This is a genomic window from Sphingobacterium sp. UBA7625 (assembly GCF_002484085.1).
Lineage (GTDB): Bacteria > Bacteroidota > Bacteroidia > Sphingobacteriales > Sphingobacteriaceae > Sphingobacterium > Sphingobacterium athyrii.
Map to the genome: position 1 here is coordinate 214,865 of NZ_DLJD01000014.1, position 82,278 is coordinate 297,142.

Below are 82,278 nucleotides of genomic sequence, written 5' to 3' on the forward strand. Positions count from 1 at the left end.
TATGTTGGTTCCGTGGTTACGATGCTGAAAACGAATTAAATATTGATGAAGCACTGGAGGTTATGCAAATTGATACGGAAGATTTTGCAAATTGGGAACAATTTTTCTTCCCTCCTAAAACAGATGATGAAGTACTTCGATATATCACTGAAGACCTGACAGAAGAATTGTCCATTCATATCCAATTCCGTTCAAATGCAATTGTTTTCTTTCTCAATGATAACTACATCGGTAATCTAGGCGGTCATTTCGAGGCCTGGTTTTTTACCTTGGATGAACTAAAATCTTTTGCACGCTATCCGCTTCTCTTCTTGTTATTTATGCCTATGCTGGGTATTACAGCCGAGCAGAAACAGGAGACCCTTACCTTAGTAGCCAAACATTTGACCGCTATTCCAGTTTTTGCGGATCATGCTCTATACATTGCGAGCTGTATAACGAATGGATTAGTTATGACAAACGGATTTATACAGCATGATGCACTAGGTTTCATCAATGATCAAAATCATAGTGTTAGAAATATAAATCAATATCCAGCTGGAAAAGAAGATTTCACCGTGTTGAATAGGATATTAAAACAGTTTGTCCAGGAGAATTAGTCGCGAAAAATAGCTATACAAAAAAAGAAATTACTTAGTCCCACAATAATGAACTTCACCAGAGGCCACTATTTGGCGTTAATAATCATTACAATAGTTATGGGATTACTTGCCCGCAAAATAACGGTTATCCCTCTCTATGTTGGGGATAGTTTATATGCCGTGATGACCTACTGGTTATGCAGGTTTATTTTTTTCCATCGATCGTTCAACTTTTGTTTTGTAAGTACCCTTGTATTTTGTTTCACAATCGAGTTTTTACAACTGGTACAACATCCGTTATTGATCAGTGTCCGCAGCCATCCGCTTCTGCGGCTACTATTTGGCCAAGGTTTTCTCTGGTCTGATCTGCTCGCTTATATCGCCGGTGCTTTTTTTGCTCTTCTATTGGACCGATCTATTCATTCAGCCCCTAAAAAGTGAAAAATACCTCGCTCTGGTGCGATGAAAATTACACTTTATGATAATAGCATCCCCACTTAATTTTAAATAGCATTCAGGTAGTCGTTTAATGACAGCTCTGTTTCAACCTGTAACTTTTTGCGCAATCTATACCGATGGATTTCTACTCCCCTAACGGTAATATTCTGCAATTGTGCGATTTGTTTTGATGTGAAATGTAGCTTCAGATAAGCACATACTTTCAAGTCATTACGGGACAATCCGGGATGTTTTTCCTTTAATTTATTCAAAAAACCATCATTAAGCTCATCAAAATGACTAGCAAATTGATTCCAATTGGCACTATTTTTTTCAATGTCTTTCAACAGGTTGTTGATACGCCTTAGGTTTGAATCCTCATCCTCCCCCGTATCGAGCTTAGATAGTTCATCTCGTACTTTAATTAATGCCCCCGAATTTTCAAGCAACTGCATACTTGTACTTGCCAGTTCTTTAGTCTTTGCCATCACTTCGTGCGCTAACTTCTCATTATTCAGCTTCACAATTTCCTTTTCATTTTTCTCGATTTCCAGCTGATGGATATAGCGCAGTTGCGCCAATTGTTGTTCGTGTTTCCGTTGTTGTTTGCGCTGTTCGATTTTCCGAAAACGAATCAACCCCAATACGCCAAGTATACAGAGCAAAAAATAGAACGCTTTTGCCCATACCGTTTTATACCAAGGCGGCAGCACCACAAAGCTATATTCCTCCACATTGGATTCCTGGTTGAGATTATTCCGTACCTTCACTAAGAACGTATATTGACCATTCTGCAAATTGGTGTATGACTTTTCTGACTGCTGGGTCCAGGAAGACCAATTCTCGTCATATCCCGACAGTTTATAACTAAACTCAAGATGTTGATGTATGCCATAACTTGGTGAGGAGAAGCTAAATCGGAAAGAATTGAAAACAGCGGGCAACTGTAGGACACTATCCTTTGCAGACGCTTGTCCCCGTTTTGAAGCATTTGAAAAAAAACCGCCAAAAATAAGGCTATCACCCTTCCCTGTTGCCACGATTCGCGATAGTATAACGACAGGTTTTACACTTTGTTTCAGGTATTTATCATAATTGATATGAAGCGCTCCTTTTTCTGCTCCTACATAGATATTATTTCGATCAAAACTATAGATATGCTCAAAGCCGGAGGTATTCATGCCTTCTATTTCTGGAAAATTAATCAGATGATAAGTTTCCTTTTTTGAATCAAATTGCCCCAGACCGACCGTTTTTTTTGTGCAAAACCACACATTCCCATCTTGGTCATCCCTTAGATAGCGTATGGTCAGATCTTTAAAGGCAGCAAATTGCTTGCTTGGCACAAATCGCTTCCTAGCATAGTCATAATTGTAAAGCCCTTTTTCGGTCGCAAAGACCACCTGATTTTTTATTTTAAACACATAATTCTGATAATCCGCGGGGAGTCCCTGTTTTTGCGTGTAGAGTTGAGCCTGATATGACTTTCTATCCTGTGAAAGTGTTATGCGATAGATCCCTCTGTAGGGATGAGAAGCCCATATTGTTCCATGTTCATCCTGTTCAAGAAACCGAAAAGAATCCGAGGGCCCATTGAGCGGGCCTCTGGAAGAGAAAACGCCATTATGAAAATGCAATAGCTCCAATCCCTGATAGGTTCCGACCAAGGTCTCTTCAATCGGATAAACCATATTTAGCGGAAGCAATTTCCACGTTCCAATCGCCCGGCTTAATGGTCTGATGGAATGTCCCAGGATCTGAAATAACCCTTTATTGTGTCCAAGCAGCAATTGGCCATTAAGCTGTTCAAGGCGCCATGCCTCTCCGCCGTCGCTCCCCTTAAGAAGGGAGAATACCGACGGTGAGCGGCTCTGATCTATCAGACCGTTTTTTATACCCGCATAATATACACCATTCGAGGAAGAGAGATAGAGTGTATGATTAAAGATCAGGGCAGAATATCCGGTCACATCATTCTCCATATTGGGTCTGAGATACCGAATGGCACTTCCATAACTTATCACAGAAATCACATTATCCGTACCGATCCATATATTCTTTTGTCGGTCCACGAAGACGGCGGTGACATTCTTATTTTGCAGACCTTCGCGGACACCGATCCGTTGTATGGTATTTCCAGCTAAGTTGCGTATGTGGCAACCTTCTTTTGCATTGCCGACAACAAAGGTTGAATCATCGATTTTCGCTAAGGACGGTGTGTAACTACCATCGCCATCTTGTGCATTCAATCGTGTCAATTTCATGTTTAATAACGCATATGTTTCGTTATTTAAGGTTGACAACAGCATACGATTTTTGCCAAAAGGCATCAATGAAGCGATTTTCACATCCTTAAAAGGCAAATCTTTTAGATAGGGAGTCCATTTATTATCACGAAACTCCAGCAAGCCATTCTTCTTATCCTGAGCATAGAGCATCCCCCCTGATTGCCCCATATAATACCATTCTACAGCCGCCGGGTGTACTTGAATCTTTTGTCCCTTTAATTCAAATATCACATTGGTCCCCCTAAAAAAGACCGATTGTCCTACACCAACCGTATTCCAGATGTCTGCAAAGTTCCTGTATTTTTCGGGAACTAAATCCTGCAATGACCGATAGACTAAACCCGATTGCGGTGAGCGTTCAAAATACCCAAAGTCACCTTGTCCACCAACATAAATTCGATCGTCGGCATCAATCCAGATCGAACGGATATTGGTGTGATTGGGCAGGGAAAATGTTTTCCAGTATCGTCCGTCAAAGGTCAGCAGCCCTTCGCTGTTACCAAAGTACATGATGCCATGACTATCCTGTTTGATATCCCAGGTACGGCTCCCACCTTGGTATATGGATTTACTATAATTGTAGACCAAAGGCAAGCCAAGCAAATCCTGAGCAAATAATGCATTTGAAAAAGCAGAAAATAGGATAAAAAAAAGGATGGCAAAACACTTCATAATAATTCCCTTCAATTGGCTGACGTAAACTTGACGTACCCCAAATATATTGAATTATAGCTGAAAAACCCAACATGAAGTAGTGTTGTAGTACCTTTAAAATTCATTAATCATATCTGTAAGGCTAATTTTGACTCTTGATAATTATAAACAATTCCTAAATTTCAATTCATTACACATGAAAAATAATATCAGTATTATTGCCGGTACTGTGCTGTTCTCCTGCCTAACGAATATGGTAAGTGCACAGAGCAGAACAATCAGTGGGCGGATTACAAACGAGCAGGGTAATCCTGTTGTCGCCAGTATCGTTGTACGGGGGAACTCCAAAATAGGTACAAGTAGCAATGAAAACGGGGAATTTACACTCGCCATTCCCGCCAACTTTAATGATGTCATCATCTCATCACTGGGATATGAAACGAAAACAGTACCCGTAAACGGAACTACGTTAACTATTCAACTCAAACAAAAAGGAGATTTCAATCTCGATGAAGTGGTTGTCGTGGGTTATGGTACGCAACGCAAGGGCGACCTAACTGCCCCTATTGGCACAGTAAATATGGAAGAAATGGTCAAACGTACCGTCTCCAATCCAATGGATGCGCTACAAGGCACAGTTGCGGGTGTGCAAATCGTAAGTTCGGGAGCACCGGGCTCATCACCCTCCGTTCGTGTCCGTGGGGTGGGTTCCTTTAATAATGAAACTCCGCTGTATGTTGTGGATGGAATGTTCATGGACAACATTGACTTTCTGAATCCAAATGATATCGCTGACATCTCTGTTTTAAAGGACGCTTCTGGTGCTGCAATTTATGGGGTACGTGCCGCAAATGGTGTGATTCTGGTAACCACAAAAAAAGGAAGCCTAAATATGAAATCAAAAATTACATATAATGGTTTCGCTGGTTTCCAAACACCGACAAATGTCCTCAAAATGGCCAATGCACAGCAATATGCAGCCTATGCGACAGCCATTGGTAATGAAGCCTTCGTAAAAAGTTCGGTGCAAAAGTTTGGCGGGACCGAGACTAATCCGGCGATGGACACCGATTGGTTCAACGAACTCCTGCGCTCCAAAGCCCTGATCACCAACCATAACCTCGACATCATGGGCGGATCCGATAAAATCACCTATTCCATGGGACTTAATTACGTCAAACAGGATGGAATTATGGATGCCAGCAATATGAACCAAAAATACAATATCCGCATGCAGGCGGATGCCAAAGTAACAGACTGGTTAAAGGCGGGTTTTAGCGCGCATTTCAATAACTTCAAAACCTACTCACCAAATAATGCCGCTTTTAGACAAGCTTATTTCGCCTCTCCGCTCTATCCTGTCTATGATCCTTCCCTGGAACTCGCCAAACCAGAGAAATTCGGCTCGAGTACTGCAATCGGCATGCAATCTGGCTTTTGGTACAACAATCCCATCGCAACAGCCTTTTACAATACAAACCAAACAAAGGGTTTCCAGATCCTGCCTACCATCTATCTGGAAGCAACATTGTGGAAGGATAAGATCACTTTTCGTTCGCAGCTCAGCCAAAGGTATCAGTCCACACACAATATAAATTATAATCCGGTCTATTATATTGACAATGATCAGCGCAATGACCGCTCCTTTTTACGGTCAGCACAGGCTCGTAATACCAATTATATTTTGGATAACCTCCTAACGTATAAAGATCAGGCAGGCAAGCACCACTGGTCCCTGCTATTAGGCCAGTCTTCACGTGAGGAACGTTGGCGCGAAACCTGGGTCCAAGCCAATGATGTACCTGCATCCGAGGAGTTTTGGTATGTCGGCGTAGATGCCCAAGGTACTGGTTCAGCCACTGGTTATGGCGAAAAAGGATCTCGGAATGCAGGAATATCGTACTTTACTAGAGGTACTTATGACTATGACAACAAGTATTTGCTGACTGCAACATTCCGCGCGGACGGAAGTTCAAAGTACCAAACGAAATGGGGTTATTTTCCATCAGTTGGTCTGGGCTGGGTATTGACACGCGAAAAGTTTATGGAAAACCAAAAGCTCTTCAATCAGTTAAAGCTCCGTGGAAGTTGGGGTAAATTGGGGAACGATGGTATCCAACCCAATGCAGGTTATGCAACGATCTATTCCGGCAACAACTACTCGGGTATATTTGGCAGCGAGGGAGCAACAAATGGCATCCGAGTTCCCGGATACCGCGTCGGCCGCTTTTTTACCCAAGTCCGCTGGGAAGTTGTTGAAGAATGGGATGGCGGTCTGGATTTTGCTATGTTGAACAACCGTTTGACAGGGTCAGTAGATTATTACCATCGCACGACAAATGATCTTGCCTTTAGCCGGCCTATCCCCTTTTCCTGGGATCGTGTCTATGGCAACTGGGGCAGTGTGACAAACAGTGGCTGGGAGATCGGTTTGCAATGGAAAGACAAGGTCGGTGACTTCGGGTATGCAATAGGCGGAAACCTGACCACACTAAAAAATCGGGTAAAGAATCTTGGCGGACTGGAAAATATCATGAATGGTTATCCGGAATGGTCAGCGGAATTCCCGGCACGTATAGAGCTTAATCAGCCCATCAACTTCTATTATGGCTATGAAGTCGCAGGGGTCTACCAAAACCAGGCTCAGATTGATACGGATCCTATCGCAAAAAAATACAACCAACAAAATCCAAATACACCGATTTTACCTGGATATCTTCAGTACAAGGATCAGAACAACAATGGTGAACTTGATGAAAAAGACCGCGTCAACCTGGGCAATTACCTTCCGACCATTACCTATGGATTTAACTTAGCATTTGATTATAAAAAATTTGATTTAAGTGTTGCTTTTCAGGGTGTAGCCGGCAACAAGATCCATAATCTTAATCGCGCGATGCGCCGAAAATATAATCAGATGAACGCAGATGCCGCATTCATCGAAAACCTATGGACCGGAGAAGGAAGTAGTAATACACATCCCTCCGCAAAAGGTTCCGTTGCATCCTGGAATCTTCAAGCCAGTTCCTTTTTTGTTGAAAGTGGAGCCTATCTACGGATACAGAACATACAATTGGGCTATAACTTTGATCTGAACAAAATACCGGTACGTGTATTTGCAACAGCCGACCGGCCTTTTATTTTCACCAAATACAATGGATTTACGCCAGAAATATCCGGAATGGGATTCGATGCCAATGTGTATCCGATCGCCTCTACGTATAGTCTAGGTGTCAAAGTATCGTTCTAACTATTAACCCTTTAATTTAAACTGCATGAAAACTTTTAAATATATCCTGATTGCAAGCTGTTTGGGCATTTCTTTCGGCCTATCGAGCTGTAGTAAATTTTTGGACAAGCCCTTAGAAAACCAGCAGCGTTCTGAGGAGATTGATTACAGCAATACGGCTTTAATGTATGGTCCTGTTTCCGGTGTATATCGTTCGGCTTCAGATGATAATCTGGTGCACTGGATTGACCTTTCCATTCGTTGTATGCGCGATGATGATTACCAACAGGCTGCACCGAATCCGAATGACAACCCCGAATTAATGGGTATCAAAAATTTCCAAAATGACGTCACAATTCAATCGTATTGGGGATTAAATCAATCTTGGATCAGTTATTACAGCCTTGTTATTGCAGCAAACAATGCATTGATCGAACTGGATAACTTCGCCGCAAAAATCCCCGCATCTAATTCAGCTGACATCAAACTCAATAAACAATACAAGGCCGAAGTCAGATTTCTAAGGGCATACGCCCATCTCATGGCATCACGTCTGTTTGGAAATGTACCTATTTTAATTGACAGCGATAATATCGGTCGCCTGGCCACAATCAATAAAAGTACAGCCGCAGAGGTTCGCCAATTTATCCTTGATGAAATGAATGCCTGTTCGGAGGATCTTGAAGATGCGCGTCCTAATCAGTCCAAGCACGTTGGTGCGGTAACACGATATTCCGCGCTTCTTTTAAAAGCGAAAGCCGCAGCAGATTTGGCGGGAAATGATAACGGAAGTACCTATTGGAACGAGGTCCTCGATGCCACAAACAAAATTATCGCAAGTGGCAAATTTTCCTTATACCCCAACTACTATGAGCTTTTTAAAATTCCGGGAAAACTGTCCAATGAATCTATCTTTGAACTGCAATACTCCGATTTTGGATTAGGAACCGGGGATATTGTTCGTCCCGGTGTTGATTGGGGAACGTTTTTCAAGTGGCAAGGTCCTTCAGGTGATCAAAAAGGAAGTCCTATTTCTGGTGCCGGCTGGGTCCCACCTTCACAGAATATCGTTGATTTCTTAACCAATAGAGGCGAAACCGAACGGCTAAAAACGACAATCTTATACTGCGGTATCAACGGCAACCCGGCAACTACGGCAACAACACCAAGCGGCGATGTTGTCTATGGGAATCCATTCGGTGTCAAATATTTCAACGGCAAAGCCTATCTTCCAAAATCACAGATGACGGCAGGTCGAATGGAATATGGGGCGAACAATAATGTGCGTATACTACGTTACGCGGATGTACTTTTATTAAATGCAGAGGCCAAAGTCAGAAAGGGACAAAATGGTGATGAGCCTTTTCGTCTGATCCGTGAACGTGCCAAACTAACAGCAATTACAAATGTCACTTTAAACCAGATTTTGGACGAACGCCGCGCCGAATTTGCCTGTGAATGGTGGGGCGAGCGTTTCAATGACCTGATCCGTACAGGACGGGCAAAAGAAGTATTCGGTGCAAAATTCACTCCCGGTGTAAGCGAGTTCCTCCCTATACCACAAACTCAAATAGATGCAAATCCTAACTTTCGATAAATGATGATAGCAGGAAGACTACTCGCTTTCCTATTGCTCAACCTTCTCTTCCTTCCCATCGGATGGGGACAGCAAGGGAAACCCGTTAAAACAACAATTACTAAGGTCGACGGTGGCTTTACAATCATGCGCAACGGGCAGCCCTACTTTATCAGAGGGGCGGGCGGAACAAGCAATATGGAACAATTAAAAGCGTATGGAGGCAACTCCATACGCACATGGAGCCCTTACCAAGCAGATGAAATCCTAAATAAAGCACAACAGCTGGGACTTACGGTAACCCTGGGTCTCGACGTGAAAACAGAACGGCATGGCTTCGATTACAATGACCCGGTGGCGGTTGCAGAACAAAAAGAATACCTGCGTACAGTGATTCTGAAATACAAAGATCATCCGGCCCTATTGGCTTGGGGAATCGGCAATGAACTCAACTTGCATTACAGTAATCCCAAGGTCTGGGATGCTGTCAATGGCATTGCCAAAATGATCCATGAATTAGATCCCAATCACTTGGTTACCACCATGCTCGCCGGTATAAATCAAAAGGAAATTGATTATATTAAAAGCAAATGTCCGGCATTGGACCTTCTTGCCGTGCAGGTGTATGGCGGACTTGCCTCCGTACCTGAACAATTGCAAAAAACAGGCTGGAACAAACCCTATATCGTGACAGAATGGGGCCCTACGGGCCATTGGGAAGGCCTACAAACACCTTGGGGTGCATCGATTGAAGAAACCAGCCACGAGAAAGCAGCCGTTTACAAAAGCCGATACGAAGCCTCCATCGGTCAGGACAAAAACTGTCTGGGCTCTTATGTCTTTCTGTGGGGACAGAAGCAGGAACGTACACCGACCTGGTATGGACTGTTCACCGAAGCTGGCGAAGAAAATGAGGTTGTCGATGTGATGCATTACCTCTGGTCGGGCAAATGGCCAGACAATCGGGCGCCACAGCTGGATTCCTTTTTGTTGGACAACAGGCAGGCAAAAGATTTCATCTATCTTGAATCTGGTAAAACCTATCCCGTGGAAGTCTTTGTACGGGATCCCGACGGGGATAAATTAAGGATACGCTGGGAACTTCTCCAGGAGAGCACTGACCTTAAAGAAGGTGGTGACCGTGAAGAACGGCCACAGGCGCTAGCCGGATTTATCAAAAATAGTGCGGATGACAAGGGTACATTAACTGCTCCTTCCAAAGAAGGTGCCTATCGGTTGTTTGTATATGCAAGCGATGGAAATAACAATGTTGCGACGGCAAATATCCCCTTTTATGTGAGATCAACTTTAAATAAGACCAGTGGCAGAGCCTATCACTTTTCGCCAGTGCCGATATGGTCTGATGAATTTAATTATTCGGGCTTACCGGATAAAAGTAAATGGTCCTACGATATCGGTTCCCTCTATGACGGCTGGGGAAACAATGAATTACAATATTATATGGAAGCTTCACGATCAAATTCCCTGGTGCAGGATGGCGTCCTGAAGATTACGGCGAAAAAGGAAAATAAAGGCGGTAAATCCTATACTTCCGCACGGCTGACAAGTAAGAATAAGGGGGATTTCACTTACGGCAGATTTGAGGCCCGGGCAAAACTACCACGAGGCCGTGGCACCTGGCCCGCTATCTGGCTGCTTCCTACCAATTGGAAATATGGTGACTGGCCCAATTCAGGGGAAATAGATATACTTGAACATGTTGGATACGATCAGGATGTGGTTCATATTTCTACACACACCCAAGCATACAATCATGGCATCAACACACAGAAAACAAGTAAAAAAAAGGTATCCGGCGTTTCCGACAGGTTTCATAACTATCGTATCGACTGGACTCCAGCCTACATCAAAGGATTTGTTGATGAACAGGAGATTTTCCACGTTGACAATGAAAACAAGAGTTTTAAAGAATGGCCCTTTGACCAGAATTTCCATTGGTTAATCAATTTGGCTGTCGGAGGCAACTGGGGTGGTAAAGAAGGTATCGACGACACAATATTTCCGGCAACATTTGAAATTGATTATGTCCGTGTCTATAATTTATTAGAATAAAATTTCATTTGGTCGCTCCCTTTTAAAACCCGAAACCGCTTGTCAGATCACCTCGGCAGGCGGTTTCGGCTTTAACAATGATTTCTTTCATGATATTTTTTGTTCAAAAGCAGAAAAAAGTAAGAAGTATTTATACTTTTGAATGCACAAACGGCGATCAGCTTTTCTGGCATCCATTTTTTGAGACGAGAGATCAGAAAAAGAACCATAGCTGTTGTAAATATTAAAAGGAGCCCTGAGCTAAAACACTTACTATGTACAATTTTAAAAACGACTATTCGGAAGGAGCCCATCCCCGCATTTTGGATAAACTCATTGCAACCAATCTGGTACAACAACTTGGATATGGAGAGGACGAGTATGCACAAGAGGCAAAAGCAGTTTTAAGAGAGAAATTGAATAATCCAGCCGCAACAATCCATTTCGTATCAGGAGGCACCCAAACGAACTTGTTGGTTATCTCATTCCTCCTCCGTGTCCATGAGGCCGTAATAAGTGCAAAAACAGGACATATTGCGGCAAATGAAACAGGTGCTATCGAGGCCACGGGGCACAAAGTGATTACGACTGAAACAGTAGATGGAAAATTAAGGCCCCAGGATATCGCTGAAGTATTAGCATCATATGCACTTGCTCCGCATGTGGTCAAGCCACGCATCGTCTATATTTCTAATTCAACAGAAATTGGCACAATTTACGGCAATGATGAAATCAAAGCTCTGTATCAATTCTGTCAGTCCCACCAGCTGTTACTTTATATGGACGGGGCACGGCTGGGGCATGCACTTACCGCGGAAAATAACGACTTAACGCTTGCGACAATCAGCCGGTATACCGATGTCTTTTATATTGGCGGTACTAAAAATGGTGCGCTTTTAGGTGAAGCCATTATCTTTAATAGACCCGAATTGGCGATCGATTTTGATTATGCGATCAAGCAAAAAGGCGCCATGTTGGCCAAAGGACGTATTCTTTCCATTCAGTTTTTAGAACTCTTTAAAGATGATCTGTATTTCGATCTGGCACGGAAAGCAAATACACTGGCGATGCGTATTGCCACGGCGGTCCGCGAAAAAGGCTATACTTTCCTAACACAGTCCACCACAAATCAGCTGTTCCCAATTCTACCCAAAAAAGTTATTGACCGCTTAAGCGCAGATTATCAATTCTATATTTGGAAAAATATCGATGCGGATTATGCCGCCATCCGACTCATCACTTCCTGGGCAACCGATGAGGAAAAAGTCATGGCCTTTATCAAGGATTTACAGGAGGTATAAAAACATAGGACTAAAATTCGTATTGGGATACGAATTTAGTACTCATAAAAAAACGCGCAAGACCTGTGTCCCTGCGCGTTTTTTTTTGCTTTTATGACGATTAATCTTTGGGCTCCAAGGCTCTCCACACGCCTGCAGCAACCGCAGCACCCACTAATGGTGCAACAATAAATAACCACAATTGCGATAATGCATTGCCGCCGGCAAGAATTGCCGGACCGAATGAACGGGCAGGATTAACCGAAGTACCTGTAACCGGTATGGCTACCAAATGGATTAACAGCAATGTAAATCCAATGGCTAAGCCCGCCATCGTACCGTTTCCTACCTTTGATGTTGTTGCCAGTATGACAAAAAGAAAGAGAAAAGTTAAAACGGCTTCAATCAAAAACGCCGAAATGGTACCATATTCATTTTGGTAACCTTTCCCCCATCCATTAGATCCATACGCCCATTCGCCAGCTGTAAAACCTCCTAATTGACCGCTTAAAATCTGTTGCAGCACAAATGCCCCCAAAAGTGCACCGATAAATTGTGCAATGATGTAAACGATTGCATCCTTGGCAGACATTCTCCCAGCCAATAGTACACCTACCGTCACCGCCGGATTAATGTGACAGCCAGAAATTCCGCCAATGGCATAGGCAAAGACCACAACCGATAGACCAAATGCCACTGAAATACCCAAGAGGCCTAGCCCTGAAAGCCCTCCCATGGTATTGGCTCCAGCAATAGCGGCTGCGCCACAACCAAAGAGTACCAAACCAAATGTTCCAATTAGTTCGGCTACAAATTTTGAAGATGTTTTAATTTCCATATGAACCTGTTTATAACTTAGTTAACTCTAATGTAATCATTTTCTATATAAAAAAAGAATAAGGAATAAATTATTGTAGAACAATATCTACATCCCTAGAAAACTGCGGCAGCTTTGTATTTTTAGTTACATAGCATATTGGCTTATATTATTAACAACCTGTCGCCTCTTCAACTTCCCGAATTAGCTCCTGAAGGATATCTCCGGTTGAACCTTCCCGATAGGGATGAATGGATTGTCCAACCCAAATACCGACGAAATCTGTATTTTCTTTTGCCTTTGCCGCCCTTCTTAAGGCATTGGTTAATTTATTTTGATAGGGATACGGTAAAATATAATCCGTTCCATCCACAGTTTTTATGAAAGTGTTTGTAATTGCTCTGGTAAACCTTCCAGAAAAACTCCGGGTCAATACAATATCTGATTCTTTCACCTGACTTAAATGTTGTTTCTCAAAATCAAGTAACGCACTTTCCCTGGATTTAAGCAATAAACTGCCCACCTGAAAACCTGCCGCCCCCAATTGCTTTGCGGCAAGCAACGTTCGGGCATTATATATCCCGCCAGCATAAATCAGTGGTTTGTCAACATGATCATGTACTTGCGACAACAAAGAAAGTCCGCCAATCCGCGGAATGGCGGTCGCATGGAAACTTCCACGATGTCCCCCAGCTTCCAGTCCCTGCACGCAAATAATATCGATACCTGATGCCTCCAGGATCAGCGCTTCAGCAACTGAGGTGCAAGTACCGATAAGAAGTGTATTATTTTCCTTTAATAAAGCTATGCTCGGCTCATCCAGATTGCCGAAAGTAAAGCTAACGATTTTGCACTCGCTTGCGATAATGGCCGAGATCTGTTCCCGATAATCCGTCAGATGAATGTCCTCAAACTTTGGCAGCTCCACCTCCAACCCATGCTGATGAGCCAGTGTCGCTATAAATGAACGAACTTTACTGTAGTGAGATCTTAGATTTTCGGATACCTCGGGTATGCTATTAACAAAGATATTAACGGCAAATGGCAGTGCGGTCAGCCTTTTTGTTGCTGCAATGGCAGCGATACATTTTTCGTAAGGTAAGTCTCCCAGTGCCAATGTCCCTAGTGCGCCGGCTGCTGAAGCTGCTGCAACCATCTCAGGCGTCGTCACCCCAAACATCGGTGCCTGTACAATCGGATATGCTGTGCCTAATAACGCTGTAATTTGAGTAGACCAATTCATGATGAAGTGATTTTTATGTCCAAAAGTTAAATCAGATAACTTTATGTGATTTCAAAACTAATTTAGCGCTTTTATTGGGCATTTTACAAGAATTAACCCCATTTATTCGATAGAATTTAAACCGGATAAAAAATTAATACCGTATATTTACATAGGAAATACAATTTTATGAAAATAGCTTTCTTCTCAACCAAACCTTACGATAAAGTCTTTTTTGAACGGGAAAATGAGACCTACGGTTTTCAATTCAGCTTTTATGAAACCCATCTTGGCCCTCATATTGTCAATGCAATTGAAAACGAAGAGGTTGTCTGTGTTTTCGTCAATGATAAGTTGAATCGACAGGTCATCGAAGTCCTTGCGCAGAAAGGCATAAAGTTGATTGCCCTGCGATGTGCAGGTTTCAATAATGTCGATCTGGCGGCCGCGAAAGAATTCGGTATCCAGGTCTGTCGTGTGCCAGCCTATTCTCCAGAAGCCGTTGCTGAACATACGATGGCCATGTTATTGACACTCAACCGAAAAACCCACAAAGCTTATAACCGTGTCCGTGAACAAAACTTTTCCTTAAATGGCTTGTTGGGCTTCAATATCCATCAGAAGAAGATTGGAGTTATCGGAACAGGTAAAATTGGGAAAGCATTTATTCGGATTGCCCAAGGCTTCGGTGCAGAGGTCATCGCCTTTGATTTGTATCCTGATCAGGACCTGATCAAAGCCGGTGTTCAATATACAAGTCTGGATCAGCTATTTAAGGACTCCGATATCATCTCATTGCATTGTCCGCTTACACCAGATAACCATTACCTCATCAATAAAGAATCACTGGCAAAAATGAAGGACGGGGTTACCATCATCAATACAAGCCGGGGCAATCTTATTCATACAAATGATGCCATTAGTGCATTGAAAGAGCATAAAATAGGATTATTGGGAATTGATGTGTATGAACAGGAAGAGAAACTATTTTTCAAAGATCTCTCCGCAACCATTATAGAAGATGACACCATCCAGTTATTGATGAGTTTTCCAAATGTTTTAGTAACGGCACATCAGGCTTTTTTCACAACGGAAGCACTCACCCAAATTTCTCAACGGACATTAAAGAGTATCGCTGACATCCTAGCCACCGGAACGACAGACAATGAAGTAATATTATAGCACGGTATCCGAGAAGATCATTAACGTTTAAGATGAACAATACAGATAGCAATAAAGTTTTGAAAGGCTTTTTATTGGCTGTTAGTGCAGCCATACTTTGGGGTGTTTCCGGAACTTTTGGTCAATTTCTTTTTCAGCAACGAGGCGTCAATGTTGAATGGCTTATTACCATAAGAATGTTGATAACCGGTGCCTTTCTTTTAATTCTTGCAGGAATAAACAACCGCAGCGACCTATGGTCTATCTGGCGCAAGCGCAAAGATGCTATTGATCTGCTCTTATTTAGTATTGTCGGCGTGCTCGCCGTTCAATATTCATATTTTGCGGCGATCAACTATTCCAATGCTGCTACAGCAACGGTCATGCAATATACCGGCCCAGTCATGATCGCCATTTATATTGCATTAAAAGAGCGAAAATTTCCAAACGGCAAAACATGCCTGGCAATTATACTGGCGGTATTAGGTACCTTTCTATTGGTTACCCATGGTAAAATGGGCACGCTTTCGATCTCTGGAATCGCCCTATTCTTTGGATTGGTGTCTGCAGTAACACTTGCCTTCTATACCTTACAACCTGTTGATCTTCTAAGTAGGTACAAGTCAACCATTGTCATCGGCTGGGGCATGCTTATCGGCGGAGTTGCATTTTGTTTTGTCAGAGCTCCCTGGGACGTAGCTGGTGTCTGGGATATGCAGACCTATGCTTATACGTCGTTTATCGTTATTTTTGGAACGCTAATCCCCTTTTATGCCTATCTCACAGCCGTGAAATTAATCGGTGGACAAAAGACCAGTCTCCTTGCCTCCGCTGAACCCCTATCTGCGGCATTGCTGGCGGTATTATGGCTTAACACCCCATTTGCCTTTACAGACTGGATGGGTACCGCATGTATAATACTCACAATTGTTTTACTCGGAACCGTAAAGGATACAAAAAAACAATCCAGGCAGGTCACATAAATCATCTCTTTTTATAGTGTAACCACCATTCATCCAGCTGCTCAATAATCGGCAGCAAAGTCTTACCCATTTCGCTCAGCTTATATTCTACACGCGGTGGTGATTCTGCATAAATCTGTCGGCAAAGGATACCATCGCGCTCCAGTTCACGCAATTGGACGGTTAATGTGGTCTGTGCCATATCATCCATCTCCCTTCGCAATTCTCCGAACCGTTTAGGGCATTCTTTTGCAATGGCTTTAATTAGTAAAACCTTCCATTTTCCGCCAATGATCTTGAAAATACCATTGACATCACAACAACTTCCAAAAAATTCACTTTTTTTTTCATCCATAATCACCTCATACTGACCATTAGTTCATAAAACCATACTAAGTACATCATTTATAACTACTTGACTATAAAAAATATCCAAACTACTTTTGACTATAAAATTATCAAAAACTTTGGCTATATGCGCTTCCGAATTAAAGATTTGCTTCACATTTGTATCCTATCCATTGGCATCTTTTTGTTTGTCATCGATCTATTCATTATCAATGTTTCCCTACCGACCATACAACAGTCTCTGGACCTGAGCAATAGTGCAACCCAGTGGATCATTATCTTATATATTATTGGCTACGCCAGCCTGCTGATCAATGCGGGCAATGCCGGAGACTATTTTGGCAAAAAGAAATTATACGTCATGGGTATGGCCGGTTTTACGGTTGCTTCGGTTTTATGTGGGCTATCAAGCAATATCTACCTTCTGCTATTGGGCAGGTTACTGCAAGGGATTAGTTCAGGCATGATGGTACCACAGGGTATCGCTCTGATCACGCTGCTTTTTGAAGACGCCTCTAAGCGAGCTATGGCCCTGGGGATATATGGTAGCATCGCAGGTATTGCCTCCGTAATCGGACAACTGCTCGGGGGACTACTTCCCGATCAGTCCTGGATCCATGAAAGCTGGCGCCTTATTTTCCTGATTAATATCCCAATAGGTATCCTCGCCTGTATCGCCGCTTACTGTTGTGTTCCCCGGGACCAGCCAAACCCTACATCCACGATTTCGTTTATACCGATGCTGAGTTTATTTATACTCTTGATGGGCCTAATATCTCCGTTGGTCATGGGTCCTGAGTTGCATTGGCCGATCTGGTCGATACTCTTGCTGGCAGCTGCGCTTATCTTTACACTGTTATTCCTAAAAAAGCAGAAGAAACTGTACAAAACGGGACAAAACTCACTTTTTAACTTCGCCCTTTTCCACAACAGGATTTTCAATCTGGGACTGATTGCAGCATTAGCCTATTATATGGTCCAGGATGCTTATTTCATTATTAACTCCAATTATCTACAGCATGAGAAAAGTTATACAGCAACAATGACAGGCATCGCTTTCGTCTATCAGGGTATAGGTTACGTAGTTGCCAGCCTGATGGTCAGCAGGTTTATTCAACACCATGGCAAAGCCGTTGTAATCACCGGATTGGGAATAATGGTTATGGGACTATTTCTTCATTTACTTGTCCTCAATGAAGTAAGTGTCGCAAGCGATCAGCTTCATCTGCTCTTTTTCTTTTATGGGCTTGGCTGCGGCAGCGTACTACCATCCCTGATGACCTTAGCTTTAAAAGATGTCAGCAAAGAATTGATCGGCGTAGGATCCGCGATCTACCTTACCGTACAACAACTGTCCATTTGTCTCGGTATTGCCTTTGTTGTTGGCCTGTTCCTACATGAAAATGGAAATCCATTTTTCAGGCTGAACAATATCACGACAGCATACGGCGCTGCTACTACGGTATCCATCTTGTTATTGCTATTGGTGGCCTGTTGTATTGTCTGCTTACCAGCAATTGGGAAAAAGAAGGGTAACTGTATTACCGCTCAGCAAAAGCAGGACTGTGAAGTGTAATAATACCAATGAAATATTGGCGTAAAAATGAGAAGACTACATTAGTCTTTTGGTTCGTATTTTTTAAACAGCGCGTAGTCATAAGGGATATGCATGCTTAAAGACTTGGCTTCCCATGTATCGCCTCCCTCGGGAAGATAAAAATCATAGGCATTGTCCAGGAAATTCTCCCCATCAGGAGCCTCCTGCCAATGTTTCTTCTCGCGGTTATAGAGTAATATCATGCAGCTTACACAGTGTTTGTTGCCTTCTTTCTTAGGGTTTTCATAGCATTGGCCAATTTTGATATTCAACTTTTGCTGAATAATCACATCTGTCAATCGCTTATTTGTAAGGTAAATTAAAGCCAATTGTGCATCTTCATCTGTGGGAGACTTCTTTGCGGGAATCAGTTTATCAAATTGAGCTTTTTTAATCCTCGCCATCTCTGCCGATTTGAATTCGGGAGCAAGAAGATTGGTATCGATAGGCCGGAAGTCCTCCACATCAGCGACCCTGGTGACACCGGGTTCCAAAGAAGCTTTGCGGTCTGCGGTATCAGCATCCAATGCCGTTGTCCCTCCGCTATTTTTGTCAAACACCTGCCCCAGTTCCGACAAATGATGCCCGATATGGTTAAAACCAACAACATAGCGTAAAAAAACAAAACCTAAGGCCAGTACAGCTAAACCTATTATTAAGCCTTTCTTACTCCCCGCCCCCTTGCTTTTGTCCCGTTCTACTTCCAAAAAAGAAGACGGTTCAGGCTCTCTTCCGGCTGAAACTTCGCTATTGGGCACTTCGTCGTAATCAACTAAAAACAGGTCTTTACCATCGAAAAGATCTATATCGCCTTCGTCAAATAGTTGAACAATATCACGAGCCGTTTTAAATTTTACATTTGCACGATTGGCGATCAAATCAATGGCTCCATCACGATTATCCTGTTTGATCAAATCGATGATGATTTCTTTTTCGATTTCAATTTTATTAACGAGTATATTTTTGTTCATCTAATTTTATGTTCTTTTCAGTTGATTCCAGCTGTCGTACTTGCTTTACGCAGTTCAAAAATGAGATTAATAAATGAAAGATCAATGAAAATTTCGTCCTTTATAAAAAACATGTGTTACGCGCTCATCCTCTTCTGCCAGATTTGCCAATAAACCGGACATATCAAAGCAACGTTCAGCAATAATATGGATCACTTCACCTTCAACCTGCACTTTCCCAGCAACCATAAATAATTTCGCCCGGAGGATCTCTTTTCGGTATTTTTCAAATACCTTACTCCAGATGACCACATTTGCAAAGCCGGTATCATCTTCGATGGTAACAAATAACACACCTTTGGAAGTCCCCGGACGCTGCCGTACGGTAATCAATCCACAGACTTTAACAGGCATATTATTTTTAATCAGCCCTAGTTTTTCAGTTGGAACCACATGGAGCAGATCTAATTTGTCACGTAGGAAACTCACCGGATGTGCTTTGATAGAGAGCCCAGTCCTTGCATAATCCGCTACGACATGTTGGCTGGGGCGCAACAAAGGCAGTTCAATCTGCCCTTCAGCAATTGATGCTGAAGGTTTCCCTTCGAATATGCCAATGGGACGATCACCCAAAGCTGTGATTTCCCACAGTGCCCGTCTACGGTCGATGCCAAGCGAACGAAAGGCATCTGCCTCGGCTAAGCGCTCCAGTCCCGACAGGGATAATCCGGCTTCCATCATTGCCGTGATCGTCGAATACCCCTGTTTACGCCCTTTGGTCAACACCCGGGCCTCTTCTTCCGAAAAGCCTTTAATCTGACGAAGCCCTAAGCGCAGGGCATGCTGTTTGCCCATATCACCTTCCAGTGTGTTATCCCAAAGGGAATGGTTGATATCTATGGGGAGAACTTTCACACCATGCCGCCCGGCATCAATTACGATCTGTGCCGGCTGATAGAATCCCATGGGCTGGCTATTGAGCAGAGAAGCCGCAAAAATATCAGGATAATGGTATTTTATCCATGAAGAGACATAGACCAGCAGTGCAAAAGAGGCCGCATGGCTTTCCGGAAATCCATAGCTTCCGAATCCTTCCAGCTGCCGAAAGACGCGCACGGCAAACTCTTCCGTATACCCTTTCTTCACCATGCCATCGATCATCTTCTGCCTGAAAAACGACACCTGTCCTTTTGCTTTAAAAGTTGCCATGCTACGGCGCAGTTCATCTGCTTCAGCGGGTGTGAATCCAGCCGCAACAATTGCAATCTCCATGGCCTGTTCCTGAAAAAGCGGAACCCCCAAGGTTTTTTCCAGAATCGCCTTAATTTCCTCTTTGGGATAGTCCACGCCTTCTTCTTTGTTACGCCGGCGCAAATAAGGATGTACCATATCCCCCTGTATCGGTCCCGGACGTACGATGGCCACCTCGATAACCAGATCATAAAATTCCCTTGGCTTTAACCGCGGTAGCATGGACATCTGCGCCCGGCTCTCAATCTGAAATACGCCCAGTGTATCGGCATGACAGATCATATCATACACCTTCGGGTCATGGTCAGCCCCAATGCCTGCCAAAGTTAGGTCCAGTCCATAATGTCTTTTGGCAAGATCAAAAGCCTTCCGGATACAGGTCAGCATCCCCAATGCCAATACATCCACTTTCAGGAAACCCAGCGCCTCCAGATCATCTTTGTTCCACTCCAGGTTGGTCCGGTTATCCATGCGGGCATTTACCAGCGGACAGAGTTCATGAAGATTGCCCTGTGTGATGACAAATCCGCCTGTATGCTGGCCCAGTTGCCTTGGAAACCCAATATACTGATGGGTCAGTTCAAGCACTTTACGTAAATGCGGATCTTCGGGATTAAATCCCTGTTCCACTAAACGTTCAAGATCAATGTTCTCATCCCAATGACTGCTTACCACACCCGCCAGACGGCCAACGGTGTCCATGGATAGCCCCATCGCTTTTCCAACATCGCGAACAGCCCCTTTAGCCCGTACCTGCGTCACTGTGGCCACAATAGCCGCACGGTTGCGCCCATATTTCTCATAGATATACTGGATCACCTCTTCACGGCGTTCATGTTCAAAATCAACATCTATATCCGGTGGTTCATCCCGGGCATCAGACATAAACCGCGCAAAGAGCAACCTAAACTCAGCGGGGTTGACCGAGGTAATACCCAGACAATAACAAATGGTCGAATTGGCGGCCGAACCGCGTCCTTGGCACAAAATACCTCTTTCCTTGGCAAAACGTACATAATCATAGACGGTCAGAAAATAAGAAGCATAATTTTTCCGTTCGATAAAATCAAGTTCCATCTGGATGGTATCACGGATGGTAGCGGGGATCTGGTCACCAAATCTGCTCTTCGCCCCCTTCCAGGTCAAATAGGCCAGTTCTTCCTGTGCAGTACGTCCATTGGATGACAATTCATCCGGATACACATATTTTAAATCGTCCAGCGAGAAACAGCATGCCATTGCTATTTCCATTGTCCTGGCGATAGCATCGGGATATGGCCTAAACAGGCGCTCCATCTCCGCCATAGGTTTCAGATAACGCTCGGCATTGGGATATAATTTAAATCCGGCGGTCCGGATCGTACATTTCTCCCGGATACAGGTCAAAACATCCTGTAACTCCCGCCGTTCGGGAATATGATAATGTACATCACCCAAGGCAACAAGAGGGATAGCAAGATTTTCGCCCAGTTGCTGCATGCGGAATAAAAGCTTTGCATCGTCACCACGATAGAGCCGTTTGACACCTAAATACAAAGCTGTCCCCAATTGCTGCCTGTATTCCGTCGCAAATGCGATAAATTCCGCTTCAAGCTCAAATCTGGCGGTTAATCTGTCAGGGGGACAAATAATAAATTTGATACCCTCTTGATACTGATAAACATCGGATCTATAGAGCGCGCATTTACCTTTTTCGGCGCGCAGATTACCTACGGTCAATAAGGACGACAGCCGTCCATAAGCTTCCTTATCCGTTGGATAAGCCAATAAGCTTGGACCATCCTGCAGGTCCAGACGACAGGCCGGGATAAGAGTGATCCCGTGTTTTTTAGCGGCGGTATGGGCACGAACAATCCCTGCAAAACTATTCCGGTCAGTCACCGCAATTTTCCGATACCCCAATTGTGCAGCACGTTCCATCAGCTCCTCCGGATGGGAAGCTCCTTCCAGAAAGCTAAAATTGCTGGTCACCTGTAATTCACAATATCCCCTCATTATGCAAAAAAACCATGTAAAAACCATTGATTGGGCGAACGGTCATCGTAGTGCCCCGAGCGATAGAGCCAAAATCGTCGTCCTTTCTCATCCTCAACAGCATAGTAATCACGATGCTCCCCCTTATCTATCCACCATTCCCGCTCTATACGCTCGGGCCCATCCGCCTTTTTTACGGTATGGACTTCCCCCTTGTACCGAAAAAACAGGGGCGGATAATCCGGAATAGGCGCTGTGACCATAATCGGTTCGGGGGTACTCAGTAAACGGGTGGGACGAGGTCTGTCAATTTGCCAGTCAACAGTGGGTACCTCCTGTGCTGAACGGGCTATTTTCATGGACCGTTCAGGCCAATAATGTGCCGCAGGCAAATAGCGTGAAATTTCACAGGCGGGATCTCTGCTTTTTAGACGGTCCAATAATTCGGTTACCACAGGATTGTCCAGTCCGATACGATGGCTCCATAAATTCTCCTGCACAGGGTCTGCCTCTTCAACTTTGGGAATTTCCAATATAAACAGTTCAATGCCCAATGCAGGTTCTATCTGTGGGATTTTCAGGGCAAATAACTGAAATAAATGCTGTTGGTGTGCTGTCGCCCGATTGGTTCCGATACTGATCTGTTCTATTTTCCCGTCCACGCGATGGCATTGTAACACCGCTTCCCGAACACCCTTACCTTCCCCAGTTAAACGTTTACAGATGTTGTTTAAGAGCTGCTGCAGGGCAAGTTCAATGCCATTGGCTGTACGAATGGGCTCCAGGCAGGGCAAACGTTCTTCGTAAGGAAAAATAGGTTTTATAGAAACAATAAATTCATCCTCATCCCCGATGGCCTGATCCAGGCGGAATACTAAATCTTTTCCAAAACGTCTACGCAGAGCTGTGCGCGGCATGCGCGCGAAACTTCCGATTGTTTTTAATCCAAGACTTTGTAAGCGTTGCAGTACAGTTGCCTCCAGCCGTAGTGCCTGTGGGGGCAAATCCAATATAGCATCAAACTGTTTATCCCCCTCCACAATGGCATTTCCATTTCCGAAACGTGCGATTGCCCAGGCGGTGCCGATCGTATCCGCAATACCTACACGTACGTCATAACCATGCTGTTTAAACCGGGAGACGATATGCTGTAAATAAGATTCTTCTCCCCCCCAAAGATGAGCACAACCACTGATATCCAAAATAATCCCCTCGGGCAGATCTATCGCCACAAGCGGTGTATACCGGATACACCAATGGGCAATGTTGTGAAGCAACTTTTCGGTTAATCCCGAACGTTCATTGACCACTTTTAAGGAAGGTAAAAAAGCCTTAGCATCCGCAATGGCCAAACCTGGATACACACCTTCCTGCTCAGCCAGGGCGTTACAGGCATTGGCGATCAGCTTGCCATGCGTAGAAATTGCCAATACAAAGGGGATTTCTTTGAGCTGAGGTTGTCCAACAGTCATCCAATCTGTTTTTAGATGGCGAAACCATAAGGAGGCAAATCGCTTTTTCATGCCAGTCCCAGATGAGCATAAGATTGTTCCCATTCTTCCGGAAGCGATCTTGTTTTAGCAACAGGTTCAAAACCGCCCGCAGTCCATGTCATCTGCCATCGCCCCGGATTTCCATTCCGCACTTTAAGTAACTCGATATCCCAGCTTGGATGGCCAATTCCCGGTAGTCCATCTTCCAGTTGGCTAGGTCGCGAACTAATTTTCCAGCGTGCGGCACAGGCTGTTGCTCCCAATAGCTTCGGATTGTGCTGCAGAATAAACCCTGTCACACCACTTTTCTCCACAGCCAGTTGCAAACGCCGCGACTGTACAAAGTCCAATTGATGTATCTCCGCCAGTACCGCTGTGATTCCCTCACATTTCAGCGCCTCTTCCATTGCCCATAACAGGTCCTTTTCCCTGCCCATACGGACAAAAATGACCTTTTCTGGATCGACACCAAAAGATTTAATAGCCGTGGGAAATAACGTATGAAAGCCACTTATCCAAATGCAAATGCCATCGCTTCGCATCAGTTTGCCCAACAAGCCGGCTATAAAACCACAAGAAACGGCACCTCCTACCCGATCAAAACTAACAAATTCATGAATCACTCCCTTGGGAAAAATCCCGTTAGGGAAAGCCTCCTCCAATGGGCCAAGACCCATTGGAAGCACATCAGCTGATTTTTGCTTTATTCCCTGCCATACCAGCAAGTCTTTTTTCAATTGGCCGATTAAAGCTTGTTTTTCTTTTGTTTGCATAGCCACCTCCGTCTTAAGTTTAAGCAAATTTAATACTAAAATATTTAGTATTAAAACGAAGTCGCTATATTTTTTAGTTTTTAAACCTTACAAAGTAGAATAAGTCCATTTTTCATTCCAAAAGAAACCTATATTTTCATCAGAAATCACTCAGAAACTGCTGGATAACATCCTTCTTTCTGGTCGCTACCGGAATCATTTTGCCATCTGCCATTTCCAATTGACCATCCTTAAAATATTTTTTGATATAGTTTGCATTGATCAGATAGGATTGATGGCAGCGGATAAATTCGGTGTCGGGCAACATGGTTTCGAAGTGTTTAAGTACTTTAGAAACCATCATCGGTTTGTTGTCTTTGATGTAAAATGTGGTATAGCCTTTGTCGCCATGACAGTATAAAATATCGTCGATATTCACGATCTGTGTATATTCAAAGGTACGCAGTGCAATCCTTTTGGGTTTATTTGGTGCCTTCAAATAATTCTCGGCCATATTTAACTGCATGCTATTAAACCTGTATTCCGTATTCTTTTTATAGCATTTTTCAATTGCTTCTATAAATTGCTCAGGCACCAAAGGTTTCAATAAGTAGGCGATGGCACCAATATTCAGTGCTTCAATGGCATATTGATTAAACGCTGTAATAAAAATCGTATTAATATCCAACTTAAGCTCGGACAGAAAAGACAGGCTCGAGCCATCTTTTAATTGAATATCCGCCAAAATCAAATCGGGATTAGTGGCCAGTAATTCCCGCTCGGCCTGAGCAATGGAAGGGCTATAGCCAACGATCTGAACATAAGGAATGCTATCCAGGAGTGACTTTATATATAAGTATATATTATACTCATCTTCAAGAATATAAACTTTCATAACATTGATTTTTTAGTTAAAATATAAAACAAGTGGAATATAAATTTCGACTTTATAACCACGCTGATCATCGGTATAATTTGGCGTTATTTCAATCCGCGCTTTCGGATCTGCATCCGCAAACAACAGCTCCAGCCGCTCTTTTGTAATGATTTGCGATAAGGACGTCTTGTGCGAAACCTGTTCTTTATGGACCTGCATTCCCCAGCCATTGTCACAGATGCTGACATGCAATTGATTTTCATCTGCATGAAAATCAATGGTCAGTTGCCCCATATAAGGCAAGTTCTTAAACGCATGTTCAATTGCGTTTTCCACAAATGGCTGTATGATCATTGGTGGAATCATGACATCATCCGGATCCAGATCGCCTGTCTTGATCTGATAGTCAAATACATCCTGATAACGCATCTGCTGTAAAAGTATGTAATTATTTAATGATTTAATTTCCTGGTCCAACGAAATGTATTCTTCCCTATTTAATTCAAGGATATCGCGAATCTGACGGGACAATAAGAGTAGGTATTGATTGGCCTTAGCTTTCTGCTCGCTGCTGATTAAGCCCTGTAGATTGGCAATGGCATTGTATATAAAATGTGGATTAAGTTGGTTCTGTCTGGTTTTTTGTTCCAGAATAAGCTGTCTATTCTCCGCAAGAATACGTTGGTTGATATTTTGTAGTAATCTCTGTTTGTTTCTGAAATAGATAAAAAATGCAATACTGAATACCAGGGCCAATAGAATCACAAATATCCAGCGTTGCTGCATCAGGATCTTATGGTTGAAGGCATTCGTGGTTCGTAGCAACGTAATCGCCTGATCTTTTTTCTCCGTCTGGTATTTTGTATTGATCTCGTTGATTTTTTCCGCTTCAATCCGCTGCGTACTCTGTTTATAATCTTGAAATGTTGAATCCAGTGCAAAATATGCCCGTTCATAGTCTCCTTTTAAAGCATAAGCTACTTGTAGATTTTTATAATAAAACATCTTATTATGCTTCATCTTATGCTTTTTGATAAATCGGAGACCGGCATTAAAATAAAATATGGCCGAATCCACCTGATTATTGTTCAGGAAGTTCTTGCCCAGATTCGCATATACATAAGGATTAAGTGTATTGGAGGCTTGTAGATAGTTGAAATATGTTCGGGATGCTTCTACCGCTTTCGGATTGTTATTGATACTAAAATAATACTGTGCCTGTAAATCGTACATGCGCATGATAATGGTCGAGTCCTTTGTTGCATTGGCATAATGCCGGCAACTGTCCAAAGTACCTTTTAGTTTCTCAAAATCATGCAAGGCCATATATTGCATAAATTTCATCTCCTGATAGGCCTCAGAGACATGCGGGTCCGTCTTATTGGGATGATAATGATACCAGGATTCGACATCTTTCAATGCCTGCCGGTAGTCTGCCTGTCGATATTCAGCATTGGCCAATAGATTATAGAACAGAAAAGTAAATACACTTTCATGTGCCAGGGCATACTCCTTTGCATCAATAATCTGTGCCACCATCGTTCCGCTCGTCACATCATGAAAACTGAAATTGGCACGAATCCCCAGATAGTCCTTTAAAACTGCTAAATCCGGAGACAACTTTTGTCCTTCCAGATTTTTTAAGGCAATTTCAACAGAATCTATATTGTCATCCAATAAATATTCGTAGGCCAACAGAATAGAATGGTAAGGAGAATGCTCAAAGTAGCCGTCTTTAAGCAGTTCATTTCTCTTCTTCTTTACAACAGCGGCACTTTTGAAATCCTGTGTCGAAAGATAGGCCAATAGCACATTTTCATAACTCAACTCAAGTGAATCGTTGGGTATTACGGTATTCTTATTCGGATCTCGGCTTTTATTTTGATGACAAGAAAAGAGCTGGACGAGCAGTAAAAGTGCCATAAGACAGTAAAACGCTCGGGTTCCGTAATTCTTCATCAACATCTTTATTAATTTACTTTTGTTCTTTTCGAAAGGCTCGCATTGCTCCGCCAACAAGTAACCGAATATCGGAATATTCCGAACAAAACAATATATCTGGATTCAAAAATATTTAACTTTCCTGATATTTAAGTATAGCTCCTATTCACAAACAAACATACTGGATCGAAAGATAGTAAATCAGACGAATTAATAAGCGTATCCTCTGCATCAATATTCGTCATGAATAGCCTGTTTTCTGAATAAATAGCCTAGTTGCGGGATTTATTTCAATAATTTTCTGTAACAAAAAGACGCCAGCGCATACTCATCATATAAACGCAAAACATGTAGCCCTGATGACAAGCAGTATCGTATTAAATTTCATCACATGGGATGTCAGCAGTGATATCTTCACCATACCGATCATCAACCACCCTGTACGTTGGTACGGATTATTCTGGCTACTGGGAATAGTTTTATCTTACAGGGTATTATGGAACCTATTTAAAAAAGAAGGCCGGCCGGTTGAGTTTCTGGATCAGTTGAGTATATATATTGTCCTGGGAACAGTAATAGGGGCACGCCTGGGCCATGTCTTATTTTATGACCCATCGTATTATTTCAGCAATCCTTTAAAGATCTTTGCAATATGGGAAGGTGGTCTGGCCAGTCATGGCGGTGGAATTGGTATTTTGGCCGCTATTTTCTTTTTCGCCAGGAAGAAGAAACTTTCTTTCCTATGGGTAGCCGACCGAATTGCACTGGTTGTTCCTATTGCTGGCGCCTGTATCCGACTGGGGAATCTGATGAATTCGGAAATGATCGGCACCCCGACAAAGCTCCCCTGGGCTTTTGTCTTCACGGCTATTGACCCAATCCCACGGCATCCCGCACAGCTCTATGAAGCCTTATTTTGTCTATTATTATTCCTTTTGTTGAATTACCTCCAGACAAAACCTATCCTAAAAAACAACATCGGAAACTGCTTTGCACTCTTGCTGATCCTATTATTTTCTTTTCGATTTATGGATGAATTCCTAAAAATCAATCAGGAAGATTTTGAGAGTTCATTGTTCATAAATATGGGACAGCTCCTCAGTATACCATTTGTCCTGATCGGATCGGCCCTACTTGTCATCAACAGTAAGCGAAAATCAACACAGCTGTCGCAAAACAAAAGTTAACCCGGAGACAAGCAGGCATGAACGGCGTTATTTTAAGATGCCGGACTGGAATGCGACTTTAACCAGTTCCGCAGTATTTTTTACGTTCATTTTTTCAATCAAACTCTGCCGGTGTCCTTCTATTGTGCGTTTGCTCAAAAAGATTTTGTCGGCAATCTCAACATTTGTGAAACCGTCAGCAATTAATTTCAGCACCTCCAGTTCACGCTCACTGATATCAAAGTCCGATAACGAACGATTCGGTAAATCCGTATAATTCTCACCGGAAGTTACCTGATCCAGCAGTGCCATACTGATTTCTTCACTGACATATCTCCCCCCATTGGCCACATGATTCAGGCCAAAAAGAAGCTCGTTATAATCCACATTTTTAAGCAGATATCCCGAAAGACCAAGTCCAAAACCTTCGATAACATAATGAATCTGGTTTAACATCGAGAGAATGACAACCTTAATGGACGGATATGTTGACTTGATGATCCGCAGCAGTTCCATACCGTCCATATGATCCATGCTGATATCCGTTAAGATAATATCCGGCAACAACTCCTTAGTAAGAAGTTGCAGCGCTTCATCACCATTCGATGCCTCACCCACGACAACAAATCCCTCCTGAGACTCCAATAACAATTTAATACCATTACGTACGACCATGTGATCTTCAACCAACAGTATCTTAACCTTACTCATCATTTACAGTATTTAATAAAAATATATCTTTTGTTTTTTATCCGAACAGTATGCCACCATGGAGTTCAGCTGCATTTTTTACCTTGGAAAGATCAGGAAACAACTTGTACCCCCAGCTCCCCCTCCTGTGTTCTTTCCAAACCGGTACAAACGGAATAAAGATACAAAATTCTATCCATTCAAAGGACTTCATATCCATATTCTATCGGAGTCCTGATCCAAAAAAGATACTACATTTGACTTAAAATTCAAAGAAAGTATAGAAAGAATACGGAAAGGGAACAATATTTGTTTTAAACTAAACGGTATTTAATTTTTTTGACACTTTATGATCCGTTCCGACAAAGATATTTTATCTGTACTCCATTCTTCCTTGGGAGCCTGTGCAATCTACGATAGCCCGGATCTTCATATATCCTATGCAAGTGCGAAAATGTTACAACTGTGGAATTGCGATAAAAGTGCAATTGGACAACGCCTGGAAGACTCCCTTCAGCAGCAGGAGTTACTTGAATGTGTCTCCAGGTTAAAACAGGTATGGTCCAACCCCAAAGGTCCGGTTGAAGAACACCTGACCATCAAACTTAACCCCGCAGGAGAGCCCGGCACATCCAATTATAGGATGGACTATCAGCCATTAATCTCTGCCGACGGAGAAATCTATGGACTATATCACACAATGATGCTCCTACCCGATCCTATCCCGGCGGCGCAACAGGTAACGGAGAAAAATAATATTGAACAGCAGCTCCTGGAAGACTTATTGACACCAAAATATAGCCTTGGCGGCAATGTCCAAGCCATAACAAGTTTAAGCAAATATCCATTACCGGACAGGGAGGCCAAAAATTTAAATCTAAAGCTGAGAGACGCCCTGAAAAAGATCATCGAAAGCGAAGAACATTATCATTTCGCCTTGCAATCTGCCGAAATGGGCACCTGGAACTTAAATTGCAAGAGTTACGTCGTGCATTGGGATGAGCGTACACGTGAACTATTTGGTTTTGTCCATGGTGAAACCGCCCCTTACACGGAGGTATTACGCTATATACATCCCGATGACCGGACCAAGATAGATCAAGAAGTCAAAAAATCATTAATTGACCAGAATAAAGGGGTATACGATGTGCAGTTCCGCGCCATTGGGGCCAAAGATCAAAAATTGCGCTGGCTCCACTGCAAAGGAAAAATGTATTTTGATTCCAACCAGCAACCGGAATGGTTTGCCGGAACTACCCTGGATATCACACAGCAGCATGCAGAGCGCGAAAAATTGGAAGCCATTAATACCTTAATTACACAAAAAGACCAGGAGTTTAGAATGATCGTCGAAGCAGCTGGGATTGGCATCTTCTCCATCGATGTAGAATCGCGGAAAATGGAACTTAATGATCAATGTCGTGAACTCTTTGGATTTGACGGTCAGCAGGAAATACAGGAAGTCGATTTTTTCGCGCAGATCTTACCACAGTATCGGGACAAAGTAAGCCATATCTTTCAGGAGGTCGTCTCCAAACAATTGCCTTTTGACTGTCAATGTGAAATAGAAGATAAAAAAACAGGGAAAGTAAAATGGCTCCGCTCTGTTGGCGGTGGACAATTAGCAGCAGATTCGAACCGTCAGATTGTCTATGGTGCTATATTCGATACAACAAACGACAAAGAAGAGGAACGAAAAAAGCTGGATTTCATCAGTATCGCAAGCCATGAACTCAAAACACCGCTGACTTCTTTGATTGCCTATATCCAATTACTACTTGCAAAGGAGCAGACGCTTAGTTCAGAAAAACGGCTACAATATCTTCACCGGTCAAACGAGCAAGCCATACGTATGCGGGGGCTCATTGATGGTTTTCTGAATGTATCTCAGCTTAATGAGGGCAAGTTATTGCTTCACAAAAATACATTTCAGATCTGTACGTTGATAAATTACATTCAAAATATCTATTCGCTAAAACCTGTCAAGCATTTTATTCATTATACCGGAGCGACCGATTCAAGCGTGGAAATCGTGGCTGACCGGGATAAGATCGAGCAGGTTATCATTAATTTTATGGACAATGCCATTAAATACTCTCCGACCAATTCTACGATTATAATGGATATTGCTGTGGATCATGCGTATTTCAGTGTTAAGGTCAGCGATCAGGGTCGGGGTATCAGTGACAAACACCAAAAACAAATTTTCAATAAGTTTTATCGGGTGAATGATTCAACCGATAGTTACGCTTCCGGATTCGGGATCGGACTCTTTATCTGTCGGGAAATTATCCAAAAACATCAAGGCAAAATTGGTGTGGACAGCAAACTGGCTGAGGGATCAACTTTCTGGTTTAAGATTCCTATCCATTCCCAGACAGCGCCTGTAACCGGCATACAAAACGCAACTAAGCAGGATTGATGAAAGCTTGTTGCCCCGGAGTGAAAACAGTACGCTGCGGCTAACATGGTTCTTTCGGTCAGCATATGGAGAATGTGGATCGTAAAGGAAATTATGACAATAACACATTATCAAAAACAAAGACAACAGCTGTATATCCATTTTACAGCTGTTGCCATTTATGCATTGTCAATTCTCCCGAAAGATTATTTCATTTTCAGGTCCTTTCCTGCAATATCCTCCCAACGGTAATAATGAAAAGTTTTATCATCGCTCATGGCCACAAATAAGCCATGTTGAAAGGTATCATTCAGACGGGAAGACACGACCTCCGAACCATCACTTTGCGTGGCCATAACAGGCACTGTCTTCAAATGGCTATGTTCAAATGGGTTCGCCTTTGTTCCCTCACGGCTAAAAATCTGAAAGCGGTTGGCCCCTTGATCAGAGACCAATATATAGCCGGTGCTATCCGTCAGCTTATAAATAGAAATACCTTCATGATCTTCTTTAAAACCTTCGGCCGCAAAAAGGGCCAACTGCTGATTTCCCTTCGCCGGATCCGCATAATATTGCTTCACCCCCACCTGCTCGTCTGAATAATAGATATAGCCCAGTTCATTGTCCACAGCGATGGCTTCAATTTCTTTCTTCCCACTAAATGAGCCAAACTTACGGACTAAGGTCGATTTCACGGCGCCAGCACCGTTATCTTCCAATAAATACTGACCTAAATACCCTTCTTTAGGACCGTTTTTGCGGCCCACAATCGCATAGATTTCACCTTTCGGTGATGTGTAAAGTGCAATCCCCATCAGATCCCTGAATTCCGGTTCGGTCTCGCCTACAAACATATCCAATCCTCCCCCGTCGATTGGTTTCATGTCCGGCAACGAGAATACTCGTAACTTATGGGTCATACGTTCGGTCGTAACAGCGATATCAACAGGTTTGCCGCCCAAAAGCAATCCATAAGCGATATCCACATTATTGGGGCGTTTCAGATTAGAAACGACTTTATCCTTGACAATTTTACCCTGTAAATCGTACACAAATAAAGCACCATCCGCATCTTTGTCCGTAGCAATGACTAGGCTTTTGCCGGGATCGGTCTTATTGATCCAGACCGCAGGATCATCGGAATCATAGCGTACTGCTTCTGTAACTATGGCCGGTTTGATCGTATCCGTTGCGGAAGTACCGGGCTGAGGGTTATTACAGGCGACCTGCACGAGTGTTGAGGCTGCCAAACAAAAAAATAGTGTTGTTTTTAAAGTTGTCATGCTATTGTGTTAATTAAAATTTAGTGCCAAAAGCACCGACATAAGTCGCGGGCTTTGGCGAGGAATACGATAAACCATTGGATAGCACCAAGCCATCGCTAAAATGAGGCTTAAAAGCAGATGTACCTGCTTTTAATGCCGGTGAATTGCCTTGTAGATGGAAATCCCAGACTGCATCAAATACATAATTATTGACCGAAGTCTCTAAGGGGTAGGCTGTAAATTTAGGATTGTTCTCGCCAGCGGTTTTACCTCTGACATCATTGGTGCCGCCTACGATATCATTCTTTCCGACCTGAAATTGGTCCACCGTCAATTGATCATAGCCATAATACCAGTTGTTGCTCGAAACCGAACGGCTATCTTCCGGATTTTTGGCATCACGTTTAACGCCAAACCGTGTATTGGCAAAAATATTGTTATGGATCTCTGCTTTTACCGAAGCTTCCAGCCAGATGGATCCTCCTTTAGCTGTTGGCCTACGCCAACCGGTATTAAGCATGCTGTTGTTATAAACGAAGATATGCGCTTGCGGCGTGCGGTCGCCAGAATTGGACAGCTTCAATGCATTGGTATTGACACTGTATATCAAGTTGAAAGCTACGTCTGCCAGAGAGCCCGATTTAAAATTCATCGCTTCCCCCCCGGTTACCCCATTCGAAAAGAACCGGTTATTGGCGAAGATAATCTTGCCCCCTTCAATATAAGTACAGTCTTCATAAAAATGACTGATCGTACTATTTTGAACAATCAATTTACCTTCGACATTGGAAAACCACAAAGCAGGCAGCGCTTCCCCCGCTTTCTGTTTGTACAGCCTCATCTTCACCGAAGTCGATGCATCCGAGGTAACCGCACCACCATATTCTAAATACGTATTATCCAAAACCAGTTCCTTACAGCTTGGCGCCGCTAAAATACCGCCCCAAAGTTTTCCAAATTCATTTTCTTTGGTTTTGTAAGAATCTTCCACCGTAAATTTCACGGGGCTCTCGGCTGTACCCAGCACATACAGATTGCCCAGTACAACTATCTCAGGCTTATTGGCCGGATCCATCAGTACCGTTACACCCTCCTCAATAGTCAGCGACTTTCCTTCGGGAATAATGATATCCCCCGTGATACGCTGCACGGTACCTTTGCTCCATATGCCTGCTACCTCACCGATCGCACTACCATTGGCATCGGAGGTGTCTACATCGCTATTTGCTTTTTCACAGGATGTCAACCATACCAATGTAAGGGACATGAGCAGTATAATAAAGTTATTTTTCATCTGTAATTTTTTTTTCTGCCATCGCTCAGATGGCATGTTCTTTGTTTAAAATCAATGGGATTATTTCTCGTAAACAGTCCGCGCAGACGTTATTTCTTAAAAGAATAACGTAAACCAAGAATATAGTTCTGACCGTATAAATCCTTCCGGATAAGCGTGTTGCCGCCTTCCACTATTTTCTCGGCGATCTTATCATTTTCTGGATTTGTCCCCTTTACGTAAAGTTCCATGGGCGTGTTCAACAGGTTATTCGCTTTGGCAAAAACCGCCCAGCCGGCTTTGAATTTCTTCTCGATGGAAGCATCCAGCTGGATAAACCCTTTCTGCCATAAATCGGCGTTTAAAAATTCCGATACCGAATTGATCCGTGAGCCCGTATAAGATCCAGCCAACTGTCCTTCCCAACCCCTGTTTGCATCCTTATAAAGCAAAGACAGATTGGCAATATGTGCTGCCTGCCCATGAAGAGGCCGTGTCTGATCCACCAGGATTGGATCCAGATCCTGTGTGACCTCATTGATTACCCGCGATTTCTTCGGTGTGGTGATCCGTGAATGGGTATACGTATAATTGGCTTTAACACCGAATTTTTGGATATATTTAATATAATCCAGCTCTACACCAAAATTGTTTGCCGTTCCAAAATTACCCGGCATATAGTACACATCCTGTCCGCGAATTTCATCAGGCTGAAAGGTATATTCGATCGGGTTTTTAATCCTCTTATAGAATAGTCCGGCAAGAAATTGCGATGAGGGCTCCGGAAATAGCTCATAACGTAAGTCAAAATTATCCGCTAGTGCATGTTTCAAATCCGCATTTCCGCGTTCCCAGAATTCTTCATTTAATACCCGCGATGGCACCACCTCATAGAAACCCGGGCGGTTTAATGCACGATAATATGCCCCATGAAGCTGCTGCTTACTATCCAGGTGATATTTCATGGTCAAACTAGGCAACCATTCGGTATAGGTCCGGGAGCCCTCCGGTCTTTCTTCACCATCCGGAAACAACAATTTATACCCCTGATTAGTGTGCTCCATCCGTATACCACCGATCATTTGAATTTTGTCATTCTCGTAGTTGAACATCCCGTAGGCAGCGGTGGTTTTCTCGCTGGCATCATAGGTCAGCGGGTTCCGCACAGCACCCGTCGGATTGCTAACCGTGAGATTCAAACCCGTATAGTCCTGAAAATCCACCCCATATTGGTACTTCGCTTCACTGGCGATTGGAGACAGATTGTAATTGTTATAGAAACTGCTCCGTTGTTTGTCGCGATACAAGCCACCGGTCGACAGTTCCAGTTTGTTTGCCGCCAACGGCACCTTATACGCAAGATCCCAATATCCGGCACGGTCATCGTCCGTATTCCGCTCCCAGCGATAAGTCACCGGAGACCTATTGACCAACGAAGTCCGTCTGCGTTGAAAATTCTCTTCGATACCATCCAAACTAATTGTCGTATTCTGCGGCACTTCATTACGGGCAGATGACAGCACCCCGGACCAGCGGAAGTTCAGGCGGTTATCCAAAAAATGATGATCTCCCTGTAGATTACCATTGTAAATCTGCTGCTCCGTCTTTCTAGTCCGGGTCACATAAGTCAGTTCAGACTTGCCGATACTTGGATCATACTGTCCATTATAAATTGTATTGACCGCATCGCGCAATTGCAGATTATTCAGGTTCACGTACATCTGGTAAAAACTCAGCCGATGATTGGCATTGAATCGGTAGTCTATCTTGTTGTGCACACCCAGGCGCTGTTGCTGCTCATCGTATTGCCGGTCACTCTTTTCGGTGATGATCGCATTCGGATTGGTATTATTGACCGAAGATTTGTAAAAAATGGAATGACTACCACGGTAAAGATTTTGGTAGCTCAGCCCCAATATTACCCCTAACTTATCATTTAGGTAACGGTTCCCAACCGTCAAATTACCAACAAGATCCGGCATCGGTTTCTTATACGTATAGTCCAATGTGCCCTTATCAAAATCAGCGGCGGTGGCATTGTAATTTTTTCCATGCAGTTCATAGGGCGACTTTGACGAAACAGCTCCGCTGGAGAAGCTGCCAAAATCGCGGTTAAAATACCGCTGGCTGTAACCTGTGGCCAAATTGGCCTGAAAGAATAGTTTACGCGGTGCGGATTTCATCACCATATTCACGACACCACCGATGGCATCTGCCTCCATATTTGGTGTCAGCGATTTGTAGACTTCCAATCGTTCCAACATATCGGAAGGGAATAGATCCAAAGGTACGTAGCGGTATTTATTGTCCGGACTGGGTACTTTCACGCCATTGACCAAAGTCGTATTATAGCGTTTGTCCATTCCCCTTAAAATTGCATACTGCCCCTCGCCATTTGAATTACGTTCGATTGAGACGCCCGAAACACGTTGCACAACATTTGCCACCGTAATATCCGGCGAGATCTCTATTGCCCTGGCCGATACCACATTCATGATCTGTGAAGCATTCTTTTCCAGTCGGCGGGCGCTTGGGTCGTCATCACCACCGTTGCGCTGTCCTTTGATCGTTACCTCCATTAAGGTCTGCTCGCTCGAGGTAAGCTGAAACGTAAAATGAGGGGTATTTTCCTTTTTTACCTCAATTTCCTGGACCAGTTCGGCATAAGCCATATGTCTGATATGTACTTTATCCCTACCTGCTGATAGTCCTTTGAATTCAAATGAACCATCCAGTTGCGTCCTGGTTGACAGACCACTTTGTTCGAGGAACACGGTAGCACCGACAATGGCTTCCCCTGTTTGTCCATCCAGGACTTTCCCCTTGATCTTGGTCGCATAAGCGGCGCTGATCGAAATGCTGGAGGCAAGCAATACCGTTAAAATATTTTTCATTTTTAATAGATTATTATGAATCTTTGATTGTTGCCACAAATATGAAAGCCTGCAACAGATTCACAAAATCTTTGGTGTTACAAGAAAGAAACAAGCCAAAACCTAGACTAGACGAGAGGGAAACAACAGATGCTAAAAATCTGAAATAAAGACATTTACATAAAAAATAAACGCCATTAAAATTCAGTTACCTTTATGTTAAGAAATTATGAAATACGGAGCAGGTACCCCGCAAGATCCTCGCTCTGTTCCAATTTTAGTTTTTTCCGTAAGCGGTGTCTGGCCACCCGAAGGCTATCTTGGGAGATCCCCAGAAGGATTGCAATATCGGTATTATTGAGATTAATTTTCAGCAATGCGATCAGGCGCATATCGGCGGCGGTCAGATCGGGAAACAGCTTGATCAATTTTTCAAAGAAACTATGATGCACACGCTCAAATGTACCCATGAATTCTTTCCAATGAATGCCCTGTGTAATGTGCTCATTGATTTGTTGTACCATGCGCTGCATAGGTTTCTTCTGATCCCTTCGATCATCTTTGACCAGGGCTTTTAGCTCGTCCCGTAGCTCCTCCAGAAATTGATTGCTACGGATAAGATTAAGCGTATGTGAGGTCAGTTCTTTTTCCTTCAGGGTCAGCTCCTGTTTGAGTTGTTTATCTTCCAATAGTTGGTTTTTGAGCGCTATTTCAGCCAATTCGCGCTCGGCTTCCTGCTTCCGTGATTCGGCAATCTGGGTTTTGATCTTAATTTTTTGCCGGCTATAGAGTACGTAGGAAAGTATACTTAATAAAATTAATACGAGTATCGTACCCAATAACAAGATGGAATTCATCCGTTTGTTGGTCTGCAATTTCTCTATTTCCTCCGCCTTTTGGTTCATATCATACAGTGCCTGAAAAAAAGCCGTATGGCGGGCCCCATCCACACTGTATAGTTCCAGTACCAGTTTTCGGCTCCGTTCTGCGTAGAAATAAGCACTATCCACCTGCCCGCTTAAAGCGTATGTTTTACTGAGGTCTTTTGTCGTTGATGCCATCTGATAGACATCGCCCAGGTTTTCAGCTAAGCGAAAAGCAAGTTGAGTCAATTGAATACTTTCAGGATATTTATTTGTTTTTCGAAAGATATCCCCCATGTTATTGATGACCACAATCTTTCCATAATTGTCCTGCGTTTGCTCATACAAATTTCTCGCCTTTTCAAAATGCGCATAGGCACTGTCATATTTGCCCAGATCCTCGTAGATGCTGCCCAGGTTTTCATGAATCTTGGCTTCACCGTTGCTGTTCGTCTGTTCACGATAGATCGCCAAAGCCTGCTTTTGATAGACAAAGGCCGAATCGTAATGCCCCTCTTTTTCAAAAAGATGCCCGATATTCCCCAAGACTGAAGCTTCACCATTTCGGTCATTTTCACCTTTGAATGCATGCAAGGCTTTGTTAAAATATTCTTTCGCAACATGATGCTGTTTATTGAAAATATTGAGTTCGCCAATATCTGTCCAATTAGATGCTAGCGATTGCTTTGCATTGATCTGCGTGTAGATACGGTCCGCCTGGAAATAATAATCCTGTGCCTGAGCGTAATGCCCCTGATTGACACACAACCAGCCGATCGCCTGTAAGCAATTTCCCTGCAGTAGTAGATCACGGTCATTGACGGCTTTCGCATAACGTTTTTTGACTAAGGTAATCGCTGAATCCGGATAGTTTTGACTTATTACCCGAATCTCCTTAAATGAATCAACTTGCGCCGTAGTCAACTGTGACAAAAGCAGTTGCCCCAGAAAGACAACCGAAAATATAATGTTATTAGAAATCCTCATTTTTGCAGTAAATAATCGCCCTGCAAATTTAAGCGGAAACATGTTAAGAGAATATTAAATCCGATTAAACTTAATATGGTGCAAAGAACAGACTACATCCCAACCTCAGGATAAGACAGAGCACACTTTTCATGTTGGACATACCTTGTCAGCAACGAAGCCCCTACCACAAACGAAAGAGGGGCATCGCCCCCCTTCGCAACAAAGTCGTGCTACGGGTCAATACCCGGATTTAAGCTCAATCAAAGGTGTTATCCGTTCTAAAATATCAAAAGCGACCTCGGCCATCTTATTTCCTTTATTGTCCAGCAAGGGATTTACTTCGACAATCTCCAAACAGGTAACTTTTCCCGAACGGATGATTTCTTCCAATATCAGAACGATTTCCTTCGGCATAAAGCCTTTGGGAACCGGTGTCCCTGTACCGTCTGAAATCAGTTCACTATCCATACTATCCACATCGAAGGAAATATAAATCATATCGCAGTCCCTCAAATTGGTCAATGCCTCAGCGACACAATCATCAATGCCCCGCTGACGAATTTCTTCGACGCGGTAATTTTTTATACCTAAACGCTCAATCAGCAGATCCTCGGGCTCCTCCGTATCCCGAACACCAAAATAGATTAAATTCGCGGGCTGTATCTTCTCGGCCGGACCAGCAATACGTTTCAGCTTATTCCAAAATTCCTGCGTTGATTGATCAATTTCATTGATTTTACAAGACAAATTATCTTCATTCAACATGGCCGCCAAAGGCATCCCATGCATATTGCCGGAAGGCGTTGTATAGGGTGAATGAATATCCGCATGGGCATCAACCCAGATCACCCCCAGTTTCTTATCTGGGTAGGCCGATTTGATTCCACTGATTGTGCCCATTGCCGAAGAATGGTCACCCGAAAATACCAGCGGGAAATTACCAGCCGACAGACTGTCCTCCACGGTGGAAGCCACTTGCTTACATTGTTCGTAAATCTGCTGAATATGTTTACCAAAAGGGTGATTATCATTTTGATAAATGGAGCTATTCCGTGTAGGCACATCCACAAAAGGATAATTGATAAAGTACTGACTCCCTTTGTTGATTGCTGCAATCTCAATGGCATCAATTCCTAAATCAGAACCTCTGGTACCCGCACCGATATCTGACCTGTTTTTGATCAATTCAATCATTTTCTTCATCTTGTGGTCACATTAGTCAACGATCGCTCGATTATCTCCAGACAGCTGTTGATCTGGCTTTCGGTTATAACCAAAGGCGGAGCCAAACGAATTTTGTTGCCGTGGGTAGGTTTTGCCAGCAGACCATTCTCCTTAAATTCCAGGCAAATATTCCAGGCCAGGTCACTTTCTTCACTGGCATTGATCACAATGGCGGTCAAGAGTCCTTTACCCCTAACCTCGGTAATGATATCCAATTTAGCGGCAATCTTGTGTAATCCTTCCAGAAATAGATCGCCCATCTGACGTGCATTCCTGATCAGATCTTCATCCAGCACGACCTGCAATGCCTCCATAGCCACTGCACAAGCCAATGGATTACCACCATAGGTAGAGCCATGCTCACCGGGTTTGATACATAACATAATCGTATCGTCTGCCAACACCGCAGACACGGGCAATACACCTCCGGATAGGGCCTTACCCAAGATCAATACATCCGGCTTGCTTGCGCTGTCTACATCGTCAATGGCATAAGACGCCAACATGCTTCCGGTTCGTGCGATACCTGTCTGAATTTCGTCCGCAATAAAAAGCACATTATAGCTCGTACACAACTGGCGCACACGTTTTAGATAATCCGCATCCGGAACCACAATACCTGCTTCGCCCTGAATGGGCTCCACAATAAATCCGGCAATATTTTTATCCTGTTTGAGCAATACTTCCAATGCTTCGATATCATTGTAAGGTACCAATGCAATCCCTTCCACAAAAGGGCCAAAATCACTGGTCGCGGTCGTATCGTTTGAAGCAGATATCACCGAAATGGTACGTCCATGAAAATTATCTTTGGCAAAAACTATTTTAGCTTGGTTCTGTGCAACACCCTTCACTTGATACGCCCACTTACGACAGAGCTTCATCGCCGTCTCAACAGCCTCTACACCAGAATTCATGACCAAAGCTTTATCGAATCCGAACAACTTGCAGATCATTTCTTCAAAATCACCTAATTTATTGTTGTAGAAAGCACGTGAGGTCAACGTTAACTTTTGGGCTTGGCCCGTCAATGCAGCAATAATCCGTGGATGGCAATGTCCTTGATTGACCGCTGAATAGGCGGATAGAAAATCAAAATAAGATTTACCGTCAACATCCCAAACCATAACACCAGCTGCTCGTTCCAGTACAACCGGTAAAGGATGATAGTTATGTGCTCCATATTTTTCTTCCTTGGCCACGAATGCCGCGCTATTTCCTTGTTTAGATACCATACTCATAATTTGGATTTTATTTTCAAATAATAACAAATATACAATTTTTACTATTTTTAACACAAAATAATGTAATTTAACACTAAATTAGCGTTAAAATATTAAAATTAACTTTTAAACCTACATAACAATGAACGGCATAGATGAATTTGACCTTCAGATTTTAAAATACCTGGATGCAGATGGCCGAATGGCCTATTCCGCAATTGCTACTGCATTGGGTGTATCCAATACCATGATCCATCAACGGATTAATCGCTTAATGGAACAAGGTATATTGACCGGCATAAAACCTGTATTGGATGAAAAAAGATTAGGTTATGACTGGGGGGCTTTTACGGGCTTGAGCCTAGAAAAAGATCATGATTCAGGCCGTATTATTGCGGAATTGAAAAAAATCCCCGAAGTAACGGAATGTTATTACATCACGGGAAATTATACCTTATACGTTAAAATTATAGCCAAAAACCATGAACATATGCGCCAATTGCTATATGAAAAAATTGACAACATTCCCGGCATAGCAAAAACAGATTCGCTCATCGAATTGGGTTGCGCTTTTAAACGTAATATTATTCTTTAAAAATTAAACAGATTACGCAACTGGTCTTGAATCTATGGCAACAGCAATGGGTTCAGGACCTTACTGTTACTTGCCGATATTTGCCAGCTCTTCTTCTGTCCAATAAATCAATTCCCGCAATACATACACGTTTTCATAACTTCCCAGTCCATCTATATAATCCCACAAATTGCCCTCAACTTTAACCGGTCTACCATGATGCAGTATATCGTATCCTTCATCCAACCAATTTTGTATCTGCTCTTTATCCATCTTTACATAATCTTATTGTTCACAATTAAACTAAACGGTCTCCTCAAATATAAGGCATTTTTATGAGGGAAATAAAGCTGCTCCACAAGAAAATTCAAATTCGGCCATTATTAAAATATCGACTCCTTTGCTAAGTTTTTCGGTCTAAAATAACTGATTTAAGATTAAATAAGGTATATTCGTATAAAACCAAATTGCATAATTATGGCAGATTTTTTCTATGTTGGCTATGAAGGTGAAGACGAATTGCTCGAACTCGTAGCGGTATCAACCATCCAATCTCTCCTCTATTTTCAAGACGCCGATCAAGAAGATTTTACAACAATAAAAACATCCATTGATCAAAACTTTATTGTTGAGGAAGATCTGATCACTGTGGCCGACACCCTGCGACTGGATCAATCCATCGTACGCTTCACTCCCGGAAAACCAAACTATAAAGATTAAGCTTCCGGTATAAACCCCGGACTTAGTAACAGTAACAATATCACGATGATGCACAGGTGATCCTGTTCATCATTTGGTGTGGAACAAAAAAACGAACACTATGAGAGCAGTCTTAATTGGCGGATCTGGCGCAACCGGAAAAATACTTGTGCAAGATTTATTGAAGTCAGCGGAATTCACCGAAATTATCGTCCTCCTACGTCGCAAGACATTTGACGAACAGCCCAAATTACAGCAGATTATTGTGGATTTCAACAAGCTACAGGAATTTGAACAGCATATTCGGGGTGATGTCGCGATCTCCTGCCTTGGCACCACAGCCAAAGATGCGGGCAGCAAAGACGCCCAGTGGCGCGTGGATCATGACCTCAACCTGCAATTTGCGGCGCTGGCCAAGAAAAATGAAATCCCCTGTTTTGTATTGCTGTCGGCAGTCAATGCTGACGCTGGATCTAAAATTTTCTATAATCGAATGAAAGGGAGCTTAGAACAACATGTTAAGGCACTTGATTTTGGCAAGTTGATTATTGTGCAACCCGGCGGTTTAATCCGTCCAAACACAGATCGCGTAGGTGAAAAGATTGGCATAAGTGCATTAAAGGCCTTTAATCGCATTGGCCTTTTCAAGAACTACGAAGCGCTTCCTGTTGCCCGCGTAGCCTCGGCGATGTTGCAGGCTATTCGCAACTGTAGAGAATCCGTCAACATCATCTCCGTAAAAGACATCAAACAATTAGCAGAAACAGCAAATCAGCAGTAACTGCCACATCTCAGGGACTGTATAAAGAGCATTCATAATAATGAATTAACAATTAGCTAATGCTGACTTGTTAATTTGCGGTCATTTATTATTATTTATCACGCTAATGAAAAAACATTTTTTATTCCTCCTTCTCTTTGCCTTTATCCAGGTATTTCCGGCTTTCAGCCAAGAAGCGAAATATATCTTTTACCTGATTGGTGATGGAATGGGCCTCAATCAAGTCAACCTGACTGAAATACACCGCGCCGAAACCCAGCAAAAAAATAGTACCGTACCGCTCGTGTTTACTCAATTCCCCCATGTTGGCTTTGCTTCAACACATTCACAATCCAACGGCGTTACCGATTCTGGAGCCGGTGGTACTGCACTTGCTGTAGGTAAAAAAACAAAGAATGGTGTTATCGGGATGGATAGCACAGGAACAGTACCCTATAAAAGTATCGCTTATGCAGCCAAAGAAAAGGGAAAAAAAGTCGGCATCATCACTAGTGTAAGCATTGACCATGCCACGCCAGCATCGTTTTATGCCCATCAGCCTGACCGTGATATGTACTACGAAATCGGAAAAGAAATTATCAGCTCCAATTTTGACTTCTTCGGCGGATCCAATTTCCTAAAACCTGAAACAAGCTTTGACAAAAAGACAGCACCCTCCCTTTTTCCATTATTCGAAAAAGCAGGATACCAGGTTTTGAAGGGAAAAGATGCCTATACGCAATACCCGCGCAAATCTGATAAAATTATCCTCATGAACACCGAGGGAACGGCGACTGATGCGTTAAAATATGCCATAGATCAAAAGCCCGCTGACCTAAAGCTTGCCGATATTACTGCCGCAGCTATCCAATCGCTGGAACTGAATAACAAAAATGGGTTCTTTTTAATGGTTGAAGGCGGAAAAATAGACTGGGCCTGCCATGCAAATGATGCTGCTACTACCATTCGGGAGGTGCTGGACTTTAATTCCGCTGCGGAACTGGTCTTTGAATTCTATAAGCAGCATCCCAATGAAACGCTTATTGTCGTGACAGCAGACCACGAAACAGGCGGATTGGGGATCGGCAACGGCAGCTCGACATTAAAAACTAAATTGCTGGCCAACCAAAAATTATCGCATGCCGAACTGTCAAATGAAATCGGTAATCTGCGCAAAAGTAAAGCAAATACTTCCTGGGATGATCTAAAAAACTTACTTTCGGCACAAACAGGGCTGTATAATCAGGTAAAAGTAAATACAGATGACGACAAAATGCTGAAAGAGGCCTTTCAGCGAAGCTTTGTCGACCATCAAAATGAGACAGCAAAAAGTCTATATGCAAGTGATGACAAAATCGCCGCTTTAAGCATCGCCATACTGAACCGCATGGGCTCAATCGCCTGGGCTTCCAACAACCATTCAGCAGCCTATGCACCCGTTTATGCCATTGGTGTGGGCGCTGAACTGTTCAATCAGAAAATGGATAATACCGATATACCGAAGAAAATAGCAATAGCTGCCAAGCTGAGTCTGGATTAAAAACAAAAAATCCTCAGGAATAATTCCTGAGGATTTTTTGAGCCTCTTATCGGGATCGAACCAATGACCTACTGATTACAAGTCAGTTGCTCTACCAGCTGAGCTAAAGAGGCCTTTTAAATGAATTTTAATGAGTGTCGCTCAAAGAGCCTCTTATCGGGATCGAACCAATGACCTACTGATTACAAGTCAGTTGCTCTACCAGCTGAGCTAAAGAGGCTTTTTAAAGAAGTTTAATGAGTAGTACTCGAAGAGCCTCTTATCGGGATCGAACCAATGACCTACTGATTACAAGTCAGTTGCTCTACCAGCTGAGCTAAAGAGGCGTTCACTTCTTTTCAATCTTTAAAACGGCCGTCCGTTTTAAGATGCTGCAAATATCGAAAGCCTAAATCAAAAATGCAAGTCTACCGCTATAATTTTTGTCCTTGGCATTGACAAATAATTCAAAATCAACAGCATTATTTTTATAATATGAAGATTTGTCATGATTCAATAAATATTAATGCCATTTTTTCCGAAAGAACCCATAAAACCCGAATGGCATTTCAATTGTTATAGATGAAGCACAGCAACAAAACTTTAATTAAGCGATACAGCATGAACTTTAACAACTACACAATCAAAGCCCAAGAGGCTATACAAAAAGCTTCGGAGATTGCCGCTGGAAATCAACAACAGGCCATCGAGACAGCACATATCCTAAAAGCATTACTAACTGTGGATGAAAACGTTGTCAGCCACCTCTTAAAAAAACTGAACGTCAATGTCACTTACCTTGGTACTGAGCTCGACAAGCAAATCGAGGGCTTCCCAAAGGTAAGCGGAAGCAATATCTACCTGAGCAGTGGTGCCAACAATGCGCTACAAAAAGCGCAGGGATACCTCAAAGAATTCAACGATGAATTTGTCTCTGTTGAGCACTTGTTATTGGGTATATTGGCCACTTCGGACAAAACATCCACCCTATTGAAATCCCAAGGTGTGACCGAAAAAGATTTAAAGACGGCCATTAAAGGACTACGTGGCAACAGCCGCGTCACCGATCAAAATGCGGAAGCTACCTATAATGCATTGGGCAAATACGCCCGTAATCTAAACGAGTATGCTGAATCCGGTAAGCTCGATCCGGTCATCGGCCGGGATGAGGAAATCAGACGTGTGATGCAGATTCTTTCACGGCGTACCAAAAACAACCCTATACTCGTTGGTGAGCCCGGAGTCGGTAAAACAGCTATCGCTGAGGGAATCGCCTACCGGATTATTAAAGGCGACGCACCGGAAAACCTCAAATCCAAAATTGTCTTTTCTTTGGATATGGGTGCCTTGGTGGCCGGAGCCAAATACAAAGGTGAATTTGAGGAACGTCTAAAAGCTGTTGTCAAAGAAGTCACCGATTCCAATGGAGAGATCATTCTATTCATAGATGAAATCCATACCTTGGTCGGTGCCGGCGGCGGCGAGGGTGCAATGGATGCCGCAAACATCTTGAAACCCGCATTGGCCAGGGGGGAGCTACGTGCCATTGGAGCCACTACACTCAATGAATATCAAAAATACTTTGAAAAGGATAAAGCTTTGGAACGCAGATTCCAAAAAGTCATGGTGGAAGAGCCGGACACCCAGGATGCGATATCCATTCTTCGGGGATTAAAAGAGCGTTATGAAACACACCATAAGGTGCGAATCCTCGACGAATCCATTATCGCTGCAGTGGAACTGTCACAACGCTATATTTCAGACCGCTTTTTACCGGACAAAGCAATTGATCTGATTGACGAAGCAGCTTCAAAATTGCGCCTGGAGATGGATTCCGTACCCGAAGCGGTCGATGAGCTGGAACGTCGTATCATGCAACTGGAGATTGAACGCGAAGCATTGAAACGTGAAAATGACGACAAAAAGGTACAGGAACTTTCAGAAAGCATTGCCAACCTATCCGCTGAACGCGATACGCTACGGGCTTCTTGGCAAGAGGAGAAAAGCTTAGTCGACAATGTAAACCAGGAAATTGAAAACATCGAAAACTATAAGCTTGAAGCCGAACAGGCGGAACGTTCCGGTGATTACGGCAAAGTAGCGGAACTGCGTTACGGAAGAATCAAAGAAGCACAGGAAAAGGTAGAGAAACTGAAAGCTGAACTGGCTGAGAAACAGGAAAGCAAACGCATGCTCAAGGAAGAGGTAACTTCGGAAGATATTGCTGATGTTGTTGCCAAATGGACAGGCATCCCCGTCAGCAAAATGATTCAGTCTGAACGTGAAAAACTGCTGAATCTGGAAGAAGAGCTCCACAAACGGGTAGCGGGTCAAAACGAGGCCATCGAAGCCATTTCAGATGCGATCCGCCGCTCCAGAGCTGGACTGAACGATGCGAAGCGTCCGATAGGCTCATTCATTTTCCTAGGTACAACTGGGGTCGGAAAAACCGAACTTGCTAAAGCCCTGGCCGAATTTCTCTTCGATGATGAACAGTCCATGGTGCGTATCGACATGTCCGAATATCAGGAACGCCATGCCGTATCCCGTTTGATCGGTGCGCCTCCGGGATACGTAGGTTATGATGAAGGCGGTCAGCTCACAGAGGCTGTACGGAGACATCCCTACTCGGTCGTATTGCTCGATGAAATCGAAAAAGCACATCCAGATGTATTTAATATCTTATTGCAGGTACTGGATGATGGTCATCTGACAGACAACAAAGGCCGTACGGTCAACTTTAAGAACACGATCATTATCATGACCTCCAATACGGGTTCACACATTATCCAGGATAATTTTAGTCATTTGAATGACGGCAATAAAGAGGAGATCATAGCAAAAACACGTACCGAGGTATTTGACCTGCTTAAACAGTCAATCCGTCCGGAGTTTCTGAACCGTATTGACGAGGTAATCATGTTCACACCATTGAGCAGAGACGAAATCGCTGATATTGTGAGACTTCAATTTGCCCATGTCCAAAAACAATTGGCCGAACAGAATATATTTATCACGGCGTCTGACGAAGCGATGGACTGGTTGGCACAACTCGGCTACGATCCGATCTATGGTGCCAGACCGTTGAAACGCGTCATTCAGAAACGTATTCTGAATGAACTTTCCAAAGAAATCTTATCCGGCAAAGTCAGCCGCGATTCCATCATACGGCTGGATGTGTTCGACGGAAAATTTGTCTTTATCAATAAACAGCAAGATTAACACCTGTTGTTTCATAAAGTAAAAGCCCCGCTTCATCAGTGGGGCTTTTACTTTTAGGAAACAATGATTGTTTAATTCGGAACTCCTACGGCTTTGAGCAATTTTTTCACATCGTCTTCACCATCAAGATGCTGCACCAATGTTCTGGTTTTCCCATCATAAATATAAAGGGAGGGATAATTACTCGGGTTAAATTTTTCAATAAACTGCGTTCCGCCATCATACAAAAATTTCACGTTGGCCGCCCCCTTCAGTGCTTTGGCATGCATATTAATAAATCCATCCACATAGACCTTATCATTCATCGAAATAAAGTAAAAACTAACATTTTTGAGCTTCTGTAAATTCTGTGCGATGCCCGCTCCCATTTTTTGACAATGCCCACAGCCCGGATCATAAAAATCAAGGACGATATAGCCTGTTTTAGGCAACCTGTCCGAACTGAACTTACCCGTCTGATACACCTCTTCGAATGTAAATGCGGGTATCGTTTTTGGCGCCTGGGCAAACACAGGCTGAAAAAGGAAAAATCCACAGGCAAGAAATAGGGAACAGAGTAACTTCATGTTAGAGAATTTTAAACAGACAATGAATATTCAATTAAATTTTAATCAATTATACTAAAAACGCGGTTCTATTCGTCAATATTTTAGTTTTTTTACAAAAAATGCGTAAGTTTGGGCTAATTTTTAAATCGATCAAATCTATTAACACTCATTAATCGTGAAAAAACGAATTGCCATTTTTGCTTCAGGTTCAGGATCCAATGCTCAAAAAATAATGGAACATTTCAAATACTCAGATGAAGCTGAGGTTGCGCTGATCCTATCCAACAATCCTGATGCTTACGTTATTCAACGCGCTGACAATTTTGAAATTCCAGCACATATATTCGATCGCAATGAATTTTACAACACAGATAATATCGTTAACATTCTTAAAAATTTAAATATCGATCTGATTGTTTTGGCCGGCTTCCTATGGCTGGTACCCAATAATCTTTTAAGGGCTTATCCGAATCAGATCATTAACATCCACCCTGCTCTCCTGCCTAAATACGGCGGTAAGGGCATGTACGGAGACCATGTGCATAAAGCTGTTTTAGCCAACAAGGAAGAAGAACACGGTATCACGATTCACTTTGCCAATGAGCACTTTGATGAAGGTGAAATTATTTATCAAGCCAAGTTTAAGGTAGATCCCAATGATACCCTGGATATCATTAAGTTTAAAGGTCAACAATTGGAACATCAACATTTTCCGAAAGTGATTGAGAATCTAATCAAAAAAATGTAAAAACATTATTTTTTATTTAGAACTATTTTAAACAAATAGTAACTTTGTACCATGAACGAAGTTATTGAATCCTTTGTGGAACCGTGTGAGGGTGAGGGCAAAGCAAGCCCATTTCAATTTAGAAGCGCTGCAATGAATCCTTTTTCTGATTTTTCCTGCGTCTGTTTCAAAAAATGCTGCAAGAAATACAAAGAAGGGAAACGTTGCAAAAAATGTCCCGGCCGAAAAAAATAGCCAGTTTAGATCCAGCTCGTTATTCCTCGAGATAGTTGAGATCTTTATCAAAGCTCTCCTCAAGTTGCGTGAGGGAATATATAGCAATACCTGAAAGCAGCAATACCATCGTAATTGCCGCAGGTACAATACCAAAAGAATTTACTAAAAGTCCATATAACATGGTCGATGGGATCAAGGCTCCTCTGACAAAATTAGGAGCTGTCGTTGCGACCGTAGCCCGCAGATTTGTACCGAATTGCTCCGCCGAGATTGTCACAAAGGTTGCCCAGTACCCTACTCCAAGCCCCATAATAAACGCCAAAATCAAAAACTTATCGGCGGTAATTCCAGTACTTAGCAGATACCATAATGAGCTGGCAACAATAATCAATTGGCAGATAAAAACAACTTTCTTCCGTGATTTTAAAACCTGTGCAAATACTCCTGCCAAAACATCACCTAAGGAAATTCCGATGTAAGCAAACATCACCCCTTTGCCTGCGCTTAAAGTCTCAGATGCACCCAACGCCTTTCCGATTTCCGGAGCCTGCGTCACCAACACCCCGACCACAAACCAGATTGGCAGACCGATGCAAAGACAATTAACATAACGTTTCAATCGGCTCCTATCTGTAAAAAGCATCCTAAAATCACCTTTCGGCACATCCTTTTTATCCTGTTCTTGAAATAAGCCCGATTCAAAGGAACCGACACGTAATAGCAGTAATAATAGGCCCATTCCACCACCAACAAAATAAGCGGTGCGCCAATTGAATTCCTCGGAAACAAAGTAAGCAAGAATAGCACCCATTACCCCAACACTGGCCACCAGCATTGTTCCATAACCGCGTTTCGACTTATGCATACTTTCCGAAACCAAGGTAATCCCCGCCCCCAGTTCACCGGCCAATCCTATTCCCGCTATAAACCGGATAATGCCATATTGCATGACATCGTGTACAAAACCATTGGCAATATTCGCTAATGAATACAGGAGAATAGAACCGAACAAGACCTTTAAACGCCCGAATTTATCCCCGATAATCCCCCAGATAACTCCGCCCAAGAGCAAACCGCCCATTTGCATATTAAGTACAAATTCGCCTTTTACCCGCATCTCCGCTACCGGAACCCCAATATCCGTAAAGGATTGAATGCGGACAATGGAAAAAATAATGAGATCGTATATATCGACAAAATATCCCAGCGAAGCTATTGTCACCAATAACCATACTTTCTTGCTCTCAGCCTGTTTATCTTTTAATGTTGACATTTTAGGTTTTTTGATGCCGTAAAAATACCATAGTGAACGAAGAAAACCAAGATTTCAGAAAATAATCCGCCACATTGTTTTATTTTTGCAAGATGAGATACAGTCCGCGTGCATTAACATGGCTCTTGCGCTTTTACCCGCCATTTTTATTCCAGGGAATCTGGGTAAAAAAGATCAGTCCCGGCTTCAAAGGAGCCGAGGTAAAAATTTACAAGACCCCATTCAATATCAATACCAATAGAACCTTGTTTGGCGGGACCATCTTTGCTGCGGCGGATCCTATATTTCCGATCCTGATTGATCAGTACCTTCAAAAAACTGGCTTTAAAAAAACCATTGCCTGGCTTAAATCATCAAAAATAGATTTTAAAAAACCGGGCAAGACCAGCGTGGGCTATTCGGTGGAGCTTTCGGACGAACTGCTAGCGGAATGTACCCAGACTATACGTACAAAAGGTAAAATCATAAAAAACCTGAGTTTGGAAATCAAAGATAAAAATAATGAGCTATGCGCTGTAGTGCATTGTGAAACCTACATTCGTGACTTGAATTTTACATTCCCGGATAGAAATCAAAAGCTCGGGCAATAAGAAATTGATATCTTTGTCCAATTACCAAAAAAATAGAAACATGAACAAAATCGCTTTCATGGCTATCGCATCCTTGGCAATAGCGGCATGTGGAACCACCGGCACAAATAATGTAAAGGCTTTACAGGATTCAACAATTAAAATCCATGATGAAATCATGCCTCAGATCGCCCATTTTGACCGCGATGCAGTCAAAATTGACTCCATCTTAAACAACTTAAAGACACTTAAAGCAGCTAAGGCCGATTTGGACACTACAGCTACAAAGAAAGATCTCGGCATATTAAAAGCGAATTTGGAAAGTGCGACGGACCATATGATGGACTGGATGAAAGATTATAATCCAGATAGCACCGATGTTAAGTATTTTGAAGTTGAACTGCAGAAGGTGTCAGACATGAAAAAAATATTTGACGAAGTTTCCAAGGAAAGCCGGGAAAAATTAAAAAATTTCTAAAGCAGCCGCTCCATGCGCCAACAGCTTGTAGCTGGAGGAAATACCCCCGCGGGTGAATTGATAATAAAAGAATAAAAACAGATGAAATCTATAATTAAACTTTGTTGTGCCACAGGCCTATTGCTTGGTTTATTCTCCTGCAAAAACACGAGTCAGTCGAGCTTGCCCATTTACGGCGAACGTGAAGCCGTCGAGAAAACCGTTGACGGAAAGCAAGTCGTAGATACGGTCTATCATACCATCCCGGCATTTAAATTTTTAAATCAAGACAGTGTGATGATCTCAGACCAGAATTTTGAGGGCAAGGTATACATTGCCAACTTCTTTTTCACCCATTGTCCGAGCATCTGCCCAACAATGAACCGTAATCTATTGAAAATCTACACACAATATAAAGACAACGATGCCGTCCGTTTTTTGTCCCATAGCATAGATTTTAAATACGATCAACCCTATGTACTGAAAGATTACGCAAATAAGCTGGGCGTGAGCAACGACCACTGGCAATTTGTTTCAGGCACAAAAGCTGACATATATGGCATCGCCAACCAATACCTTGTGTATACAGCAGAAGATAAAAATGCCCCCGGGGGTTACGACCACCAAGGCTACCTGGTCTTAATTGACAAGGATAAACGTATCCGTGGTGCTTATGACGGGACAAATGACGAGCAGGTAAAAAAGCTGATGGAGGACCTACCAAAGTTGTTGAACGAAGCTAAAAACTAATATGCGCGTGCTTTTTACGACCTGTTTTATCATTGGCGCCCTCCTACTGGTGCTCATCAGCTGTCAGAATGAAGTTGACATCAGAACAGCACAGTACAGCGTCAATGGTCAAAAAGTGTATATTACACATTGTCAGAATTGCCATGGCGAAAAGGGCGAAGGATTAGGAAACCTGTACCCTCCCCTGACGGATGTCAAATTCCTGGAAAGCAATCGGCAAAAACTTGCCTGCATGATCAAGTACGGGGCTACCGGAGCATTGGAAGTCGCAGGAAAGAAATTCAATTCCACCATGCCGGCCTCAAATCTTTCGGCGGTTGATATCGCCTACGTACTGACCTACATCAACACAAAGATCAATAAAGGCAAGGATATTTTTCCCTTGGCGGAAGTAGAAAAACAGCTGAAAAACTGTCAATAAAAAAGGAACTTTAAAAGTTCCTTTTTTTATGCCCTGTCCGCAGCATATGCCTCTAATTAAGCCACTAAAAAATAATTGCCCGAAGCCAAAACAATTTAAATCTTTTTTCCTTATTGTAGTATTGATCCAAATTGTTTAGCTTTTATTGATTTATAACAATAATCTGACATTTTGCATTCAAATTAATTGTTAATTTTGCACCCGAATGAACGTTCGATTGATGCATACAAATGAAAAAATAGCAGCTGTCTTTGCTGCCACACTTAAACTTATCCATACCAACGGCTTCCATGGGACGCCGATGAGTAAAATTGCACAGGAGTCGGAAGTAGCGATAGGTACAATCTATCACTATTTTCCTTCTAAAGATGATCTGATCTTTGCGCTTTTCAAACATTGTCGCTCGTTACTGAATGATTACATTTTTGATGGCATCAAAGAAGACTTTGACTACAAAGCGTCTTTTTTTCATGTGTGGCGCAATTTTGTCAAGTTCTATTTAGAAAATGCCCAGATCTTCAGTTTTTTTGAACAGTTTTTTTCTTCTCCATACTATGAAAAGAATAAAGCTGAAATACAAGAACCTGTAGGTGGTCAGAATAAAGTCCTGGATTTTTTGCAGGAAGGCATTGATAAAAAGATTCTAAAACAAGTAAATGTCCACCTGTTGGTGGCGAGTTATATTGGGGTAGCTTTGTCTACAGTACACAACATCAAATTCAAAGATCTTCAATTCTCTGAACAAAATCTGAAGGAGCTGATGGAGATTATCTGGGACGGTGCTGTTAATAGAAATAAAATAATTAATTAGATATATGAAGTTCAATAAAATCGTTTATTCCTTAGCGACCCTATCGCTTTTGAGTAATACAGGATTTGCACAACAGCAATCTGAAAACTTGCCGCCAAATGCGACGCTTCAGCAGCTGATAGATTATGCTTTGCGGAATAAGATTTCGGTCAAACAAGCAGAACTCGATGAGTCCATAGGTGAAAAAGATATAGACATTTCGCTATCTGGCTGGTATCCGCAACTTGGTCTGACGGGCAATTACAATCACAATGTGAAATTACCAACCATGTTTTTCAATGGTGCTAATATTCCAATGGGGACTAAAAATAGTAGCGCTTTAACGCTGCAGGCAGACCAACAGATTTTAAATCCTGCGTTAATGCAGGCGAAAAAAGGTGCTGATTTACTCCGCCTGAGTAACAAACAGAACACGGAGAGTCAAAAAATTGACGCAGTGGTTGACGTGAGCAAAGCTTACTATGACATTCTGACTTCAGAAGAACAGATTAAAATCGTACAGGAAAATATTGCGCGTCTGCAAAAGCAATACAATGATGCCCATTCGCGCTATGATGTCGGTGTAGTCGATAAGACCGACTACAAACGTGCTCAGATTGCCCTCGCAAATGCCAGAGCAGATGAAAAACGTACCGTTGAGCTCCGTAAGTATAAATATGACTATCTAAAACAGCTGCTTGCCTTGGATAAAGGGCAAAACCTGACACTTTCCTTCAACAATACGAATATGGAAGGGCAGGTTTTATTGGATACTACTGCCGGTATCAATGTTACAAATCGCATTGAATTCCAACAATTGCAAACTTCCAAAAAAATTCAGGAATTAAATACTCAATATTATAAATGGACATATCTTCCCAACATAAGTGTTTTCTATAACTATGCATTTAATTATAGAAATAACAGCTTTGGCAAATTGTACAATGATAATATCCCAAGTTCTGTTGCAGGTTTGAACTTATCGTTACCTATTTTTCAAGGGTTCAAACGCAAGCACCAAATTAACAAATCAAAGTTGCAGGAAGAACGCATCGATTGGGACATCAGGAATTTGGAAAATACGGTCAACACAGAATATTCGATGGCCAGGGCAACTTATAACGCTAATCTAAATGACTGGAAAACAGCGCAGGAAAATGTTGTCCTTTCCAAAGAAGTTTATGAAACCATCAAATTGCAGTATGATGAGGGGATTAAAACTTACTTGGACCTCATGACTGCGGAGACTGATCTTAAAACAACACAATTAAACTATTTGAATGCCCTTTATGCGCTATTGTCAAGTAAACTGGATGTTCAAAAAGCAATTGGAGCGATCCAAACTAATTAATCAATTCAAACGGAAACTAATACAAATCATGAATAAAAGACAATTATTATTCGCTTTCTTCCTTGGGACGGCTTTAGTATGGACCTCTTGTGGAAATAAAGATGCAAAAAAGCAAGGTGCAGCACAGGCTCAGGCTGAGAAGGTTGTTCCTGTTACCTTTGGCGCAGCATCACATGAGATTGTTACGGGAACAATAAGTTATCCCGCAACAGTCAAACCGTTGAACGAAGCAGATTTATTTGCCGAAGTAAGCGGTTATATTACCAAAATATATGTTTCAGACGGAGCTGTGGTCTCTAAAGGACAAGCCTTGTATGAGATTGACGGAACACGTTATAATGCTGCAGTACAACAGGCAAAAGCAAGCCTGCAAGTAGCACAGACCGACCTTGACCGTCAAAAAAGAGATTTGGCACGTTACCAGACATTGGCTGACAAAGATGCGATCGCCAAACAAGTATTTGACAATGCAGTATCCGCTGTCGCTTCGTCACAGGCGCAGGTAGAATCTGCCCGCGCAGCGTTGGTTACGGCGAGTACAAACCTGTCACGCTCTACGATACGCGCACCATTTGCAGGAACTGTAGGTATATCGCAAGTACGTTTAGGTGCTTTGGTCAATCCAGGAACTACCCTATTGAACACTTTATCTTCAACAAGCCCTATTGCCATTGAATTTCAGGTGAACGAAAAAGATATCAGCAAATTTGTTCAAATGCAGAGCAGCCGCTCTTCATCGGACCTTTCACTTCTATTGCCGGACGGAAGCACTTATGAAGGAAAAGGCAATATAACAACAATTGACCGCGCTGTTGATCCAGCAACAGGAACAATTAAAGTCCGGGCTACTTTCCCCAACAATTCCAATGCATTAAGAGCTGGTATGAACATTACGATGAATGTTTCTACGACTTCAGCAAACGAGGAAATCGTTGTGCCTTACAAGGCGGTTTTTGAGCAATTGGGTGTATTCAATTTATATGCCGTTAATGATAGCAGTAAAGCAGAAATCCGTCAGGTAAAATTAGGCATTAAAGCCGGTGACAAAGTTGTCATTAAAGAAGGTGTCAAAGATGGTGAAAAAATCATTGTTGATGGTGCCATGAACGTCCAAAATGGTGTTAAAGTTGTCGACGCTGCCACTGCCGCCCAACAAGCTGCAAAAGGTGCTCCACAAGGAAAATAACAACATTAATTTTTAAGAGAATCTAAAAAATATAGAATGATTTCAGAAGTATTTATTAAGAGGCCAGTTACCGCAATCGTTATTTCGATATTGATTTCAATTATCGGGATTATTGCTGTTTCTACGTTGCCAATTAGCCAGTATCCTTCTATTGCACCTCCAACAGTAACGGTAACAGCCAATTACACAGGAGCAGATGCACAGACGGTTGAACAGACCGTGACGACTCTGATCGAGAGTCAGATCAATGGTACACCTGGCATGATTTATATGTCGTCAAATAGTACTTCAAATGGTCAAGCAACAATTACTGTCACATTTGAAGTAGGTACTGACATTGATATTGCAACCCTAGACGTACAAAACCGTGTCGGGATTGCCGAGCCTGCCCTTCCAGAAGCGGTAAGACGTTTGGGAATCACTACCCGTAAGGCCAACAACGATATCTTGATGTTGGTTGCTTTAACTTCACCAAAAGGAACAAGATCCGAAAATTTCTTGGCCAACTACAACAACTTATACGTAAAAGATGCGCTATTACGTGTTAAAGGCGTCGGTGATGTGACCGCTTTTGGGCAACCATTTTCAATGCGTGTATGGCTAGATGCAAACAAATTAGCCAATCTAAGCATGACTCCTGCCGACGTCTCTGCTGCGATTGCTGAGCAAAACTCCCGTATACCGGGTGGTAGCGTTGGTGGACGTCCACAAGAGTCTTCGACAGTATTTGAATATCCCGTTATTACGGATAGTGACCTCTCAAACCCAGAGGACTTTGAAAATATCGTCGTTAAGACCAACAAAGATGGGTCGATCGTACTTTTAAAGGATGTTGCGCGTGTTGAATTAGGTCAATTCAATTATGGTACATCGTCTACCGTAAATGGCATGACCTCATCTGCGATGATGATCAATCAAACGCCAGGTGGAAATGCCGTAGAATCTGCAGAAGGTATTGTCGCGGCTTTGGAAAAATTAAAACAATCTTTCCCAACTGACGTCGATTATACCATTAGTTATGAGACCGTGTCTGTGGTAAATGCATCTATTTCCTCGGTTATCCACACCTTGGTTGAAGCATTGATCCTGGTAACCGTCGTGGTTTTCTTCTTCCTACAAAGCTGGAGAGCAACTTTAATCCCTGTTCTGGCGATTCCTGTATCGATTATTGGTACATTCATCTTCTTCCTGATGTTTGGTTTCTCTGTGAACAACTTGACCATGCTTGCCTTTGTACTGGCCATCGGTATTGTGGTGGATGATGCCATCGTTGTGGTGGAAGCCGTGCAGCACTATATCGACCATTATAAGCTGGACGCAAAAGAAGCAACACGCCGTGCCATGGGTGATATTACAGCACCGGTTATTGCAATTGCCTTAATCTTGGCGGCAGTATTCGTTCCTGTAGGTTTTATCCCGGGGATGGTCGGTAAATTGTATCAACAATTTGCGATCACCATTGCGGTATCGGTCATGCTATCCGCATTCATTGCCCTTTCGTTGACACCAGCATTATGTTCGATTCTTTTGAAACCAACAGCCGTACATGAGGGTGCTAAAGGTTTGAACAAGTTCTTCTACAAATTCAACGTATGGTTTGAAAAAGTAACGATCAGATATTCAAAAGGTGTACAACAATCGATAAAAAAAGCGCCACTTGTATTGATCATCCTTTTATGTATTTTCATCGGTACAGGCTGGATGTTTACGACCAAGCCAACAGGATTTATTCCTTCCGAGGATGGTGGTGCCTTTTTTGCAGGTATTACGCTACCAGAGGGTTCTTCTTCCGCACGTACAAATGAGGTGCTTAAAGAGATTGAGGCCGATCTACATAAGACTTTTCCTGAAATCAAATATGTGACCGCGATCTCTGGTATCAATATCCTGAACCGTGCCTTCAAATCCAATGGTGCGACAGTTTTCGTGTCGCTCAAACCTTGGGAAACACGGACACGTACGGCCAGCGATATTGCCGGTATGATCATGGGTAAATACATGGGTTATACCAAAGCAAGGGTATTAGCGGTAACACCACCAGCTATTCCGGGCTTAGGTACATCCGGAGGTTTCTCCTTGCAGGTACAAGATTTACAAACTGTAAATATCAAGGATTTCGAAGCTACAGTGGGTAAATTCCTTATGGCTGCCAACCAACGTCCAGAAATTGGAATGGCTTATACGATGTTTAATACCAATTCTCCAAACTACAAATTGGAAGTCAATCGTGAACAGGCAAAACGTATGGGAGTTCCGATATCAAGTATTTATTCGACGATATCGTCCTATTTGGGTAGTAGCTATGTTAATGACTTTACCAAGTATGGCCGTAGCTATCGTGTCGTTACACAAGCCGATATCCCTTATCGTATGAATATCGAAGACATCAACAAACTTTATGTCAACAATACGATGGGCAACCCGGTACCAATGGGTACGCTCGTTAAATATGAGCTGATAACGATGCCGTCGATCATCAACCACTACAATATCTTTAGAAGTATCGAGATCAATGGTAGCTCGGCTCCGGGTTACTCGTCTGGGGATGCATTGAAAGCCTTACAGGAAGTTGCAGCACAGACTTTACCGGAAGGGTTTGATTATCAATTCTCCGGACTTTCACTACAGGAAATGCAGTCAGGATCAAAAACCATTCAGATCTTTGCCTTATGTATCCTGTTTGTATTCTTGCTGTTGGCGGCCCTGTACGAAAGTTGGTCAGTACCATTCTCTATCCTTCTATCGGTTCCTTTAGGGGTATTTGGAGCGATTTTGACCCTAACGTTGATACCATCTTTAGATAATAATATCTATGCGCAGATCGGTTTGGTAACCATTATCGGTCTGGCAGCCAAGAATGCGATCCTGATCGTGGAATTTGCCAAAGAACGGGTTGACATCGGAATGAATCTCTATGAGGCGACATTAGATGCTGTAAAATTGCGTTTACGTCCGATCATCATGACTTCTTTCGCCTTCATCCTGGGTATTATTCCATTGATGTTGTCACACGGTGCCGGTGCCATCTCCCGCCAAACAATCGGCTGGACGGTATTCGGTGGTATGACCGCAGCGACACTTTTGGCAATCTTTATCGTTCCCGTCTTGTTCGTTGTGATTACACGAATGGCCTACGGTAAGAAAAAATTAGCTGAATTAGAAGCTAATTTCGATGAAGAAAAAGCAAAGAACTTAAGTGCACACTAAGCAAACAACGGTTTGCTGCATATGGTACTAATTCTAACAGTACGCTTAAGCGGCCTTTCTTTCCTCGGAAAGAAAGGCCGCTTGTTTTTTGCGCTTCCAATTATAATTTTTAATTTTACCGCACACGATTAAAAACATATGTCACCTGAATCACAACGCAAATTTGAACAACTAAATCTTCTTGCCGAATCCTATGATGCCTTACTATTTGATGTCGATGGCACATTGGCGGACAACATGGATGCACATAAACAAGCTTATAAAGCTGCCGCCAAACAATATGGCGTTGAGCTTGATGTCAATCTCATTGACGAAACTGCCGGCTGGCCTACGGTAGCCGTTGCTGCGGAAATCAGCAAACGCTATGCTGTCGACTTTGACCACGAGGAATTCTCCACACTTAAGTCCACGATATTTAGAGATGAATATGTTTTTAAAACAAAACCGGTCGATTATGTTGTTGAGCATTTGAAGTACCAAAAAGGTAAAAAACATATTGCTGCCGTCTCCGGCGGAACAAGGACAACTTTGTCCATGACCCTAAATACTATCGGAGTATGGGATGATCTTGAAACGTTAGTCTGTGCGGGAGACACTCCAGAAGGTAAACCATCCCCACAACCGTTTCTGCTTGCAGCTTCGCAGTTGAACATCGCTCCAGAAAAATGCTTGGTCTATGAAGACGGGGTTCCCGGCGTTGAAGGTGCTAAAGCCGCAGGAATGGGCTGGGTCCGCATAGATGAACTATAAACAGGCTCAATGATTCAACATAAAAAAGCCCTTGAATTGAAATTCAAGGGCTTTTCCTTTATGACTGACTCCTCAGTTTTTTGCGGACTGCTCAACTCCGGGAGGATCCGCTTTTTACGTTTTCGACAACTTGTACTAGAAGCTGGTGATAATTTTCACACCGCCATTGCTGTAATTCAGATCAGACGACCGCAAACCTCCAACGGGTAGTTTGTAATAAGGTTCCACAGAGATGGAAAGTTTGCCGACTTTCTGTTTTCGTCCGACCGAGAAGTTCACAAACCCATTCACACCTTTATCATCTACGTTCTTATCTGCGGATGTTTGTTTATACTCTTTATTGTTGGTTTCATAAATCGTAGCCCGTTCCTGATCCAGTACACCGACATAGGAAACCCCTACTGAGGTATAGAAATTTTTACTGATCGCATAACGGACATCAACAGGAATATCCACGGTTAAGATTTTACCGGAAACGCGTTCGTTACTTTTAGCATCTTTAGCATCCGCTGTGCGCATCACCAAAGGATTATTCAAACTGCTGGGCTGCGAAAGATAACTTGGGGCATCGGCAACAAACGAATTGGAAGCCATCGCCGGTGTGATGGGCGTATTTCCTGACATCGCTCCATAATGCTGGATAGAAGCACCGGATCGGATACTGATCTTACTCGAAACATTATAAGCCAGGGCAACTCCGCCCCCGAGGGTGATGCTCTCCGAAGTAGAAGCCGGTGATACAAATGCCCCCAGTTCCCATTTGCTGTCAAGATCATTCCCGTTTCTCAGACCGACAGCACTCTTCCCATTTCCCTGCTGCCCAGCATATAGCGCAGAAAGGCGTGCAGCTTCAAGCTGTGTCTGTGTATAGGATGAAACGGTATTTGAATTTGTTGATGCCACAGTTGAATTGGATGGCGCACCAACCTTTGTTGCCCCCAGGATAGCCGACGAAACAGCAACTGTAGGGTCATCCAGATTGATCCTTGCGGAAAGGGTACTGTTGCGCAATTGCATGTTCTGCCCCGCACCTAAAGCGGCAAGATTATTTGATACACGAATATTATTCCCGCCTACTGCTTTTCCATCAAATAAGACAAACCGTTGTTTTTGACTATCATCAGCAGAAGGACTTTCCACTTTCGAATAGGTAAACGGTCGATCACGCATCAGTTCCTGTTCACTCAATCCCTGTGTCCCGGTCACATCGGACAACGAACGTTGAATAGACTCCTTTAAATCTTTGTTGTCCGCGAGCACCTCACTATCTTTCTGTTGCTGGGTTACAACCGGCGAAGATGGAATGACCGCAGAATTATTTTTCAACCCCCAATAGCCCGCACCAAAACATAAAAGTACCGCGGCAGCCGCACTCCAATATTTCCATGCGGAAGAAGGTGGTGTTGCTACCTCATGCGTTGATGCAAATTTTTCCCAGGAACCTTCCCGATAAGGTAGTTCATGGTCTTTTAATTGCCCAATGATCTCTTCTATCAATTCTTTTTTCTTATTGCCTTCCATGGTAACAACACTATTTATCTTATTTCTTGCACTACACCTGTATAGTCCAAGTATAATTTTCTGAGTTTTTGCTTTGCCCTTGTCAAGTACGTACGTGATGTACTATCCGGTATATTTAGCATTTGGGCAATTTCATCATGCGAATACCCTTCTATTTCATAGAGATTAAAAATAGTTTTCTGAATTTCGGGGAGCTGATCCAACAAGCTCAAAATCTCATTTACCTCCAAGCGGCTATCCAATTGCACCGATGGCGTATGCATATCCCCTTCGGCCATATCTTCAACGGAATACAACTGTTTTTTGCTCCGCAGAAAGTCAATTGAGATATTTGCAGCAATTCGACCGATCCATGCCCGAAACGATTTTTCGAGGTTCTCCGCATCAATATCCCTATTGAAGGACTCCAATTTTCGAAAAATCCGGACAAAGCTCTCATTCACAAGTTCCTCGGCATCGACATCCTGTTTGACATAGCGGATGATGATTGCCATTAGGTAGCCATAATATTTTTTATAGACAAAAGCCTTGCCGTCCTCGCGATTTCGAAAGCAACGTTCCAAGGCATCATGTAAAGATGATAGCTTCTTGTTATAAAAATATGACTGAATAATTCCCACTTAAACTATTTAAATATTAAGCTTCAAATAACGAAAATAAAATTATAAAACTTAAAATCAAATAGTCGAATGTCCCCGCTTAATATCACTATTTAACTATTTTTCTTCTTTTAACGGTCGCCATTTGTATTTCGCTACAGCGCTTTTCAAAAAAAATCAATAAAAAGAATTGAAAAAAATGGCTATTTTTGCATGATTTTCACATTTTAAATATTATTCAGACCGAATGAGTACTGTATTATCCGAACAGGAACAACTTAGAAGACAGGCGATGCAATCGTTGTTGGATATGGGAATCGAGCCTTTTCCAGCGAATGAATTTGTCGTCAATGCACATGCTGCCGATATTTTAGAAAACTACGATAGAGATAAATTGAATTATAAGAACATTACCATTGCCGGCCGCATTATGAGCCGTCGTGTGATGGGAAGTGCTTCATTTTTTGAAATCCAAGATTCTACCGGCCGTATTCAAGCTTATATTAAGCGTGATGACGTATGCCCTGATGAAAATAAAGATCTCTACAATGTTGTTTTCAAAAAACTATTGGATATCGGCGATATTGTAGGTGTCAAAGGATATGTTTTCACGACACAGACTGAAGCGATTGCAGTACACGTAGAGGAACTTACGGTATTATCCAAATCCTTACGTCCCCTTCCAGTGGTTAAATCCGCTGAAGGCAAAACATTCGATGCCTTTACGGATCCGGAGCAACGTTACAGAATGCGCTATGTTGACTTAATTGTAAACCCTGCCAATAAGGATATATTTGTCAAACGCACCAAACTTTTTAATGCCATGCGTCAATTTTTTAACGACGCCGGTTATATGGAAGTAGAAACACCCGTTTTACAGTCTATTCCCGGAGGTGCCGCAGCACGTCCGTTTATCACCCACCACAATGCATTGGATATTCCATTATACCTTCGTATTGCGAACGAACTTTATTTAAAAAGACTGATCGTAGGTGGTTTTGACGGGGTGTACGAATTTTCCAAAAACTTCCGTAACGAAGGAATGGACCGCACGCATAATCCCGAATTTACGGCCATGGAAATCTATGTGGCTTACAAAGACTACAACTGGATGATGGATTTCACAGAACGCCTTTTGGAGCACTGTGCACTTGCAGTAAACGGTACCACACAAGCAACTTTTGGCGAACATAAAATTGATTTCAGGGCGCCATATAAGCGTATCTCGATGACCGATTCCATCAAAGAATTCACAGGATTTGATATCACCGGCAAAACCGAAGAAGAAATCCGTGTAGCCGCAAAAGGTATGGGTATCGACGTTAACGAAACAATGGGTAAAGGCAAATTGATCGACGAGATCTTTGGTGCGAAATGTGAAGGCAACTACATCCAGCCAACATTTATCACCGATTATCCGAAAGAGATGTCACCATTGACCAAAAAACATCGCGATAATCCGGATTTAACAGAACGTTTCGAGTTAATGGTCTGTGGAAAAGAGATTGCCAATGCTTACTCCGAATTGAATGACCCAATTGACCAACGCGAACGTTTTGAAGATCAATTGAAACTTTCAGAGAAGGGGGATGATGAGGCCATGTTTATTGACCAGGATTTCTTGCGTTCTTTAGAGTATGGTATGCCACCTACTTCCGGTTTAGGAATAGGTATGGATCGCCTGATTATGTTTCTGACCAATAATGCTTCTATTCAGGAAGTATTGTTCTTCCCGCAGATGCGCCCTGAAAAGGTAACAAAAGTTGCGGACGTGAAGGACTATGAAGAGCAAGGTATTCCTGCCGCTTGGGTACCGGCATTACAAAAAATGGGCTTTACAACCATCGAAGCCTTAAAAGAAGCCAACCCAAATAAGGTTTTTAATGATCTTGGCGGCATGCGTAAAAAATTAAAACTAGACATAACTATGCCGAGTAAAGACGAAGTGCTGGCTTGGTTTAACTAATACAATGACACTAACAGCGACGGACTAACATCCGCCGCTGTTATTTAGGATCCTCCCATATCCCCACAGGATAGTGCCTAAATATCCCGGTCAATAAAACCTAAAATCCCCGATTAAGAAACAGTGGCCTCTCATTTACCATCCAACGCAAACATACGCCTGATCGTGATCGGCTATATTTTTATTACAAAAACCTTCGCCTCAAAAGGGCAATCTAAATTGTAAACATTTTCTATATTTACGTATCTTGAATTAAAATAGCGTTAGCGTATGAAGAGCATACTCGCCCTTGATGGAGGTGGTATTCGAGGGATTATCCCAGCTATGATACTCGTGGCTTTGGAGGAAAAATTACAAAAAAAAACAATGGATCCCAATGCGCGGATCGCCTCTTATTTTGACTTTATTGCCGGCACGAGCAGTGGCGGAATTCTTGCAAGCATCTTATTGTTTCCGGACGAACGGGATCCTACGCATCCCAAGTTTTCAGCCCGCGATGCTTTAAATCTATTCGTCAACCACGGGACAGAAATCTTCCACACCTCCAAATGGCGTCGTTTTCTGGGTGAATTCGGTCTGGTGAGTGAATTGTACTCTTCGGCCGCCTTGTCTAATGTGCTGGACAAATATTTTCAAAATGCGCGGTTAAGCCACCTGATCAAGCCATGCATTATCACAGCCTATAACATCGAGCTCCGTAAAAATCATTTTTTTAGGCAACAGAAGGCAATCACCCATGGCGAAGCGCGGGACTTTTACCTCAAAGATGTCTGCAAAGCGACTTCGGCAGCCCCGACGTTCTTTCCCGTTGCCGAAATCTATTCCATATCCAATACCAGATATCCGCTCATAGATGGTGGAGTGTTTGCGCAGAATCCCTCCATCTGCGGCTTGCTTGAGGTGTTAAAAGCCTTTAACAGTACACAGATCAACGATATGTTTATGGTTTCCTTGGGCACCGGGGTATCAAAGACAGCCTACAATTACGAACACTTCAAGAAAAAGCTTGCCATTCAGATCGGCCCCGCACTTGTGGACATCATGACGAGTGCCTCTTCCGAAAGTACCGAATTTTTTATCAAGCAATTATTCAGAAGCAATGGGAAACAGCAGAATTACGTTCGTCTGGAGCCGGCAAATCTATCCAGTATCAATGCTTCCCTTGATGCAGCCTCAACAAACAATATCCAAAAACTCATCTCCTTATCGGATAAGCTGATCAGTGAACATGAGGATACACTGGATTATATCATCGAACACCTCATCAAAGAAAAGAATCAGAATAAGAAGAAAAATCCTTGGAGCCAGTTGATGGATAAATTCTAAAAGGTTACTTTTACGCATATTTAAATCTATTATGGCATTAAACTACGTATGGGTTGCATTTTTTTTAATCACATTTGCTGTAGCCCTGGTAAAACTTATCTTTTTCGGAGATACCGAAATCTTCCAACAAATTGTCAATTCCATCTTTGACAGCGCTAAAACCGGAGCTGAAATCTCCTTGGGGCTGGTCGGGATGATGACTTTCGCCCTGGGAATCATGAAAATCGGTGAGAAAGGCGGCATGATCAATATCTTCGCAAAAATCGTAGGGCCTTTTTTCCATAAATTATTTCCCGAAATCCCTAAGAACCATCCTGCTCTCGGATCTATTTTAATGAATTTTTCTGCCAATGCGCTGGGTCTGGATAATGCAGCAACACCTTTGGGCCTTAAGGCGATGAAGGAGCTCCAGGAACTGAATCCCAATAAGGAAACGGCAACGAATGCACAGATTATGTTCATTGTGCTCAACGCATCCAGTCTTACCTTATTACCGATTTCCATTATGGCTTACCGCAAGGAAGCGGGTGCACCGGATCCCTCCGACGTCTTTCTTCCGATTTTGATCGCAACCTTCTTTTCGACTTTAGTAGCTTTGATCCTTGTTGCCCTTTATCAAAAAATAAACCTATTCAACCGGGTCGTTTTAGGCTATTTAGGTGCCATGGGTTTATTTATCGGTGGATTATTATATTATTTCTCGGGACTACAACAAGCCGAAATAGAGATCTTCAGCAAAGTATTTGGTAATGTGATCCTGTTTAGCCTCTTCACATCTTTCATAGGTTTGGCGCTTTTTCGCAAAGTCAATGTCTACGATTCTTTTATTGAAGGTGCTAAAGAAGGATTTGAAGTTTCTGTCAAAATTATTCCTTATCTGGTGGCCATGCTGGTCGGCATCGCTGTTTTTAGAGCCTCAGGAACAATGGATTATATGGTCGCCGGAATATCCAAAGGTATTGCCTTATGTGGTTTAGATACTTCCTTTGTTGATGCCCTGCCGGTCGCATTTATGAAACCGCTCAGCGGGTCAGGTGCGCGTGGACTGATGGTTGACTTAATGAATGCCAAAGGGCCTATGGACTTTGCGGCACGTGTCGCCTGTGTTATTCAGGGTTCCACTGAAACAACTTTTTACGTACTGGCGGTCTACTTTGGCGCCGTGGGGATAAAACGGACCAGACATGCCTTGCCTTGTGCCTTATTGGCTGAATTGGCGGGCGTGATTGCCGCTATTATTATATCCTATATTTTCTTTAAATAGCATTTTACAAGCATTGCTTAAGTTTAGAAGATACAGGTAGACATATTATAAAAAACAAATCTGACTGTGCCCTGTCGTAAAAAGATACTTGCCGATAGACACATAAATCTGTTGAAGATGGCTTTTTAGCCATCGGAAGCAAATACAAATGAACAAATAATTAGATAGGGATGAAAAAAACAATCGCACTGATCGCCCACGATGGCAAGAAGCCAGAAATGGTTGCTTTTGTCAAAGACCACCAGGATTTACTGGAGCATGCTCATATTATCGCAACGGGAACGACGGGTTCCTATGTGCGGCAGACAGGACTTCCAGTGGAGTTAAAATTAAGCGGCCCGATGGGGGGCGATGCACAGATCGCCGCACTGGCCGCTGAAGGTAAAGTAGATGGCATTATCTTCTTTCGTGATCCACTTGGTAAGCACGCCCACGAACCTGATATTCAAATGTTGATGCGTGTGTGCGACCTTTACAATGTTCCCTTGGCCACCAATCCTGCCACCGGAAGCTTAATTATTGAAGGATTATTGGAAGATCTTGTCGACTAACAAACCATTTTATTTAAGATGATGGAAAATGAAGTTATTGTCACCATAGGTGAAACACCTTATACCACGACCGTACAATATGGTAAACACCAGATTATTGCCGATGAGCCCGAGGATTTGGGTGGACAGGATCAGGGAATAAATCCCACACCACTGCTGCTCTCTTCGTTAGGCACCTGCAAAGCAATCACCGTAAAAATGTATGCCGACCGAAAAAGCTGGCCTCTGGAAGAAGTTATTATCCGCCTTTCTCATGAAGTGCAGACCAGTGAACAGCAACAGACCACCTATATACAATGTCATATTAGCTTTAAGGGTAATCTGGATGACGAACAAAAGAAGAGACTGTTTAAGATTGCCGAAAAATGTCCTGTACATAAAATCTTAACTAATCCTATTGTAATAACTTCAAATCATTTGTAATTGTTTCTTGGGATAACGGGCGACACTAATTATATTTGTCCGCACAAAAAATCTTCGCACAACAATACCTGCCAATTGCAGTAAAAGATAATGAAGGTTCTTATATGCCGCTGAATAGTTGAAAAGTGCGCTGTAACAGCGAAAAATAAGCAGGACATCAATAACATATAAACGTTCAATAAAAATAGCAATTCGATGCAATTGGATCCACAAATAGCAATAGACTCTCCTTTTAGATCAATTAAACGGGAAGACTGGAAAAATCTAAATGGAAAGGTATTGCACAACTTCAGTTCCGAAGATCTTGACAACCTGCATGCGCTCAATGAGCCATTGACAAACCAGGAGATCGAAGAAGTCTATTTTCCGTTGAGCCATTTGCTGGAAATTCACATTGACCGTTTCCAAAGCCTGCATCAGCGGACAAATCGTTTTTTTGGGAAAGAAGAAAGTAAATTACCTTATATCATCGGTATTGCGGGCTCTGTCGCTGTCGGAAAAAGTACAACAGCCAGGGTGTTGCAACGGGTGCTGAGTATGCTGCCTTCAAAACCAAAGGTGGATCTGGTGACCACGGATGGTTTTCTCCATCCCAATCAACAACTGATCGAAAAAGGAATTCTGAACCGCAAAGGATTTCCGGAAAGTTATGATGCCAAACGACTGATCCATTTTCTTTCTGCGGTTAAATCCGGAGCACCTAAAATTATGGTTCCGGTATACAGCCATCTGGTTTACGATGTATTACCCGATGATCAGCACCAGATCATTGAACAACCGGACATCTTAATCGTCGAAGGAATCAATGTGTTACAGGTCAATTCACAACGCCCCCGCAAAGGACATAGCGTCTTCGTTTCCGACTTTTTCGACTATTCGATCTACGTACATGCCAGTGAGAAAAACCTCATCGAGTGGTATACCAACAGGTTTGAATCCCTACGGGCGACCGCTTTTCAGAATCCGGCTTCGTTTTTCCATAAATATGCAGATATGTCACCCGAAGAAAGTCATGCGATGGCCGTTAATATCTGGAATGAGATTAATAAGCCAAACCTGATCAAGAACATCTTACCGACCCGCTATCGCGCCGATCTTATTCTGGAAAAAGGCAGCCATCATTTTGTCAAAAATGTGAAAGTCAGAAAGATCTAACTGACCGTTCCCTTAAATTGAAGAACCTCATTCAGAATCTTGCTCTGCACCTGCTGGTGAATCCGGTTACTTGAGGATATCGTGCTGACCTCAACTTTATATTTTACATAGTCTTTGGCTAAGTCAGCTATTTTCACCGTAAATCCCTGGCCATGATCCAGATTGGAATTATGCTGAAATAAGGGGTTAAAGTACTCTTCCAGCACTTCTACAGGCACGGCACGATCCATCGGCAATTCAAATTTTACAACAATTTTATTGGATTTCTGCGATGTTTTATTGACCAGGGTTGCCGTAAACACCAAGTTGTTCGGGATCATGACCGCATCATCATCCTCGTCCCGTACAACGAGATTGGCTAGCGTAATGTCGACGATTTTACCTTGATATTCCCCTATTTTAATGCGATCACCGACGGAAAACTGATCCGAAAACATAATGATCAGGCCCGATATCATATTGGTGATATATTCCCTGAAGATAACGGCGATGGCCATCGCCACAATCGTCATGCTGGTTATAAAATCTTTCGGGTTGATACCGACTGCAATCATCAAACTAACAATGATAAAAAACACATTTCCCACAGTTGCTACACGTGTAATTCCCAGTACAAAGTTACCGCGGACAACCTGATGTTCATTGCGGCTGTTGTAAAGCTTGACGAGGATAAAATGACCGATCGAAATTAGTACACTGGCCGTCAGAAACGTATTCAGTCCGTAGGCCATGTTCAGTATGACCTCCCGCTGCTTATAAAAAGACTCGAATTGTACAAATGAAGCCGTCAATGCAACGAGTAGAATAATCCGTATGATAAAGGAAATAGATTTTGTCATTTTTAAACGTTAATGATTTGCAAATAAAAACAAATTTATCGTTTTTCTCCACGGTGCCGAAGATTTTTTTTCCTGTACAGTAGCGCTAAAGCAGTCGTGGAACTAAACAATTTTACTTTACGTAAAGAGCATTATCAGGAAATACCTATCTTTGCCTAAAGACATTACATGCTATTAAATGAAGGAATCCAACGTGCAAACTGAACTCAACGTAACCGGAATGCACTGCACAAATTGTGCTATTTCAATCCATAAATACCTAGAAGACAAGGGTGCTAAGGAGATCTACGTTGATTTCGCTTCAGATGAAGTAAAGTTCTCCGCTATCCCCCAAGATCAGGTTCCGCAGCTTGTCAAAGGTATCGAGTCATTGGGCTATAAAGTCATTAAGGATAAAGACAGCAAAGTAAGCTTTTGGAAGTCCGTTGAACTCAAATTTTTGATCTGCCTACTTTTTACCATTCCGCTATGGAGTCATATGTTTGTGACTCTCCCCTTGCTCCACGACCCCTATATACAGCTGGCTTTCTGTACACCGGTTTATCTTGTCGGTTGTCTCTACTTTGGTAATAGTGCCCTGCGTTCGCTATGGAATAAAATGCCCAACATGGATGTGCTTATCTTTGTCGGATCCACTGCGGCATTTGTCTACAGTGCTATTGGCACTTATTACCATCTGGGGCACGATTATCAGTTTTACGAAACCTGTGCAACGATTATTACCTTAGTCTTTATGGGTAATGTGCTTGAAAAACGCGCTGTTACCAAAACCACATCCGCCATCAAAGATCTGGTTAAATACCAAGACATTAAAGCGATTAAAATTGAAGGCGATAACGAAATTGAAATTAGGGCTAAAGAGATCAAATCCGGGGATATTCTGAAAGTGAATACGGGAAGCCTGATTCCGGTGGATGGTGATATTCTGGATGGCCATGCCTGGATCGACGAATCCATGCTGACGGGCGAGAGTCTCCCGATCGAAAAAACAAAATATGATGCCGTGATCGGCGGCACATTGCTGAGCGCCGGCAATATCCGGATTTCGGCCACTAAAGTAGGGTCTAAAAGCGTTTTATATCAGATCATTCAGTTGATTAAAGACGCACAGAGCAAAAAGCCGCCCATTCAAAAATTTGGTGATAAGGTGGCGGCCTATTTTGTACCTATTGTTGTCATGATCGCATTTTTCACTTTTTTTATCGCCTACTTTATTGCCCAATTGCCGCTACAGCAGGCATTGATGAATGCCATTGCGACACTTGTGGTCTCCTGTCCCTGTGCGATGGGCCTGGCCACACCTACAGCAGTGATGGTCGGTCTGGGGCGGGCAGCCAAACAGGGCATCCTCATCAAGGGCGGCAGCACAATCGAAGAGCTGTCAGAAATCAAACAGATCGTTTTTGATAAAACGGGAACGCTGACAACAGGCGATTTTAATATCAAAGCCATTCAGACCTTTGGTATAGCGCAATCGCAGGTGGAGTCGATCATTGCACAGCTGGAAAGTTATTCCAGCCACCCAATTGCCCAATCTATCCGCAAGCATCTCAAGGAGATCAAGTCATACCGCATTATATTCAAAGAAGTCAACGAAATAAAAGGACAGGGAATATTTGCCACGGACACCAATGGAAACAGCTATTCCATCTGTAATGCTAAAATTGGCAGGAAAGATTATTCCAACAGGTACGACCTGACGCTGACCATCAATGAGGTTGTCATTGCAGGTATCGTGCTGGAAGATCAGATCAAGCCCTATGCAAAAGAACTTGTACAGTACCTAAAAGATAAAGGAATCCGTCCTATCCTATTGAGCGGTGATAGGCAAAGTAAATGTGAACGGGTGGCACAAAAACTTGGTATAGCGGATGTTTACTGGGAAAAATCACCCAGCGAAAAATTGACGATCCTTTCGGATCTCAAAAAAACGGCCGCTACGGCAATGGTAGGCGACGGCATTAACGATGCCCCTGCCCTTACGGCAGCGGATGTCGGTATTTCACTCGGCGACGCAACACATATTGCCATTCAGTCCGCAAAAGTCATACTGCTGAACAGCGATCTGAAATCTATCGAAAAGCTACTGCAGATAGGTCATCACACCTTACTGACCATCAAGCAGAATCTTTTTTGGGCATTTGCCTATAATATTATCGCGATCCCATTGGCAGCAGCAGGATTCTTAGGCCCTATGCTGGCAGCGTTAAGCATGGCCTTCTCCGATCTCATTGTCATCGGTAATTCGATCCGCCTACGCTTTAAAAAAATGAAATAAAAACGATACGGCATAAGTACCAAGACAATCCATAAAAGATTGTCTTTTTTGTGTATATTAGGGTTCAATTCATTCGCTTTTGAGGTTAAATTTTTGTAACTTCGCATGCGTAGCAAGCCAATTAAAAAGGCTTGCTTACTAGTTTTATTGAAACCAAATTCATATGGCTGAAGAAACAGAAAACGACAACAATCTTGTTCCGGCAAACGACCGGATTATCCCAATCAATATCGAGGATCAGATGAAGTCTGCTTACATTGACTACTCCATGTCTGTCATTGTATCCCGGGCTCTTCCTGATGCACGTGACGGCATGAAGCCTGTACACAGACGTGTTCTTTATGGTATGTTGGACTTAGGGGTTACCAGTGGTAAACCTTATAAAAAGTCTGCCCGTATCGTTGGTGACGTATTAGGTAAATATCACCCACATGGTGACTCTTCTGTTTACGAAGCAATGGTACGTATGGCTCAAAGTTGGTCCATGCGCTATCCATTAGTAGATGGTCAAGGAAACTACGGCTCGCTGGACGGTGACCCTCCTGCAGCAATGCGTTATACCGAGGCTCGGTTACGCAAGATCGCAGAAGAAATGCTTTCAGATATCAAAAAAGACACCGTAGATTTCCAACTCAACTTTGATGACTCTTTAGAAGAACCTTCTGTTCTTCCTACTCGGGTACCTAACCTNNGATTTCCAAAATAACTTTGACGACTCCTTGCAGGAGCCTACCGTATTGCCAACACGCATCCCTAACCTCCTGGTCAATGGAGCTTCGGGTATCGCTGTAGGTATGGCAACAAATATGGCACCACATAACCTCTCGGAGGTCATTGATGGTACTATAGCTTTCATCGATAACCGTGATATTGAAGTACCTGAATTGATGCAACATATCAAAGGCCCTGACTTCCCTACGGGAGCATTGATCTACGGGTATGCCGGTGTTCAGGATGCTTGTAATACAGGCCGTGGCCGTATTGTCATGCGTGCTAAAGCCGAAATCGAAACGACCAAATCCGGAAAAGAACAGATTATTGTGACCGAAATCCCTTACCAGGTGAATAAGGCCAATATGATCGAACGTACTGCCGATTTGGTCAATGAAAAGAAATTGGAAGGTATTTCGGCGATCCGCGATGAGTCTGACCGTACTGGTATGCGTGTCGTTTATGACATTAAACGTGATGCCAACGCCAATGTTGTTTTAAACAACCTATTCAAATATACAGCGCTACAAACTTCTTTTTCAGTCAATAATATCGCCTTAGTTAAAGGAAGACCTGTACTGATGAATCTAAAAGATATGATTCGTGAGTTTGTTGAGCATAGACACGATGTTATCGTCAGACGTACACGTTACGAATTGGCGGAAGCTGAAAAACGTGCACATATCTTGGAAGGATACTTGATCGCCCTGGATCATTTGGATGAAGTCATCAAATTAATCCGTAACTCCGATACACCTGAGGATGCACGTGTTGGATTGATGGAGCAATTCGGTCTATCCGATCTCCAGGCCCGTGCTATTCTGGATATGACCTTGCGTCGTCTGACAGGACTGGAACGTGATAAGATCAAAGAAGAATATGCTGAATTGATGAAAACAATTGACTATTTGAAATCTATATTGGCAGACGAAGAGCTCCGCATGAAGATCATCAAAGATGAGTTAATTGAGATCAAAGAAAAATATGGTGACGAACGTAGGTCGCAGATTGTTCATTCTGCCGAAGACATGCGTATGGAAGACTTTATTGATGACGAAGAAATCGTGATCACAATCTCCCATAACAGCTATGTAAAACGTACGCCATTATCCGAATATAAACGTCAAGGTCGTGGTGGCCGTGGATCAATCGGAACAAACACGCGTGAAGAGGATTTCACCGAACACATCATTACAGCCTCGGCGCACAACTACATGCTCCTATTTACCGAAGCAGGTCGCTGTTTCTGGTTGCGTGCATTTGAGATCCCTGAAGGAAGCCGTACTTCGCGTGGCCGTGCACTTCAAAACATCATCAATGTACCGAAGGAAGAGAAAATTAAGGCCTTTATCTTAGTGAAGAACCTGAAAGACCAGGAATACCTGGAAAACAACTTCATTATCATGTGTACTAAAAAAGGTACCATCAAGAAAACGTCTTTGGAAGCCTATTCCCGCCCGAGAGCAAATGGTATCAATGCGATCAACATCAACGAAGGTGATCAATTGATCGAAGCTTGTTTGACTACAGGAAGCAGCGAAATTGTGATGGCACTGCGCTCAGGAAGAGCTATTCGCTTTAATGAGTCTACCGTCCGCCCAATGGGCCGTACAGCAACAGGCGTTCGTGGTATTACCCTTTCTTCCGAAAGTGATGAGGTGATTGGCATGATTAGTGTCAATGATTCAGAAACAACGGTGTTGGTGGTTTCGGAGAAAGGCTACGGAAAACGTACGGATATCGAAGATTACCGGGTTACAAATCGTGGTGGTAAGGGTGTCAAAACAATCAATGTAACTGATAAAACAGGTGAATTGGTTGCCATAAAAGGCGTTACAGACGCAGAAGACCTTATGATCATCAATAAATCAGGTATTGTTATCCGGATAGCTGTAGAAGAATTACGTGTCATGGGCCGTGCAACACAAGGTGTAAGACTCATTAACCTGAAAGACAACGACGAGATCGCTTCGATCACAAAAGTAGATCGCGAAGAAGAATCGGATGAAGAGTCTGGCGATGAAAATTCAACAGAAGCGGATAATGAAGGATTAACTTCTGGAGAAAATATAGATTCAAACGAAGAATAAACTGAATGAAAAACTTACTGATATCATTGTTCATATCTGCAAGTAGTTTAACTGTTGCTGCCCAATCAAATTTGAAAGAGGGCAGCAACAGTTTTGCTTTATATACCAAAACTGGCGATTTTAAAAATCTTGAAAACGCCAGAAAGTTTGCAGATGCTGCATTCCAATCCAAAAAAGATTCGGCATCTGTCAACAACAACCTGCTGAGGGCTTTGGTATATAGCTCACTGGCAGTTGCGGATTCAACTCGAAAACAGCAGTATAAATTAGACCCTATCGACATATCCATCAAATCATTAAAATTGCTGGATGCGAAAAAAGCACGTCGAAATTTTCCGGCTGAGATGGATTATATCCGTCAAAATCTTGCTGGTGCCATCTCCTATCAAGGCGGTGCTGCTTTAAAGGACGGAAAGTTTGATAAAGCATACCAGGCTTACCTTCGCATAGACTCGCTCGGTTTTAAGAATAGCGACCTCAAATATAATCTCGCGGTACTCGCCGGAAAAAACAAAGATTATATGAATTCCATCAAATATTATGATGAACTCATTAAAGGAGAAAACCCTAAGCCGGGCTACTTTCTGGAATTAGCACAAATTTATGGTCTGGGAGGTACTAAACAGGATGTCTTAAACGTTTTAGAAAAAGGTCATGCTGTATTCCCTGAGAATAAGCAGATACTTTTTAGATTGATCGATGTGTATTCAGCCAACAGTTCGTATGATGCCATATTGAATGTGATTGCTGATGCCATTCGTCTGGAGCCTGAAAATGTTGAATTAAATTACATTGCCGGCTATTCTTACGAAAATGCAAATGATCTAAAAAAAGCAAAAGAGTATTACAATAATGTATTGCGGTTAGATCCAAACAACTATGAATCTAATTTGGCACTAGGCTTAATTAATCTTGAAACGCTATTAAAAGATCCGACGAATCAAGATATTCAGGATTTAACGGTCGAATATCTATTAAAAGCAAACGAGATCAAACCCTATGATGTAAATGCCTTGAAGGCACTGGCAAAATATTATACACTTATTGATGATGCCTCACAATTAGACAGGGTAAACTTATTATTGAATCAATTAACAGTTAAATAGATATGAATTTAAAATCTCTATTATTATTAGCGGCAATAGGTACTGTATCTACATCAGTTTCTTTCGCCCAAACGGGTAACGTAAAAAAGGCAAAAACTGGTCTTGCAAAATTTCAGGAATTAAAAGAAGCGGGTACTGCTCAATTAGGCCTGCCTAATCTTAAATCAGCAAAAGAAGCCATCGACGCTGCTGTTATCAACGAAAAAACAAAAGATAATGCAGAGGCTTGGACAGTTTATGCTCTCGTTAACGCAAACCTATCAACTATAGATAAATCCACTGAACTGGCAAAATTAGCAGAAGATGGTATTGCCAAAGCAAAACAATTGGATACTGATGGTGCCAACAAAGCGAACATCACTGTGGCTGAGCAAATTCTTGGACAATATAACTTCAATATCGGTGCTGAAGAGTATCAGGCACAGAAATATGCCGATTCTTATAATTCATTCACCAAAGCATTGACTTACCTTCCCGGAGACACATTGGTGACTTACTATAGCGGTGTAGCAGCATTGTCCAACAAGGATTATAAAAATGCAATCGAGCGTTACAAAGAACTGATCCCTAGAAAAGACTTTTCTTCACATAAAACAATTATGGTTGATCTACCTAAATTGTATTTAAATGTAAAAGACACGACTTCTGCTTTGGAATACGCGAAGAAAGCTGCTGAGGCTTATCCGGATGACAATGCGGCAATGACGCAAAATATCGAATTGAATCTGATTACAGGTCACGAAAAAGAGACTATTGATGCCATCACTGCCCAATTGGCGAAAGATCCTTCAAACAAAAGTTTGAACTATTATTTAGGAATTGCACAGTCATCCGCAAAAAATGACGAAGCGGCAATTGCGGCTTATAAGAAAGCATTGGAAATCGATCCGAACTTCTTTGAAGCCAATACAAATTTAGCGATCACGTTGATGAACAAAACACGTGAAAAGCTTAATGTCGTAAACAACAACAGAAAATTGACACAGGCGCAATATAACACCGAAGTGGATAAGATCAAGGCAGAATTGAAATCGGTATTGCCTTATTTGGAGAAAGCAGTTGCCCTACAGCCGAAAAATGCAGACGCTTTAACAAATCTTAAAAACTATTATGTTTTCATGCAGGACGAAGCTAAGACAGCTGAGATCAATGCGAAAATCAAAGAATTGCAATAATAACTGGAGTAAATTTTTCTAAAATAGATAAATGAAATCCTCGGTTTTTCCGGGGATTTTTTATTGCTTTTCCCCGAAGGAGCCGCAACATTTCCCTGAGGGAATTCCCAATACACCAAGGAGAATTTACTTTTTCCAGTGGAGGACGCTCCATCCCCTTAGGGGAATCCAAAAACTTCGTAAGGGAATTTACTTTCGCAAGTGGACTCCGCAACATTCCCTTAAGGGAAACCTAAATACACCAAGGGGAATTTACTTTTCCCAGTGGAGGACACTCCGTCCCCTTAGGGGAATCCAAAAACTTCTTAAGGGAATTTACTTTTTCCAGTGGAGAATACTCCGTCCCCTTAGGGGAATCCAAAAACTTCTTAAGGGAATTTACTTTTCCCAGTGGGGAACGCTCCGTCCCCTTAGGGGAATCCAAAAACTTCTTAAGGGAATTTACTTTCGCAAGTGGACTCCGCAACATTCCCTTAAGGGAAACCTAAATACACCAAGGGGAATTTACTTTTCCCAGTGGGGAACGCTCCGTCCCCTTAGGGGAATCCAAAAACTCCTTAAGGGAATTTACTTTTCCCAGTGGGGAACGCTCCGCCCCCTTAGGGGAATTCAAAAACTCCTTAAGGGAATTTACTTTTCCCTTAAGATTAACCTAGAAAATAAGCGTGATTAAAATCCGCCTTGAAGACATCCAAAACAGCGATTTTAGCAAATATTTTATCACAAATCAATAAATTTTAGGGGTAAAATCGTGCCAAACCGAATTTTGTGCTTTTTGCATTTTGGCACAATTTTACCCCTTTTATCTTCATTTTTTTTTGTATGAGGCAGTTCCTATTACAAATTTCGAGTAGGCTCAAAATTCGGTGCGAAGCTACGCATTTAGCTCATAGTAATCTTTTCAATAAATCCTCACAGAATCGCAATCAGCTCAATCTGAAAAACCAAGGTACACTCTCCGCCTTTTCGTGGCAAGAGCTCTTCCTTGCCGTAAGCCAAATGCGGTGGAAGATACACTTGCCATATCGATCCCACGGGCATCATGCACATCGCCTCTTGCCAGCCACGGATAAGTTCATTGATATAAAATGTTTCCGGACGTTTACGTTTATAGGAGCTATCAAATACCGTTCCGTCCAACAGTTCACCCTTGTAATGACAGATGACCTTGGAAGCCTTCGTCGGAATCTTGCCCGCACCTTCTGTCAATATTTTATACTGTAAACCTGACTGACAGACGATCACACCGTCTTTCGTCGCATTCTCCGCTAGAAATACGAGACCTTCGGCCCTATTCTTTTCAAATAATGCCGTAGCATTTAGTTTACTTTTCTTTTTTTGTACCAAAATAATTTCGTTTAACTTTCCCTCACCGCAATCAGTTGGATTTATACATACCCGCGAAGTTTACCGGTATGCGTTATACAATAGACTGATCAGAGACCAAAGTAACGGCTTTTTCCTTTTTTAATGAAAAAATGCAGTGATTTTTAGGATTTCCTAAAACATCACTGCATTGCTATGGTCGTTAAACCATTTTATTCCGGCGTCTTTATACCAAAGTAGCCTGTAACGTTTTTTCGAAGCTAAATGCTTTGCTTACGGGACAATTCTCTTTTGCTTTTTGAGCGAGTGCCTGAAATTCCGATTCATCAATGGATGGCACTTTCGCCGTCAGTTCCAATTCAGAACGGACAATTGCGCCATTTTCAAAAACAATGGTCGATACGGTTTTGAGTTCATCGGGAGAAAACCCGGCTTCGGTTAAAAATGCGCTCAGCTGCATGGTAAAACATCCGGCATGCGCAGCGGCCAACAACTCTTCCGGATTGGTACCCACACCATCCTCAAATCGTGTTGAAAATGAATATTGGGTATGGTCTAATACGGTACTGTCTGTTGTTAAATTCCCTTTACCTTCTTTTAGGTTCCCGTTCCATAGGGCTGTTGCTTTTCTTCTCATGATTGCTCTTTTGTTGTTATATGATTATTAATGAATACTATTCTGATCTTCAAAACTTCGCGATAAAGTCTCATCATCCATCATCTGACTCCCCCCTTTTATTGAACAAACAACAGTATAAAAAGTTGTGTTTTATTCCGCAAAATCATGTCGCACATGCGAATAAAGTCTCGTTATTCAATATAATAAAACTAAACTCATGAATAAATTAGCGTATCTCCTCATCCTAACAGCAGCATTTACTTCTTGCAAAACCCCTCAGCGCAGCCAGCAGGCACTTATCAGGGAATGTCCTGAAGAGAAAATTGTCAACAAAATCCCGGGGCCGCCGGTAAAAGGAGAATCTGAAAAAATCTATTATATCTATCAGGGTAAAAAGGTCTCACCGAAACAATTCGATCAGGAATGGCTCGATAAAAATTGTGAGATTAAAGAGACAGTGGTGTACTAACTTTATTTTCAAAAGCAAGGATAAACAGGTATTTTTGCCTAAAATTTTTTAAAATGACAATTTCTCTTCCCGAGGTCAATAAAAAGATTTTAGGCTATGTATCTTTAACTTTCCTTGGTTATTTCACGATTGGCTTATCACTTGCGACCTTACCCATTTTTATCCATCAAATTCTAGGGTTTAATACAATTGTCGCCGGACTGGTCATCAGTGTACAATATATTGCCACCTTTTTACTTCGGGGTTATGCCGGCAAAATCGTGGACACCAAAGGCCCAAAAGTCTCCGTCCTCCGCAGTATGCTCTTTTTTGCACTTTCGGGAATTTTACTTTTGCTGGTCTTTTTATTCCGGTCACAACCGTTGATTAGTTTAGGTTTATTGCTGGTCACCCGGCTGTTCACCGGTATTGGCGAGGGGCTGGTCGGAGCCAGTCCGATCAACTGGGCTTTATTGGAACTCGGGGATGAACACGCAGCCAAGGCTATTTCATTTAATGGGATTGCGAGCTATGGCGCACTTGCCCTCGGAGCACCGTTGGGGGTACTTATGGTTGACCATATAAATTATGAATCGCTGGGGATACTCACCTGTTTAATAGGGATACTAGGCTATCTCTACAGCAGATCAAAAACGCCTTATCAGGTAATCAGCAAAAAAACAGCCACTGTCAGTTTCAGGCGAGTGCTTCTTACTGTGGCTCCATTCGGAATTTGCCTGGCCTTGGGTGGCCTTGGTTTTGGGAGTATTTCCACCTTTATGACGCTATATTATGAGCACTTCAATTGGCAGAATGGTGCGGCTTGTTTGACGGTCTTTGGTGTTTTCTTTATTCTGACAAGACTTGTATTCAACAAAGTAATCGATCAATATGGCGGTCTAAAAGTAGCCTTAATTAGTCTTTTTGTCGAAACATTGGGCCTCCTGGTCATCGCCCTGGCCCTCCACCCCCTTTGGACCCTTGTTGGGGCCGCACTGACGGGACTGGGATTTTCGCTTGTTTTCCCGGCTCTTGGTGTGGAGGCAATCAAAAGGGTGCACCAGAATCAACAGGGTTCGGCATTAGCTGCCTACGGACTATTTATTGATATTTCCCTGGGCATTACAGGCCCTCTGATCGGTTTCGTTGCCAACAATGTCGGCATGACGGGCATCTACCCTTTCAGTGCCATCATGGTATCCATCGGTTTTGCAGTCGTCGGAAATTTATTATACAATCGAAGGACAAAGCTTGCCTGATGATCGGCACCAACAAAAAAGGCTAACCAAATTGGTTAGCCTTTTTTATTAACATATATCTTCAATTAGCTTTCGATACTTGGCACAGCAACCACCTCATTGGTATCTGCGTTGTAATCTATACCATCGAAGTTAAAACCAAATAAATTGAAAAATTCATTACGGTAACCTTCGATATCGGAGATTTCTTCCAAATTTTCTGTAGTTGCTTTTTCCCACAATGCAGCAACTTCCGCCTGAACATCTGCACGCATCTCCAGGTCGTCAACACGAATTCGGCCTTTATCATCAAGCAATACATTGCCATCAGCAGTATAAAGGCGCTCGGCAAACAAACGTTGCATCTGTTCGATCGTACCTTCGTGGATTCCCTTTTCTTTCATCACCTTATACAATAGGGAAATGTACAAAGGCACTACCGGGATCGCAGAACTGGACTGTGTCACCAATGCTTTGTTAACCGAAACGTAAGCCACACCGTGCAGATCACTTAAGATCGCATTGATAGCAGGCACAGTACCTTCCAAATCGTCTTTCGCACGGCCAATTGTTCCGTTACGGTAGATCGGATAAGTCAGTTCAGGTCCGATATAAGAATAAGCAACTGTTTTTGCACCATCAGCCAAAACGCCGGCAGCTTTCAGATCTTCGATCCAAAATTTCCAGTCTTCCCCACCCATTACAGCAACCGTATTCGCGATATCCTCATTATTTTCTATAGGTTGGATCGTGATATCCGACACAACGCCTGTGTGAAAGTCTACCGTTTTATTGGTAAAAGGCTCCTGAATAGGTTTTAAAACTGAAGCATGTGCGACACCTGTTTTCGGATGCGTACGACGTGGAGATGCTAAACTGTAAACCACTAAATCGACCTGTCCCAGATCCTTTTTGATCAATTCAATGGTCTGTTTTTTTATGTCATCTGAAAATGCGTCACCATTGATACTTTTGGCGTATAGTCCAGCTTCATGGGCTTCTTTCTCAAAAGCTGCAGAATTGTACCAACCAGCGGTTCCCGGTTTACCTTCTGCCGCAGGTTTTTCAAAAAATACACCGATTGTAGCAGCTCCAGAACCAAATGCTGCAGAAATCCGGGACGCAATACCAAATCCTGTTGAAGCACCTATGACGAGGACTTTCTTCGGACCATTCGCGATCTCACCCTTTGATTTCACGTATTCAATTTGAT

The 82,278-nt window shown here is 42.6% G+C and carries 63 protein-coding genes, 3 tRNA genes and 1 pseudogene (1 of these 67 running past the window's edge); 38 read left to right on the top strand and 29 right to left on the bottom strand.

The window, feature by feature from the left end; translation table 11 throughout:
* Both B4G94_RS05530 and B4G94_RS28055 read left to right on the top strand, forming a co-directional pair.
* Window positions 1-599, top strand: partial view of an Imm19 family immunity protein gene (locus B4G94_RS05530; protein ID WP_108631852.1) — the 3' portion only. Its footprint begins 61 nt before the window's first position; the window shows 599 of its 660 coding nt (coding positions 62-660); its start codon lies beyond the left edge, outside the window; its stop codon occupies window positions 597-599.
* Window positions 600-698: 99 nt separating this feature from the next.
* Window positions 699-1,022 (top strand): DUF2809 domain-containing protein, encoded by a 324-nt coding sequence (locus B4G94_RS28055; RefSeq protein WP_181390421.1) that lies wholly within the window; start codon window positions 699-701, stop codon window positions 1,020-1,022.
* Window positions 1,023-1,084: 62 nt separating this feature from the next.
* Here B4G94_RS28055 and B4G94_RS05535 read toward each other — a convergent pair whose 3' ends face one another.
* Window positions 1,085-3,979: a two-component regulator propeller domain-containing protein gene (locus B4G94_RS05535; RefSeq protein WP_286857622.1), complete on the bottom strand. Its 2,895-nt coding sequence runs from the start codon at window positions 3,977-3,979 to the stop codon at window positions 1,085-1,087.
* A 178-nt stretch (window positions 3,980-4,157) separates the two neighbouring features.
* On the opposite strand from B4G94_RS05535, the gene B4G94_RS05540 reads away from it, so the two are divergent.
* The 4 genes from B4G94_RS05540 (at window position 4,158) to B4G94_RS05555 (ending at window position 12,119) form a co-directional block, all read left to right on the top strand.
* Complete coding sequence (locus tag B4G94_RS05540; RefSeq protein WP_286857623.1) at window positions 4,158-7,211, top strand: SusC/RagA family TonB-linked outer membrane protein; 3,054 nt, start codon at window positions 4,158-4,160, stop codon at window positions 7,209-7,211.
* Between the two features lie 25 nt (window positions 7,212-7,236).
* Window positions 7,237-8,787, top strand: coding sequence for a RagB/SusD family nutrient uptake outer membrane protein (locus B4G94_RS05545; protein WP_286857624.1), 1,551 nt, complete (start codon window positions 7,237-7,239; stop codon window positions 8,785-8,787).
* Window positions 8,788-10,839 (top strand): family 16 glycosylhydrolase, encoded by a 2,052-nt coding sequence (locus B4G94_RS05550; protein WP_286857625.1) that lies wholly within the window; start codon window positions 8,788-8,790, stop codon window positions 10,837-10,839.
* Between the two features lie 254 nt (window positions 10,840-11,093).
* Window positions 11,094-12,119, top strand: a complete 1,026-nt coding sequence (locus tag B4G94_RS05555; protein ID WP_165306673.1) for a threonine aldolase family protein — start codon at window positions 11,094-11,096, stop codon at window positions 12,117-12,119.
* A gap of 100 nt (window positions 12,120-12,219) precedes the next feature.
* Here the strand turns inward: B4G94_RS05555 and B4G94_RS05560 are convergent, their stop codons facing one another.
* Together B4G94_RS05560 and B4G94_RS05565 are read right to left on the bottom strand one after the other, a co-directional pair.
* Entirely contained in the window at window positions 12,220-12,936 is a 717-nt protein-coding gene (locus B4G94_RS05560; RefSeq protein ID WP_286857626.1) for an MIP family channel protein, read from the bottom strand.
* Window positions 12,937-13,087: 151 nt separating this feature from the next.
* The gene (locus B4G94_RS05565) at window positions 13,088-14,158 is read right to left on the bottom strand and encodes an NAD(P)H-dependent flavin oxidoreductase (protein WP_286857629.1); all 1,071 of its coding nucleotides are present in this window, start codon (window positions 14,156-14,158) and stop codon (window positions 13,088-13,090) included.
* Between the two features lie 168 nt (window positions 14,159-14,326).
* Between B4G94_RS05565 and B4G94_RS05570 the strand changes: the two genes are divergently transcribed.
* Window positions 14,327-15,319, top strand: coding sequence for a 2-hydroxyacid dehydrogenase (locus B4G94_RS05570; protein WP_286857631.1), 993 nt, complete (start codon window positions 14,327-14,329; stop codon window positions 15,317-15,319).
* Window positions 15,320-15,351: 32 nt separating this feature from the next.
* Window positions 15,352-16,281, top strand: coding sequence for a DMT family transporter (locus B4G94_RS05575; RefSeq protein ID WP_286857633.1), 930 nt, complete (start codon window positions 15,352-15,354; stop codon window positions 16,279-16,281).
* Between the two features lies 1 nt (window position 16,282).
* On the opposite strand, the gene B4G94_RS05580 is transcribed toward B4G94_RS05575, so the two are convergent.
* Window positions 16,283-16,615: a winged helix-turn-helix transcriptional regulator gene (locus B4G94_RS05580; protein WP_108631862.1), complete on the bottom strand. Its 333-nt coding sequence runs from the start codon at window positions 16,613-16,615 to the stop codon at window positions 16,283-16,285.
* A 120-nt stretch (window positions 16,616-16,735) separates the two neighbouring features.
* On the opposite strand from B4G94_RS05580, the gene B4G94_RS05585 reads away from it, so the two are divergent.
* Complete coding sequence (locus B4G94_RS05585) at window positions 16,736-18,184, top strand: MFS transporter (RefSeq protein WP_286857635.1); 1,449 nt, start codon at window positions 16,736-16,738, stop codon at window positions 18,182-18,184.
* 41 nt (window positions 18,185-18,225) lie between these two features.
* On the opposite strand, the gene B4G94_RS05590 is transcribed toward B4G94_RS05585, so the two are convergent.
* The 6 genes from B4G94_RS05590 to B4G94_RS05615 form a co-directional block, all read right to left on the bottom strand.
* On the bottom strand, window positions 18,226-19,176 hold the full coding sequence (locus B4G94_RS05590) for a hypothetical protein (protein WP_286857637.1): 951 nt from the start codon (window positions 19,174-19,176) through the stop codon (window positions 18,226-18,228).
* Window positions 19,177-19,257: 81 nt separating this feature from the next.
* A complete protein-coding gene (locus tag B4G94_RS05595; RefSeq protein WP_286857638.1) occupies window positions 19,258-22,401 on the bottom strand; it encodes an error-prone DNA polymerase in 3,144 nt (1,047 codons plus the stop codon).
* Window positions 22,401-23,903 carry a Y-family DNA polymerase gene (locus B4G94_RS05600; protein WP_286857639.1) on the bottom strand — a complete coding sequence of 501 codons (1,503 nt, stop codon included), beginning with the start codon at window positions 23,901-23,903 and terminating at the stop codon, window positions 22,401-22,403. The genes B4G94_RS05595 and B4G94_RS05600 overlap by 1 nt, the downstream gene beginning before the upstream one ends.
* Complete coding sequence (locus B4G94_RS05605) at window positions 23,900-24,646, bottom strand: ImuA family protein (protein WP_165306664.1); 747 nt, start codon at window positions 24,644-24,646, stop codon at window positions 23,900-23,902. The genes B4G94_RS05600 and B4G94_RS05605 overlap by 4 nt, the downstream gene beginning before the upstream one ends.
* A gap of 139 nt (window positions 24,647-24,785) precedes the next feature.
* Window positions 24,786-25,520, bottom strand: coding sequence for a LytR/AlgR family response regulator transcription factor (locus B4G94_RS05610; protein WP_108631868.1), 735 nt, complete (start codon window positions 25,518-25,520; stop codon window positions 24,786-24,788).
* 12 nt (window positions 25,521-25,532) lie between these two features.
* Window positions 25,533-27,461 (bottom strand): sensor histidine kinase, encoded by a 1,929-nt coding sequence (locus B4G94_RS05615; RefSeq protein ID WP_286857644.1) that lies wholly within the window; start codon window positions 27,459-27,461, stop codon window positions 25,533-25,535.
* Between the two features lie 341 nt (window positions 27,462-27,802).
* Between B4G94_RS05615 and lgt the strand changes: the two genes are divergently transcribed.
* Entirely contained in the window at window positions 27,803-28,630 is an 828-nt protein-coding gene (lgt, locus tag B4G94_RS05620) for a prolipoprotein diacylglyceryl transferase (RefSeq protein ID WP_286857646.1), read from the top strand.
* A gap of 27 nt (window positions 28,631-28,657) precedes the next feature.
* Here the strand turns inward: lgt and B4G94_RS05625 are convergent, their stop codons facing one another.
* Window positions 28,658-29,323, bottom strand: a complete 666-nt coding sequence (locus B4G94_RS05625; RefSeq protein ID WP_286857648.1) for a response regulator transcription factor — start codon at window positions 29,321-29,323, stop codon at window positions 28,658-28,660.
* A gap of 325 nt (window positions 29,324-29,648) precedes the next feature.
* Between B4G94_RS05625 and B4G94_RS05630 the strand changes: the two genes are divergently transcribed.
* Window positions 29,649-31,721 carry an ATP-binding protein gene (locus tag B4G94_RS05630; RefSeq protein ID WP_286857650.1) on the top strand — a complete coding sequence of 691 codons (2,073 nt, stop codon included), beginning with the start codon at window positions 29,649-29,651 and terminating at the stop codon, window positions 31,719-31,721.
* 185 nt (window positions 31,722-31,906) lie between these two features.
* On the opposite strand, the gene B4G94_RS05635 is transcribed toward B4G94_RS05630, so the two are convergent.
* The 6 genes from B4G94_RS05635 to rocD form a co-directional block, all read right to left on the bottom strand.
* Window positions 31,907-32,983, bottom strand: coding sequence for a phytase (locus B4G94_RS05635; protein ID WP_286857652.1), 1,077 nt, complete (start codon window positions 32,981-32,983; stop codon window positions 31,907-31,909).
* A gap of 13 nt (window positions 32,984-32,996) precedes the next feature.
* Complete coding sequence (locus B4G94_RS05640; RefSeq protein ID WP_286857653.1) at window positions 32,997-34,259, bottom strand: right-handed parallel beta-helix repeat-containing protein; 1,263 nt, start codon at window positions 34,257-34,259, stop codon at window positions 32,997-32,999.
* An 89-nt stretch (window positions 34,260-34,348) separates the two neighbouring features.
* Window positions 34,349-37,132 carry a TonB-dependent receptor gene (locus B4G94_RS05645; protein ID WP_286857655.1) on the bottom strand — a complete coding sequence of 928 codons (2,784 nt, stop codon included), beginning with the start codon at window positions 37,130-37,132 and terminating at the stop codon, window positions 34,349-34,351.
* 206 nt (window positions 37,133-37,338) lie between these two features.
* Window positions 37,339-38,961: a tetratricopeptide repeat protein gene (locus tag B4G94_RS05650; RefSeq protein ID WP_181390424.1), complete on the bottom strand. Its 1,623-nt coding sequence runs from the start codon at window positions 38,959-38,961 to the stop codon at window positions 37,339-37,341.
* Between the two features lie 219 nt (window positions 38,962-39,180).
* On the bottom strand, window positions 39,181-40,146 hold the full coding sequence (gene rocF / locus B4G94_RS05655; protein ID WP_165306656.1) for an arginase: 966 nt from the start codon (window positions 40,144-40,146) through the stop codon (window positions 39,181-39,183).
* Window positions 40,143-41,408 (bottom strand): ornithine--oxo-acid transaminase, encoded by a 1,266-nt coding sequence (gene rocD / locus B4G94_RS05660; protein ID WP_286857657.1) that lies wholly within the window; start codon window positions 41,406-41,408, stop codon window positions 40,143-40,145. Before rocD ends, rocF begins: the two co-directional genes overlap by 4 nt.
* Before the next feature lie 124 nt (window positions 41,409-41,532).
* Here rocD and B4G94_RS05665 point away from each other — a divergent pair, with 124 nt between their 5' ends.
* Complete coding sequence (locus B4G94_RS05665) at window positions 41,533-41,985, top strand: Lrp/AsnC family transcriptional regulator (protein WP_165306654.1); 453 nt, start codon at window positions 41,533-41,535, stop codon at window positions 41,983-41,985.
* Window positions 41,986-42,051: 66 nt separating this feature from the next.
* On the opposite strand, the gene B4G94_RS05670 is transcribed toward B4G94_RS05665, so the two are convergent.
* Complete coding sequence (locus tag B4G94_RS05670) at window positions 42,052-42,237, bottom strand: hypothetical protein (protein ID WP_108631879.1); 186 nt, start codon at window positions 42,235-42,237, stop codon at window positions 42,052-42,054.
* 204 nt (window positions 42,238-42,441) lie between these two features.
* On the opposite strand from B4G94_RS05670, the gene B4G94_RS05675 reads away from it, so the two are divergent.
* The 3 genes from B4G94_RS05675 (at window position 42,442) to B4G94_RS05685 (ending at window position 44,963) form a co-directional block, all read left to right on the top strand.
* Window positions 42,442-42,684, top strand: a complete 243-nt coding sequence (locus B4G94_RS05675; protein ID WP_104382080.1) for a hypothetical protein — start codon at window positions 42,442-42,444, stop codon at window positions 42,682-42,684.
* A 100-nt stretch (window positions 42,685-42,784) separates the two neighbouring features.
* Window positions 42,785-43,444, top strand: a complete 660-nt coding sequence (locus tag B4G94_RS05680; protein WP_108631880.1) for an NAD(P)H-binding protein — start codon at window positions 42,785-42,787, stop codon at window positions 43,442-43,444.
* 106 nt (window positions 43,445-43,550) lie between these two features.
* Window positions 43,551-44,963 carry an alkaline phosphatase gene (locus B4G94_RS05685; RefSeq protein WP_286857659.1) on the top strand — a complete coding sequence of 471 codons (1,413 nt, stop codon included), beginning with the start codon at window positions 43,551-43,553 and terminating at the stop codon, window positions 44,961-44,963.
* Window positions 44,964-45,003: 40 nt separating this feature from the next.
* On the opposite strand, the gene B4G94_RS05690 is transcribed toward B4G94_RS05685, so the two are convergent.
* The 3 genes from B4G94_RS05690 to B4G94_RS05700 form a co-directional block, all read right to left on the bottom strand.
* Window positions 45,004-45,076, bottom strand: a tRNA-Thr gene (locus B4G94_RS05690).
* 34 nt (window positions 45,077-45,110) lie between these two features.
* Window positions 45,111-45,183, bottom strand: a tRNA-Thr gene (locus B4G94_RS05695).
* 33 nt (window positions 45,184-45,216) lie between these two features.
* Window positions 45,217-45,289 (bottom strand) — tRNA-Thr (locus B4G94_RS05700).
* Window positions 45,290-45,563: 274 nt separating this feature from the next.
* On the opposite strand from B4G94_RS05700, the gene clpB reads away from it, so the two are divergent.
* Window positions 45,564-48,164 (top strand): ATP-dependent chaperone ClpB, encoded by a 2,601-nt coding sequence (gene clpB, locus B4G94_RS05705; RefSeq protein WP_286857661.1) that lies wholly within the window; start codon window positions 45,564-45,566, stop codon window positions 48,162-48,164.
* A 71-nt stretch (window positions 48,165-48,235) separates the two neighbouring features.
* Here clpB and B4G94_RS05710 read toward each other — a convergent pair whose 3' ends face one another.
* A complete protein-coding gene (locus B4G94_RS05710; RefSeq protein WP_286857663.1) occupies window positions 48,236-48,730 on the bottom strand; it encodes a TlpA family protein disulfide reductase in 495 nt (164 codons plus the stop codon).
* 157 nt (window positions 48,731-48,887) lie between these two features.
* Between B4G94_RS05710 and purN the strand changes: the two genes are divergently transcribed.
* On the top strand, window positions 48,888-49,460 hold the full coding sequence (purN, locus tag B4G94_RS05715) for a phosphoribosylglycinamide formyltransferase (RefSeq protein ID WP_165306648.1): 573 nt from the start codon (window positions 48,888-48,890) through the stop codon (window positions 49,458-49,460).
* Window positions 49,461-49,713: 253 nt separating this feature from the next.
* Here the strand turns inward: purN and B4G94_RS05720 are convergent, their stop codons facing one another.
* A complete protein-coding gene (locus tag B4G94_RS05720) occupies window positions 49,714-50,949 on the bottom strand; it encodes an MFS transporter (RefSeq protein ID WP_286857664.1) in 1,236 nt (411 codons plus the stop codon).
* Between the two features lie 92 nt (window positions 50,950-51,041).
* On the opposite strand from B4G94_RS05720, the gene B4G94_RS05725 reads away from it, so the two are divergent.
* From B4G94_RS05725 to B4G94_RS05765, 9 genes are all read left to right on the top strand, one after another.
* On the top strand, window positions 51,042-51,539 hold the full coding sequence (locus B4G94_RS05725) for a PaaI family thioesterase (protein WP_286857666.1): 498 nt from the start codon (window positions 51,042-51,044) through the stop codon (window positions 51,537-51,539).
* A gap of 40 nt (window positions 51,540-51,579) precedes the next feature.
* The gene (locus B4G94_RS05730) at window positions 51,580-51,996 is read left to right on the top strand and encodes a transposase (RefSeq protein WP_286857667.1); all 417 of its coding nucleotides are present in this window, start codon (window positions 51,580-51,582) and stop codon (window positions 51,994-51,996) included.
* Window positions 51,997-52,077: 81 nt separating this feature from the next.
* Entirely contained in the window at window positions 52,078-52,725 is a 648-nt protein-coding gene (locus tag B4G94_RS05735; RefSeq protein WP_108631889.1) for an SCO family protein, read from the top strand.
* A 1-nt stretch (window position 52,726) separates the two neighbouring features.
* Window positions 52,727-53,146 carry a c-type cytochrome gene (locus B4G94_RS05740; RefSeq protein WP_286857669.1) on the top strand — a complete coding sequence of 140 codons (420 nt, stop codon included), beginning with the start codon at window positions 52,727-52,729 and terminating at the stop codon, window positions 53,144-53,146.
* A gap of 220 nt (window positions 53,147-53,366) precedes the next feature.
* Window positions 53,367-53,957, top strand: coding sequence for a TetR/AcrR family transcriptional regulator (locus tag B4G94_RS05745; RefSeq protein ID WP_165306644.1), 591 nt, complete (start codon window positions 53,367-53,369; stop codon window positions 53,955-53,957).
* A 4-nt stretch (window positions 53,958-53,961) separates the two neighbouring features.
* A complete protein-coding gene (locus B4G94_RS05750) occupies window positions 53,962-55,287 on the top strand; it encodes a TolC family protein (RefSeq protein ID WP_108631892.1) in 1,326 nt (441 codons plus the stop codon).
* 28 nt (window positions 55,288-55,315) lie between these two features.
* A complete protein-coding gene (locus tag B4G94_RS05755; protein WP_286857671.1) occupies window positions 55,316-56,473 on the top strand; it encodes an efflux RND transporter periplasmic adaptor subunit in 1,158 nt (385 codons plus the stop codon).
* A gap of 36 nt (window positions 56,474-56,509) precedes the next feature.
* On the top strand, window positions 56,510-59,680 hold the full coding sequence (locus B4G94_RS05760) for an efflux RND transporter permease subunit (protein ID WP_286857673.1): 3,171 nt from the start codon (window positions 56,510-56,512) through the stop codon (window positions 59,678-59,680).
* Between the two features lie 138 nt (window positions 59,681-59,818).
* Window positions 59,819-60,430, top strand: a complete 612-nt coding sequence (locus B4G94_RS05765) for an HAD family hydrolase (protein ID WP_108631894.1) — start codon at window positions 59,819-59,821, stop codon at window positions 60,428-60,430.
* Between the two features lie 135 nt (window positions 60,431-60,565).
* Here B4G94_RS05765 and B4G94_RS05770 read toward each other — a convergent pair whose 3' ends face one another.
* Together B4G94_RS05770 and B4G94_RS05775 are read right to left on the bottom strand one after the other, a co-directional pair.
* Window positions 60,566-61,951: a hypothetical protein gene (locus B4G94_RS05770; RefSeq protein WP_286857674.1), complete on the bottom strand. Its 1,386-nt coding sequence runs from the start codon at window positions 61,949-61,951 to the stop codon at window positions 60,566-60,568.
* Between the two features lie 14 nt (window positions 61,952-61,965).
* On the bottom strand, window positions 61,966-62,571 hold the full coding sequence (locus tag B4G94_RS05775; RefSeq protein ID WP_286857675.1) for an RNA polymerase sigma factor: 606 nt from the start codon (window positions 62,569-62,571) through the stop codon (window positions 61,966-61,968).
* A gap of 226 nt (window positions 62,572-62,797) precedes the next feature.
* On the opposite strand from B4G94_RS05775, the gene lysS reads away from it, so the two are divergent.
* The 6 genes from lysS (at window position 62,798) to coaA (ending at window position 69,235) form a co-directional block, all read left to right on the top strand.
* Window positions 62,798-64,516 carry a lysine--tRNA ligase gene (gene lysS / locus B4G94_RS05780; RefSeq protein WP_108631896.1) on the top strand — a complete coding sequence of 573 codons (1,719 nt, stop codon included), beginning with the start codon at window positions 62,798-62,800 and terminating at the stop codon, window positions 64,514-64,516.
* Between the two features lie 270 nt (window positions 64,517-64,786).
* A complete protein-coding gene (locus B4G94_RS05785; RefSeq protein ID WP_286857676.1) occupies window positions 64,787-65,842 on the top strand; it encodes a patatin-like phospholipase family protein in 1,056 nt (351 codons plus the stop codon).
* Window positions 65,843-65,873: 31 nt separating this feature from the next.
* Window positions 65,874-67,106, top strand: a complete 1,233-nt coding sequence (locus B4G94_RS05790) for a nucleoside recognition domain-containing protein (RefSeq protein WP_108631898.1) — start codon at window positions 65,874-65,876, stop codon at window positions 67,104-67,106.
* 170 nt (window positions 67,107-67,276) lie between these two features.
* Window positions 67,277-67,657: a methylglyoxal synthase gene (locus B4G94_RS05795; protein ID WP_108631899.1), complete on the top strand. Its 381-nt coding sequence runs from the start codon at window positions 67,277-67,279 to the stop codon at window positions 67,655-67,657.
* Between the two features lie 18 nt (window positions 67,658-67,675).
* Window positions 67,676-68,080 (top strand): OsmC family protein, encoded by a 405-nt coding sequence (locus B4G94_RS05800; protein WP_241254989.1) that lies wholly within the window; start codon window positions 67,676-67,678, stop codon window positions 68,078-68,080.
* A 195-nt stretch (window positions 68,081-68,275) separates the two neighbouring features.
* Entirely contained in the window at window positions 68,276-69,235 is a 960-nt protein-coding gene (gene coaA, locus B4G94_RS05805; RefSeq protein WP_108631901.1) for a type I pantothenate kinase, read from the top strand.
* Here coaA and B4G94_RS05810 read toward each other — a convergent pair.
* On the bottom strand, window positions 69,232-70,074 hold the full coding sequence (locus B4G94_RS05810; RefSeq protein ID WP_108631902.1) for a mechanosensitive ion channel family protein: 843 nt from the start codon (window positions 70,072-70,074) through the stop codon (window positions 69,232-69,234). The genes coaA and B4G94_RS05810 overlap by 4 nt on opposite strands.
* A 178-nt stretch (window positions 70,075-70,252) precedes the next feature.
* Here B4G94_RS05810 and B4G94_RS05815 point away from each other — a divergent pair, with 178 nt between their 5' ends.
* From B4G94_RS05815 to B4G94_RS05830, 4 genes and pseudogenes are all read left to right on the top strand, one after another.
* The gene (locus tag B4G94_RS05815) at window positions 70,253-72,352 is read left to right on the top strand and encodes a heavy metal translocating P-type ATPase (protein WP_286857677.1); all 2,100 of its coding nucleotides are present in this window, start codon (window positions 70,253-70,255) and stop codon (window positions 72,350-72,352) included.
* 163 nt (window positions 72,353-72,515) lie between these two features.
* Window positions 72,516-75,153, top strand: a pseudogene (locus tag B4G94_RS05820) (DNA gyrase subunit A).
* 5 nt (window positions 75,154-75,158) lie between these two features.
* Entirely contained in the window at window positions 75,159-76,259 is a 1,101-nt protein-coding gene (locus B4G94_RS05825; RefSeq protein ID WP_108631905.1) for a tetratricopeptide repeat protein, read from the top strand.
* 2 nt (window positions 76,260-76,261) lie between these two features.
* Complete coding sequence (locus B4G94_RS05830; protein WP_286857679.1) at window positions 76,262-77,434, top strand: tetratricopeptide repeat protein; 1,173 nt, start codon at window positions 76,262-76,264, stop codon at window positions 77,432-77,434.
* Between the two features lie 912 nt (window positions 77,435-78,346).
* On the opposite strand, the gene B4G94_RS05835 is transcribed toward B4G94_RS05830, so the two are convergent.
* Both B4G94_RS05835 and B4G94_RS05840 read right to left on the bottom strand, forming a co-directional pair.
* Window positions 78,347-78,781 carry an FKBP-type peptidyl-prolyl cis-trans isomerase gene (locus tag B4G94_RS05835; protein ID WP_165306634.1) on the bottom strand — a complete coding sequence of 145 codons (435 nt, stop codon included), beginning with the start codon at window positions 78,779-78,781 and terminating at the stop codon, window positions 78,347-78,349.
* A 205-nt stretch (window positions 78,782-78,986) separates the two neighbouring features.
* A complete protein-coding gene (locus tag B4G94_RS05840; RefSeq protein WP_108631909.1) occupies window positions 78,987-79,397 on the bottom strand; it encodes an OsmC family protein in 411 nt (136 codons plus the stop codon).
* 199 nt (window positions 79,398-79,596) lie between these two features.
* Between B4G94_RS05840 and B4G94_RS05845 the strand changes: the two genes are divergently transcribed.
* Both B4G94_RS05845 and B4G94_RS05850 read left to right on the top strand, forming a co-directional pair.
* Window positions 79,597-79,848 carry a hypothetical protein gene (locus B4G94_RS05845; RefSeq protein ID WP_108631910.1) on the top strand — a complete coding sequence of 84 codons (252 nt, stop codon included), beginning with the start codon at window positions 79,597-79,599 and terminating at the stop codon, window positions 79,846-79,848.
* A 53-nt stretch (window positions 79,849-79,901) separates the two neighbouring features.
* A complete protein-coding gene (locus tag B4G94_RS05850; protein ID WP_286857680.1) occupies window positions 79,902-81,086 on the top strand; it encodes an MFS transporter in 1,185 nt (394 codons plus the stop codon).
* Between the two features lie 65 nt (window positions 81,087-81,151).
* Here the strand turns inward: B4G94_RS05850 and fabV are convergent.
* Window positions 81,152-82,278: enoyl-ACP reductase FabV (gene fabV / locus B4G94_RS05855; protein ID WP_286857681.1), on the bottom strand; the 1,127-nt coding region annotated here is incomplete at its 5' end.

Coding starts and splice junctions, on each gene's coding strand:
- B4G94_RS28055 (WP_181390421.1), top strand. CDS start 699: ATGGGATTACTTGCCCGCAAAATAACGGTTATCCCTCTCTATGTTGGG.
- B4G94_RS05535 (WP_286857622.1), bottom strand. CDS start 3,979: ATGAAGTGTTTTGCCATCCTTTTTTTTATCCTATTTTCTGCTTTTTCA.
- B4G94_RS05540 (WP_286857623.1), top strand. CDS start 4,158: ATGAAAAATAATATCAGTATTATTGCCGGTACTGTGCTGTTCTCCTGC.
- B4G94_RS05545 (WP_286857624.1), top strand. CDS start 7,237: ATGAAAACTTTTAAATATATCCTGATTGCAAGCTGTTTGGGCATTTCT.
- B4G94_RS05550 (WP_286857625.1), top strand. CDS start 8,788: ATGATGATAGCAGGAAGACTACTCGCTTTCCTATTGCTCAACCTTCTC.
- B4G94_RS05555 (WP_165306673.1), top strand. CDS start 11,094: ATGTACAATTTTAAAAACGACTATTCGGAAGGAGCCCATCCCCGCATT.
- B4G94_RS05560 (WP_286857626.1), bottom strand. CDS start 12,936: ATGGAAATTAAAACATCTTCAAAATTTGTAGCCGAACTAATTGGAACA.
- B4G94_RS05565 (WP_286857629.1), bottom strand. CDS start 14,158: ATGAATTGGTCTACTCAAATTACAGCGTTATTAGGCACAGCATATCCG.
- B4G94_RS05570 (WP_286857631.1), top strand. CDS start 14,327: ATGAAAATAGCTTTCTTCTCAACCAAACCTTACGATAAAGTCTTTTTT.
- B4G94_RS05575 (WP_286857633.1), top strand. CDS start 15,352: ATGAACAATACAGATAGCAATAAAGTTTTGAAAGGCTTTTTATTGGCT.
- B4G94_RS05580 (WP_108631862.1), bottom strand. CDS start 16,615: ATGGATGAAAAAAAAAGTGAATTTTTTGGAAGTTGTTGTGATGTCAAT.
- B4G94_RS05585 (WP_286857635.1), top strand. CDS start 16,736: ATGCGCTTCCGAATTAAAGATTTGCTTCACATTTGTATCCTATCCATT.
- B4G94_RS05590 (WP_286857637.1), bottom strand. CDS start 19,176: ATGAACAAAAATATACTCGTTAATAAAATTGAAATCGAAAAAGAAATC.
- B4G94_RS05595 (WP_286857638.1), bottom strand. CDS start 22,401: ATGAGGGGATATTGTGAATTACAGGTGACCAGCAATTTTAGCTTTCTG.
- B4G94_RS05600 (WP_286857639.1), bottom strand. CDS start 23,903: ATGAAAAAGCGATTTGCCTCCTTATGGTTTCGCCATCTAAAAACAGAT.
- B4G94_RS05605 (WP_165306664.1), bottom strand. CDS start 24,646: ATGCAAACAAAAGAAAAACAAGCTTTAATCGGCCAATTGAAAAAAGAC.
- B4G94_RS05610 (WP_108631868.1), bottom strand. CDS start 25,520: ATGAAAGTTTATATTCTTGAAGATGAGTATAATATATACTTATATATA.
- B4G94_RS05615 (WP_286857644.1), bottom strand. CDS start 27,461: ATGAAGAATTACGGAACCCGAGCGTTTTACTGTCTTATGGCACTTTTA.
- lgt (WP_286857646.1), top strand. CDS start 27,803: ATGACAAGCAGTATCGTATTAAATTTCATCACATGGGATGTCAGCAGT.
- B4G94_RS05625 (WP_286857648.1), bottom strand. CDS start 29,323: ATGATGAGTAAGGTTAAGATACTGTTGGTTGAAGATCACATGGTCGTA.
- B4G94_RS05630 (WP_286857650.1), top strand. CDS start 29,649: ATGATCCGTTCCGACAAAGATATTTTATCTGTACTCCATTCTTCCTTG.
- B4G94_RS05635 (WP_286857652.1), bottom strand. CDS start 32,983: ATGACAACTTTAAAAACAACACTATTTTTTTGTTTGGCAGCCTCAACA.
- B4G94_RS05640 (WP_286857653.1), bottom strand. CDS start 34,259: ATGAAAAATAACTTTATTATACTGCTCATGTCCCTTACATTGGTATGG.
- B4G94_RS05645 (WP_286857655.1), bottom strand. CDS start 37,132: ATGAAAAATATTTTAACGGTATTGCTTGCCTCCAGCATTTCGATCAGC.
- B4G94_RS05650 (WP_181390424.1), bottom strand. CDS start 38,961: ATGAGGATTTCTAATAACATTATATTTTCGGTTGTCTTTCTGGGGCAA.
- rocF (WP_165306656.1), bottom strand. CDS start 40,146: ATGAAGAAAATGATTGAATTGATCAAAAACAGGTCAGATATCGGTGCG.
- rocD (WP_286857657.1), bottom strand. CDS start 41,408: ATGAGTATGGTATCTAAACAAGGAAATAGCGCGGCATTCGTGGCCAAG.
- B4G94_RS05665 (WP_165306654.1), top strand. CDS start 41,533: ATGAACGGCATAGATGAATTTGACCTTCAGATTTTAAAATACCTGGAT.
- B4G94_RS05670 (WP_108631879.1), bottom strand. CDS start 42,237: ATGGATAAAGAGCAGATACAAAATTGGTTGGATGAAGGATACGATATA.
- B4G94_RS05675 (WP_104382080.1), top strand. CDS start 42,442: ATGGCAGATTTTTTCTATGTTGGCTATGAAGGTGAAGACGAATTGCTC.
- B4G94_RS05680 (WP_108631880.1), top strand. CDS start 42,785: ATGAGAGCAGTCTTAATTGGCGGATCTGGCGCAACCGGAAAAATACTT.
- B4G94_RS05685 (WP_286857659.1), top strand. CDS start 43,551: ATGAAAAAACATTTTTTATTCCTCCTTCTCTTTGCCTTTATCCAGGTA.
- clpB (WP_286857661.1), top strand. CDS start 45,564: ATGAACTTTAACAACTACACAATCAAAGCCCAAGAGGCTATACAAAAA.
- B4G94_RS05710 (WP_286857663.1), bottom strand. CDS start 48,730: ATGAAGTTACTCTGTTCCCTATTTCTTGCCTGTGGATTTTTCCTTTTT.
- B4G94_RS05720 (WP_286857664.1), bottom strand. CDS start 50,949: ATGTCAACATTAAAAGATAAACAGGCTGAGAGCAAGAAAGTATGGTTA.
- B4G94_RS05725 (WP_286857666.1), top strand. CDS start 51,042: ATGAGATACAGTCCGCGTGCATTAACATGGCTCTTGCGCTTTTACCCG.
- B4G94_RS05730 (WP_286857667.1), top strand. CDS start 51,580: ATGAACAAAATCGCTTTCATGGCTATCGCATCCTTGGCAATAGCGGCA.
- B4G94_RS05735 (WP_108631889.1), top strand. CDS start 52,078: ATGAAATCTATAATTAAACTTTGTTGTGCCACAGGCCTATTGCTTGGT.
- B4G94_RS05740 (WP_286857669.1), top strand. CDS start 52,727: ATGCGCGTGCTTTTTACGACCTGTTTTATCATTGGCGCCCTCCTACTG.
- B4G94_RS05745 (WP_165306644.1), top strand. CDS start 53,367: ATGCATACAAATGAAAAAATAGCAGCTGTCTTTGCTGCCACACTTAAA.
- B4G94_RS05750 (WP_108631892.1), top strand. CDS start 53,962: ATGAAGTTCAATAAAATCGTTTATTCCTTAGCGACCCTATCGCTTTTG.
- B4G94_RS05755 (WP_286857671.1), top strand. CDS start 55,316: ATGAATAAAAGACAATTATTATTCGCTTTCTTCCTTGGGACGGCTTTA.
- B4G94_RS05760 (WP_286857673.1), top strand. CDS start 56,510: ATGATTTCAGAAGTATTTATTAAGAGGCCAGTTACCGCAATCGTTATT.
- B4G94_RS05765 (WP_108631894.1), top strand. CDS start 59,819: ATGTCACCTGAATCACAACGCAAATTTGAACAACTAAATCTTCTTGCC.
- B4G94_RS05770 (WP_286857674.1), bottom strand. CDS start 61,951: ATGGAAGGCAATAAGAAAAAAGAATTGATAGAAGAGATCATTGGGCAA.
- lysS (WP_108631896.1), top strand. CDS start 62,798: ATGAGTACTGTATTATCCGAACAGGAACAACTTAGAAGACAGGCGATG.
- B4G94_RS05785 (WP_286857676.1), top strand. CDS start 64,787: ATGAAGAGCATACTCGCCCTTGATGGAGGTGGTATTCGAGGGATTATC.
- B4G94_RS05790 (WP_108631898.1), top strand. CDS start 65,874: ATGGCATTAAACTACGTATGGGTTGCATTTTTTTTAATCACATTTGCT.
- B4G94_RS05795 (WP_108631899.1), top strand. CDS start 67,277: ATGAAAAAAACAATCGCACTGATCGCCCACGATGGCAAGAAGCCAGAA.
- B4G94_RS05800 (WP_241254989.1), top strand. CDS start 67,676: ATGATGGAAAATGAAGTTATTGTCACCATAGGTGAAACACCTTATACC.
- coaA (WP_108631901.1), top strand. CDS start 68,276: ATGCAATTGGATCCACAAATAGCAATAGACTCTCCTTTTAGATCAATT.
- B4G94_RS05810 (WP_108631902.1), bottom strand. CDS start 70,074: ATGACAAAATCTATTTCCTTTATCATACGGATTATTCTACTCGTTGCA.
- B4G94_RS05815 (WP_286857677.1), top strand. CDS start 70,253: ATGAAGGAATCCAACGTGCAAACTGAACTCAACGTAACCGGAATGCAC.
- B4G94_RS05825 (WP_108631905.1), top strand. CDS start 75,159: ATGAAAAACTTACTGATATCATTGTTCATATCTGCAAGTAGTTTAACT.
- B4G94_RS05830 (WP_286857679.1), top strand. CDS start 76,262: ATGAATTTAAAATCTCTATTATTATTAGCGGCAATAGGTACTGTATCT.
- B4G94_RS05840 (WP_108631909.1), bottom strand. CDS start 79,397: ATGAGAAGAAAAGCAACAGCCCTATGGAACGGGAACCTAAAAGAAGGT.
- B4G94_RS05845 (WP_108631910.1), top strand. CDS start 79,597: ATGAATAAATTAGCGTATCTCCTCATCCTAACAGCAGCATTTACTTCT.
- B4G94_RS05850 (WP_286857680.1), top strand. CDS start 79,902: ATGACAATTTCTCTTCCCGAGGTCAATAAAAAGATTTTAGGCTATGTA.